General features: G+C 72.0%; 113 protein-coding genes and 1 pseudogene. 67 read left to right on the top strand and 47 right to left on the bottom strand.

What is annotated here, in order from left to right:
- Positions 1–30: 30 nt before the first annotated feature.
- On the top strand, positions 31–1,221 hold the full coding sequence (locus tag ABZ860_RS04600; RefSeq protein WP_357215039.1) for an SLC13 family permease: 1,191 nt from the start codon (positions 31–33) through the stop codon (positions 1,219–1,221).
- Between the two features lie 37 nt (positions 1,222–1,258).
- Here the strand turns inward: ABZ860_RS04600 and ABZ860_RS04595 are convergent, their stop codons facing one another.
- Positions 1,259–1,651, bottom strand: coding sequence for a helix-turn-helix domain-containing protein (locus ABZ860_RS04595; RefSeq protein WP_357215037.1), 393 nt, complete (start codon positions 1,649–1,651; stop codon positions 1,259–1,261).
- Positions 1,652–1,760: 109 nt separating this feature from the next.
- Between ABZ860_RS04595 and ABZ860_RS04590 the strand changes: the two genes are divergently transcribed.
- The 6 genes from ABZ860_RS04590 to ABZ860_RS04565 all read left to right on the top strand — a co-directional run bounded on the left by ABZ860_RS04590 (position 1,761) and on the right by ABZ860_RS04565 (position 7,173).
- Positions 1,761–2,606: an NAD(P)H-binding protein gene (locus tag ABZ860_RS04590; RefSeq protein ID WP_357215035.1), complete on the top strand. Its 846-nt coding sequence runs from the start codon at positions 1,761–1,763 to the stop codon at positions 2,604–2,606.
- Positions 2,607–2,738: 132 nt separating this feature from the next.
- Positions 2,739–3,350 carry a biotin transporter BioY gene (locus ABZ860_RS04585; protein ID WP_357215032.1) on the top strand — a complete coding sequence of 204 codons (612 nt, stop codon included), beginning with the start codon at positions 2,739–2,741 and terminating at the stop codon, positions 3,348–3,350.
- 7 nt (positions 3,351–3,357) lie between these two features.
- Positions 3,358–4,731: an AMP-binding protein gene (locus tag ABZ860_RS04580; RefSeq protein ID WP_357215030.1), complete on the top strand. Its 1,374-nt coding sequence runs from the start codon at positions 3,358–3,360 to the stop codon at positions 4,729–4,731.
- Between the two features lies 1 nt (position 4,732).
- Positions 4,733–5,896, top strand: a complete 1,164-nt coding sequence (locus ABZ860_RS04575; RefSeq protein ID WP_357215027.1) for a thiolase family protein — start codon at positions 4,733–4,735, stop codon at positions 5,894–5,896.
- Positions 5,897–6,571, top strand: a complete 675-nt coding sequence (locus ABZ860_RS04570; RefSeq protein WP_357215024.1) for an ABC transporter ATP-binding protein — start codon at positions 5,897–5,899, stop codon at positions 6,569–6,571.
- Positions 6,568–7,173, top strand: a complete 606-nt coding sequence (locus tag ABZ860_RS04565; RefSeq protein ID WP_357215021.1) for an energy-coupling factor transporter transmembrane protein EcfT — start codon at positions 6,568–6,570, stop codon at positions 7,171–7,173. Before ABZ860_RS04570 ends, ABZ860_RS04565 begins: the two co-directional genes overlap by 4 nt.
- Positions 7,174–7,191: 18 nt before the next feature.
- Here the strand turns inward: ABZ860_RS04565 and ABZ860_RS04560 are convergent, their stop codons facing one another.
- From ABZ860_RS04560 to ABZ860_RS04550, 3 genes are read right to left on the bottom strand one after another with little or no spacing between them, the layout of a single operon-like run.
- Positions 7,192–8,034: an inositol monophosphatase gene (locus ABZ860_RS04560; protein ID WP_357215019.1), complete on the bottom strand. Its 843-nt coding sequence runs from the start codon at positions 8,032–8,034 to the stop codon at positions 7,192–7,194.
- Positions 8,007–8,678 carry a hypothetical protein gene (locus tag ABZ860_RS04555; protein ID WP_357215016.1) on the bottom strand — a complete coding sequence of 224 codons (672 nt, stop codon included), beginning with the start codon at positions 8,676–8,678 and terminating at the stop codon, positions 8,007–8,009. The genes ABZ860_RS04560 and ABZ860_RS04555 overlap by 28 nt, the downstream gene beginning before the upstream one ends.
- The gene (locus ABZ860_RS04550) at positions 8,675–9,712 is read right to left on the bottom strand and encodes a hypothetical protein (protein ID WP_357215014.1); all 1,038 of its coding nucleotides are present in this window, start codon (positions 9,710–9,712) and stop codon (positions 8,675–8,677) included. The genes ABZ860_RS04555 and ABZ860_RS04550 overlap by 4 nt, the downstream gene beginning before the upstream one ends.
- 241 nt (positions 9,713–9,953) lie before the next feature.
- Between ABZ860_RS04550 and uvrB the strand changes: the two genes are divergently transcribed.
- The 6 genes from uvrB to ABZ860_RS04520 all read left to right on the top strand — a co-directional run bounded on the left by uvrB (position 9,954) and on the right by ABZ860_RS04520 (position 16,515).
- The gene (gene uvrB / locus ABZ860_RS04545) at positions 9,954–12,065 is read left to right on the top strand and encodes an excinuclease ABC subunit UvrB (RefSeq protein WP_357215011.1); all 2,112 of its coding nucleotides are present in this window, start codon (positions 9,954–9,956) and stop codon (positions 12,063–12,065) included.
- Between the two features lie 407 nt (positions 12,066–12,472).
- Positions 12,473–13,021 carry a hypothetical protein gene (locus tag ABZ860_RS04540; protein WP_357215008.1) on the top strand — a complete coding sequence of 183 codons (549 nt, stop codon included), beginning with the start codon at positions 12,473–12,475 and terminating at the stop codon, positions 13,019–13,021.
- 210 nt (positions 13,022–13,231) lie between these two features.
- Positions 13,232–13,714 carry an Rrf2 family transcriptional regulator gene (locus tag ABZ860_RS04535; RefSeq protein WP_357215006.1) on the top strand — a complete coding sequence of 161 codons (483 nt, stop codon included), beginning with the start codon at positions 13,232–13,234 and terminating at the stop codon, positions 13,712–13,714.
- 106 nt (positions 13,715–13,820) lie between these two features.
- Positions 13,821–15,059: a HAMP domain-containing sensor histidine kinase gene (locus ABZ860_RS04530; RefSeq protein WP_357215003.1), complete on the top strand. Its 1,239-nt coding sequence runs from the start codon at positions 13,821–13,823 to the stop codon at positions 15,057–15,059.
- Positions 15,060–15,135: 76 nt separating this feature from the next.
- Entirely contained in the window at positions 15,136–15,723 is a 588-nt protein-coding gene (locus ABZ860_RS04525; RefSeq protein WP_357215001.1) for a hypothetical protein, read from the top strand.
- Positions 15,724–15,909: 186 nt separating this feature from the next.
- Positions 15,910–16,515 (top strand): DUF4126 domain-containing protein, encoded by a 606-nt coding sequence (locus ABZ860_RS04520; protein ID WP_357214998.1) that lies wholly within the window; start codon positions 15,910–15,912, stop codon positions 16,513–16,515.
- A 16-nt stretch (positions 16,516–16,531) separates the two neighbouring features.
- Here the strand turns inward: ABZ860_RS04520 and ABZ860_RS04515 are convergent, their stop codons facing one another.
- On the bottom strand, positions 16,532–17,059 hold the full coding sequence (locus tag ABZ860_RS04515; protein WP_357214996.1) for a Uma2 family endonuclease: 528 nt from the start codon (positions 17,057–17,059) through the stop codon (positions 16,532–16,534).
- A gap of 159 nt (positions 17,060–17,218) precedes the next feature.
- Positions 17,219–17,914, bottom strand: coding sequence for an acyltransferase (locus tag ABZ860_RS04510; protein ID WP_357214994.1), 696 nt, complete (start codon positions 17,912–17,914; stop codon positions 17,219–17,221).
- 156 nt (positions 17,915–18,070) lie between these two features.
- Here ABZ860_RS04510 and ABZ860_RS04505 point away from each other — a divergent pair, with 156 nt between their 5' ends.
- From ABZ860_RS04505 to ABZ860_RS04465, 9 genes are all read left to right on the top strand, one after another.
- On the top strand, positions 18,071–19,741 hold the full coding sequence (locus tag ABZ860_RS04505) for a CTP synthase (RefSeq protein ID WP_357214992.1): 1,671 nt from the start codon (positions 18,071–18,073) through the stop codon (positions 19,739–19,741).
- On the top strand, positions 19,738–20,403 hold the full coding sequence (locus ABZ860_RS04500; protein WP_357214990.1) for an NUDIX hydrolase: 666 nt from the start codon (positions 19,738–19,740) through the stop codon (positions 20,401–20,403). The genes ABZ860_RS04505 and ABZ860_RS04500 overlap by 4 nt, the downstream gene beginning before the upstream one ends.
- A 35-nt stretch (positions 20,404–20,438) precedes the next feature.
- Positions 20,439–21,365 (top strand): site-specific tyrosine recombinase XerD, encoded by a 927-nt coding sequence (locus tag ABZ860_RS04495; protein ID WP_357214987.1) that lies wholly within the window; start codon positions 20,439–20,441, stop codon positions 21,363–21,365.
- Between the two features lie 125 nt (positions 21,366–21,490).
- Positions 21,491–22,351 (top strand): AAA family ATPase, encoded by an 861-nt coding sequence (locus ABZ860_RS04490; protein ID WP_275414070.1) that lies wholly within the window; start codon positions 21,491–21,493, stop codon positions 22,349–22,351.
- Positions 22,352–22,404: 53 nt separating this feature from the next.
- On the top strand, positions 22,405–23,271 hold the full coding sequence (locus ABZ860_RS04485) for a segregation/condensation protein A (RefSeq protein ID WP_357214984.1): 867 nt from the start codon (positions 22,405–22,407) through the stop codon (positions 23,269–23,271).
- Positions 23,272–23,553: 282 nt separating this feature from the next.
- Positions 23,554–24,057 carry an SMC-Scp complex subunit ScpB gene (gene scpB, locus ABZ860_RS04480; protein ID WP_357216287.1) on the top strand — a complete coding sequence of 168 codons (504 nt, stop codon included), beginning with the start codon at positions 23,554–23,556 and terminating at the stop codon, positions 24,055–24,057.
- Positions 24,057–25,982 (top strand): pseudouridine synthase, encoded by a 1,926-nt coding sequence (locus tag ABZ860_RS04475; protein ID WP_357214981.1) that lies wholly within the window; start codon positions 24,057–24,059, stop codon positions 25,980–25,982. The genes scpB and ABZ860_RS04475 overlap by 1 nt, the downstream gene beginning before the upstream one ends.
- Before the next feature lie 118 nt (positions 25,983–26,100).
- The gene (gene aroH, locus ABZ860_RS04470; RefSeq protein ID WP_193203012.1) at positions 26,101–26,460 is read left to right on the top strand and encodes a chorismate mutase; all 360 of its coding nucleotides are present in this window, start codon (positions 26,101–26,103) and stop codon (positions 26,458–26,460) included.
- 158 nt (positions 26,461–26,618) lie between these two features.
- Positions 26,619–27,713 (top strand): prephenate dehydrogenase, encoded by a 1,095-nt coding sequence (locus ABZ860_RS04465; protein WP_357214977.1) that lies wholly within the window; start codon positions 26,619–26,621, stop codon positions 27,711–27,713.
- Here ABZ860_RS04465 and ABZ860_RS04460 read toward each other — a convergent pair.
- From ABZ860_RS04460 to ABZ860_RS04450, 3 genes are all read right to left on the bottom strand, one after another.
- On the bottom strand, positions 27,670–29,088 hold the full coding sequence (locus ABZ860_RS04460) for an MFS transporter (protein ID WP_357214976.1): 1,419 nt from the start codon (positions 29,086–29,088) through the stop codon (positions 27,670–27,672). The two genes, ABZ860_RS04465 and ABZ860_RS04460, sit on opposite strands and share 44 nt — an antisense overlap.
- Before the next feature lie 56 nt (positions 29,089–29,144).
- Positions 29,145–30,308, bottom strand: coding sequence for a MerR family transcriptional regulator (locus ABZ860_RS04455; RefSeq protein ID WP_357214973.1), 1,164 nt, complete (start codon positions 30,306–30,308; stop codon positions 29,145–29,147).
- A 155-nt stretch (positions 30,309–30,463) separates the two neighbouring features.
- Positions 30,464–32,656, bottom strand: coding sequence for an MMPL family transporter (locus tag ABZ860_RS04450; RefSeq protein ID WP_357214971.1), 2,193 nt, complete (start codon positions 32,654–32,656; stop codon positions 30,464–30,466).
- A gap of 127 nt (positions 32,657–32,783) precedes the next feature.
- Here ABZ860_RS04450 and ABZ860_RS04445 point away from each other — a divergent pair, with 127 nt between their 5' ends.
- From ABZ860_RS04445 to der, 3 genes are all read left to right on the top strand, one after another.
- Entirely contained in the window at positions 32,784–33,428 is a 645-nt protein-coding gene (locus ABZ860_RS04445; RefSeq protein ID WP_357214968.1) for a MerR family transcriptional regulator, read from the top strand.
- Between the two features lie 176 nt (positions 33,429–33,604).
- The gene (gene cmk, locus ABZ860_RS04440; RefSeq protein WP_357216285.1) at positions 33,605–34,252 is read left to right on the top strand and encodes a (d)CMP kinase; all 648 of its coding nucleotides are present in this window, start codon (positions 33,605–33,607) and stop codon (positions 34,250–34,252) included.
- Between the two features lie 142 nt (positions 34,253–34,394).
- On the top strand, positions 34,395–35,825 hold the full coding sequence (gene der, locus ABZ860_RS04435) for a ribosome biogenesis GTPase Der (RefSeq protein WP_357214966.1): 1,431 nt from the start codon (positions 34,395–34,397) through the stop codon (positions 35,823–35,825).
- 21 nt (positions 35,826–35,846) lie between these two features.
- Here the strand turns inward: der and ABZ860_RS04430 are convergent, their stop codons facing one another.
- Positions 35,847–36,446, bottom strand: coding sequence for a TetR/AcrR family transcriptional regulator (locus ABZ860_RS04430; RefSeq protein ID WP_357214963.1), 600 nt, complete (start codon positions 36,444–36,446; stop codon positions 35,847–35,849).
- Positions 36,447–36,525: 79 nt separating this feature from the next.
- Here ABZ860_RS04430 and ABZ860_RS04425 point away from each other — a divergent pair, with 79 nt between their 5' ends.
- The 4 genes from ABZ860_RS04425 (at position 36,526) to ABZ860_RS04410 (ending at position 40,437) form a co-directional block, all read left to right on the top strand.
- The gene (locus tag ABZ860_RS04425) at positions 36,526–37,806 is read left to right on the top strand and encodes a YbfB/YjiJ family MFS transporter (protein WP_357214960.1); all 1,281 of its coding nucleotides are present in this window, start codon (positions 36,526–36,528) and stop codon (positions 37,804–37,806) included.
- The gene (locus ABZ860_RS04420) at positions 37,803–38,480 is read left to right on the top strand and encodes an alpha/beta fold hydrolase (protein ID WP_357214957.1); all 678 of its coding nucleotides are present in this window, start codon (positions 37,803–37,805) and stop codon (positions 38,478–38,480) included. Before ABZ860_RS04425 ends, ABZ860_RS04420 begins: the two co-directional genes overlap by 4 nt.
- Positions 38,481–38,551: 71 nt before the next feature.
- Complete coding sequence (locus ABZ860_RS04415) at positions 38,552–39,799, top strand: sensor domain-containing protein (protein WP_357214954.1); 1,248 nt, start codon at positions 38,552–38,554, stop codon at positions 39,797–39,799.
- Positions 39,790–40,437, top strand: a complete 648-nt coding sequence (locus tag ABZ860_RS04410; RefSeq protein ID WP_357214951.1) for a response regulator transcription factor — start codon at positions 39,790–39,792, stop codon at positions 40,435–40,437. Before ABZ860_RS04415 ends, ABZ860_RS04410 begins: the two co-directional genes overlap by 10 nt.
- Positions 40,438–40,458: 21 nt before the next feature.
- Here ABZ860_RS04410 and ABZ860_RS04405 read toward each other — a convergent pair whose 3' ends face one another.
- The 3 genes from ABZ860_RS04405 to ABZ860_RS04395 form a co-directional block, all read right to left on the bottom strand.
- On the bottom strand, positions 40,459–40,920 hold the full coding sequence (locus ABZ860_RS04405; RefSeq protein ID WP_357214948.1) for a DUF6220 domain-containing protein: 462 nt from the start codon (positions 40,918–40,920) through the stop codon (positions 40,459–40,461).
- Between the two features lie 316 nt (positions 40,921–41,236).
- Positions 41,237–41,653, bottom strand: a complete 417-nt coding sequence (locus ABZ860_RS04400; RefSeq protein ID WP_357214945.1) for a cupin domain-containing protein — start codon at positions 41,651–41,653, stop codon at positions 41,237–41,239.
- 93 nt (positions 41,654–41,746) lie between these two features.
- Positions 41,747–42,124, bottom strand: coding sequence for a cupin domain-containing protein (locus ABZ860_RS04395; protein WP_142557069.1), 378 nt, complete (start codon positions 42,122–42,124; stop codon positions 41,747–41,749).
- A gap of 62 nt (positions 42,125–42,186) precedes the next feature.
- Here ABZ860_RS04395 and ABZ860_RS04390 point away from each other — a divergent pair, with 62 nt between their 5' ends.
- Positions 42,187–42,654 (top strand): MarR family winged helix-turn-helix transcriptional regulator, encoded by a 468-nt coding sequence (locus tag ABZ860_RS04390; protein ID WP_357214942.1) that lies wholly within the window; start codon positions 42,187–42,189, stop codon positions 42,652–42,654.
- 18 nt (positions 42,655–42,672) lie between these two features.
- On the opposite strand, the gene ABZ860_RS04385 is transcribed toward ABZ860_RS04390, so the two are convergent.
- From ABZ860_RS04385 to ABZ860_RS04375, 3 genes are all read right to left on the bottom strand, one after another.
- On the bottom strand, positions 42,673–44,232 hold the full coding sequence (locus ABZ860_RS04385; RefSeq protein ID WP_357214939.1) for an MFS transporter: 1,560 nt from the start codon (positions 44,230–44,232) through the stop codon (positions 42,673–42,675).
- The gene (locus ABZ860_RS04380) at positions 44,229–44,876 is read right to left on the bottom strand and encodes an LppX_LprAFG lipoprotein (protein ID WP_357214936.1); all 648 of its coding nucleotides are present in this window, start codon (positions 44,874–44,876) and stop codon (positions 44,229–44,231) included. The genes ABZ860_RS04385 and ABZ860_RS04380 overlap by 4 nt, the downstream gene beginning before the upstream one ends.
- A 115-nt stretch (positions 44,877–44,991) precedes the next feature.
- Positions 44,992–45,459 (bottom strand): MarR family transcriptional regulator, encoded by a 468-nt coding sequence (locus ABZ860_RS04375; RefSeq protein ID WP_357214933.1) that lies wholly within the window; start codon positions 45,457–45,459, stop codon positions 44,992–44,994.
- Positions 45,460–45,497: 38 nt separating this feature from the next.
- Here ABZ860_RS04375 and ABZ860_RS04370 point away from each other — a divergent pair, with 38 nt between their 5' ends.
- Entirely contained in the window at positions 45,498–46,439 is a 942-nt protein-coding gene (locus ABZ860_RS04370) for a cation diffusion facilitator family transporter (protein WP_357214931.1), read from the top strand.
- Here ABZ860_RS04370 and ABZ860_RS04365 read toward each other — a convergent pair.
- Both ABZ860_RS04365 and ABZ860_RS04360 read right to left on the bottom strand, forming a co-directional pair.
- Complete coding sequence (locus ABZ860_RS04365) at positions 46,419–47,066, bottom strand: phosphopantetheinyl transferase-like protein (RefSeq protein WP_357214928.1); 648 nt, start codon at positions 47,064–47,066, stop codon at positions 46,419–46,421. The genes ABZ860_RS04370 and ABZ860_RS04365 overlap by 21 nt on opposite strands.
- A 548-nt stretch (positions 47,067–47,614) precedes the next feature.
- Complete coding sequence (locus ABZ860_RS04360) at positions 47,615–49,015, bottom strand: aminopeptidase P family protein (RefSeq protein ID WP_357214925.1); 1,401 nt, start codon at positions 49,013–49,015, stop codon at positions 47,615–47,617.
- 165 nt (positions 49,016–49,180) lie between these two features.
- Here ABZ860_RS04360 and ABZ860_RS04355 point away from each other — a divergent pair, with 165 nt between their 5' ends.
- Positions 49,181–49,609 carry a CBS domain-containing protein gene (locus ABZ860_RS04355; RefSeq protein WP_357214922.1) on the top strand — a complete coding sequence of 143 codons (429 nt, stop codon included), beginning with the start codon at positions 49,181–49,183 and terminating at the stop codon, positions 49,607–49,609.
- A gap of 80 nt (positions 49,610–49,689) precedes the next feature.
- Positions 49,690–49,944, top strand: coding sequence for a Smr/MutS family protein (locus tag ABZ860_RS04350; RefSeq protein ID WP_030509549.1), 255 nt, complete (start codon positions 49,690–49,692; stop codon positions 49,942–49,944).
- Between the two features lie 1,237 nt (positions 49,945–51,181).
- On the opposite strand, the gene ABZ860_RS04345 is transcribed toward ABZ860_RS04350, so the two are convergent.
- Entirely contained in the window at positions 51,182–51,556 is a 375-nt protein-coding gene (locus tag ABZ860_RS04345; protein WP_357214919.1) for a PH domain-containing protein, read from the bottom strand.
- A 130-nt stretch (positions 51,557–51,686) separates the two neighbouring features.
- Between ABZ860_RS04345 and ABZ860_RS04340 the strand changes: the two genes are divergently transcribed.
- Positions 51,687–52,262 carry a hypothetical protein gene (locus tag ABZ860_RS04340; RefSeq protein ID WP_357214916.1) on the top strand — a complete coding sequence of 192 codons (576 nt, stop codon included), beginning with the start codon at positions 51,687–51,689 and terminating at the stop codon, positions 52,260–52,262.
- 167 nt (positions 52,263–52,429) lie between these two features.
- Here ABZ860_RS04340 and ABZ860_RS04335 read toward each other — a convergent pair whose 3' ends face one another.
- The 3 genes from ABZ860_RS04335 to ABZ860_RS04325 form a co-directional block, all read right to left on the bottom strand.
- Positions 52,430–52,909 carry a cupin domain-containing protein gene (locus ABZ860_RS04335; protein WP_357214913.1) on the bottom strand — a complete coding sequence of 160 codons (480 nt, stop codon included), beginning with the start codon at positions 52,907–52,909 and terminating at the stop codon, positions 52,430–52,432.
- An 85-nt stretch (positions 52,910–52,994) separates the two neighbouring features.
- Positions 52,995–53,570: a hypothetical protein gene (locus ABZ860_RS04330; protein WP_357214911.1), complete on the bottom strand. Its 576-nt coding sequence runs from the start codon at positions 53,568–53,570 to the stop codon at positions 52,995–52,997.
- Positions 53,571–53,769: 199 nt separating this feature from the next.
- Entirely contained in the window at positions 53,770–54,168 is a 399-nt protein-coding gene (locus ABZ860_RS04325; RefSeq protein ID WP_357214908.1) for an HGxxPAAW family protein, read from the bottom strand.
- A gap of 66 nt (positions 54,169–54,234) precedes the next feature.
- Here ABZ860_RS04325 and ABZ860_RS04320 point away from each other — a divergent pair, with 66 nt between their 5' ends.
- Positions 54,235–54,750 (top strand): helix-turn-helix domain-containing protein, encoded by a 516-nt coding sequence (locus tag ABZ860_RS04320; protein WP_357214905.1) that lies wholly within the window; start codon positions 54,235–54,237, stop codon positions 54,748–54,750.
- Positions 54,751–54,769: 19 nt separating this feature from the next.
- On the opposite strand, the gene ABZ860_RS04315 is transcribed toward ABZ860_RS04320, so the two are convergent.
- Both ABZ860_RS04315 and ABZ860_RS04310 read right to left on the bottom strand, forming a co-directional pair.
- Positions 54,770–55,060 (bottom strand): hypothetical protein, encoded by a 291-nt coding sequence (locus tag ABZ860_RS04315; protein ID WP_357214902.1) that lies wholly within the window; start codon positions 55,058–55,060, stop codon positions 54,770–54,772.
- Between the two features lie 34 nt (positions 55,061–55,094).
- On the bottom strand, positions 55,095–55,547 hold the full coding sequence (locus tag ABZ860_RS04310; RefSeq protein WP_357214900.1) for a carboxymuconolactone decarboxylase family protein: 453 nt from the start codon (positions 55,545–55,547) through the stop codon (positions 55,095–55,097).
- A 115-nt stretch (positions 55,548–55,662) separates the two neighbouring features.
- Between ABZ860_RS04310 and ABZ860_RS04305 the strand changes: the two genes are divergently transcribed.
- Entirely contained in the window at positions 55,663–58,491 is a 2,829-nt protein-coding gene (locus tag ABZ860_RS04305) for a tetratricopeptide repeat protein (protein WP_357214898.1), read from the top strand.
- Between the two features lie 3 nt (positions 58,492–58,494).
- Here the strand turns inward: ABZ860_RS04305 and ABZ860_RS04300 are convergent, their stop codons facing one another.
- Both ABZ860_RS04300 and dhaM read right to left on the bottom strand, forming a co-directional pair.
- Positions 58,495–58,797, bottom strand: coding sequence for an HPr family phosphocarrier protein (locus tag ABZ860_RS04300; protein WP_357214896.1), 303 nt, complete (start codon positions 58,795–58,797; stop codon positions 58,495–58,497).
- Complete coding sequence (gene dhaM, locus ABZ860_RS04295) at positions 58,781–59,155, bottom strand: dihydroxyacetone kinase phosphoryl donor subunit DhaM (RefSeq protein WP_357214893.1); 375 nt, start codon at positions 59,153–59,155, stop codon at positions 58,781–58,783. Before dhaM ends, ABZ860_RS04300 begins: the two co-directional genes overlap by 17 nt.
- Positions 59,156–59,191: 36 nt before the next feature.
- Here dhaM and ABZ860_RS04290 point away from each other — a divergent pair, with 36 nt between their 5' ends.
- Entirely contained in the window at positions 59,192–59,965 is a 774-nt protein-coding gene (locus ABZ860_RS04290; RefSeq protein WP_357214890.1) for an IclR family transcriptional regulator, read from the top strand.
- Positions 59,966–60,069: 104 nt separating this feature from the next.
- Here ABZ860_RS04290 and dhaL read toward each other — a convergent pair whose 3' ends face one another.
- From dhaL to ABZ860_RS04275, 3 genes are read right to left on the bottom strand one after another with little or no spacing between them, the layout of a single operon-like run.
- Positions 60,070–60,696 carry a dihydroxyacetone kinase subunit DhaL gene (gene dhaL, locus ABZ860_RS04285; RefSeq protein ID WP_357214888.1) on the bottom strand — a complete coding sequence of 209 codons (627 nt, stop codon included), beginning with the start codon at positions 60,694–60,696 and terminating at the stop codon, positions 60,070–60,072.
- 27 nt (positions 60,697–60,723) lie between these two features.
- Positions 60,724–61,716 carry a dihydroxyacetone kinase subunit DhaK gene (gene dhaK, locus ABZ860_RS04280; protein WP_357214885.1) on the bottom strand — a complete coding sequence of 331 codons (993 nt, stop codon included), beginning with the start codon at positions 61,714–61,716 and terminating at the stop codon, positions 60,724–60,726.
- Entirely contained in the window at positions 61,713–62,483 is a 771-nt protein-coding gene (locus ABZ860_RS04275) for an MIP/aquaporin family protein (RefSeq protein WP_357214883.1), read from the bottom strand. Before ABZ860_RS04275 ends, dhaK begins: the two co-directional genes overlap by 4 nt.
- Before the next feature lie 776 nt (positions 62,484–63,259).
- Here ABZ860_RS04275 and ABZ860_RS04270 point away from each other — a divergent pair.
- From ABZ860_RS04270 to ABZ860_RS04255, 4 genes are all read left to right on the top strand, one after another.
- Complete coding sequence (locus ABZ860_RS04270; protein ID WP_357214880.1) at positions 63,260–64,204, top strand: NAD(P)-dependent oxidoreductase; 945 nt, start codon at positions 63,260–63,262, stop codon at positions 64,202–64,204.
- A 6-nt stretch (positions 64,205–64,210) separates the two neighbouring features.
- Positions 64,211–65,137, top strand: a complete 927-nt coding sequence (locus tag ABZ860_RS04265; protein WP_357214877.1) for an RNA polymerase sigma-70 factor — start codon at positions 64,211–64,213, stop codon at positions 65,135–65,137.
- A gap of 71 nt (positions 65,138–65,208) precedes the next feature.
- Positions 65,209–65,592, top strand: coding sequence for a DoxX family protein (locus tag ABZ860_RS04260; protein ID WP_357214875.1), 384 nt, complete (start codon positions 65,209–65,211; stop codon positions 65,590–65,592).
- A 272-nt stretch (positions 65,593–65,864) separates the two neighbouring features.
- The gene (locus ABZ860_RS04255) at positions 65,865–66,404 is read left to right on the top strand and encodes a DUF1062 domain-containing protein (RefSeq protein ID WP_357214872.1); all 540 of its coding nucleotides are present in this window, start codon (positions 65,865–65,867) and stop codon (positions 66,402–66,404) included.
- A gap of 246 nt (positions 66,405–66,650) precedes the next feature.
- On the opposite strand, the gene ABZ860_RS04250 is transcribed toward ABZ860_RS04255, so the two are convergent.
- Both ABZ860_RS04250 and ABZ860_RS04245 read right to left on the bottom strand, forming a co-directional pair.
- A complete protein-coding gene (locus ABZ860_RS04250) occupies positions 66,651–67,052 on the bottom strand; it encodes an NUDIX domain-containing protein (RefSeq protein ID WP_357214869.1) in 402 nt (133 codons plus the stop codon).
- 75 nt (positions 67,053–67,127) lie between these two features.
- On the bottom strand, positions 67,128–67,997 hold the full coding sequence (locus ABZ860_RS04245) for a fumarylacetoacetate hydrolase family protein (RefSeq protein ID WP_357214866.1): 870 nt from the start codon (positions 67,995–67,997) through the stop codon (positions 67,128–67,130).
- A 371-nt stretch (positions 67,998–68,368) separates the two neighbouring features.
- Between ABZ860_RS04245 and ABZ860_RS04240 the strand changes: the two genes are divergently transcribed.
- The 8 genes from ABZ860_RS04240 (at position 68,369) to ABZ860_RS04205 (ending at position 80,630) form a co-directional block, all read left to right on the top strand.
- Positions 68,369–70,774 (top strand): glycoside hydrolase family 3 N-terminal domain-containing protein, encoded by a 2,406-nt coding sequence (locus tag ABZ860_RS04240; protein WP_357214863.1) that lies wholly within the window; start codon positions 68,369–68,371, stop codon positions 70,772–70,774.
- A 323-nt stretch (positions 70,775–71,097) separates the two neighbouring features.
- Positions 71,098–72,093: a LacI family DNA-binding transcriptional regulator gene (locus ABZ860_RS04235; protein ID WP_357214859.1), complete on the top strand. Its 996-nt coding sequence runs from the start codon at positions 71,098–71,100 to the stop codon at positions 72,091–72,093.
- A 163-nt stretch (positions 72,094–72,256) separates the two neighbouring features.
- The gene (locus ABZ860_RS04230) at positions 72,257–74,464 is read left to right on the top strand and encodes an alpha/beta hydrolase-fold protein (protein WP_357214856.1); all 2,208 of its coding nucleotides are present in this window, start codon (positions 72,257–72,259) and stop codon (positions 74,462–74,464) included.
- Positions 74,465–74,678: 214 nt separating this feature from the next.
- Complete coding sequence (locus ABZ860_RS04225) at positions 74,679–76,085, top strand: extracellular solute-binding protein (RefSeq protein WP_357214853.1); 1,407 nt, start codon at positions 74,679–74,681, stop codon at positions 76,083–76,085.
- A 73-nt stretch (positions 76,086–76,158) separates the two neighbouring features.
- Positions 76,159–77,100 (top strand): sugar ABC transporter permease, encoded by a 942-nt coding sequence (locus tag ABZ860_RS04220; RefSeq protein WP_357214850.1) that lies wholly within the window; start codon positions 76,159–76,161, stop codon positions 77,098–77,100.
- A complete protein-coding gene (locus ABZ860_RS04215; protein WP_357214847.1) occupies positions 77,100–77,981 on the top strand; it encodes a carbohydrate ABC transporter permease in 882 nt (293 codons plus the stop codon). The genes ABZ860_RS04220 and ABZ860_RS04215 overlap by 1 nt, the downstream gene beginning before the upstream one ends.
- 49 nt (positions 77,982–78,030) lie before the next feature.
- The gene (locus tag ABZ860_RS04210; RefSeq protein ID WP_357214844.1) at positions 78,031–79,758 is read left to right on the top strand and encodes an IlvD/Edd family dehydratase; all 1,728 of its coding nucleotides are present in this window, start codon (positions 78,031–78,033) and stop codon (positions 79,756–79,758) included.
- A gap of 593 nt (positions 79,759–80,351) precedes the next feature.
- Positions 80,352–80,630, top strand: a complete 279-nt coding sequence (locus ABZ860_RS04205; RefSeq protein ID WP_357214842.1) for a hypothetical protein — start codon at positions 80,352–80,354, stop codon at positions 80,628–80,630.
- 159 nt (positions 80,631–80,789) lie between these two features.
- On the opposite strand, the gene ABZ860_RS04200 is transcribed toward ABZ860_RS04205, so the two are convergent.
- Positions 80,790–81,902: an ABC transporter substrate-binding protein gene (locus ABZ860_RS04200; RefSeq protein WP_357214840.1), complete on the bottom strand. Its 1,113-nt coding sequence runs from the start codon at positions 81,900–81,902 to the stop codon at positions 80,790–80,792.
- Between the two features lie 262 nt (positions 81,903–82,164).
- Here ABZ860_RS04200 and ABZ860_RS04195 point away from each other — a divergent pair, with 262 nt between their 5' ends.
- On the top strand, positions 82,165–83,100 hold the full coding sequence (locus ABZ860_RS04195; RefSeq protein ID WP_357214836.1) for an NADP-dependent oxidoreductase: 936 nt from the start codon (positions 82,165–82,167) through the stop codon (positions 83,098–83,100).
- A 36-nt stretch (positions 83,101–83,136) separates the two neighbouring features.
- On the opposite strand, the gene ABZ860_RS04190 is transcribed toward ABZ860_RS04195, so the two are convergent.
- Positions 83,137–83,679 carry an isochorismatase family protein gene (locus ABZ860_RS04190; RefSeq protein WP_357214833.1) on the bottom strand — a complete coding sequence of 181 codons (543 nt, stop codon included), beginning with the start codon at positions 83,677–83,679 and terminating at the stop codon, positions 83,137–83,139.
- A 58-nt stretch (positions 83,680–83,737) separates the two neighbouring features.
- On the opposite strand from ABZ860_RS04190, the gene ABZ860_RS04185 reads away from it, so the two are divergent.
- On the top strand, positions 83,738–84,178 hold the full coding sequence (locus ABZ860_RS04185) for a MarR family winged helix-turn-helix transcriptional regulator (RefSeq protein WP_357214831.1): 441 nt from the start codon (positions 83,738–83,740) through the stop codon (positions 84,176–84,178).
- A gap of 334 nt (positions 84,179–84,512) precedes the next feature.
- The gene (locus ABZ860_RS04180; protein ID WP_357214828.1) at positions 84,513–85,427 is read left to right on the top strand and encodes an alpha/beta fold hydrolase; all 915 of its coding nucleotides are present in this window, start codon (positions 84,513–84,515) and stop codon (positions 85,425–85,427) included.
- A 70-nt stretch (positions 85,428–85,497) separates the two neighbouring features.
- Here ABZ860_RS04180 and ABZ860_RS04175 read toward each other — a convergent pair whose 3' ends face one another.
- Positions 85,498–85,950: a DUF1232 domain-containing protein gene (locus ABZ860_RS04175; protein ID WP_357214825.1), complete on the bottom strand. Its 453-nt coding sequence runs from the start codon at positions 85,948–85,950 to the stop codon at positions 85,498–85,500.
- Positions 85,947–87,986, bottom strand: coding sequence for a heavy metal translocating P-type ATPase (locus tag ABZ860_RS04170; protein ID WP_357214823.1), 2,040 nt, complete (start codon positions 87,984–87,986; stop codon positions 85,947–85,949). The genes ABZ860_RS04175 and ABZ860_RS04170 overlap by 4 nt, the downstream gene beginning before the upstream one ends.
- 66 nt (positions 87,987–88,052) lie before the next feature.
- Here ABZ860_RS04170 and ABZ860_RS04165 point away from each other — a divergent pair, with 66 nt between their 5' ends.
- Complete coding sequence (locus tag ABZ860_RS04165) at positions 88,053–88,421, top strand: metalloregulator ArsR/SmtB family transcription factor (RefSeq protein ID WP_357214821.1); 369 nt, start codon at positions 88,053–88,055, stop codon at positions 88,419–88,421.
- A 70-nt stretch (positions 88,422–88,491) separates the two neighbouring features.
- Here ABZ860_RS04165 and ABZ860_RS04160 read toward each other — a convergent pair whose 3' ends face one another.
- Entirely contained in the window at positions 88,492–89,130 is a 639-nt protein-coding gene (locus ABZ860_RS04160; protein ID WP_357214819.1) for a TetR/AcrR family transcriptional regulator, read from the bottom strand.
- Positions 89,131–89,276: 146 nt separating this feature from the next.
- Here ABZ860_RS04160 and ABZ860_RS04155 point away from each other — a divergent pair, with 146 nt between their 5' ends.
- The 5 genes from ABZ860_RS04155 to ABZ860_RS04135 all read left to right on the top strand — a co-directional run bounded on the left by ABZ860_RS04155 (position 89,277) and on the right by ABZ860_RS04135 (position 96,362).
- Positions 89,277–89,858: a methyltransferase domain-containing protein gene (locus tag ABZ860_RS04155; RefSeq protein WP_357214817.1), complete on the top strand. Its 582-nt coding sequence runs from the start codon at positions 89,277–89,279 to the stop codon at positions 89,856–89,858.
- Positions 89,859–90,005: 147 nt separating this feature from the next.
- Positions 90,006–90,779, top strand: coding sequence for a cyclase family protein (locus ABZ860_RS04150; protein WP_357214814.1), 774 nt, complete (start codon positions 90,006–90,008; stop codon positions 90,777–90,779).
- The gene (locus ABZ860_RS04145; protein ID WP_357214811.1) at positions 90,776–92,521 is read left to right on the top strand and encodes a thiamine pyrophosphate-binding protein; all 1,746 of its coding nucleotides are present in this window, start codon (positions 90,776–90,778) and stop codon (positions 92,519–92,521) included. The genes ABZ860_RS04150 and ABZ860_RS04145 overlap by 4 nt, the downstream gene beginning before the upstream one ends.
- 106 nt (positions 92,522–92,627) lie before the next feature.
- On the top strand, positions 92,628–93,365 hold the full coding sequence (locus tag ABZ860_RS04140) for a lysophospholipid acyltransferase family protein (RefSeq protein WP_357214808.1): 738 nt from the start codon (positions 92,628–92,630) through the stop codon (positions 93,363–93,365).
- A gap of 129 nt (positions 93,366–93,494) precedes the next feature.
- On the top strand, positions 93,495–96,362 hold the full coding sequence (locus tag ABZ860_RS04135; RefSeq protein ID WP_357214805.1) for an AAA family ATPase: 2,868 nt from the start codon (positions 93,495–93,497) through the stop codon (positions 96,360–96,362).
- Between the two features lie 62 nt (positions 96,363–96,424).
- On the opposite strand, the gene ABZ860_RS04130 is transcribed toward ABZ860_RS04135, so the two are convergent.
- Complete coding sequence (locus ABZ860_RS04130; protein WP_357214803.1) at positions 96,425–98,653, bottom strand: M4 family metallopeptidase; 2,229 nt, start codon at positions 98,651–98,653, stop codon at positions 96,425–96,427.
- Between the two features lie 416 nt (positions 98,654–99,069).
- On the opposite strand from ABZ860_RS04130, the gene ABZ860_RS04125 reads away from it, so the two are divergent.
- On the top strand, positions 99,070–99,495 hold the full coding sequence (locus ABZ860_RS04125) for a PPOX class F420-dependent oxidoreductase (protein WP_357214800.1): 426 nt from the start codon (positions 99,070–99,072) through the stop codon (positions 99,493–99,495).
- A 134-nt stretch (positions 99,496–99,629) separates the two neighbouring features.
- Here the strand turns inward: ABZ860_RS04125 and ABZ860_RS04120 are convergent, their stop codons facing one another.
- The 5 genes from ABZ860_RS04120 to ABZ860_RS04100 all read right to left on the bottom strand — a co-directional run bounded on the left by ABZ860_RS04120 (position 99,630) and on the right by ABZ860_RS04100 (position 102,503).
- Entirely contained in the window at positions 99,630–100,442 is an 813-nt protein-coding gene (locus ABZ860_RS04120) for an SDR family NAD(P)-dependent oxidoreductase (RefSeq protein ID WP_357214797.1), read from the bottom strand.
- A complete protein-coding gene (locus ABZ860_RS04115; RefSeq protein ID WP_357214794.1) occupies positions 100,439–100,912 on the bottom strand; it encodes a DUF6789 family protein in 474 nt (157 codons plus the stop codon). Before ABZ860_RS04115 ends, ABZ860_RS04120 begins: the two co-directional genes overlap by 4 nt.
- 20 nt (positions 100,913–100,932) lie before the next feature.
- Positions 100,933–101,343 carry a hypothetical protein gene (locus ABZ860_RS04110; protein WP_357214791.1) on the bottom strand — a complete coding sequence of 137 codons (411 nt, stop codon included), beginning with the start codon at positions 101,341–101,343 and terminating at the stop codon, positions 100,933–100,935.
- Between the two features lie 228 nt (positions 101,344–101,571).
- Entirely contained in the window at positions 101,572–101,988 is a 417-nt protein-coding gene (locus ABZ860_RS04105) for a CBS domain-containing protein (protein WP_357214788.1), read from the bottom strand.
- Positions 101,989–102,053: 65 nt separating this feature from the next.
- The gene (locus ABZ860_RS04100) at positions 102,054–102,503 is read right to left on the bottom strand and encodes a DUF4383 domain-containing protein (RefSeq protein WP_357214786.1); all 450 of its coding nucleotides are present in this window, start codon (positions 102,501–102,503) and stop codon (positions 102,054–102,056) included.
- An 88-nt stretch (positions 102,504–102,591) separates the two neighbouring features.
- On the opposite strand from ABZ860_RS04100, the gene ABZ860_RS04095 reads away from it, so the two are divergent.
- The 4 genes from ABZ860_RS04095 (at position 102,592) to ABZ860_RS04080 (ending at position 105,172) form a co-directional block, all read left to right on the top strand.
- A complete protein-coding gene (locus ABZ860_RS04095; RefSeq protein ID WP_357214784.1) occupies positions 102,592–102,792 on the top strand; it encodes a hypothetical protein in 201 nt (66 codons plus the stop codon).
- Positions 102,789–103,331 carry a hypothetical protein gene (locus ABZ860_RS04090; RefSeq protein ID WP_357214782.1) on the top strand — a complete coding sequence of 181 codons (543 nt, stop codon included), beginning with the start codon at positions 102,789–102,791 and terminating at the stop codon, positions 103,329–103,331. The genes ABZ860_RS04095 and ABZ860_RS04090 overlap by 4 nt, the downstream gene beginning before the upstream one ends.
- 49 nt (positions 103,332–103,380) lie before the next feature.
- Positions 103,381–104,046, top strand: coding sequence for an alpha/beta fold hydrolase (locus tag ABZ860_RS04085; RefSeq protein ID WP_357214780.1), 666 nt, complete (start codon positions 103,381–103,383; stop codon positions 104,044–104,046).
- Between the two features lie 64 nt (positions 104,047–104,110).
- Entirely contained in the window at positions 104,111–105,172 is a 1,062-nt protein-coding gene (locus ABZ860_RS04080) for a hypothetical protein (RefSeq protein ID WP_357214778.1), read from the top strand.
- On the opposite strand, the gene ABZ860_RS04075 is transcribed toward ABZ860_RS04080, so the two are convergent.
- Positions 105,155–105,772: a hypothetical protein gene (locus ABZ860_RS04075; RefSeq protein WP_357214776.1), complete on the bottom strand. Its 618-nt coding sequence runs from the start codon at positions 105,770–105,772 to the stop codon at positions 105,155–105,157. The two genes, ABZ860_RS04080 and ABZ860_RS04075, sit on opposite strands and share 18 nt — an antisense overlap.
- 124 nt (positions 105,773–105,896) lie before the next feature.
- On the opposite strand from ABZ860_RS04075, the gene ABZ860_RS04070 reads away from it, so the two are divergent.
- Both ABZ860_RS04070 and ABZ860_RS04065 read left to right on the top strand, forming a co-directional pair.
- Complete coding sequence (locus ABZ860_RS04070) at positions 105,897–106,883, top strand: serine hydrolase (protein ID WP_357214773.1); 987 nt, start codon at positions 105,897–105,899, stop codon at positions 106,881–106,883.
- Positions 106,884–106,894: 11 nt separating this feature from the next.
- Complete coding sequence (locus ABZ860_RS04065) at positions 106,895–107,227, top strand: putative quinol monooxygenase (protein ID WP_357214770.1); 333 nt, start codon at positions 106,895–106,897, stop codon at positions 107,225–107,227.
- A gap of 7 nt (positions 107,228–107,234) precedes the next feature.
- Here the strand turns inward: ABZ860_RS04065 and ABZ860_RS04060 are convergent, their stop codons facing one another.
- Positions 107,235–107,804, bottom strand: a complete 570-nt coding sequence (locus ABZ860_RS04060) for a helix-turn-helix transcriptional regulator (protein WP_357214767.1) — start codon at positions 107,802–107,804, stop codon at positions 107,235–107,237.
- A gap of 175 nt (positions 107,805–107,979) precedes the next feature.
- On the opposite strand from ABZ860_RS04060, the gene ABZ860_RS04055 reads away from it, so the two are divergent.
- On the top strand, positions 107,980–109,023 hold the full coding sequence (locus tag ABZ860_RS04055; protein ID WP_357216282.1) for an NAD(P)-dependent alcohol dehydrogenase: 1,044 nt from the start codon (positions 107,980–107,982) through the stop codon (positions 109,021–109,023).
- Between the two features lie 220 nt (positions 109,024–109,243).
- Here ABZ860_RS04055 and ABZ860_RS04050 read toward each other — a convergent pair whose 3' ends face one another.
- On the bottom strand, positions 109,244–109,696 hold the full coding sequence (locus ABZ860_RS04050) for a helix-turn-helix domain-containing protein (RefSeq protein ID WP_357214764.1): 453 nt from the start codon (positions 109,694–109,696) through the stop codon (positions 109,244–109,246).
- Between the two features lie 96 nt (positions 109,697–109,792).
- On the opposite strand from ABZ860_RS04050, the gene ABZ860_RS04045 reads away from it, so the two are divergent.
- On the top strand, positions 109,793–111,070 hold the full coding sequence (locus ABZ860_RS04045) for an MFS transporter (RefSeq protein ID WP_357214762.1): 1,278 nt from the start codon (positions 109,793–109,795) through the stop codon (positions 111,068–111,070).
- 7 nt (positions 111,071–111,077) lie between these two features.
- On the opposite strand, the gene ABZ860_RS04040 is transcribed toward ABZ860_RS04045, so the two are convergent.
- Both ABZ860_RS04040 and ABZ860_RS04035 read right to left on the bottom strand, forming a co-directional pair.
- Positions 111,078–111,350, bottom strand: coding sequence for a type II toxin-antitoxin system RelE/ParE family toxin (locus ABZ860_RS04040; RefSeq protein ID WP_357214759.1), 273 nt, complete (start codon positions 111,348–111,350; stop codon positions 111,078–111,080).
- A pseudogene (locus tag ABZ860_RS04035) lies at positions 111,347–111,645 on the bottom strand (hypothetical protein); the annotation flags it as partial. The gene ABZ860_RS04040 and the pseudogene ABZ860_RS04035, both read right to left, overlap by 4 nt.

Raw genomic sequence — 111,645 nt, 5'->3', positions numbered from 1 at the left:
TCTCGGCGGGCGGCGAGATAGGGTGTGCGCGTGGCGACCGGGCTGCGGCGACTGAGCGTTCTCGACTGGATCAGGTTCGGGCTGCTCGCGGCGGGCCTGGTCTTCGTGGCCACCGGCCTGCTGCCGGCCGAGGAGGCGAGGGACAGCGTCGAACGCATCGCCCCCCTGCTCCTGTTCCTCGGCGCGGTGATCGTGCTGGCGGAGCTGACCAAGGAGGCGCAGGTCTTCGACGTCATCGCGACCCGCATCGCGATCGTCGGCCGGGGGAGCTATGCCGTTCTCTTCCTGCTCTGCACGGCCTTCGCCTCGCTGGTCACGATCGTCTTGAACCTGGACACCACGGCCGTGCTGCTGACGCCGGTCATGCTGGCCCTGGCGCCACGCGCGAAGATCGCGCCGCTGCCGCTCGTGATGACCACGGTCTGGCTGGCCAACACCGCGAGCCTGCTGCTGCCGGTCTCCAACCTCACCAACCTGCTCGCCATGAACCGGGTCGCGCTGACCACGCAGGAGTTCGCCGCGCGGATGTGGGCGCCCCAGGCCGTGTCGATCGCGGTGACGATGGCGTTCCTGTGGGCGTTCTACTGGCGGCGCGGCGAGCGGGGCGAGGACCGCTACGTGCCGCCGCCTCCGGTGCCGGTGGCCGACCGGGTGCTGTTCGGCGTCGCGGGGGTGGCGTGCCTGCTGTTCGTCGCCGCGATCCTGGCGGGCGTGGAGATCGGCGTCGCGGCGCTCGTCGCGGCGGTCGCGGTGGTCGCCGCGTTCGCCTGGCGCGACCGCGCGAAGCTCGTGTGGGGCCTGATCCCCTGGCGGCTGCTGGTCTTCGTGACCGGGCTGTTCCTCGTGGTCCCGACGCTCAGCCGCCTCGGCCTGGCGGACGTGATGCGCGCGCTCGTCGGCGCCGGCGGCGACGGGGACGGCGCCTACCGCGCGGCCGCCGCCGGAGCCGCGCTGTCCAACGTGCTCAACAACCTCCCGGCGTACGTCGCGGGCGAGCAGGTCATCCCGGCGGCCAACCACACGCAGCTGCTGTCGCTGCTCGCGGGCACCAACCTGGGCCCGGTGATCACGCCCTGGGGCTCGCTCGCGACGCTGCTGTGGTTCGAGTGGTGCCGGCGCGGAGACGTGCGGGTGCCGCTGGCCAAGTTCGTCGCCACCGGCGCGGGCCTGGCCGTGACCGGTCTGGCCGCGACGGTGACCGCCCTGATCCTCACCGCCTGAGGCGCCGCCCCGGCCGGGCGGGCCCAACCCTCGCGGATCACGTCCCCGCGTCGTCGTAGCGTCGCCGTGCCCGTTCGACGTGCTCGAGGTTGGCGGCGCCCCACTCGGCGATCTGGGCGAAGAGGGGGGAGAGGGTGCGGCCGAGCTCGCTGATCTCGTATTCGACGCGCGGCGGCACCTCGGGATGGTACGTGCGAACGACCAGGCCGTCGCGCTCCAGTTGGCGCAGGCGCTGGGTGAGCACCTTGGGCGTGATGTTCTCGATGCGCCGCTCCAGCTCGACGAACCGCTGGCGGCCGAAGGCATGGAGCGACCAGAGGATGGGCGAGGTCCACCGGCTGAACACGATGTCGACGACCGGGGAGATCGGGCAGGCCAGCTCGGGGTCGGCGGTGGCATCGGCCGCCGGCCGGCTCGTCTCGGTCGTCATAGGTGGCACCCCTCTGAGGTAGTTACTTTCCTCTAGGTACCTACTATACCGAGGGTGTTAGCGTCGCCGTCATCGCGATGAGCCACAGGGAAAGACGCGGGAGTTGATCATGATTGTGGTGACGGGTGCGACCGGGAACGTCGGTCGGCCGCTGGTGCGGGCCTTGGCGGAGGCCGGGGAGCGGCTGACGGCGGTGTCGAGGGGGACAGCCCCGGTGAACCTGCCGAGGGGGACCAGGCACGTGCGGGCCGACCTGGCCGCGCCGGAGACCCTGCGGCCCGCCCTCGACGGTGCCGAGGCTCTGTTCCTGCACGACGGCGGCACGGGCGGCGTCGGGCTCGACCCGAGAGCCATCCTGGACGTGGCCGGGGCCGCCGGGGTCCGGCGAGTGGTGCTGCTCTCCTCGCAAGGCGTGGTGACCAGGCCGGAGTCGGCGTCGCACGGAGGCGTCATGCGGGCGGCCGAGGAAGCGGTGCGTGAGTCGGGCCTGGCCTGGACGATCCTGCGGCCCGGCGTCTTCGCGTCCAACGCCTACGCCTGGGCGGAGTCGGTACGCGCCGAGCGGACGGTCGCCGCGCCGTTCGGTGACGTCGGGATCCCGGTGATCGATCCGGCGGACATCGCGGAGGTCGCGGCCGTGACCCTGCGCAAGGACGAACACGTGGGTCATGCCTACGAGTTGAACGGGCCGGCGGCCGTCACGCCCCGGCAGCAGGCCGAGGCGATCGGCGCGGCGCTCGGCGAGTCGGTGCGGTTCGTGGAGCTGACCCGGGCCGAGGCGCACGCGTGGATGGCCGCGTCCATACCGGAACCGGCCGTGGAGACCTCGCTGGCCGTCCTCGGCGAGCCCAACGCCGCCGAACTGCGGCTCAGCCCGGGCGTCGAGCACGTGCTGGGCCGGGCGCCCCGCTCGTTCGCCGAGTGGGCCCGCCGCAACGTCGATGCCTTCCGGTGAACCGTGACAAGGTCGCCCCCGAGCTCCGGGCACGGGGCGGCCGGCGGCTATGGGCGCCGGTGAGAACGACACGGCGGAATGTTGTGGGAATCCTCATGCGCCCAACGGAGCGTCTTGGTATGGGATCGATCCGTGACAGATGAACAGAGTCCGCATCGGCGGCGCTTCCCCGCGGCGGACGTCGCCAGGGTCAGCGTCTTCGCCGCGCTGATCGCCGTGCTCGGCATGCCGGGCGCGCTGAACATCTTCGGCGACGCGGTGCCGATCACACTGCAGACACTCGGAGTCATGCTCGCCGGGGCGATCCTCGGCACGTGGCGGTCCCCCCTCGCCGTCGTGGTCCTGCTCGTGCTGGTCGCCGCGGGGCTGCCCCTGCTGGCCGGCGGGCGCGGCGGGCTCGGCGTCTTCACCGGGCCGTCGGCCGGCTTCCTGATCGGCTGGCTTCCCGGCGCCGCCCTGACCGGATGGATCGTCGAGCGCGGCGGACGCACGCCGTCCACGGTGCGACTGGTGACCGCCTGCCTGGCCGGCGGCGTCGGCGTGGTCTACCTGTGCGGCATCCCCGTGCAGGCGCTCGTCACCGGGCTGTCCCTGGGCAAGACCGCGCTGCTCAGCGCCGTCTTCCTGCCCGGCGACCTGGCCAAGGCGGTGCTGGCGTCGATCGTGGCGCGCGGCACCCAGCGGGCCTACCCCGACGCGGTGCCCGCGGTGCACCGCGAGCGGCTGCGGGCAGGGGGGCGGTGACCCGCCCGTGCCGGTAGCCGCGCAGGTCATGCGGCACGCCTCCGCCCGCCCCGGGCGGATCGCGGTGTCCGGCCCCGGAGGCGACCTCAGCTACGCCGAGCTCGCGGCCAGGGCCGGCCGCACCGCCCGCCGTCTGGCCGACGAGGGCATCGGACGCGGCGCGCTCGTCGCGGCCGGCCAGGCCGATCCGGTGGCCCTGCTCGTCGCCGTGCTCGCCGCCGACCTGGCGGGAGCCACGCCGCTGCTGTGCGACCACTCCTGGAGCGAGGAACGGCGGGCCCAGGTCATGGCCGCGGTGCCGGTCGTCGCCCGCTTCGACGCCCCGCTGCCGGAGGCGGACGGGCCGCCCGTACGGCACCGGCCCGCGCCGGGCGACCTCACCTGGGCCTGCTTCAGCTCCGGCAGCACCGGCAGGCCCCGAGCCGTGGTGCGCGGCCGGGCCTCCTGGACCGCGTCGTTCGCCCACCTGGACGCGCTGACCGGGATCGGCCCGGACGACGTCGTGCTGATCCCCGGCCCGCTGGTCTCCTCCCTGTACGGCTTCGCCGCCGTGCACACGCTGGCGGCAGGCGCGACGGCCGTGGTCCCCGGGCGGTGGTCCCCGGGCGGGCTGGCGGAGTGGTTGCGGCGGGTCACCGCGGTCCACGTGGTGCCCCACCGCCTGCCGGCCGTGCTGGACGCACTGGAGAGGGCAGGAGGCCCGCTGCGCACCGCCGTGGTCGGCGGTGCCGCCCTGGACGCCGCCGCCAGGACCCGGGCAGCGGCCGCCGGAGTGCGTGTGGTGTCCTATTACGGCGCCACCGAGCTGTCGTTCGTCGCGGTGGACGCCGACGGCGCCGGGCTGCGGCCGTTCCCCGGCGTCGAGATCGACGTCAGGGTGCCGCCCGGGCAGGCCCTCGGCGAGGTGTGGGTGCGCTCCCCGTGGCTCTGCGAGGGCTACCTGGCCGGTGCGACCGGCCCCCTGCGGCGGGATGACGGCGGCTGGATGACGGTCGGCGACCTGGCGGAGCCGCACCGGCCCGGCGAGGTCCTGCGGCTGCGCGGCCGGGGCGACGGCGCGATCCAGACCGGCGGCGCCACGGTGGTGCCCGAGGACGTCGAGGAGGTGCTGAGGAAGGTGCCGGGAGTGGACGACGTGGTCGTGGTCGGCACGCCGCACCCCTACCTGGGCGCCGTGGTCACCGCGGTCGTCGAGGGCGAGGACGTGGTGAGGGCGGCGCTGGAGGCGGCGGCGCGGGCCGACCTCGACCCGGCGCAGCGGCCCCGGCGCTGGTACGCCGCCGCGTCCCTGCCCCGGACCCCCACAGGGAAGCCGGCCCGCGGCCTCGTCGCCGCCCGTCTCGCCGCCGGCGACGACCCCGGCCTGCGGCGGCTCGCCTGACATGGACGAGCACGCGGTCGTCGTGGCGGCCCGCCGCACTCCCATCGGCACCGCCGGCCACGCGTTCCGGAGCCTGACGGCCGACCGGCTCGCCGCGCCCGTCATCGAGGCGGTCGCCCGCGACGTGGCGCATCTCGGCGTCCCGGTGGACGACGTGGTGCTGGGCAACTGCACCGGGCCCGGGGGCAACCTCGCCCGGGTCTGCGCGCTGGCCGCCGGGCTGGGCCACGAGGTGCCCGGCGTCACCGTCGACCGGCAGTGCGGCAGCGGCCTCGCCGCGATCCTGCTGGCCGCCCAGACGGTCCGCTGCGGGGATGCGGACCTCGTCGTCGCCGGGGGTGTCGAGAGCGCCTCCACCGCGCCGCTGCGGGTCCGCCGGCGTGAGGGCGAGCCGGGCGTGCCGTACGAGCGGGCGCCGTTCGCCCCGGAGGGGCACCCGGACCCGGACATGGGCCCGGCCGCGGAGGCGCTCGCCGCCGCCCGCGGCGTGACCAGGGAGCGCCAGGACGCGTACGCCTGCCGGAGCCACGCGCGGGCGCTGGCCGCGCGGGAGGCCGGACGGTTCACCCGCGAGATCGTCCCCGTCGGCGGCCGCACGGACGACCAGCGCCCGCGCGCGCTGCGGCCGGAGTCGCTGGCCCGGCTGCCCGCCGCGTTCGTGCCGGGGGGTACGGTGACGGCCGGCAACTCCTCCCCGGTGAGCGACGGCGCCGCCGCCGTCGCGGTCGTGCCCGAGCGGCTGCGCGCGGCGGCCGGCCTGCCCGGTCTGCGGCTGCTGGCCGGCGCCGTCGCCGGATGCGACCCCGCGCTCCCCGGGTGGGGGCCGGTGCCCGCCGTACGGCGCGTGCTGCGGCGGACCGGAACGGACCTGGAGAGGGTGGCGGCGGTGGAGATCGTGGAGGCGTTCGCGGCGCAGGTGCTCGCGGTCACCGACGCGCTCGGCCTCGATCCCCTCGGCGCGGACGCCGGCCGCGTGTGCGCCGACGGCGGCGCGCTCGCCCTCGGCCATCCCTGGGGCGCGAGCGGAGCGGTGGTGGTGACCCGGCTGTTCAGCCGGCTCCTCGGGTTCGGGTCCGGGGCCGGCGCGCCGCCGGGGACGCTGGGCCTCGCGGCGGTCGCGGTCGGCGGCGGTCTCGGCATCGCCGCCCTGTTCGAGGTGGTGTGAGTGATCCGGCTGGAGGACGTCCATGTGCGGCTCGGGCAGCGCGAGGTGCTGCGCGGCGTCACGGCCTCGCTGACCGAGCGCCGCGTGGGCGTGGTCGGGGCCAACGGCTCGGGCAAGAGCACGCTCGCCCGCCTCGTCAACGGCCTGGTCCTGCCGTCCTCGGGCACCGTGACGGTGTCCGGGCTCGACACCCGCCGTCACGCGGCCCGCATCAGGCGCAACGTGGGATTCCTGTTCACCGACCCCGACGCGCAGATCGTGATGCCCACGGTGGCCGAGGACGTGGCCTTCTCGCTGCGCCGCAAGCGACTGACGCGCGAGGAGGTCGAGCGCCGGGTGCGGGAGGTCCTGGAGAGGTACGGCCTGGGAGAGCACGCCGACCATCCCGCGCACCACCTGTCCGGCGGGCAGAAGCAGCTGCTCGCGCTCTGCTCGGTCCTGGTGCTCGAACCGGAGATCCTGGTCATGGACGAGCCGACAACGCTGCTCGACCTGCGCCACTCCCGGCAGGTCGCCGCGCTGCTCAGGACCCTTCCGCAGCAGGTGGTCGTGGTGACCCACGACCTCGCGCTGCTGGAGGACTTCGACCGCGTGCTCGTGATCGACGAGGGGCGCGTCGTCGCCGACGCGGAGCCCGCCGCCGCGATCGGCCACTACAGGAAGATGATGGCGTGAGCGGGCTCACCGGCGCCTACGTCCCCGGCGGTTCCCTCCTCCACCGGCTGCCCGCCGGGGCCAAGCTCGCCGGGCTCGCCGTGTCCTGCACCGCGCTCCTGTTGCTGCGCTCGCCCGCGGCGCTGTCGGCCGCCGCGGCCGCCGTCGCGCTGCTGTACGCCGTCTCCGGGGTCGGCGTCGCGGCGGCCTGGGCGCAGGTGCGGCCCGTCCGCTGGTTCGCGGCGGCCCTGTTCGGCGTGCAGCTGGTGTTCGCGGACCTGCCCACGGCGGCGTCCTCCACGCTCCGGGTCGTGCTCGCCGTCGCCCTGGCCGGGCTGGTCACGCTCACGACCCGCACCAGCGCCCTCATGGCCTGCCTGGAGCGCTGCCTCGCCCCCGCCAGGTTCGCCGGCCTCGATCCGTTCCGCCTGTCGCTGCTGCTGTCCCTCACGCTGCGCAGCGTGCCGGTGATCGCGGATCTGGTCACCCGGGTGCGGGAGGCCCAGCGTGCCAGAGGAGTCGAGCGGAGCCCGCGCGCCTTCGCCGTCCCGCTGGTGGTGGGCGCCCTGCGGCACGCCGACGCGCTGGGCGAGGCGCTCGCCGCGCGCGGCCTCGACGACTGACGACGGCCCGGCGGCGAGTCAGAGCGGCGGCAGGGCGGGCGCCAGGCGGCGGGCCTCGGCGACCAGGTCGAGCAGGTCCCCGACCAGGGCGGGCGGCGCGGCGACGAAGCTGCGGTCCTCGGGCCGGCCCTCGGCGGACGCCTCGAAAGGACCGCCGTCGAGCCCGCGGATCTCCACACCGGCCTCCCGCGCGATCAGGGCCCCGGCGGGCAGGTCGAGCCCCTCCGCGCGGTAGCCGATCATGCCGTCGATGTCGCCGCGGGCGAGCATGGCCCAGCACAATAGCGGCGCCCAGAGCTGGAGCACCCGGCGGGCGCGGGCGTCCATCGTCATCTTCAGCGACCGCGCCGCCGGATCCAGCCGGGAGACTCCGTGACCCTGCGTCCAGGCCAGCACCGGGCCGTGCCGGAGCTCGCGGCTCGGGGGCCCGGTCAACGGCCCCGCGGGCCCGCGGGCCCCGGCGCCGCTGACGGCCGACCAGGTGCGGCCGGAGAGCGGCTCGTGGACGACCCCGAGCACCGGGCGGCCGTCGGCGCACAGCGCCAGGCCCACGACGTACGCGGGAAGGCCGATCGCCACGTTGTTCGTGCCGTCGAGCGGGTCGACCAGCCAGGTCCATCCGCCGTCCGGTCGGTCACCGCCGTGGGCGCCCGACTCCTCGGCCACGATCCGATGGGAGGGGAACTCGGCCCGGATGCGGTCGAGGATCAGCTTCTCGGCGGCCAGGTCGAGGTCGGTGACGACGTCGCCCGACCCGCCCTTGTCGTGGACGGCGACCGCTCCCGGCGCGCTGTCGCGCAGCACGGCCCCGGCGGCCAGGGCGGCCTCGACGGCTACCCGCCTGGCGTGTTCGAGGTCCACAGGCTCCTCCTGGCCAGCTCGGCGGCACGTGCGGTCTCGGCGTCGTCGAGGCGTTCCCGCCTGACGTGGTGGAGGGGCGTGGCGAGCGGCCCGAGCGACAGGTCCGCGAGGCCCGGCCGGCCGCGGCCGAGCGCCACGGTGGCGGCCTCGCCGTCCTCGGGGATGACGCTGCTGTGGAAGGCGCCCGCGACGAGCGTGTAGGTGTCCCCGGCGCCGAACAGCTCGGCGCGTCCCGGGGCGTACGCCACGGTCCTCGGGGTGGGGCGGACGACGTCGCCCGACGGCGTGCTGAGCACCTCGAAGACGCGGTGGGTGGGGGACCTGGTGGTGTCGGTCACCAGGGCGTGGACGTTGCGCACCTGGCCGTACAGGACGTGGCTGACCAGGTCCCAGCTGTGGCAGTGGACCTGGGAGGTGGTGCTGTGGGCGCGCCGCGCGGCGGCGGTCCACACGTGCACGCACACCCCGTGCTCACCATCGCGGACCAGCGGCAGGCAGAGGAACCCCAGCGGGTGCCGCACGCCGCGCACGCCCCGGACGCCCGAGCCGCGCGAGCCACCCTCCGCGATCTCGCCGAGCACGCCGAGGGCCCACTCGCGGACGCCGCCGCCCGCGAGCACGTGGAGCACGTCCCCGTACCTCATGGCGCGTACGGGTCCTTGGCGCGCAGCGCCTTACGGGTGACCTCGACCACGTCGCGGTCGGTGAACGACTTGGGCAGGGGGAGGTCGACGCGGTCGAACAGCCTGCGCACCTCCTCGACGGTCGGCTCGTCGCTCAACGGCACCGACCGGTAGCGGTCGATCGCCACGCGGCGGGCCTGCTCGAAGCTCGTGCGCAGCTCGGTGCCGCAGCTCTCGTAGAAGAACGAGCCGCTGAAGGCGATGATGGCCCGGTTGGGGTCCTCGGACGTCATGATCAGGGCGCGGCCGGACATGTCCCAGCGGAAGGTCGTCATGACCGGCGACAGCCCCACCGCGATGTCGAGCAGGCCGTACCGCTGGCGGTACCAGAACGCGGCCAGGACGCTCGCGTACGACTCCTTCCTGGCCCGGTCGGTCGTCCACACCTCACCGGTGCCGTCCGGCCGGTCCGACAGCGACCTGCGGTAGTGCGAGTAGCTCTCGCACACCGCCTCGTCCGTCGGATCGATGATCTCCAGGCGGACCGTGAGGTGCCGCTTCTCGCGCCGCGCGGCGGCCACGCACTCGGGCAGCGTGACGGCGCGCATGTAGGTGCCGGTGCCGCCCTTGAACGTCCAGCGGTCGGTGCCTCGCCGGGCGTCCGCGTGCGCCTGCGCGATCTCGTGCTGACTGCCCAGGATGCGGATGACCGCCATGTCCTGCAGGGCTCGGCGGGTGCCCGCGACCAGGTCCTCCAGCTCGTCGAGGCGGTCCAGGCGCTCGGGCAGCCGCGCGAGGACGCCGGAGGTCGCGTGCATGGCCTCCTCGACCGGCTCCTGCCGGACCCGGTCGCGCAGCAGCGCGGTCGCGACGAGGGCCAGGACGACCAGGGTGGTGCCGCTGACGAGCTGCGACTTCACCGAGGGGCGGAGCACGTCGTCGGGCAGCACGCCGAGCACGCCCACCGCCACGGCCAGCACGAGGGCGATGGCCCCGTCGATGTTCTTGGCCGCCCACGCGAGTGACTGGCCGACGGCACTCCGTAACCCCGCCATAGGTCAGCCCCGCCATCCCGTCAGTGTCGGCCCCCGACTCGAATCGTAACGACAGGGTCATGGTCCGGCAAAGGGTTCGCCGGCAGGGCGGGGCGGTCCGGGAAGCGAAGGGCGAAGCGGCCGTCGGGACCGGAATTGTCGGTCGCCGCGCGTAGGTTATGGAGGTGAACCGGAACGGGCGCGAGCGCGTGTGCGCGCCGCCCGCGCCGGTGGACGGGGCGAGTGAGGAGCTGAGCGGCCGATGACATCCATGACGGACCTGAAGCGGAAGGTCGCGCCCTTCCAGGTCGTCACCGACATGACGCCGTCCGGCGACCAGCCCACGGCGATCGCGGAGCTGGAGCGCCGGGTCAGGGCGGGTGAGAAGGACACGGTCCTGCTCGGCGCGACCGGCACCGGCAAGACCGCGACGGTGGCGTGGCTCATCGAGCGGGTGCAGCGCCCGACGCTGGTCATGCAGCCGAACAAGACGCTCGCCGCCCAGTTCGCCAACGAGCTGCGCGAGATGCTGCCGAACAACGCGGTCGAATACTTCGTGTCGTACTACGACTACTACCAGCCCGAGGCGTACGTCCCGCAGAGCGACACCTACATCGAGAAGGACTCCTCGATCAACGAGGAGGTCGAACGGCTGCGCCACTCGGCGACCTGGTCGCTGGTGTCGCGCCGCGACGTGGTGGTGGTCGCCTCCGTCTCCTGCATCTACGGCCTGGGCACGCCGCAGGAGTACGTCGACCGCATGGTCGGGCTCAAGGTCGGCCAGCAGATCGAGCGCGACCAGCTGCTGCGGCGACTGGTCGACATGCAGTACACCCGCAACGACCTGTCCTTCACCCGGGGCACGTTCCGGGTGCGCGGCGACACGGTCGAGGTCATCCCGGTCTACCAGGAGCTGGCCGTCCGCATCGAGATGTTCGGCGACGAGATCGAGAAGCTCGCGACGCTGCACCCGCTGACCGGCGAGGTCGTCGGCGAGGACGACGAGCTGCACATCTTCCCCGCCTCCCACTACGTGGCCGGTCCCGAGCGGATGGAGCGGGCCATCGCCGGCATCGAGGCGGAGCTGGCCGAGCGGCTCGCCGACCTGGAGCGGCAGGGCAAGCTGCTCGAGGCCCAGCGGCTGCGCATGCGCACCACCTACGACATCGAGATGATGCGCCAGGTCGGCACCTGCGCCGGGATCGAGAACTACTCGCGGCACATCGACGGCCGCGAGGCGGGCAGCCCGCCGCACACACTGCTCGACTTCTTCCCCGACGACTTCATGCTCGTGCTGGACGAGTCGCACCAGACCGTCCCCCAGATCGGCGCGATGTACGAGGGCGACGCCTCGCGCAAGCGGACGCTGGTCGACCACGGGTTCCGCCTGCCGTCGGCGATGGACAACCGCCCGCTCAAGTGGGAGGAGTTCCTGGAGCGCATCGGCCAGACCGTCTACCTGTCCGCCACGCCGGGGCCGTACGAGCTGGGCCGCAGCAAGGGCGAGGTGGTGGAGCAGGTCATCCGCCCCACCGGCCTGGTGGACCCCGAGGTGGTCATCAAGCCGACCAAGGGCCAGATCGACGACCTCATGGAGGAGATCCGGGCCCGGGCGGAGCGGGACGAGCGGGTCCTGGTCACCACGCTGACCAAGAAGATGGCCGAGGACCTCACCGACTACCTGCTCGACAACGGCATCCGGGTCCGCTACCTGCACAGCGAGGTCGACACGCTGCGCCGCATCGAGCTGCTGCGCGAGCTGCGCATGGGCGAGTTCGACGTGCTGGTCGGCATCAACCTGCTGCGTGAGGGCCTCGACCTGCCCGAGGTGTCGCTGGTGTCGATCCTCGACGCCGACAAGGAGGGCTTCCTGCGCTCGGAGACCTCGCTCATCCAGACGATCGGCCGCGCGGCCCGCAACGTGTCCGGCCAGGTCCACATGTACGCCGACAAGATCACACCGAGCATGGAGCGGGCGATCGAGGAGACCAACCGGCGCCGGGCCAAGCAGATCGCCTACAACGAGGCGCACGGCATCGACCCGCAGCCGCTGCGCAAGAAGATCGCCGACATCCTCGACAGCCTCGTCCGCGAGGACGCCGACACCGCGCAGCTTCTCGGCGGCGCCGGGCGGCAGCAGTCTCGCGGCAAGGCGCCGGTGCCGGGCCTGGCGTCCCGTGGGGCGGGCCAGCACGCGAAGGCGATCGCGGGGGAGATGCCGCGCGCCCAGCTGGAGTCGCTGATCGAGTCGCTGACCGAGCAGATGCACAACGCCGCCGCCGAGCTGCAGTTCGAGGTGGCGGCCCGGCTGCGCGACGAGATCAAGGAGCTCAAGCGGGAGGTCCGCGACATGCGCGAGGCCGGCGTGAAGTGACGGGGCAGCGATTCGTGCAATCCCCGCTCAGCGGCCCCCTCTGAGCGGGGCGACATGATCCTGCCGTGACCGCCCGGGCCCGCCGGCCCGGGCGAGCCGCGCAGGCGGCATCACCCGGGTGCCGGCCCACGTGCGGCAGGATTTCGAATTCGGCGAATTTTAGTGAATTGTGCGCTAGAACGGTTGTCGGGCGAAGTGCGGAAACCGGGCCGAGTTTGGGCGTTCTTGTCCCGCTGAAAACGCCGCCCGCTGCGCGCAAATGAGCGGGGTGCGGCTCCGAACGCGGTTGACCTGGTCTGTTGCGGGGAAGGCATCCGGCGGCGCGTGGATCAACGTCCACACGTCAGGGCGTCGCTGATTCGAGCGGCTCCCGTCGGGCGAATCCGTCTGCGGCAATCGGGGAAATCATGCGTTCGACGACCATCGCGTCCAGTTCCGCCGCCCGCCTCGTGCTCACCGCCGGGTCGGTGACCGCGCTCCTCGCCGGGTGCGGCGAGGTTCCGGCGCGGTCGTTCGCCGCGGTGCCGGAGAACCGGCCGGTCGCGTTCGCCCCGGCCTCGCCACGCCCGTTCGTGACGCCCACGTCGTCGCCGCTGCCCAGCCCGTCGGCGACGCCGGGCGACCTCGCCGGATGCCGGGACGGCGACTGCGAGGTGCGGGTGCGTGTCGGGGACGCCATCCCGATCGACCCGAGGCTGGGTGTGGACGAGATCACTGTCGTTGGCCTGCGGGCGGACGCCGTCAGGCTCGCCTTCACCGGCACCTCCACGGTCGTCGACGGTGTGAACACCACCATCAGCCGCAGCTGCTACAACGACCGCTGCCGGGTCAGGGGAGCGGTGACGATCAGCACGAGCAGGCCGGGCCGCATCGGCGACGTGGACCTGCGGCTCGCGCAGGTCGCGGGTGACACCGCCGTGCTGGTGCTCGAGCCCGCCGTCCAGGAAGGCGACTGACCCGCACTCCGGCCCGAGAGCCGGCCGGCGCCGGAGCGATGTCTCCTCGCCCGGCTCCGCGCGGTGATTCCGGCGCGGCGTCGGGCGCCCGCCGGCCCTCGCCTGGCTCCACTCCACGCGGCTGATCGGGCGCCGAAGGCGGCGGTGAAACCACTCCTGACCAGGCACAACGCTTCCCGGCGTGCATCCTGGATGTGTACTATCCAGGTTATGCGGATGAGTGAGGGCGTCGAGTGGGCGATGCACTGTTGCCTGACGCTGGCATGGCTCGGCAACGAGGTGCCGGTTTCGACGGCCAAGCTCGCCGCCGGGTTCGAGCTGCCGCCCGCATACCTCAACAAGCAACTCCAGGCGCTGGCCAAGGCGGGGATCATGTCGTCCACTCCGGGGGCGAGGGGCGGGTTCCGGCTGGCCCGGTCCCTGGAGGAGATCACGGTCATGGACGTCGTGGCGGCGATCGAAGGACCCGTCGAGGCGTTCCAGTGCACGGAGATCAGGCGGCGTGGGGCCGGGGCGGCCAGACCGGAGTGGCAGTTCCGCGCCCCGTGCGCCGTCTCGACCGCGATGCGCAAGGCCGAGATGGCGTGGCGGCGGGCGCTGGCCGCGCAGACGCTGGCCGACGTGCAGGCCGCGGCGGACCGTCGCGCTCCACAGGCGGGCGAGACGATCCGGCGCTGGTACGCGCAGAACTGATCGTCCCGAACGGAACCATCGGATCGGTATCAGGGAGGGGAAACCGAATGTGAACCCGCACTCCATACAAGCGCGCTCCACGATCGCCGCGGCAGGGCTCTTGCTGGTGGCTCTGGTCGTGGGAGGCGTCGGTCTCGACCTGGCGATCCGCTACAGAATCCAGAGCGACACCTTCTTCGCGGCCGAGCAGGTCGCGGCCCGATGGAGCGCGGCGGCGCGCAACGGCGCCGTGCCGCGTCCGATCCCCGCCCTCACCGACATCTCCCTCGTCCAGCTCGTGGACGCCCGCGGCAGAGTCGTCGACTCCAGCCTGCAGGCCGCGGGCATGCCGCCGCTCAGCACGCTGCGGCCTCCGGCTGACAATCGCCTCCAAGAGCGCACGGAGTGCTCCGCGCAGGACCGGTGCGTCATGCTCATGGCCAATCGGGTCACCCCCGCGCCGGACTCGCCGGTCGTCTACGCCGGCACGGCGCAGCCGTCCCTCCTGGCCACGCACAATCTGGAGTACGTCATCGCCGCAGGCGGTGTCCTGATCTTGGTTTCGGTGGCCTGGATGACGTGGTCGACGGTGGGCCGGACCCTTCGCCCGGTGGAGCGGGAGCGTCAGTTCGCCTCCACCACCTCCCATGAGCTCAGGACGCCGATCGCCGGCCTGCGGGCACGACTGGAGGAGGCTCTCCTCTACCCCGAAGACGTCGACCCGCGCGACACCATCCAGGGAGCCCTGCGGGCCACCGGCCGGCTCGAGGCGATCGTCGACGACCTGTTGCTGCTGACCCGGCTGCGCGGCGCCGATGCGGCGCCGCCGGAGCTGATAGAGCTCGGTGCGCTGGTGGCGGAGGAGGTGTCGGCACTGGGCCCGGGAGTGCCGGTGCACGTTCGGGCGGCCGGCGACGTGCGAGTCCGCGGCTCCCGGATCCAGTTGGCCCGAGTGGTCGGCAACCTCTTGAGCAACGCACGCCGGCATGCGGTCAGCGCCGTCACGGTGTCGGTCGACTCCGTGGACGACCAGGCTCTCGTGGCGGTCACCGACGACGGGGCGGGCATCCCCCCGGCGGACCGCGAGCGTGTCTTCGAACGCTTCGTCCGCCTGGACGAGGCGCGTCGCCGGGATTCCGGTGGCAGCGGACTCGGCCTCGCCATCTCTCGCGACATCGCCCGCGCCCACAAGGGCACCCTGCGGATCGAGGACTCGCCGGTAGGCGCCCGTTTCGTTCTGACGCTGCCGCTCTCGGGACCGGCGGGAACCGCGGCCAAGTGGACCGCCGCGCCTCGGAAAACCGCCGCCAAGCCCAGGAAGAACATCTGGTTCGCGGGCCGGCCGCCCGCCGAAACCGGCCCATGAGCGCGGCACGGCGTTTCCCGCCGTGACCCGGGTTCAGGCGTTCCCCGCGTCGGGGTCGTCCACGCGAGAGGTGATCATGAGACCTGCGGTGGGGGAGCCGCTGCGGCGGTGCCCGTCCTGCGGCGGCTGGCAGTACGGCGGTGCCCCCGACTGCCCGCGGTGTGCGGAGCTGGTCGACGCGATCGTGGAAGAGGGCTGGCGGGACTTCCTCCGGCGCGAGTTCGGCGACCGTGTCGCGCCCGACGGCGAGCGGGCGATCGCCGAGATGGTGGCCGACGAGCCGGACCGGCATGACTGGCGCGTGATCGACGCCGCGCTCGACCGCCTGACGTGCGACGAGTGCGGCGGCCCGCTGGGGCGCCGGGCGGGGTGCCCGCGCTGCGACGTGGCGCACGGCATGCGGTACGTCGCCAGGGAGACCGACCGTCCCGGGGTTCCGCCGGGCAACGAGCACGCGATCCGGGTGAACGTCTCGGTGGTCCGGCGGCCCGAGGGCGTCTCCGCTCCCGAGGTGCTCGCCAGACGCCTGCTCCTGCCCGCCCTGCTGGCCGGTTTCCTCCCCACCAGACAGCAGGCGCAGCGCCTGGGCGCGCTGGTGAAGCAGGGTGCCCGGGCAGAGGACGTCGCCGTGGCGATCGACGAACTCGCCGCCGCGACACGCTGACAGCACCTCCGGGCGTCGACCGGGCGGCCGGGCAGACCGGCCGCGGCGAGCCGCCGCCCGGTGTGGTCGCCCGGCTCATGCCCGTGGGTGTCGCGAGCCCGATTCGCGGTAGTAACCGGGGACACGGCGCCGGGGCCGTCCGTTGACGGGAAGGCGGGATCGTCCCGCAGGGCGGAGGAGGTTGTGATGTTCGCGGCGCTCACCGGGCTCGGCCTGTCGACCGCGGCCGGGCTCAACGCGTACATTCCGTTGCTGCTCGTCGGCGTGCTCGCGCGGCTCACCGACGCCGTGCGGCTGCCGGCCGAGTACGCCTGGCTGTCCGACACCTGGGTCCTCGCGATCGTCGCCGTGCTGCTGGTCGCCGAGTTCGTCCTCGACAAGGTGCCGGTGGTCGACCACGTCAACGACATGATCCAGACAGCGGTGCGGCCCGCGTCGGGTGGCGTGGTCTTCAGCGCCACGGCGGCCGCGGCGAAGGTCGACAACTCGGCGTGGATGGCCGAGCACCCGGCGGTCGGCTGGCTACTGGGGATCGCCGTCGCCCTCGCCGTGCACGTGATCAAGGCCACGGCGCGGCCGGTGGTGAACGCCACCACGGCGGGTGTGGGCGCGCCGGTCGTCAGCACGGTCGAGGACGTGGGCTCACTCGGCATGAGCCTGATCGCCATCTTCCTGCCCGTCCTGGTGGTGGCGGCGCTGGCCGTGCTGGGCTTCGTGGCCTGGCGGCTCATCCGCAGAGTGCGGCGCTACCGGGCCGCCCGCCGCGCCCGGGCCGCCGCACCGCCCGGCTGATCCTCGGCAGGGTGGATCAGCCGATGAACGGGCTCAAATCCAGGTCGATGTCGACGTCGAAGCCGGCGTAGGTCGTGAGGCGCTTGCGGTGGATCCCGGTCGGCACGTACGCCTTCACGCTCGGCTCCAGCTCGAACGTGTACGCGACCGGCTCCTGGTCCTCCAGTTCGACGCGCCAGAGATATCTGATCCCGGCGTCCGAGTACTTGATCGGTTTGGTCGTCCGGTCCCGCTCCTCCGAGTCGGGCGACACGACCTCGACGACGAGGTGGACCTCCTCCGGCCGGTAAGAGGTTCTCCGTAGATCGGAGAGTGCTTCCTTCTTGACGACAAGGACGTCCGGTTCCGGCCGCTGTCGCAGGCCCAGAGTTATCGACATCTCCCTGGCGACACCGAGATGGCTCGGGGGCCGGATACCGCGGTCGCGGTCGACCAGCAGGTTGACCATCAACATATGAAAGTTGGTCTGAGGAGACATCATGATGAGAGACCCATCGATCAACTCGATGTGCGCGGGGGCGTCAGCGGGAAGATGGTCGAGCATGTCGGCGGTCCATCCGCCCGGCGGACCGGGATAGAACCACTCGGGGAAAGCCGCGGTCATCCGTGTCCTCCTCTCCCTAGGGTGATTACTCGACATGACAATCCTGCCACCAACCGTAGTCGCGAGCGAGGCGCTCTGCGCGAGGTCGCCGGCGTTCGGTCAGGCCGTACGTGACTCGCGCTCGGGGCGGGTACGGGGGTCGGTGGGCAGGGGAGAGGTGAGGCGGGCGGCCGCCGGGCTGTGCCAGCCGAGGTCGGGGGAGTGCCGGCGGACGATCTTGGCGGGGACGCCGGCGATGACCGAGTGGTCGGGGAACTCCCCGCGCACCACGGCGCCGCCCGCGACCACCGACTGGCGGCCTATGCGCGTCCCCGGGAGGATGATCGCGCCCGTCCCGATCCAGGATCCCGAGCCGATGGAGACCGGCTTGTTGCGCGGCCACTGCCGTCCGATGGGCGTCTCGGGGTCGTCGTACACGTGGTTCTGGTCGGTGATGTAGACGTAGGGGCCGGTGAAGACGTCGTCGCCGATGTCGATGGACTGGTGGCCGACGATGTGGCTGCCCCGGCCGATCGAGCAGCCCCTGCCGATCCGCACGATCGAGTCGGGCCCGAGGTCCACGCCGGGGCCCATCCCGGCGGAGATCGACACCCGCTCCCCGACGAGCGTGTGCGGGCCGATCTCGATCCACTGCTCGCCGAAGATGGCGCCCTGGGGGAAGGACAGGCAGGCTCCCTCGCCCATGCTGCGGAACCGGTAGCCGCCCGGGGCGGCCGGGCTGATCGCCGCGGCCTCCCGTACATAGGCCCACCCCCGGTGGACCAGACGGCCCACGGCGCGCTTCACGAACGACATAACGCGACAAGTTACCGCTAGGTCGCCTTGTCCGCTATGGCGGGTTAGTGCACGTGGCAAGCCCAATGTTGCCCGACGTTTGATATTCTGAGAGCCCGTGGGCATCGCGGCGTCCAAACCGGACGGCCGGATCGACATCGACCACGGGAGCTCTTCTTGCGCAGCGCCGCACAAACCAAGCATCTGTTCGTCACGGGCGGCGTCGCCTCCAGTCTCGGCAAGGGACTCACGGCGTCCAGCCTCGGTCGCCTCCTCAAGCTTCGCGGCCTCCGCGTCACCATGCAGAAGCTCGATCCCTATCTGAACGTCGACCCCGGCACGATGAACCCGTTCCAGCACGGTGAGGTGTTCGTCACCGACGACGGGGCCGAGACGGACCTCGACATCGGCCACTACGAGCGCTTCCTCGACACCGAGCTGCACGGTTCCGCCAACGTCACCACCGGCCAGGTCTACTCGAACGTGATCGCCAAGGAGCGGCGCGGCGAGTACCTGGGCGACACCGTCCAGGTCATCCCGCACATCACCAACGAGATCAAGGACCGCATCCGCGGCATGGCGGGCCCGGACGTCGACGTGGTCATCACCGAGGTCGGCGGCACGGTCGGCGACATCGAGTCGCTGCCGTTCCTGGAGGCCGTCCGGCAGGTCCGTCACGAGGTCGGCCGCGACAACGTCTTCTTCCTGCACGTCTCCCTGTTGCCGTACATCGGGCCGAGCGGGGAGCTGAAGACCAAGCCCACGCAGCACTCGGTCGCCGCGCTGCGCAGCATCGGCATCCAGCCCGACGCGATCGTCTGCCGCTCGGACCGGCCGATCACCACCTCGCTCAAGCGCAAGATCAGCCTGATGTGCGACGTGGACGAGGACGCCGTGGTCTCCGCCGTCGACGCGGCCTCGATCTACGACATCCCGAAGGTCCTGCACGCCGAGGGACTCGACGCGTACGTGGTGCGCCGTCTCGGCCTGCCGTTCCGCGACGTGGACTGGACCGAGTGGGACCAGCTCCTGCGCCGGGTCCACCGGCCCGCCAAGGAGGTCACGATCGCGCTGGTCGGCAAGTACATCGACCTGCCCGACGCGTACCTGTCGGTCACCGAGGCGCTGCGCGCGGGCGGCTTCGCCAACGACGCGCGCGTCAACATCCGCTGGGTCAAGAGCGACGACTGCGAGACCCCCGAGGGCGCGGCCCGCGAGCTGGACGGCGTCGACGGCGTGCTGATCCCGGGCGGCTTCGGCGTGCGCGGCATCGAGGGCAAGGTCGGCGCCGTACGGCACGCCCGCGAGCAGCGCGTCCCCCTGCTCGGCATCTGCCTCGGCATGCAGTGCATGGTCATCGACGCGGCCCGCAACCTGGCCGGGGTCGAGGACGCCGACAGCACCGAGTTCGACCCCGAGACCATCAACCCGGTCATCTCCACCATGGCCGACCAGAAGGACGTCGTCGCCGGTGAGCGCGACATGGGCGGCACCATGCGGCTCGGCCTCTACCCGGCCAAGCTCGTGGAGGGCTCGCTGGCCCGCCGCCTGTACGGCAAGGCCAAGGTGGAGGAGCGCCACCGGCACCGCTACGAGGTGAACAACTCCTACCGGGAGCGCCTGGAGAAGGTCGGCATGGTGTTCTCCGGCCTGTCGCCCGACGGCCGCCTCGTCGAGTACGCCGAGCTGGCCACCGACCAGCACCCGTTCTTCATCGGCACGCAGGCCCATCCGGAGTTCCGCTCCCGCCCGACCCGGTCGCACCCCCTGTTCAAGGGGCTGGTCCAGGCCGCCCTGGAGTACGCGGGCCGGCGGGAGAACGTGGCGAAGGCGGGCCGGGCCAAGTGACGACGGATAACACGACGGAGAACACGGCCGAGAACACGGCGGAGAACACGGTGAACGTCGAAGACGTCGAGGAGTCCTGGAACGTCGTCGCCTCCACCGAGCATTTCGCCGGGCGGATCATCACGGTGCGTACCGACACGGTGGAGATGCCCGGCGGGGTGACCGCCGACCGCGACTACGTCGTCCACCCCGGTTCGGTCGCGGTCCTCGCCCTCGACGGCGAGGACCGCGTGCTGCTGATCCGCCAGTATCGGCATCCGGCGCGGCGCCTGCTGTGGGAGCTGCCGGCCGGCATCCGCGACGTGCCGGGCGAGCCGCTGGTGGAGTGCGCGGCGCGCGAGCTCGCCGAGGAGGCCGCCTACCGGGCGCGTACGTGGCACACGCTGGTCGACCTGCGCACCTCCCCGGGCATGTCGGACGAGCGGATCCGGATCTTCCTGGCCCGCGACGTGGAGCCGATCCCCGACGAGGAGAACACGTACGTGCGCCACCACGAGGAGACCGACATGCCGGCGGTCTGGATTCCCCTGGGTGCGGCGGTCGACAAGGTGCTGAGCGGAATGATCCACAATTCTCCTGCCGTCGCCGGTATCCTCGCCGCGTACGCTGCTTCCGCCGACGGATTCAAGGGCCTTCGTCCCGCCGACGCGCCGGAGGCATGAATCCGTAGGGAGACGTCCTGAGCGAGCCCGAGGCGGTGCTGTCCAGCTACCTCGCCCACCTGGCGGTGGAGCGGGGGCTGTCTGCCAACACGCTCGCTTCCTACCGCCGCGACCTGCGCCGATACGTCGAACATCTCCGGGCGCGCGGGCTCGAGACGTTCGCGCAGGTCGCCGAGTCGGACGTGGTCGCCTTCCTCGCCGCGCTGCGGGAGGGCGACGAGGACCACCCGGCGCTGGTCGCCAGCTCGGCCGCCCGCGCCGTGTCGGCCGTGCGCGGGCTGCACCGCTTCGCCCTGCGCGAGGGCGTGGCCGGTCACGACCCGGCGCACGAGGTGCGCCCGCCGCGCCAGCTCCGGCGGCTCCCCAAGGCGATCACCGTCGCGGAGGTCGAGCGGCTCATCGCCGCCTGCGGCCCGGCGGACGCGCCGCTCGCCCTGCGCAACCGCGCGCTGCTGGAGGTCCTGTACGGCACGGGCGCCCGCATCTCCGAGGCCGTCGGGCTGGCGGTGGACGACGTGCCCACGGGCCCGGCGTACGACGAAGACCACGACCAGGACCAGGTGCGGCTGCGCGGCAAGGGCGGCCGGACCAGGATCGTGCCGCTCGGCCGCTTCGCCCGCCAGGCGCTCGACGCGTACCTGGTCAGGGCCAGGCCCCGGCTGGCGGCGCACGGCCGGGGAACGCCGGCGCTGTTCCTCAACGCGCGGGGCGGGCGGCTCACGCGGCAGGGCGCCTGGGAGGTGCTGCAGGCAGCGGCGGAACGAGCCGGACTTTCCGGCGTATCGCCGCACATGTTGCGCCATTCGTTCGCAACCCACCTCCTGGACGGAGGCGCCGACGTTAGGGTTGTCCAGGAGTTGCTCGGGCACGCCTCGGTGACCACCACGCAGGTGTACACCCTGGTGACGGTCGACAGGCTCCGGGAGGTCTACGCGGCGGCGCATCCCCGTGCGTTGCATTAGAAGGCCCATCTCGGCGGCCTTTGGCGCGCCGCCTTGCCGACCACGTGCCTACCCTTTAGATTCGATCAGGTTCTAAGGCCGTCAGGGAGGACCAACAGGTGACTGCGACCACAGAGGGGACGTGGGTGGGGGCTCCCGGCGCGATCGGGCCTACCGGCCGTCCACGTCCGGTGTTCCCCGAGCCGACCCCGCCGGAGTCGCACGGGCCCGCGCGCATCGTCGCGATGGTGAACCAGAAGGGCGGCGTCGGCAAGACGACGACCACGATCAACCTGGGCGCCGCGCTCGCCGAGGTCGGTCAGCGGGTCCTGCTCGTCGACTTCGACCCGCAGGGCGCGCTGTCGGTCGGTCTCGGCATCGACCCCCGGCCGCTCGAGGCGACGGTCTACGACCTGATCATGGAGGAGCCGGACGTCACGGTCGAGGACGTGCTGCTCGACACCACCGTCGAGGGTATGCAGCTCCTGCCGAGCAACATCTTCCTGTCCGGCGCGGAGATCCGGCTCGTCAACGAGGTGGCCAGGGAGTACGCCCTCCAGCGGGCGCTGGAGCCGCTGCTGCCGCACTACGACATCTGCCTGATCGACTGCCAGCCGTCCCTCGGCCTGCTGACGGTCAACGCGCTGACCTGCGCGCACAGCGTGATGATCCCGCTGGAGTGCGAGTTCTTCGCGCTGCGCGGCGTCGCGCTGCTGATGGAGTCGATTGGCAAGGTCCAGGAGCGCCTCAACAAGAGCCTGGAGATCGACGGCCTGCTCGCCACGATGTACGACCCCCGGACGCTGCACGCCCGCGAGGTGCTGCAGACGATCATGCAGGGCTTCGGCGACAAGGTCTTCCACACGGTCATCAACCGGACGGTCCGCTTCCCCGACGCCACCCTGGCGGGGGAGCCGATCACGCAGTTCGACCCCGGCTCGATGGGCGCCACCGCCTACCGCGAGCTGGCCCGCGAGCTGCTGGCCAGGTGGCCCGCCCGCGTCTGACCGTGATGTCGGCAGGCGCCGCGCGATCGCGCCGGTAGGGGACAATGGCAGGTGTGACGACCGGCCAGGAGACCGCCCTGGGGAGCGAGGAGAGCGCCCCGAGCGGCTTCCAGGTGCACCTGGACGTCTTCGAGGGGCCGTTCGACCTGCTGCTCGGGCTGATCTCCAAGCACAAGCTGGACATCACCGAGGTGTCCCTGCACAAGGTCACCGACGAGTTCATCGCGTACATCCGGTCGCGGGGCCCGGAGTGGGACCTCGACCAGACGAGCCACTTCCTGCTCGTCGCGGCGACCCTGCTCGACCTCAAGGCGGCCCGGCTGCTGCCCACCGGAGAGGTGGAGGACGAGGAGGACCTCGCCCTGCTGGAGGCCCGTGACCTGCTGTTCGCGCGGCTGCTGCAGTATCGGGCGTACAAGGAGGTCGCGAAGATCTTCTCCGGCCGGATGGCGGAGGAGGCGCTGCGCTTCCCGCGGGCCGTGCCGATGGAAAAGCGCTTCGCCGACCTGCTGCCGGAACTCGTGCTCGGCATCGGGCCCGAGCAGCTCGCCAAGATCGCGGCACGGGCCTTCACTCCCAAGGCCCCGCCGTCGGTGTCGGTCTCGCACATCTACCAACCGCTGGCCAGCGTCAGGGAGCAAGCCGCTATTCTTGTCGAGCGGCTGAGGCGGCTGCACACGGCGACCTTCCGGGCGCTGACCGCCGACTGCGCGGGGACGTTCGAGGTCGTCGCCCGCTTCCTGGCCGTCCTCGAGCTGTTCCGGGAGGCCGCGGTCTCCTTCGAACAGGTCGAACCGCTCGGCGATCTGTACGTCACCTGGACGGGGACCGCCGACGGCGACGTCACGGTCGGCGACGACTACGACGAGGGCCGGCGCGAGGAGCGGCCCGCCGAGGCGGCGGCCGCTCAGGACGAGTGAGGCGGGCCACCCGACCGCGTCGAGGCCGCGCCGAACCGAGGACGCCGGACGGCGCGGCGGAGATGTGACCCGCACGACGAGCGAGGAGCGATGGAAGCGAGCGACACCCCCGGTTCCGGCGACGACCTCTCCGGCTCCGCCGGCGATGTGACGGGGCGGGACGGCGGCGCGCTCGCGTCATCCGGCCTCGGATCACCGGATCCGGCCCCCGTCGCCGGGGAGTCCGAGGCGGAGCCGCCGGCCGAGGGGCCCACGCTCACCGCGGCCCTCGAAGCGATCCTGATGGTGGTGGACGAGCCGGTCGCCGAGGTGACCCTCGCGCAGGTGCTCGAACGCCCGACGGCGGAGATCGCCGCCGCGCTCCGCGCGCTGGCGGAGGAATACACGGCCGCCGGACGGGGTTTCGACCTGCGAGAGGTGGCCGGAGGCTGGCGCTTCTACACCAGGGCGGAGTGCGCCGCGCTGGTGGAGAGGTTCGTCAGGGACGGCCAGCAGGCGCGGTTGACGCAGGCCGCGCTGGAGACCCTCGCCGTGGTCGCCTACCGGCAGCCGGTCAGCCGGGCCCGGGTGGCGGCGGTGCGCGGCGTGAGCAGCGACGGCGTCATGCGGACGCTGGTCGCACGCGGCCTCGTGGAAGAGGCCGGAACCGACCCGGAGAGCCAGGCAGTGCTCTATCGGACGACGAGTTACTTCCTGGAGAGACTGGGGCTGCGGAGCCTCGACGAGCTTCCCGAGCTCGCCCCGTTCCTCCCGGACGACGTGGAAATTCTTGAGGAGCAGAAGTAGTGAACAACAGGCGTGGCACCCCGTCCGGTGAGGGACGCGGTCGGAGCCGGAGCACCGGTCAGCAGGGCGCGAGCCCGCGTGGATCCCGTGGCGGATCCGGCGGCTTCCGCCCCCAGGGCGACCGGCGCGGCGGTTCCCGCGTCCCTGGTTCCCGGTCCGGGTACGGTTTCGACTCCAGGTCCGGCTCAAGGTCCGACTCCCGGTCGGACAGGCCGGACTCCAGGCGGTTCGACGAGACTCCGCGCGGCGACCGGTACGGCGACCGCCGCACCGACGGCCGCGACGACCGCTCGCGCGGCCGTTACGGTGACACGGGTCGCAGCGGCGACACGGGTCGTTACGGTGACGCCGGCCGCCGCGACGCGCGTTCCGGCGGCGAGCGGTATCGCGACGACGACCGGACCTCCTACCGCGCCGAGCGGGGCGGTTCCCGCGGCAGGTACGGCAGGCCCGAGGGCGGCCGTTCCGGCGACCGCGACGGCGCCCGCGGCTTCGAGCGTGACGGCGGCCGTGGTTTCGACCGCGGCTTCGACCGTGATCGCGGTTCAGGCCGGGAGCGCGGCGCCCGGGACGCCTACTCCGGTGACCGTCCCTCGTTCCGTACCGAGGGGACCGGTTCGCGCGGCCGCTACGGCAGGCCGGAGGGCGGCAGGGACCGGGTGCGTGACCGCGACGGCGGTTACGAGACGACTCGTGAGACGAGGCGGGCGGCCTTCCGCGACGAGGACCGCGGCGACCGGGACGGCCGGAGCCGGCGCGGTGACCGTGAGGGATGGAGCGAGCGCGGCGATCGTGGGGCCCGGAGCGGGCTCGGCGACAGGGGAGCACGGAGCGGGCTCGGCGACAGGGGAGCACGGAGCGGGTTCGGCGACAAGGGGACCCGGAGCGAGCGCGGCGACCGTGAGACGCGGAGCGCGCGGCCCGAGCGTGGCGACTTCCGCGCGCCGCGCGGCGGCGGCAGGGGCCGTACGAGCCGCGACGAGGTGCAGACGATCGGCCGCCTGGGCGGCGGGCGCGGCCGGAACGGCGGCCCCGGAGCGGGCGCCGGCGGGCGGAGCGCGGCGCGGCCCGCGGGAGGTTCCACAAGCCCCGGCGCGAGCGGCCCGGTGGGCAACCCGTTCAAGACGTCCCGGCAGCCGCTGCGCGACCCGGACTTCTATGACGAGAACTACACCGACGAGCGCGACACGACCGAGGTGCCGGACGGTGAGCGGCTGCAGAAGGTGCTCGCCCAGGCCGGGGTGGCCAGCCGGCGTGCGTGTGAGGAGATGATCGGCGACGGCCGGGTGACGGTGGACGGACAGACGGTGCGCCGCTACGGCGCGCGCGTGGATCCCGCCAAGCAGGTCATCCGGGTCGACGGCAAGCGGATCCCGACGTCGTCGGAGACCGTCTACTACGCGCTCAACAAGCCGATCGGCGTGGTGAGCACGATGGACGACCCCGAGGGCCGGCCGTGCCTGAACGACTACGTGCAGGACCTCGCGCCCCGGCTGTTCCACGTGGGGCGTCTCGACACCGAGACCGAGGGCCTGCTGCTGCTGACGAACGACGGCGAGCTGGCCCACCGGCTGACCCACCCGAGCTACGGCGTGCAGAAGAAGTACTGGGCCAAGGTGCCCGGTCCCATCCCGCGCGACCTGCACAAGGTGTTGCGCAAGGGCGTGGAGCTGGACGACGGCCTGGCCAAGGTGGACGAGTTCCGGGTGGTGCAGGAGCACGGCCAGCAGGCGCTCGTCGAGGTCGTCCTCCACGAGGGCCGCAAGCACATCGTCCGGCGGCTGATGGAGACGGTCGGGCACCGGGTGATCGACCTGGCCCGCATCGAGTTCGGCCCGGTCAAGCTGGGCAGGCTCAAGCCGGGGACCGTCCGTGCGCTCACCGTGCAGGAGATCGGCGAGCTGTACGCGGTGGTCGGCCTGTAGCCTTTCCGCGCGGCAAGCGAAGGCCGCAAGCCGGGCAGAATTGGCTGAAAGTCACGTAGATGGGGCGGGTTCGTCTCCGGAGGAGACCGGCCCGTCCCAGCGAGAGGGGAACGACACCATGGTGCGGGCGATTCGCGGAGCCATCCAGGTCGACGGCAACGATCGTGACGCGATCCTCGCCGGGACGACCGAGCTGGTGACCGAGGTGATGGGGCGCAACAACCTCACGACCGACGACGTCATCAGCGTGATCTTCACGTGCACGCCCGACCTCACGGCGGAGTTCCCCGCGCTGGCCGCGCGCAAGCTGGGGTTCCACGACGTGCCCCTGCTGTGCGCGACCGAGATCGACGTGCCGGGCGCGCTTCCGCGCGTGGTGCGGCTGATGGCCCACGTGCAGACCGACCGTCCCCGCCAGGAGATCCAGCACGTGTATCTGCGCGGAGCCGTGGCGCTGCGCGTGGACATCGCCCAATGAGCGTCCCTCACTAGGCGTCGCTCACCGAGCACCGCCCGGTAGGCGTCGCGCGGCAGGACCACCCCGGACGGCGGGGCCGGCGAACCATTCACCATCCACCCACGAGACATCCGTCGCGGGACAGGGCGCCTGGGGACGGCGACGGCAGGAAGAGCACGATGACTCCCATCGAGGACGCCGAGATCGGCAGTGTGGTCGTTGTCGGGACGGGCCTCATCGGCACGTCGATCGCACTGGCGCTGCGGCAGCGGGACGTGCGGGTCTTCCTGGCCGACCGGGACGCGGGAGCCGTACGGCTCGCGCGTGAGCTGGGCGCGGGGGAGGACTGGACCGGCGAGCAGCGGGTGGATCTCGCGGTCGTCGCCGTGCCGCCCCAGTTCGTCGCGCAGCAACTGCTCGACCTGCAAAAGCGCGACAGCGCCCGCTTCTACACCGATGTGGCGAGCGTGAAGGCGCTTCCGCTGGCCCAGGCCGCCCAGCTCGGCTGCGACCTGACGGCGTACGTCGCGGGGCATCCGCTGGCGGGCCGTGAGCGGTCCGGCCCGGCAGCGGCCCGCGCCGACCTGTTCCTCGGCCGCCCGTGGGCGTACTGCCCGACGGACGAGGCGTCCCCCCGGGCGGTGGCCGCGGTGGAGCGGCTGATCTCGCTGTGCGGCGGCAACGCCGTCCGAGTGGACGCGGCCGAGCACGACCGCGCCGTCGCGGTCGTCTCGCACGCCCCGCACGTGACGGCCGCCGCGGTGGCGGCCCGGCTCGCGGAGGCGTCGGAGACGGCGCTCGGGCTGTCGGGGCAGGGCGTGCGCGATGTCACCCGCATCGCCGCCAGCGACCCCGCGCTGTGGACCGGCATCCTCGCGGGCAACGCGCTGCCCGTCGCCGAGGTGCTGGAGGCGCTCGTGGCCGACCTGAGCGCCGCCGCCCGTTCGCTTCGCGCGCTGGCGGGCGACGGCGCCGCCATGGGGCAGGTCACCGACCTCCTGTCGCGCGGCGTGCGGGGGACCGGAAGGATCCCCGGCAAGCACGGCGGCCCGGCACGGACCTACGCGGTGGTCCAGGTGCTCATCGGCGACCGTCCCGGCGAGCTGGCCCGCCTGGTCCAGGCCGCGGGCGAGACGGGTGTCAACATCGAGGACATCCGCCTGGAGCACGCCACCGGGCTGGAGCTCGGCGCGGCCGAGCTGTACGTCCGGCCGGAGGCGGCGGAAGCGCTCACCAACGGCCTGCGCGAGCGTGGCTGGCAGGTGCCTGGCTGACCCGGTCCTCCGCTACGTCCGGTGACGTCCGGGTGGCCGCCTCCGGGGCGCGGGTGGGAGCGGCGGCGATGTAACGGCGCAGGTCGGGGATCGCCCAGGCGATCGCCGTAACGGTGACCACGGTGAGCAGCCCGCCCGCGCAGATCACGATGCGCGGACCGGACAACCCACCCGCGCCGTCCTGCAGGTTCGCGCTGACGAACCCGTGCAGCAGGTTCGCGATCTGCGGCCCTCCGACCAGCACGACGGTGAGCGCGCCCTGCACGCGCCCGCGTACGGCGTCGCCGGTGCGCGCCTGCATGATCGTGGTGCGGAAGGTGCTCAGCACGCAGTTGACCGCGCCGCCGAGCGCGAGCGCCGCCAGCGCGATCCACAGCTCGGCCGCCAGGCCGACGACCACGACGGCGATCCCCCACGCGACGGCGGCGCCCGCCACGAGGGCGCCGTGGCGCCGGGCGCGGGTGAACGTGCCCGACAGCAGCCCGGCCGCGAACACCCCGGCGGGGTAGGCCGCGTAGAGCAGCCCCGTCACGGGGCCGCCCCCGGCCGTGCCGCCGAAGACGTGACGGGCCAGCTCGGGGAACAGCGCCGACGGCATGCCGAAGACCATGGCCGCGAGGTCCACGGCCAGCACCGCCGTCAGCAGCCTGTCGGCCGCCAGGTAGCGGAACCCGGCCGGCATCCGGGCGGCCGCGAAGAAGCCTCGGCCGCCGCTCGCCGAACCTGCCGCACCCGCCCCACTCGGCCCGCCCTCCGTGCCCGCCGCGGGAGGCGGTGACAGCGGTGGCAGCGGCGGCAGCATGGCGACGGCCCACACCACGGCGAGCAGTGCGACGGAGTCGAACAGGTACAGCGTGCCGAGCCCGGCGACCGGAATCAGCACACCGGCGAGCATCGGCCCCAGGATCGACCCGCCGTAGCGGACCAGCGAGCTGAGGCTGTTGGCCGCAGGGAGCAGCTCAGCCGGGACCAGACGGGGCACGGTGGCCCCCGTCGTCGTCAGGACCGTCCCGTAGGTCAGGCCCTGGAAGGCCACCGCCACCAGCAGGACGGGGAGGGAACGGCCACCGAGAGCCGCCTGGAGCCACAGCGCCGCGTACGTCAGCGCCAGGCCGAGGTGGGCGGCCAGCAGCATCGTCCGCCGGTCCATCCTGTCGGCGAGGGCGCCGCTCCACACCGCCGCGGCGACCAGCGCGGCGAACGACACCCCCGCGGCGGCTCCCACGGCCGCCGACGAGCCGGTGACCGTGAACAGCTGCGTCGGCACCGCGACCACGCTGAAGGACCCGCCCACAGCGCAGATCACCGAGGCGGCCCACATCCGGCGGAACGCCGGAACGGCCAGCGGCCGGCAGTCGACGGTGAAGGCCCGCACGGAGGCCGGTCTGGAGGAACAGGCGGCAGAACGGCGTGGGGGCACCGTTGTTGCGCTCATCGCGCGGCCCCGCGGTCGCCGGGGGTCGCGGACCCCTCCGCCGCCGCAGCGCCGGCCGCAGCGCCGGCCGGACTGTCGGCCGGAGCGTCCTCCACCACGTCGGCCACCACGCAGGCGACGTTGTCGGGGGCGCCGGCGGCGTACGCCCGGTCGATCAGCTCGTCGACGACCTGCTGCGGACCGCCGGGACCGGCGAGCGTCTCGCGCAGCACCCCGACCGGCACGACACCCGGCAGGCCGTCCGTGCAGAGCAGGTAACGGTCGCCGGGGGCGGCCTCGTGCATCGACAGGTCGGGCAGGGAGGATCCGCTGCCGGTCAGCGCGCGCACCAGAAGCGAGCGCCGCGGGTGGGAGACGGCCTCCTCCGGGGTGAGCCGGCCCTCGTCGATCAACGACTGCACATACGAGTGGTCGTGGGTGAGCTGGAACAGCCCCCCGTCGCGGAACAGGTACGCCCGGCTGTCGCCCACGTGCACCAGTGCCAGCCGCGGCCCGGACCACACGAGCGCGGTCAGCGTGGTGACCGCCTCTCCCGACGGTGCCGAGTCGGCGATGTCCCGGATCGCCCGCTCGGCGTCGCCGACGGCGTCGGCGAGCGCGCCGAGCAGGTCGTCGGGGAGGACGGACAGGGTCTGCAGGCGCCTGAGCGCGCCGACGGCCGCCGCGCCGGCGCGGTCGCCGCCCGGCCCGCGCATCCCGTCGGCCACCGCCAGCAACCGCTCGCCGGCGTACGCGACGTCCTCGTTGCTCGTCCGCACCGGTCCCGGCTCCGACCGGGCGGCGTACCTCATCCCCAGCGTGGTCGTGGTGTCCTTCACGGCGCTGCCCCTTCCCGACAGGTGGTCGACGAGGAGGGCGGCGAGCCGGCCGCGGGCCTCGGTCTCCGCCGTGACGTGCCGCCAATAGGCGGCCACCTCCTCGGCCGCGTCGGGCGCGGGCAGGTCGCACACCTGCCGGATGCGCGCCAGCGGCATGCCGAGCCGCCGCAACCGGGCGATCAGGCGGGCCCGCTCCAGCTGGGCCGGGTCGTAGTAGCGGTATCCCGACTCCCCGTCCACCGCGGCCGGCCGCAGCAGCCCGGCCTCGTCGTACAGGCGCAGCGCCTTGGGCGACAGCCGGGCGGCCCGTGCGAACGTCCCGATGGTCAGCAGTTCCCGCACCACTCCTCCTCGTCCCGGCCTCCGTGGGCCGGTGCCGACGATGCTGGGGCTTCACCCAGGGGCAAGGTCAACACGCGGAGGAAGCTACACGGGGCGGGGAGGGGGCGTGGCACGGGCACGCGTGACTATCCGGCAGGGGCCCCGCCGAAGCCCGCTCAGGAGCGGGTGACCGCCTGCCTGGGAGGCGGCGCCGCGGGCGCGTGCTCCGGCAGGCCGTGCCGCCGCCACCACCGGGCCAGGGGCCGGGGCGCCCACCACGCCCGTTCGCCGAGCAGCCGCATGGTGGCGGGCACCAGCAGGCCGCGCACGATCGTGGCGTCGACGGCGACCGCGATCACCAGGCCGACGCCGATCATCTTCATGATCGTCACGCTGGAGAAGGCGAAGCCCGCGACGGACACGGCGACCAGGAGGGCGGCACTGGTGACCACCCCGGCCGTCCTGGCCAGTCCCCGCGCCATCGCCTCCGCCGGATCGGCCCCGCGCTCGCGCTCCTCGCGTACGCGCGACAGAAGGAACATCTCGTAGTCCATCGCCAGCCCGAAGGCGATCGCGACGATCAGCACGGGGAAGTTCACGTCGACGGCCCCGACGGGCTCGAAGCCGAGCACCCCGGCCAGCCGGCCGTCCTGGAAGATCAGCTTGATGGCGCCGAAGGACGCCGACAGCGACAACAGGTTCAGCAGCACCGACTTGATCGGCAGGATCACCGAGCCGAACGCCAGGAACATCAAGGCGATCGATACCACGGCCACGAACAGCGCCATCCACGGCAGGCGGGAGACGACCATGTGCACGATGTCCACCCGCGAGGCGGGCATCCCGGTGAACGACGCGACGGCCCCTGCCGGAGGCGGCACGGCCCGCAAATCCTCGACCATCCGTACGGCCTCGCGGGACATCGGGTCCATCGCGTAGCCGAGGGTGATCCTGGCCAGAGCGCCGGTGGTCCCGGTGACGGCCGCGCCCTCCACGCCGGACACGGCGTCCAGCCGGGCCGCGTAGCCGTCCAGCGCCGCCCGGTCAAGGGCGCGCGGCGCCTCGACGACCGCCGTCACCACCTTGGCGGGGTCGGCGGTGAAGCGCCCGGCCAGCTCCCGGGTCACCGTGCGCGCGTCGGCGCCGGAGGGCAGCACCCAGTCGCCGGGCCTGGCCCAGTTCACGCCGAGGAACGGCAGGCCGAGCGCCACGAGCACCGCGACGACGGCGAGCGCGCTCGCGAGGGGCCGTCGCATGACGGCGTGGGCCAGGCGATACCACCGCTCACCGGAGGCGGCGGGCCGGGCGCGGCCGTCCCGGCGTCCGAGCTCCCCCCTGCCGACCCGGCGGCCGAGCCCCTTTCCGCCGGCCCGGCGGCCCATGGCCGCCAGCAGCGCGGGCAGCACGGTGAGGGAGGTCAGCACGGCCAGGACGACCGTGGCGGCGCCCGCGTACGCCATCGACAGCAGGAACCGCGAGGGGAACACCGCGAGCCCCGCGAACGACAGCGCGACGACCGCGCCGGAGAACGCGATCGTCCGGCCCGCCGTGGCCGTCGTCCGCTCCACCGCCGTCTCGACGGACGCGCCCCTGCCGAGCTCCTCCCTGAACCGGGTGACCGCGAGCAGCGCGTAGTCGATCGCCAGGCCGAGGCCGAGCACCGTGACGACCTGGATGGCGAACGTCGAGACGTCGGCGACCAGCGTGACCAGGCGCAGCACCGCCATCGTGCCGAGCGCGGCGACCACGCCGACGGCCAGCGGGAGCGCCGCCGCCAGGAGGCTGCGGAAGACCACCGCCAGCAGGATCAGCAGGATCGGAACCGAGATCGCCTCGGCCAGCCCGATGTCGCGCACGATCGTGCTGTTGACCTGGTCGGTCATCGCGGTGAGGCCGCCGAACCGCACGGTCAGGCCCTCGACCTCGAACCTGTCCCGGATGCCGCGCAGGGCGCGTACGCGTTCCTGGTCGTCGGGGGAGCGGAACTGCACGGCGACGTAGGTCGCGTGCCGGTCCTGCGACACGAAGCCGGGTGAGCCGGTCGACCAGTACGACTCCAGCCGTGCGACGTCCTGACGGGGGACCGCGTCGAGGGCCCGGCGTACGGGACCGGCGAAGGCGGGGTCGTCCACCGTGAGGCGGTCGCTTTCGTACAGGACGACGACGTCGGCCGTGTGCCGGCCCAGCGGTCCGGCGAGCAGGCGGTCGGCGTGCGAGGACGGGCTGCCGGGGTCGTCGAAGCCCGCGCCGCCGCCGAGGCGGCCGAAGACGCCGGCGCCCCACACGCCCGCGACCACGGTGAACAGCAGCGCGCCCAGCAGGATCAGGCGACGGTGACGGACCGCGGAGCGGCCCAGAGCGCCGAACATGGGCTTTCCTCATTTCGATAGTGGAGAGTGTCGCTATCTATAATTCATCGATAGTGACGCTATCCATGTCCGTGGGCGCGGGCAAGCCCCGGGCCTATCCTGGGAGGGTGCGGCGAGGGAGAGGGACATGCGGATCGCGGAGCTGAGCAGGCAGACCGGGGTCCCGATCCCCACCATCAAGTACTACATGCGCGAGGGGCTGGTCCCGCCGGGAGAGCGGACCGGCCCCAACCAGGCGCGGTACGGCGAGGAGCACGTCAGGCGGCTCCGCCTGGCCCGGGCGCTGGTCGAGGTCGGAGGGCTGCCGGTGGCCTCGGCCCGCGAGGCGCTCGCGATGATCTTCTCCTCCGGCATCTCGGAGTTCGACGTGCTCGGCAAGGCCCAGTACGCGCTGACCCCGCCCAGGGAACGCGCCGAGGACGACGCCTGGGACGAGGCCGCCGCGCAGGTCGACGAGCTGCTCGCCCGGCGGGGCTGGCAGGTCAAACCGGGCAACCCGGCCAGGCGGACGCTGGCGGACGCGCTGGCCACCCTGCGCCGCCTCGGCCAGGACGACTACCTGGACCTGCTGGAGACCTACGCCGAGACCGCCGAGCGCCTGGCGGACACGGAGGTGCGGGCGATCGGCCGGCGGGGCGACCTGCACGCCATGACCGAGGCGATCGTGATCTGGACCGCTCTCGGCGACCCCCTGCTCGCCTCCCTGCGCCGCCTGGCCCAGGAGGCGCAGGCGGCCCGGCTGCTCGGCGGGACCGCCGAGGAGACCGCCTGAGAGCCGTCTGACAGCCGCCGCCGGAGAACCCGCGACGAACGCCCGGCGAACGCGAGACGATCGCGCGGGAAGCCCTGTCCCGCCGCCGATGCATGCTTTCCGGCGGTATCCCGGTAGCCTCGGGGACGACGATTCGAAGGGGAGAAGGAGAGCCGGTGTCGGGTCTGGTCGTCGCCATGGACGGTCCCTCGGGATCGGGCAAGTCGAGTGCCTCGAAGGGCGTCGCGCGGGCGCTGGGCCTGCGATACCTCGACACGGGCGCCATGTACCGCGCGGTCACCTGGTGGATGCTCCAGCGGGGCGTGAACCTGGAGGACGCCGCCGAGATCGCCGCGAGGTCCGCAGAGCCCGCACTGGTGATGAGCACCGACCCCGACGCGCCGGGCGTCACCGTGGACGGCGTCGACGTCAACGGGCCGATCCGCGGCCCCGAGGTGACCGGCGCGGTGTCGGCCGTCAGCGCCGTGCCCGAGGTGCGCCGCCGGCTGGTGGCCCTGCAGCGGGCGATCATCGACGAGTCCCTGCCCGGCGGCGGGATCGTGGTCGAGGGCCGCGACATCGGCACCGTGGTCGCACCGGACGCGCCCGTCAAGATCTACCTCACGGCGAGCGCCGAGGCGCGCGCCCTGCGCCGTACGGCCGAACTGGACGGGACGACCGTGGAGGCGCAGAAGGCCGCGATGGCCCGGCGCGACGCCATCGACTCGACGCGCAAGGCCGATCCGCTGGCGATGGCCGCGGACGCGGTGGAACTGGACACGACGCCGCTGGACCTGGACGAGGTGATCGCCGAGGTGCTCCGGCTCGTCAAGGAGCGGGTCTGACGCCCGCACGCCCCGCCTGACCGCCTCCCGCGCCGCGTCTGCGCCGGGGGGCCACGCGGGGCGACGTACGAACGAGCCCGGCCCCGGAAGCGGTCCGCCGGGAGGCCTCACGGGAGGCCGGGGAGAACGGGAAGAGCAGCCGATGAGGCAGGGTATGGACGTGACGGGGGAGTACGACGAGGACGAGGGCGGCTGGATCGAGGCCGAGCTCGCCGAGCTTTCCACGGAGGAGGCGGAGCGGGAGCCCGACTCGGGCCCGCTGCCGGTCGTCGCCGTGGTGGGGCGCCCCAACGTCGGCAAGTCGACACTGGTCAACCGCATCATCGGCCGTCGTGAGGCGGTCGTGGAGGACGTGCCGGGCGTGACCCGCGACCGGGTGACCTACGAGGCGACCTGGCGGGGCCGGCGGTTCACGCTGGTCGACACCGGCGGCTGGGACCCCGACGCGACCGGCATGGCCCTGCGCATCGCCGAGCAGGCGCAGATCGCGGCCGAGCTGGCCGACGTCATCCTGTTCGTGGTGGACGCGAGCGTCGGGGTCACCGACTCCGACGAGGCCGTCGGCGCGGTCCTGCGCCGCTCGGGCAAGCCGGTCGTGCTGGCCGCCAACAAGGTCGACAACCAGCAGATGGAGCTGGAGGCGACCGGGCTGTGGTCGCTCGGCCTGGGCGAGCCGCACCCCGTCTCCGCCCTGCACGGCCGCGCCAGCGGCGACCTGCTCGACATCGTGCTCGACGCGCTGCCCGAGACACCGCCGCAGACGTTCGGCGAGCGGCGGGGCCCGCGCCGGATCGCCCTGCTGGGCAAGCCCAACGTGGGCAAGTCGTCGCTGCTCAACAAGCTCGCGGGGGAGGAGCGGGTGCTCGTCGACCCGATGGCCGGCACCACCCGCGACCCGGTTGACGAGCTGGTCGAGCTGGGCGGCACGACCTACCGGTTCATCGACACGGCCGGCATCCGGCGGCGGGACCGCGAGCTGAAGGGCGCGGACTTCTACGCGGCGATGCGCACGCGGGCCGCGCTGGAGCGGGCGGAGGTCGCGGTCGTGCTGATCGACGCCTCCGAGGTGCTGACCGAGCAGGACCTGCGGATCATCGGCCTGGTCATCGAGTCGGGCCGGGCGATGGTGGTCGCGTTCAACAAGTGGGACCTGGTCGACGAGGACCGGCGGTACTACCTGGAGAAGGAGATCGACCGGCAGCTCGTCCGCACGCCCTGGGCGCTGCGGGTGAACATCTCGGCGAAGACCGGCCGCCATGTCGAGAAGCTGGCCCCGGCCATCGAACGGGCCCTGGAGTCGTGGGGCACGCGGGTGCCGACGGCCCGGCTCAACCAGTTCCTCACCGAGCTGCTGCAGGCCACCCCGCCGCCGGTGCGAGGCGGCCGCCAGCCGAAGATCCTGTTCGCCACCCAGGCGTCCACGGAGCCGCCGAAGTTCGTGCTGTTCACCTCGGCGTTCCTGGAGGAGACCTACCGCCGGTTCCTCGAGCGCCGCATCCGCGAGGAGTTCGGCTTCGCCGGCTCTCCGATCGAGGTGACGATGAAGATCCGCGAGAAGCGCAAGAAGAAGTAACCTCCGGCCGGACCCGGGGCGTCAGTCTCCGCCGCCGGTCCGGGCGGCGGCCGACAGCAGGGCGAGCGCCGCCTGGCGGGCCTGCTCGCCCGTGCCTGCCGTGCCGTGGTGCGCGGCGACGACGGTGGCGCCCTCCACCAGCATGAGCAACTGGCGTCCCAGGAGGGGCGGATCGGCGGCTCCGGCGCGCTCGGCGATGCCGGTCAGCAGGTCGAGGTAGCGGTCGAGGTGGCGCGCGGTGACGGCGCGCACGGCCTCGACGTGATGCTGGGCCGCCGCGTTCACCATCGCGCAGCCGCGGAAGGCCGGGTCCTCGTACCACTCGCCCAGCGTGTCGAACACCGCGGCGAGCTGGTCGTGAGGGTCGTCCCCGGCCGCCGCTGCGGCCTCGGCCAGCCAGCGGCTCACCCGTTCGCTGCGGGCCCGGAGCATGGCCTCCACGAGCCCGTCCTTCGTGCCGAAGTGCCGATAGAGCGTCTCCTTCGACACCCCGATGAGGGCGCACAGCTCGGCGACGCCGACGCCGTCGAGGCCGCGCTCGTACAGTACGGCGGTGGCCGCCTTCAGGATGGCGGCGCGCGTGCGCTCCGGGTCGATCGTCGAGCCCTTGGGAACCGGCATACCCAGATGGTACCGATCGGTTCGATGGACTGCTACGATCCGAGATCGTACCGATCGGTTCGATCCGTGGGAGTCCGCCATGTCCGACCTGATCGCCATCGGCACGCCGGCCCGGCGGGAGACACGGCAGGCGGTGAGACTGGCGCTCGGCACCGCGTCGGCCCTCGGGCTGGCGCGCTTCGCGTACGGGCTGCTCCTTCCGGCGATGCGGGACGAACTGCACTGGTCCCTGGCCGAAGCCGGGGCGATGAGCACCGCCAACGGGCTGGGCTATCTGCTCGGCGCGCTGGTGACCGCGGTGGTCGTACGCCGCCTGGGCGCGGCGGCCACCTTCCGCTGGGGCATGGTCCTCACCGCCCTGGCGCTCGCGGTCACCGCGACGAGCGACGCCTATCCGGTGCTGCTGGCGGCGCGAGCCGCGGCCGGGGCGGCGGGCGCCGCGGTGTTCGTCACCGGCGGCGTCATCGCGTCGCGCCTCGCCGCCCGCGCCGCCTCCGGGACGCCCATCACCGTGTACTTCGCGGGCGCCGGGCTGGGCATCGTGGTCAGCGGCGCCGGCGTCCCGCCGCTTGGCGACCGTCTTCACCTGGCCTGGGCCGGCCTGGGCGTGGCCGCCGGGCTGGCGGCGCTGCTGAGCTGGACCGCCGCCCAGGCCGACGGGGGGGCACAGGCCGACGGGGCGGCACAGGCCGGGCAGGACGCGCAGCCGGGGGAGGACCCGCAGGCCGCCACCGCCGGGCGGGGCCACGTGCGGCCGCTGTGGGGGATCGCCCTGGCCTACCTGCTGTTCGCCGCGGGTTACATCACCTACATCACCTTCCTGTCCGCCTACCTGGCCGACCGGCACGCGCCGCTCGGGCAGGTGGTGCTCACCTGGACGGCGCTCGGCCTGGCCGTGGTGGCGGCGCCCGCGCTGTGGAGCCGTCCGACAACCGAGTGGCCCGGCACCCGGGCCCTGGCCGTGCTGCTCGCCCTCCTGGCCGGTGGCGCGGCGCTGGCGATGGCGGCGCCCGCGCCGCCGGTCGTCCTCGCCTCCGCGATCGTCTACGGGGCGACGTTCATGGGCGTGCCCGCCGCCGTCACCGCGCTCATCAAGGCGAACACCCCGCCCGCCGACTGGACGGCCACCCTGGCGGCGTTCACCACGATCTTCGCGGCCGGGCAGACCGCGGGCCCGTGGCTCGCCGGGCTCGTCGCCGACCACACCTCGACCGGCGCCACCCTGGCGTGGACCGCGATCCTGTGCGCCGCCGCGGCCGTGATCGCGGCGTTCGCGAAGCCCTCCCGCCGGGCCAGGGCGGGTTCGGCGGACAAGACGGCCGACGCGGAAGCGTCCACGAGACAGCGAGGCAGCGCATGACCACGTTCGTCCTGATTCCCGGCATGTGCCACGGCGGCTGGTGTTTCCGCGAGCTGTGCGAGGGCCTGCGCCACCACGGGCACCGGGCCGTCGCGCTCACGTTGACCGGGCTCGCCGAGCGCGCCCACCTGCTGGACGGCGGAGTGAACCTCGACACGCACATCAGGGACGTCACCGGGGTGCTGGAGGCCGAGGACGTCCGGGACGCCGTGCTGGTCGGCCACAGCTACGGCGGAATGGTGATCACCGGAGTCGCCGACCGCCTGCCCGCCCGTGTGGCCGGCCTGGTCTACCTGGACGCCGTCGTGCCGGCGGACGGCGACTCCTGCTGGAGCCTGGTCTCCGACCGGGAGCGGCAGTGGTACGCGGACGTGGTGGAGACCGGCTACGCGACGCGGCCGCTGCCGTTCTTCGACCCCCGGGCCACCCCTCACCCGATCGCCTCGCTGCTCCAGCCGCTCCGGCTCACCGGCGATCCGGCGCACGTCGGGCGCCGGGTCTACGTGTACGCGGCGGGCTGGGAGAGCCCCTCCCCCTTCACCTCGACGTACGAGCGGCTGCGCGCGGACCCCTCGTGGACGACGCACGCGCTGGACGGCGGGCACAACCTCATGCGCGACGCCCCGGAGGACCTGCTGAAGATCCTGATCGAGGCCGCCGGGGCCCGGCGGTAGGGAATGCCCTACCCCCGGGACTGCCGCCCGCCGGATCGATCTCGGCCGGGCGGGTCAATAGCGTGGGGGACATGCGCCGACTTCTCTCCCGCCTGGCCGGTGACACGGTCTATATCCTCGTCGGGTTCCCCCTCGCGACGATCACGTTCTGCCTCACGGTGGCCGGCCTGTCGGCCGGCACCGGCCTGCTCGTGGTCTGGCTGGGCGTGCCCGTCCTCGCCCTCACCCTCCTCGTGGCCCGGGGGATGGGCGACGTCGAACGGCTCCGCATGCGCGGGGTGCTGGGCAGGGACCTGCCCCGGCCGCGGTATCCCACGTCGCCGCCCGGTGCGGGCGTGTTCCGCAGGACCGTCACCCCGCTCGCCGGCGGCCAGCCCTGGCTCGACGTGCTGCACGCGCTGCTGGCCTTCCCGGTCGCGATCGCGGCGTTCTGCGTGACCGTCACCTGGTGGGCTCTGGCTCTCGCCGGCCTGGCCTATCCGCTGTACGGGTGGATCACCTCGAACATCCCCGGCAACACCGAGCTGCCCGAGCTACTCGGCCTCGGCCGGGGCTACGCGGTCAACAGCGCGTTCTACGTCGCGATCGGGGTGATCGCGGCGATCACCCTCTATCCGGTCGTCCGGTCCTGCGCCCTGATCAAGGCGTCGCTCGGCCGGTCGCTGCTGACCGGCGTCGCCGAGCTGCAGGAGCGCATCGACGACCTCACCGAGGGCCGCCACGCAGCCGCCCACGCGGAGGCGAACGCGCTGCGCCGCCTGGAGCGCGACATCCACGACGGGCCCCAGCAGCGTCTGGTCCACCTGGCGATGGAGCTGTCGCGGGCCCAGCGGGAGCTGCAGAAGGACGCGACGGCCGCGCACGAGACGATCGGCAAGGCCATCAGCGCCACCAGGGAGACCCTGGACGAGCTGCGCGCGCTGTCACGCGGCATCGCCCCGCCGATCCTCGCCGACCGCGGCCTCGCCCCGGCGCTCGCCGCGCTGGCCGGCCGCTGCACGGTGCCCGTGGAGCTGGACGTCCAGACGGCCGAGCGGTATCCCGCGCTCATCGAGAACACGATCTACTTCGTGACCGCCGAGTCGCTCACCAACGTGGCCAAGCACAGCAGGGCGACGTCCTGCTCGGTCGGGCTGACCAGGATCGGCGACACGCTCATCCTCACCATCGGGGATGATGGGGTCGGCGGCGCACACGTCGCCAAGGGACACGGCCTGTCCGGCCTGGCCGACCGGTTGCGGGCCGTCGACGGCGAGCTGTCGGTGCGGTCGCCGGCGGGCGGGCCGACACTGATCACGGCGGAGGTTCCGTGCGCGTAGTGGTGGCCGACGACGCCGTCCTCATCCGGGAGGGGCTCGTCCGCCTGCTGGAGGAGTTCGGCTGCGAGGTCGTCGAGGCCGTGGGCACGGGGGAGGACCTGGTCACGGCCGTCGCCGCCCACCGGCCCGACGTGTCGGTGGTCGACGTGCGGATGCCGCCGACGTTCACCGACGAGGGCCTGCGCGCCGCCGTCGAGGCGCGGGAGAAGGTGCCGGGCGCGCCCGTGCTGATCCTGTCGCAGTACGTCGAGGTGTCGTACGCCGACGACCTGCTGGCGGACGCCCGAGGGGCGGTCGGTTACCTGCTGAAGGACCGCGTGGTCGACGTCGAGGAGTTCATGGACGGCCTGCGCCGGGTCGCCGCCGGGGGGACGGTCTTCGACCCTCAGGTCGTCGCCCAGCTGATGGTGCGGCGGCGCCGCGACGACCCGCTGGCCTCGCTGACGCCGCGCGAGCGCGAGGTGCTGTCGCTGATGGCCGAGGGCAGGTCGAACCCGGCGATCGCCCGCCGCCTCGTCGTCACCGAGGGCGCGGTGGAAAAGCACATCCGGGGCATCTTCACCAAGCTCGGCCTGCACGCCGAGGACGGCGACCAGCACCGCCGCGTCCTGGCGGTGCTGGCCTACCTCCGCTCCTGAGGGCAGTCAGCCGTGCGGTGGTCACGCCGCGACGCGTCCACCGGCGGGCGCCGCGGCCGGCACGCCCCTGACCAGGGCGCGGGCCCGCCGCACGACGACGTATGCCACGGCGAGGATCGCCACCCCGTCGAGGGCGTGGAAGCCCATGACGACCAGGCCGGCCGTGCTCGACGCGGTGTCCGTCGCGCCGGCGAGCTCCGCCAGCGGGAAGATCACGAACAGCTGCACCGCCGCCAGCACGAACGGCAGGATCGACAGACCCGCGAGCTTGCCGCCCGCGCGGGCGGCAAGGGCCGTGATCGCGGTCAGCAGCGAGACGAGCGGGATCACCAGCGAGCCGTTCGTGACGTGGTAGTTGATGGCGGCGTCCGGGTCGCCCGGCGCCGGGTGCGGGGTCTCGAACGCGCCGAACGTGGCGAGGTAGAACTGGGCGAGCACGGCGACGAGCTGCAGAACCGCGAACCCGAAGAACACCTTGCGCATACGGGGCCTCCTCAGTCGGAAAGGGATGAGCCCCGGGGGTTCTGCGGGGCGGTGGCGAGAGCCGGAACGGTACGCCGCAATGGTGGACCGTCCGTGTCCCGGGCACCCGGGACATCCGCCCCCGCCCACCGGGAAGTTCGCCCACCGCAACACCCGCGAGACCCGGTCAGCCCTGCCGCCGAGCCGTCTCGGCTCCGCAGAGCCGTCCGGCCTGCCCCCGAGTCGTCCGGGCTGCCCCCGAGACGTCCGGACTGCCGCCGAGGCGGCCTCGTGAGCCCGCCGGTCGAACCCGCGCGCCCGAGGGCGCGCGGGCGTGTCAGCGGATCCAGGGCGGCACGAGCCGGTCCGTCCCCTTGGGCGCGAGGTCGCAGGCGTCCGCGGCGGTGATCCCGCCGGGGTTGTAGACCTCGCAGCCGGCCGGCGCGACCACGATCGCGCTGAAGCCGGACTCCGCGCCGGCGTGCACCCGGCGGCTCACGTCGGCGGGCATGACGATGGTGTCTCCGGCCTCGACGGCGACGGTCGCGCCGTCGAGTTCGACGGTCGCGCCGCCGGTGAGGAAGGTCCACACCTGCTCGCCGTCGCTGGCGTGGTGGGGGCCGCTGTTTCCGGCCGGCATGTCCACCCGCCACACGGCCTGGGTGGCGCCTCCCTGGGTGGGCGAGGCGAGGGTGGTCATGACGCCGTTGGGAGTGGTGCTCCTGCGGCTGTCGGCGGAACGGACGACAGGCATGTGTGACTCCTTGGTGACAGAGCGGGCCGGGTGCCGGACGGTCGCCGGGCCGGGCCACGGGGGAAAGGTCGTGAGAAGGAGGAGGGTCCGAGGTCAGGCGATCCAGGGCGGCACGCCGTGCACGGTGCCGTCGGGCAGGACGGCCCTGGCCCCGGCGGGGGCGGTGACGACGGCGGTGAAGCCCTCGCCGGCGCCCGCCGTGACGCGCCGCGGGGTCGAGGGCGGCATGACCACGGTGTCGCCGGGCGCGACCGTGAACGTCTCGCCGCCGAGTTCGACGGTGGCGGTGCCGCCGAGGAACGTCCAGACCTGCTCGGCGTCGAAGTCGTGCAGCGGACCGCTCGTCGCGGGCGTCGCCTCGACGCGCCACACGGCCCGCGTGGCGCCGCCCAGGGTGGGCGAGGCGAAGGTGGTCATGACCCCGGCCGGGGTCTCGGATCTGCGGCATTGGGCATGGCGGATGACAGACATCGCCGGCGTCTCCTAAGATAGACAACGTCGTTGTCGGTAATAGTGAACCAGGTTGTCTATCCGTGTCAATCGACCCGCCCGGCTACGAGCTGCCCCTGCGGCTCTTCCTGGGATTTCGCGTTCTCATCGACGAACTGCACGCGGAGCTCGCCCGCCAGGGGCATCCGCATGCCCGGCCCATGCACGGGTTCGTCATGCAGGCGATCGGCACGGAGGGCACCACCGCTGTGGAGCTGGGCCGGGCGCTGGGCGTCAGCAAGCAGGCGGCGGGCAAGACGATCGAGACGCTGGAGCGCCTCGGCTACGTGGAGCGCGCCCGCGACTCCCGCGACACGCGCCGCAAGATCGTACGGCTCACGCCGTCGGGTGTGGACATGCTGGTGCGATCGGCCCGGATCTTCGACGACCTGCGGGCGCGCTGGGCCGCCGTCATCGGGGACGAACGGCTCAGGGAGCTGGAGGCCGACCTGCGGAAGGTGACGCCGCAGGAGGTCTTCCGCCTCGACGTGCCCGGCTGGTTCGGCGCCTGACCCGGCGGGAGCGCGGGGTCAGGCGCGGCGGCGCGGCAGGGCCAGGGAAGCGGCCGCGCCGAGCACGCACAGCCCGCACGTGATCAGGAAGATCTCGGTGTACTCCGCGTGCAGCGCCGCCTGGACCTTCGAGGTGTAGTCCGCCAGCCTTCGGGCGTACTCGGCCGCGTCCACCCCGAACGGCAGCGGCGTGTCCAGGTGCGCGGTGAGCGACTGGAACCGGTGGAAGCCCCAGGCCGACAGCGCTGCCACGCCCAGCAGCATGCCCATCATCCTGGCGACCACGACCGCCGCCGACGCCACGCCGTGCTGCGCCGCCGGGACCAGGCGCAGCACCGCCGACGAGACCGGGGCGATCACCACCCCGAGGCCGAGACCGGCCACCACGAGGTCGACGTCCATCCGCACGCCGGCCGAGGCCAGGTCGAGCGGCCACCGGGAGATCAGCCAGTAGCCCGCGGCGGCCACCACCATCCCCGCCACGGCCACCGGGCGCTCCCCGAACCGCCGCACCAGGATCCCGCCGAGGAACGCCGCGACCGCCAGCGCGGCGAGGAACCGGGTGAGCACCAGAGCGCCGCCCACCGCGTCCTTGCCGAGCAGCGTCTGCGCGGCGAGTTGCACGTCGACCAGCGTGACCAGCAGCGCCGCCCCGGCCAGCAGGCTCACCGCCAGCGTGGCGAGCAGCGGTGTCCTGGGCACGCCCGTCAGGTCGAGCAGGCGGACCGGCGAGCGGATCTCCCACAGCACGAACAGCACGGCCGCGACCGCCCCGGCCGCCACGCACGGCAGCCCCCACGGCGGCAGCACGGCCGTGTCGGGGGAGGGGTTGTAGAGCCCGGCGACCAGCAGGGCCAGCGCCAGCGCGAGCAGGACGCCGCCGCCCGCGTCCACCTTCCCCGTGCTCACCCCGTCGGAGGGCCGGCCGTACGGCTCGCGCCCGCCGGGGACGGCCGCCTGCACGGCGACGGCGGCCAGCAGCGCGAGCGGGAGGTTGACCCAGAAGATGCCGCGCCATCCGGCGAGCGCGGCCAGGCCCGCGCCGTACAGCGGGCCGAGCACGCTGCCGAGCTCCTGCGCCGCGCCGACCGCGCCGAGCGCCACCGGCCGGGCGCGCTCGTCCCACAGGTCGCCGATGAGGGCCATGGTGATCGGCAGCAGCGCGCCGCCAGCGACGCCCTGGAGCGTACGGCCCGCGACCAGCGCGGGGACGCTTTCCGCCAGTGCGGTGACGAGGGAACCGGCGGCGAACCCGGCCAGGCAGGCGTGGATCAGCGCGCGCCTGCCGTACCGGTCGGACAGGCGGCCGAGCAGCGGCATCGCCGCGACGTAGCCGAGCAGGAACCCGGTCACGACCGGGGTCGCCCGCTCCAGGTGGTTCAGCGGCACGCCGACGTCGGCGGCGACGTCCACGAGCACGGTGACCACGACGTACGCGTCGAGCGCGGCGAGCAGCACGGCGGCCCCGCCGACGCCCAGCGCGAGACGCCGGTACCGCGTGGAGAGCCGGGCCGCCCCGGTCTCCCGCGTGTGCCCGGCCTCCCCGGCCGCACCGGGAGCGTCGGTGGCGTCGGTCACGACGCGGGCGGGGCGATGGTCACGGGGGCGTCGTAGTCCCCCAGGGTCACGGCCACGGAACCGCCGGTGAGCGGCAGGTCGAGCTTGAGCAGGCGGCCGGCGGCCTTGTCGATCCAGAGCGTGCCGGTGACTCCCTGCTGCACGCCGGGAACCAGCTTGGCCAGCACCTCCTGCGACAGCGCGGCCGTCACCCGGTAGGCGGCGACGTCGCCGACCTTCTCCTCCGCCTTCGTCTGGACGTCCTTCGCGGTGGACAGCAGGTCGGGTACGCCGGTCAGCACGGCCGAGGGGTTGTACAGGGCCATGAGCTGCTGCCGGGTCATCGTCTGGAAGCCGCCGGTGGGTCCCTTGAAGTAGACCTTGTCGCCGACGAGCACGAACTCGATCTCCTGCAGTCCCGCGATCTCGATCTGCAGGGTGCCCTTGGCGTCGCCCTCCCGGGTGAGGCTGCCCTCGGCGTGCCGGACCGGTACGGCGGGCTTGTCCTTGGTCTCGATCGTGAAGGCGACCGTCTTGACCGTCCGCATGGCCTCGGCCGAGCGCTTCAGCAACGCGGGACCGTCCGGGAGGGCCGTCTCGCTCTTCGCGCTGCAGGCGGTCACGAGCAGCAGGCCGGCCACGACGAGCCCGAGGATTGTTCGCACAGCCGGATCGTAGCGAGCGGGCGGGGCCGGCATGCGCTCCCTTGGGAATCGGTTTGGCATGGCCTGGGAGGGGAAGTCGGGACCGGTGCTCCTCCCGCGCCGTCCCTCAGCCTCCTCACCGGATGCTGCGGAGCGCCTGGAGATGGTCGACGATCGGTGTGTAGATCTGCTCCAGGGCGGACACCTGCTCGGGGGTCATCTGGTCGATGAAGTGCCGGCGGACGCTCGCCACGTGGTCCGGCGCCACCCGCTGGATCGTCTCCCATCCTTGGTCGGTCAGCACGGCGAACGTGCCGCGCCGGTCGTCCTCGCAGTCCTGCCGGGTCACCAGTCCGGCGGCCTCCATCCGCGAGATCTGGTGGGACAGCCGGCTGCGCGACTGGATCGTGGCGTCGGCCAGCTCGCTCATGCGCATGCGCCGGTCGGGGCTCTCGGAGAGGTTCACGAGGATCTCGTAGTCGTTCAGCGACAGCCCGGTGCCCTGCAGCTCCCGGTCGAGCTGGTGGAAGAGCAGGCGGTGGGCGGCCAGATGGGCCCGCCAGGCGCGCTGCTCCTGCGGGGTGAGCCAGTGAGGGGCTTCCATGACGACCAGCATAAGATCACTTGCGCGAATGGAGCGGAATGCCTGACAGCGAGAACGGTGAGAGCCTCGGCACCGTCGTGGTCGCGGGCGCGGCCAACCTCGGCATCGCGCTGGCCAAGCTGGTCGCCGGCCTGATGAGCTCCTCCTCGGCGATGCTGTCGGAGGCGGCGCACTCCGCCGCCGACACGGCCACCGAGGTCGTGCTGTTCGCCGCGATCCGGCACGGCGAGCGCCCCGCCGACTCCCGCCATCCGCTCGGCCACGGCCGGGCCGCCTACCTGTGGGCGATCGTGGCGGCCTGCTTCACGCTGGTCGTGGGGGCCGGGTTCTCGCTGACGCACGGCTGGCACACGATCACCGCGGGGGAGAGCCTGGGCGACATCGGCGTGTCCTACCTCGTGCTCGCGGTGTCCTTCGCGATCGAGTCGGTCTCCCTCTGGAAGGCCCTGCGGCAGCTTCGCGGCGAGGCCCGCCGCTGGCGGGTGAGCCCAGGGCGGCTGCTGAAGCGCACCTCCGACACCGTGCTCAAGGCCGTCGTGCTGGAGGACTCCGCCGCGCTGATCGGCATCGCGTCGGCCGGCGTCGGCCTGCTGCTGTCGCAGCTCACCGGCTCGTCCGTGTGGGACGGCGTCGCGTCGATCGTCATCGGGCTGCTGCTGCTCGGCGTGGCGCTGAGCCTGATCAGGACCAACGCCTCGCTGCTCATCGGCCAGGCGGCGCCGCGCGGGTTGCAGGAGGAGATCCGCGGCGAGCTGGCCGCCCAGCCGGAGGTCGAGGCCGTCGTCGAGCTGGTCACGGTCATGATGGGCCCCGGGCAGGTCATGGTCGCGGCGAAAATCGACTTCCGCGACGAGACATCCGGGGAGCGGCTCGAACTGGCCTCCGACCAGGTGGAGCGCCGGCTCACCGAGCGGTTCCCGGAGATCCGGCAGGTCTTCCTCGACCCCACCCCTGGACGGTCAGCCGCCAAGGAGGCGTAGCTTGGCGGGCTCGTCGGTGACCGCGGAGGCGATCACGGTGCCGGCCGTCCACTCGACGAAGTGACGGCCCTGCCATTCCAGCGGGATCGACAGCCCGTCCTCCAGCGGCAGGGCCGACAGGTCCGCCTCGCGCAGCCGGTCGAGCGTGAGCTCTCCCCGCTTGACCAGCGCCTCCTTGCGTACCCACTGCCGGATCAGCCCGCGGTTGTCGTCGCCGACCAGCTTCGCCTCCGCGGGGGTCAGCGCGAGCTCCACGAGCCTCTCGTCGGCCGGGCCGTTCGTGGCGTGCTCGGCGTCCACGCCCACCCGGCCGAAGCCGGCGACCGCGCAGACGTAGCCCGAGGTGTGCGCCAGGCTGATCGACACCTCGGGGGCCTCGGCCAGCCAGGGCCGTCCGTGGGCCTGCCCGCAGCCCTCGCAGCGCTGCACCACCGTCAGCATGCAGGCGCGGGTGCCGAGCAGCTCCGCTGCGCAGTGCCGTACGAGCAGGTGGGCGGCGACGAAGTCAAGACGGTCCCGTTTGCGGGTGAAACGGCCGGCGCGCTCGCGCTCGGCCTCCGTCAGTGTGCCGGCGACCATGTCCAGCACGTCGTCGGTGTGGCCGGCCACGGCCTGTGGGGGGCGCACGAGGCCACTGTAGGGGAGCGATGTGACGATCACGTGAACTGGGGTTCTCCGGCATCCGCCCAGGACGCCACGGGTCGTGTTCCCGCGGCCCCGTGCCACGGGTCGTGTTCCCGCGGCCCCGTGCCACGGGTCGTGTTCCCGCGGCCCCGTGCCGCGCGGCAGGTTGCCGGACCATCGAGCTCGTGCAGGCGAGCGCCACCGCACCGGCGTACCGGGCATTCGACCTGGGCCTCAGCCGCTTCGCCCCGCGCTGCTTCCTCCGCCATCTACCAGGGCCTGTACCTCCCGTATATCGGCCTGTCCGATCCTCGACCCGAGCCGATCCCGGCTTGGTCCCCGATCGTCGATGGGTAGCTGACCCATCCGCGATGGGTCGCGGCCGCATGTGTGCGGCTCGTGAAGGACCGGGTCGGCACCTGACCATCGCCCTGACCGCCCCATCCCTGAGTCCGGCGTGAGCAGTACTCGCCTGGGTTCCGGTCCGGGCGGCGGGGCCCGGACCGGGAGCAGGGACCGGGAGCAGGGACCGGGAGCCAGGAAGGGGACGGTCACTCGGCCAGGGCGGCCATCCACGCCTCGATCTCGTCGGCACGGCGGGGCAGCGCGGCCGACATCAGGCGGGCGCCGTCGGCCGTGATGACGAGGTCGTCCTCGATGCGGACGCCGATCCCGCGCAGCTCCGGCGGCAGGGTCAGGTCGTCGGGCTGGAGGTAGAGCCCCGGCTCGACGGTCAGCACCTGGCCCTCCTCGAGCACGCCGTCGAGGTAGGCCTCCGCCCGCGCCCGGGCGCAGTCGTGCACGTCGAGGCCCAGCATGTGGCCGCTGCTGCACAGGGTGTAGCGCCGGTGCAGGCCCGCGTCGGCCTGCGCGCGGGTCAGCAGGCCCCACTCACGCAGTCCGTCGGAGATCACGCGCATGGCGGTCTCGTGGAACTCGCGGAAGCGCGCCCCCGGCCGCAGCACGCCGATGGCGGCCGTCTGCGCCTCGTAGACCAGGTCGTACACCTGGCGCTGGATCGGGCTGAACCGGCCCGACAGCGGCAGCGTGCGGGTGACGTCGGCCGTGTAGAGGTTGTCGCCCTCGACCCCGGCGTCCAGCAGCAGCAGCTCGGCGGGGTCGAGCCGTCCGTCGTTGCGGATCCAGTGCAGCACGCACGCGTGTGCCCCGGAGGCCACGATGGACTGGTAGCCCACGGCGTTGCCCTCCAGACGCGAGCGCAGGCCGAAGACGCCCTCGACGTACCGCTCGCCGCGTGGATGCCCGAGGGCCGCGGGCAGGGCGCGTACGACGTCCTCGAAGCCGCGCGCGGTCGCGTCCACCGCCTGCTGCAGCTCCGCGATCTCCCACTCGTCCTTGACCAGCCGCAGCTCGGACAGGACCGCGGCCAGTTCGGCGTCGCGGTCGTCGCCGGCGGGGGAGACGAGCGCGTCCACCGAGCCGTCGACCCCGCGCAGCACGCGCGCCGGTCCGCGTCCGCTCAGCGCGGCCGGCAGCGTGTCGATGTGCGCGCACTCGATCTGGTACGCCGCCTCGGCCTCCGCGAGGTCGAACCGGCGGCCCACCCAGAACTCGCCGTACCGCCGGTCGCGGTAGAACTCCTGCGACTCGGCACGGGACGGACGGGGACGCAGGAACAGCCGCGCCTCGCCCGACGGCTCGATCACCAGGACCTCGTCGGGCTGCCGGCCGCCGGTCAGGTAGGCGAACGCGCTGTGCGTGCGGAAACGGTGGTCGTCGTCGTTGCTGCGGGCCTGCAGCGTGCCCGAGGGGATGACGAGCCGCTCGCCGGGCAGCCGTTCGGCGAGCCGAGCCCGCCGCTTGGCGGCGTACGCGGCGACCGGCGACGGCGCCACGTCCTCGCGCGTGCCGGCCCAGCCACCGCGCATGAACTCCGCGAGCGCGTCTGAGATCGGGAGATCGTGGCTCCCGGTGTTGAGCTTCTCGGCCATCCTCTGCCCCCAGCGTGCGGTGATATTTCGCCATCGTAGGGGTGGGGGCCCTTGACGAGGTAGGACGACCGCTGTTGCCTGGGGAAACAGGATTCGCCGCTCCGGCCGGCCGGCGGGAGCGGAAGCGGGGACATGTCCCCCGGGTGCCCCTGAGAGGCGGTGTCGATGCTCATCGGGACGATCTTGCAGAGTAAGGGAACAGGTGTGGCGACCGTTCCTCCGCACGCCACGGTGTCCGAGCTTCTCGCCCGGCTTGCCGAGCTCAACATCGGCGCGGTCGTGGTCTCCGAGGACGGTCTGTCCATCGCGGGCATCGTGTCGGAACGCGACGTCGTGCGGCGGCTCAACGAGCACGGCGCCGCGCTGCTGACCATGCCCGTCTCCGCGATCATGACTGCGGAGGTGCGCACCTGCGGCCCGGACGCCAACGTCGACGACCTGCGCCGCACCATGACCAACCACCGGATCAGGCACGTGCCCGTGGTCCGCGACGGCCGGCTGGCCGGCATCGTCAGCATCGGCGACGTCGTCAAGACGTCGATCCAGGAACTGGAGAGCGAAAAGGAGGCCCTGGTCGGCTACATCAACGGCTGACACGAGACCGTGCCGGCGTGGGGCGCGGTCGTCCGCCTCGCCCCGCGTCCCGCGGCGAGCGTCGATTTAGACTCGCTTGCGTGAAGCTGAAGCTGGACCTCCACGACATCTACAACAAGGGCAGCGAGATCGACAAGGCGCTGCACGGCATCATCCAGGAGGCGGTACGCAAGAAGGCGACGCAGGTGGAGATCATCCCGGGCAAGGGGTCCGGCCAGCTCAAGAAGAAGGTGCTGCGCTTCCTGGAGCAGAAGGAGATCAAGGCGCTCTACCACCGGATCGACAAGGACTCCAAGAACCACGGACGTCTGTTCGTCTACTTCCAGTGGAAGTGAAGGCACCTCGGCCTGCACACCGGCCATGGGTGAAAGCGCGCCCCGAGGCGCACGGGAGCACTTCACTCACCAGCAGGGGGCCAACAGGCGGGCTCCTCGCCAGGCTCGGCGCCGTCGCAACAGTCGGCCGGATCACCGGAGCGGGCATAGGCCCGCAGCGATGAGATAAGCCCGTGCCCGTAGATCATCAGCGAGTCCACTCGGCACCACCCTTCGCATCGGGGATCACAACCGCCCTAGGCGGATCGTAATCACATCGACACAAGCTGTCACTAGCACAGGTGTTCGCGTCGTTCGGTCTGCGCAGACACCGTCCCTTTCCCGGAACCGCCGGTCAGGGGGCGATGCCGGATGTACGGCCACCTGCCGGCAAGTCGCGGAAGTTTGATGCATTCGCCCAGGCAATGGTTGACGACCCACTACCGCCCGACTGCCTCAAGGTGAGTGACGAACTGAGTGGTTTCCGGGTGCGTCGTCCCGCCCATCAGCGCACAACAGTGCACACGGACAGGCCCGTCTATCAGGGAAAACACCCAGGTGAGCCGATCACCGAGAGTGTTCTGGGAGCAAGGAGTCGCCATCCTGCAAGCGCAGGACCGGGAGATCTGTGGATCTGTCCGGCATGTGGCCTGGGTCCCCCCAGCGCGACGGCGTTGCTTACCTGGCTTTCGGCAAAGCCATGCAAGCCGCTGAGAGCCGTTTGGCCGCCAGCGGGCGCGGCCGGTGCGAGCATCGCGAGAGGCAGAAGCGATCACCGCAGCTGGGGGGAAGATGCTCCGAAAACTGATCGTGATAGTGGGTCTGGCCGTAGCGGCGTCACCGGCCGCCACGGCCTGGGCAGAGGAGTCGCCGGCGATTCCACCGGCACGGGCGGTCATCGCCACCTCGCCGGGCGGGCAGGCGCCTGGTACGTGTAGTCCCGGATCGCCGTGTGCGGCAGTCGACTGTGGTCCGGGCCGCGTCTGCGTGCCCTCTCCCAAGCAGTGCTTCACCACACCGTGCCCGCAGTACGACTGCGTGCCCGCGTCCTCGGTCCCACGCTCGGATCACCGGCCTGCCTACCCCGGCTCACATCCGGGCCGGTGGTGGCCCCGTGACAAGGGGCGGCGACCGGCCTACCCGCACCACCGGCAGACGGCGGACCACTCGGAGAGCGCGCCTGTCAGCACTCCTGGTGACCCGGCCTGGACTGTCGGATTGGCGATCGACCTCAAGCCGTGACGTCGGGCCCGCTCTGCTACAGCACGTGGCCGGCGATCATGTGGCTGAGGCGGACGACGTCGGAGTTGCCCTTGAACTCGAAGCGGACTTTGCCCAGGCCGCTGAACCAGAGTTCCAGTTCGGAGTCGAGGTCGAAGGTCCCGGCGGTCTCGACTGACCATGCCTGGACCTTGCTGTAGGGCAGGGAGGAGAAGTCGCGCTTCTTGCCGGTGAGCCCCTGGACGTTGACCGCGATAATCCGCTTGTCGGTGAAGACGACGAAGTCCCGGACCGTTTTGTAGGAGGCGACGATCTGTTCGCCGTGGAGCAGGAGAGGAGCCACAGCCGGGCCGACCTCTTGCGGATGGCACGAATTGAGCTTGAAGAGGGAGCCGTTGTTGAAGTCGATCACTTTACGAGGTTAGCTGCGGAAAGGGCCGGCCTGCCGGTTGAGGTCACGGTGGGACGAATCAGCCGAGGAGAGGACGCGTGATCCGGTTCCGCTTCGACGTCGGAGCCGCTGCCTTAGGGTAGGCCGGCTGATGGCTCGTGACACCATCGCCCCTGGGGCGCAGGCCGCTGATCGCGATCGGCGCGTGATCGCGCCCCTCTCGCCTGAGGAGAAGACAGGATCACGGGTGGACGTTTCGACCCTTCAACAGGCACTGGACACCGTATTCGATCAGGCGCTGGTCTACCACGCGTACACGGACTACATGCGCGACTACGAGATGATCCTCTACCTCACGGCCGATCCCGTGACCGGAGTCCCGCCCATCTACCTCCGGTACCTCTTCCGCTATTGCGTCGAGGCGTGCATCCGCACCTCTGTGCACAGGGATGTCTGGCGGGCATCCCTCGACGATCGCTTACTGGGCGACTCGGGCTCCATCGACCAGGACGGATACGTCTGGGGTGTGAAGTGGCAGTGCCTCTATCCCGGCGGGATGATCGTGCCCGCTTCCCGGCAGGCTCGTGAGTGGTCGGAAGCGCTTGGCATCGATTTCCACGAAGTTCGCTTCGAGACCAACGGCCACGACATCACACTCGTGTTCTCCGATCTCCAGGTGACCGAGCTTCCGATCGGCTACACCCCTTTCACAGCGATCGGACACTGACGCGGGCTGGACGGCTCAGGCAGGGCGGCATCATCCCGGTGCGGGACGGGCGGTTTCGTCCAGCGTCGAGGCGAGGCCGGGGCGTTGATCACCTGGCCGGGATTGTGAACGACCCGCAGCGGCGGCCACCGCCGCGGTCGCGCCGACGACGTCATGTCCGGCCGGTCTCAAAGCCAGAAGGTGTCGTGGCGGAGGTAGAACTCCGCCTTCTCCTCCTCGCTCATGTCCGCGAGTGTGAGCAGCCCCTCGAAGTAGCCCTCTCGTGGCGCGCCGGGCGCGAAGTGCAGCAGCATCGACGCCGGCTCTCCCGACTCGTTCCGGAACGCGTGTACGCCGCCCTCCGGGACGTGCACGAAGTCGCCGGGGCCGGTGTCGATCCAGCGCCGCCCGTCGTAGATCCGTACGCTGCCGGAGAGGATGTAGAACGATTCGGAGATCGACCGGTGGAAGTGCGCCGCCGGGCCGCTGGGCTTCGGTCCCATGTCCCAGCGGTAGAGCCCGAACTGTCCGTTGGTCGTCGCACCGGTCGCCAGATAGTGCACCGTGGTCCCGCTCGGGTAGTCCAGCTCCGGCGCGGCGTCCGGGCGCCGGTACGACGCCGTCGGCTCGCCCGTGTCACCGTGGTAGGCCGGCGGTGGATACGTCAATGGTCGTCCTCTCCTCGGGTTCGAGCCGCTCGTCGGGTCCCGGACCGAGCCGTTCGGCCTCGGCACGGCGGCACGAGGGTGAAGGTCAATCGTCGTTGATCGAGGTGCGGAGTTCTTCGTACGCCTCCCTGCATCGCTCGGTGTCGCCGGGTGCGCACAGCAGCACCCGCAGGTTGAAATCGACAGTACGCTCACGGCCCGCCGAGGTGTAGGTGATGCGCACACCCTCGGCTCCCGCGTCGGCGTCGCCGCTCTTCGCGTACTGCAGGGCGAGCTCGGTGTGAAGGGTGCTCTCCTCGCAGGCGACGGCGACCGCGGGACTGCGGGCGGGGAAGCCGAGCTCGGTCAGCGGCTTTTCGGCCATGCCGAGCATGGCACCCCTGTGCGGCCGGGACGAGAACGCCTGCAACACGATGTCGTTGTACGGCTTGATGAGCTCGACCCCGGTGACGGTGACAGAACCGGGCCGGTCCAGGCACATGTCCCAGCCGCCCAGGGAGTACGGCCGGTGGGCGACCGTGTCGTGCAGTGTGACCTCCGCGTCGGGCCCGTCGGTGCCGGAACCCCCGTTGACGACCAGGCGGGGGCCGAAGGCCCCGCAGCCGGGAGTCATGGCGAGGACCACGACCATCACCAGGATCAGGCGGGCGAGAGCACGCATGACGAGACCCGATACCCCCGGGCACCGGCGGTACGCCCTCTGCCGTCTCCCGCAGGTCCTGTAGGGTCGCCAGAAACCGGGGCGTCCCGAGCCTCCGGCGCGGCACGGCAGAGGTCGTCGCACCGTTGGTCGAGCACCTGGCCGGGCACCTGGTCGAGCACCTGGCCGAGCGCCGCACGACGCCGGGACAGGGCGGAGCTCAGCGCTGGGCGAATACCGACGTGTCGGAGAGGGTGGCTTCCTCGCGGACGGCATCGGCAGGGGCGATGCCCGCGGTCCCGGGCTCGTCTCCCCGGCCGCGTGGGCGGCCCGCGATACGGCAGGCGAGGCAGCCGTCATGGCCCGTCATCGGGTCCTTCACCCGCCAGTCCCACTGCTCCGGGGGACGGGGACCGCTGGGCTTGCCCCAGCCCGCCAGGTGCAGCGCCCAGGTGGCCAGGCCGCCCAGGAGGATCACGCCGATGCCGAGCCAGACGCCGGGAGGCGAGGCGGCGCACATCGCCACGCCGGCCGTCGCGCAGCCGCAGAGCACGACGAGGCAGCCGGTCCAGCCCGCGACCGTGTGCCCGAGATCCACATCGTCGTGCATGCCGCTCATGATTCTCCTCGACGATGAGACAATTATCTCACGAACTAAACATCTTAGATTCTAAGGAGATTGAGGATGGACGGCAAGCCGCGCCCGGAGGCGACGCCCGAGCAGGCTCTCGCCGGCATGGACCAGCTGATCGCGCTCAGCCTGGTCGGGCAGCACGACATCGCCCAGCGGCTCGGACTGAACGTCACCGACGTCACCTGCCTCGGCTTCATCCTGGCGGCGGGGGACGACCCGATCAGCGCGGGCGCGCTCGCCGAGCAGGCCGGACTGACCACGGGCGCGGTGACGGGCGTGCTGAACCGGCTGGAGAAGGCCGGGTATGCGCACCGGCGGCCGGACCCCGAGGACCGCCGCCGCGTGCGCGTCGTCGCCGACCCGGCCGCGGTCGCCACCGCCGCGGCCGTCTACGAACCCTTCTACCGGCGGTTGGACGAGTTGTTCGCCGACTACACGCCCGCGGAGATCGCCGTGCTGTCCGACTGGTTCACCCGCGCGGGCGACCTGATGCGGACCTATCTGGAGGAGCTCCGGCGCGACCGGCTCGCCGCCATGCCCCGCGCCCGGCGTACGCGGAGCCGTTGAAGCCGCCGCGCCGGCGCCCTCAGCGCTCGTCGACGACCCGGCCGTTGAGGGCGGTGGCCTCCTTGGTCAGGGCCATGGTCAGCGGCGCCTCCGGGAAGGTGGGCAGGGCCGCGAGCGCGGCGCCCATCTGCTCGCCGCTCTCCCAGTGCCAGGTGTCGGTATAGGTGCCGTCCTCGAGCCGGACCAGCACGGTGCGGGTGAGGCCGGGGTGCCCCTCCCTGATGGTCGCGATCAGCGAGCTCCTGCGGGCCAGGAACTCCTCCAGGTCGGCCTCGGCGACGGAGTAGCGGTGCGAGCGGACGGCGGACATGTCGGTGTCTCCTTCTGTACGTGGGGATGGGGGCTTACCAACTGCCGGCGATCTGCCGGACCGGGGCGTTCAGGCGGTTGAAAAGGTTGGTGACGGCGGTCATCAGCAGGATCGAGGCCAGCTGCTTGTCGTCGAAGTGGTCGGCGGCGTTGTCCCAGACCTCGTCGGAGACGGCGTCGGCGCGGTCGGCCAGCCGGGTCGAGGCCTCCGCCAGCTCCAGCGCGGCCCGCTCGGCGTCGGTGTAGTACGGAGCCTCGCGCCAGGCGGAGACCAGGCCGATGCGCTCGTCGCTCTCGCCGAGCTTGCGCAGGCTCTTCAGGCCGGCGTCGACGCAGTAGCTGCACCCGTTGATCTGGCTGACCCGCAGGTGGATCATCTCCATGAGCTCCGGGGGAAGACCCTGCGACTGGGCGGCCTTCATCAGCTCCATGATCGGCTTCATCGCGGCGGGGATGATCGCGGCGGGGTTCTTCATCCGGGCTTCCATCGTGGTTCCTCCGTATCGGTTCTGCGGAATCCGTCTCGGTTCGTGTGAGATCAGCGTGGCCGCCCGGATTGATACATTCGCTATGCGCGCACGATGCGATCGTGATGGGGGGACGATGCTGCGCTTCACCCTTCTCGGCCCCGTCCAGATGGTCGTCGACGGCGCGCCCCTGACGGGTGTCGCCCCACGTCACCGGGCCGTCCTGGCCTACCTCCTGCTCAACGCCGGCCGGGTGATCGGCATCGAGCGGCTGATCGACGCGATGTGGGGGTACGACCGGCCCGACACGGCCCGATCGCAGATCCACGCCTCGATCACCGCGATCCGCAAGGTGCTGCGCGCTGCGGGAGCCGCAGGGCTCCTCCAGACGCGTGCCGGCGGCTACGTCGCGCAGCCGGAGCCCGGACAGGTCGACGCGCAGGAGTTCACCGAGCTGGTGGCCGCCGGCGAGCTCCGCAGGGCCCTCGACCTGTGGAGCGGCGAGGCGCTGGAGGACGTGCACGCGCAGTACGTCACCGGTGTCCGGGAGCTCTGGAACGACCGGCGGTTGTCGGCGTACGAGCGCCTGGTGGAGGGCGAGCTCGCCGCCGGGCGGCACGCCGATCTGCTCGACGAGCTCGCCGCCCAGGCGGCCGCCAACCCGCTGCGCGAGAAGCTCAACGGCCACCTCGTCCTGGCTCTGCACCGGGCCGGGCGGCAGCCCGACGCCCTGGCCGCCGCGCGCGCCTACCGTACGGCTCTCGCGGACGAACAGGGCCTCGACCCCGGGCACGCCTTCACCGAACTGGAGCGGGCGGTCCTGGCGGACGATCCGGCCCTGCGCCTGGCCGACCCGGCGCCGGCGGTTCCCGGCCCGGCGGGTCGCTCCACCTTCCTGCCCTACGACATTCCCGATTTCTCCGGACGGACCGTCGAGCTTGAACGGCTCGCGGACGAGCACCACAACGGACACGACGGGCCGGTCGTGGTCACGATCGACGGAATGGCCGGGATCGGGAAGACCGCTCTCGCCGTCCACGCGGCCCACCGGCTGGCCGCCCGCTATCCGGACGGCCGGCTCTTCGTCGACCTGCAGGCCCACACCGCGGGCCGGGAGCCGGTCGACGCCGCCGCGGCTCTGGAGGTCCTCCTCCGCCAGCTTGGGGTGCCCGCCGGCCGCATCCCGGTCACCCTGGCCGAGCGGAGCGCACTCTGGCGGGCCGAGCTGGCCGATCGCCGGGTGCTCGCCGTGCTGGACAACGCTCTCGACGCCGAGCACGTGCGCCCGCTGCTGCCGGGACGCTCCGGCACCCTCGTCCTGGTCACCAGCAGGCGGCGGCTCGTCGACCTGGACGGCGCCCGGGCGCTGTCGGTCGACGTGCTGGGCGAGGCGGACGCCGCCGGGCTGTTCGGGCGGATCGTGGGCGAACGCGCTCACCGGGAGCCGGACGCCGTACGCGAGGTGCTCCGGCTGTGCGGGCACCTCCCGCTCGCCATCCGGATCTCGGCCGCCCGCCTCCAGCACCGCCCACGCTGGACCGTGTCCTATCTGGCCGGGCGGCTGCGGGACCATCGCCGGCTCCTCGACGGGGTGTCCGCGGCCTTCGCCCTCTCCTACGAGCAGCTCCACGAGGACGAGCAGCGCATGTTCCGCCTGCTCGGGCTGGCGCCCGGGCGTGACATCGACGTCTGCGGCGCGGCCGCGCTGGCCGGAATCGGCGAGGACGAGGCCGAGGAACTGCTCGAAGGCCTCCTCGACGCCCACATGCTCCTGCAGCTCGAACCGGGCCGCTACACCTTCCACGACCTGCTCCGCGAGCACGCCCGCTCGCTCGCCGAGGACGACGGCGCCGTCATGCGGCTGCTCACCTACTACCTGCACCGCTCCCGCGCGGCGATGGACCGGCTCTTCCCGTACACGGTGGCCCAGCGCGAGGGCATTCCCCAGCCGGCCGCCCCGATCGCGCCCATTCGCGACGCCGCGGAGGCGATCGCCTGGCTCGACGCCGAACGCTCCAACATCATCGCGACCGCCGTCCACGGACCCGAGATCTGCCTGGGCATGCTGGCCCTGGCGATGCGCCCCTACCTCGACCGGCACGCGCACCACGACGACGCGCTCACGCTGCACACCCTGGCGCTGCGGCGCAGCCGCGTGCTCGGCGACCGCGAGGTCCAGGCGCGAGCGCTCACCGACCTCGCGCGGACCTACTGGCGGCTCGGCGAGTACGAGCGGGCGGAGGAGCACGCTCACCAGGCCCTCGACCACTGGGCCCTCGACGTGTGCGAGGAGCCCGGGGAACGGGCCAGGGCACTGCTCACCCTGGGGAACGTGGCCCTGCGCCGCGGCCGGGACGCCCAGGCGGAGCAGTACCTCAGGCAGGCGCTCGACCTCACCCGGATCGGCGCCGACACCTGGGGCGAGGCCAACGTGCTCGGCGTCCTCGCCCTCCTCCTCGACCGGGCCGGCCGTCCCGAGGAGGCCCGGCGCCATCTCGACCTGGCGCTGGCGCTTCACCGCAAGGTGGGCGACCCGGCCGGAGAGGCGATGACCCTCGACCACCTCGGCGTCGTCCTCCGGCACCAGGGCGAGCTCGCCCAGGCGCGCATCCGCCACGAGCAGGCGGCGGCCGTCTACCGTGCGCTCGGGAACACCGCCGACGAGGCGGCCGCGCTGAACGGGCTGGCCGAGGCGGCGGGCGACCCGGCTCGGGCGGTCGAGGAGCACACGGCCGCGCTCGCGCTCGCCGGCCTGACGCGCAACCGGCCGGAGCAGGCGCGTGCCCACGACGGGCTGGCGCGCGCCCACCTCGCGCTCGGGCACGCGGATCAGGCGTCCGAGCATGGGCGGCTCGCTCTCGGCCTCTACGGCGAGCTCGGTGTTCCGGAGGCCGAGAACCTCCGCGACCTCCTCCGGAGCGCGGGGGAGTCCGCCGCGCCGCCGGCGGGCGCGGCGCGGCGGTAGTCGTCAGCCGCCGAGCACCGCGCTGAGAGCCGCCAGCGCCTCGGCGGCGTCGCCGCCGGTGGCGCGCAGGGTCACGGTCTGCCCGCTCGTGGCGCCCAGGCCCATCAGCGACAGCACGCTGCGCACGTCGACCGAGCGGGAGCCGTACGAGAGGGTGACGGCCGCGGTGAAGGCGGCGGCGGTCTGGGCGAGCGCGCTCGCGGGGCGGGCGTGCAGGTCCTCGGTCAGGACGATCGTGCGCTCGCCCCCGCCGGCCTCGGGGGCCGCGGGCCCAGAGCTTGCCGTGGGCTCAGAGCTTACGGACATGCCATGCCTCCTCGGCCGCCGCCAGCACACCGTCGAGCGAGGCCCCGCCGCCCGCCGCGACGACCGCGGAGATGGCGCCCTCCACGAACGGCACGTCGGCGATCACGACCTCACCCGGGGCCTGCAGCAGCCTGGCGGTGAGCACCGAGCTGCCGAGGTCGGGGATCAGCACGACGCCGTCCCCGCGGTCCACCTCCTCGATGGCGGCGGTCACCCGGTCGGGGCTGGTGCCGAGACCGCCGTCCTCGGTGCCTCCCGCCGCCGCCAGCGGCACGTGCGCGCCGCCGATCTGCGTGGCCAGCGCGGCCACCTCCGCGGCCAGGCCGCTGCTGTGTGAAATGAGTACGATGCCAACCATTCGTTATTCCTGAAGATCGTTCGGCATAATCGAAAAGTGATCCAGTCGGTGGAGCGCGCCGCGCTCATCCTGAAGGCCCTCGGGTCAGGCACCCCCCGGCTCGGGGTCACCGAGATCGCCGAGCGGGTCGGCCTGGCCAAGCCGACCGTGCACGGGCTGCTGCGCACGCTCGCCGCCTGCGAGCTGGTCGTGCAGGACCCCGACACCGGCAAGTACGCGCTCGGGCCCGCCGTGCTGCAACTCGGCAACGCCTACCTGGAGGGGTCGGAACTGCGGGTCAGGAGCCTGCTGTGGGCCGACTCCCTGGCCCAGCGCGTCAACGAGGCCGTCTGGGTCGGCACGCTGTCGGGGAGCCGGGTGATCGTGCTCCACCACGTGTTCCGGCCCGACGACGTCGTGCAGATCCTGGAGGTGGGCGCGGCGATCCCGTGGCACGCCTGCGCGCTCGGCCACGCCATCGCCGCCCACGACCCGCGCGGGGAGGAGCTGCTGTCGGACGACCTCGCCCCGCTGACCGGGCTCACCAGGACCGGCCGCGATGACCTGGAGCGGGCGCTCGCGGAGGTGCGCCGCCGGGGGTACGCGGTCGAGGACCAGGAGGCGGCGCTGGGGGACGCGGGCGTCGCCGCGCCCGTCTTCTCGCGGGACGGCTCGGTGGCCGGCGCCGTCGCCGTGGTCGGGCCGGTCGAGCGGGTGCTGGACCCGGCGCGGCGCGAGGAGATCGCGCTGGCCGTGCGCGAGACCGCGCGGGCGGTCTCGCGCGATCTCGGCGCCCCCCGCTCCGCCGTGCCCGGCGGCCCGGCCGCCTGAGCGGTTCCGGCTCCCCGCGGCCTGGCCGCCTGACCGGTCCTGGCGTCTGGCGGCCCGGTCGCCTGAGCGGTTCCGGTTTCTCGCGGCCCGGCCGCGGGTCGCGGTCATCGGGAGGCGGCCGCCTTCAGCGCGCCGAACAGCAGAGCCGTCGAGGCCGCGCCGGGATCCTCGTGCCCGACGCTGCGGGGCCCCAGGTAGCTGGCCCGCCCCTTGCGCGCCTGCAACGGGACGGTCGCCCTGGCCCCCTGCTCGGCCGCGGCGGCCGCCGCCTCCAGCGCCTCCTCCGGCTTCAGCCCGTCCCGTACGGCCTGGGCCAGCGCCTCGGCGGCCGGGGCGAGGGCGTCGACCATGGTCTTGTCGCCCTTCGCCGCGGCGCCGAGGCGCTGGACGCCGGACAGGGCCGCGTTCAGGCCCGTGCTCAGCTCCGTGGGCGAGATCTCCGCGGCCTCGCCGAACGCCTTGCCCATCTCGCGGAAGGCGGTGCCGTACAGGGGGCCCGAGGCGCCGCCGACCTTGCGGATGAGCGTGGAGCCGACGAGGACGAGAAGCGCGCCCGGGGTCTGCGGGGAGGCGCCGGCCAGCGCCTCCTGCGCGGCGGTGAACCCGCGGTCGAGGTTGGCGCCGTGGTCGGCGTCGCCGATCGCGGCGTCCAGCTGGGTGAGGTGGTCACGCTGCGCCCGCACGGCGGCGGCGATCTCCTCGATCCAGGCGGCGAAGAACTGGGTGTTCACGAGGGGACTCCAGAGGTTCGGATGCGGTCAGCGGCCCCAGCGCAGCGCCGGTGTCTCCACCGGCGCGTCCCAGAGCCGGGTGAGCTCGCCGGTCAGCGAGCACGTCGTCACCGAGAAGCCTTGCATGTCGAGGCTGGTCACGTAGTTGCCGACCAGGCTGCGCACGGCCGTCGCGCCCTTCTCCCGCAGGTACGCCGCCACCTCGGCGAAGACGATGTACAGCTCGATGAGCGGCGTCCCGCCCATGCCGTTGACCATGACGAGCGTCTCGCCGGACAGCGGCAGGTCGGCGTCGATCGCGTCCATGGCGATACGGACGATCTCGCGGGCCTCGCGCATCGGGGCCCGGGTCCGGCCGGGCTCGCCGTGGATGCCGATGCCGAGCTCGATCTCCGTGTCGGCCAGCTCGAAGGTGGGCTTGCCCGCGGCCGGGACCGTGCAGGGCGTCAGCGCCACCCCGAACGAGCGGCTGCGCTCGTTGACCTCCCGGGCGACCCGCGCCACCTCGGCCAGGGGCGCGCCGGTCTCGGCCAGGGCGCCGGCGATCTTCTCGACGAACAGCGTGGCCCCGGTGCCCCGGCGGCCCGCCGTGAACAGGGAGTCCTGCACCGCCACGTCGTCGTTGACGAGCACGGTCGCCACCTCGACGCCCTCGTCGCCGCTGAGCTCGGCGGCCATCTCGAAGTTCAGCACGTCGCCCGTGTAGTTCTTCACGATGTGCAGCACGCCCGCGCCGCCGTCCACGCCCTTGGTCGCCTCGATGAGCTGGTCGGGGACGGGGGAGGTGAAGACCTCGCCGGGACAGGCCGCGTCGAGCATGCCGTAGCCGACGAACCCGCCGTGCAGCGGCTCGTGGCCGGAGCCACCGCCGGAGACCAGGCCGACCTTGCCCGGCCGGGGGGCGTCGGCGCGGAATACGACCGTGTTCTCGATGTCGACGCGGAGCGAGGGGTGCGCGGCGGCGATGCCGCGCAGCGCGTCGGTGACGACGGAATCGACACTGTTGATGAGCTTCTTCATGATGCGGTCCCTACTGCCGTGGTCGTGCTCTCCAGCTTCGTCCTTCCTCGCGAGGCCGCAAGCGCCGTGTAGGCGAGCGCCCCGATCAGACCGCCCGCGAACTCCCCGATGAGGTAGGCCGGAAGCTGGTCCCAGCTCACCGCGCCGCCCCAGGCCGCGTTGACGAGGAACGGGCCCGCGTAGCGGGCGGGGTTGATCGCGGCCCCGGTCACCGGGCCCACGACGACGATGACCGCGAAGACGATCGAGCCGATCGCCATCGGCGCCCACCCGGGGACGGCCCGCCGGTCGAGCACGCCGAAGACGACGAAGACCAGCATGAATGTGCCGATCGCCTCGATCAGCGTGCCGCGGGCGAACCCGACCTCGGCGGCGTACGCGGTCACGCCGCCTCCGGCGGCCCTGGCGGCGTCCGCGCCGAGCGTCGCGAAGATCCCGAGCGTGCCGGCGACCGCCCCGGCGGTCTGCGCGGCGACGTAGCCCGGCACCTCACGCCAGGGGAAGCGGCCGGTCGCGGCGAGGGCGACCGTGACCGCCGGGTTGATGTGGGCGCCGGAGATATGTCCGATCGCGTACACCGTGCCCACGATGACCAGCATGAACGCGAAACTGATCATGCCGAGCTGGGCCATGGAGAAGGGTGCGCGGGAGCCGGCGGCGATGACCCCGGTGGCCGCGGCGGAGCCGGCGCCGACGTACACGAGGAAGGCGGTGCCGAGCAGTTCCGACAGGAGCTTCTGGAACGTGGAGGGGGGTGAGTCGTTCATGAGACCGTCCCGGGTATGAACGTCGTTCGATAATGTCGAACGCGGTTTCATAGAAGTTAAATCTGGAGGCCATCCGCGTCAAGAGGTGTCGCGGGCAGGGGCTCTCCGTGGCCGCGCCACCCCCACCTGCCCGGGCTCGTAGCCGCCCGGATGGGACTCGCCTCCGGCCCCTCCGCCGAACGGCTGTGGCCGGACACGGGGGAGGGGCAGGACCAGGGGAGGCGAGCAGGGTGCGATAACCGACACAACATGGGCTGAAATCGCCCGACAATATAATATCGGCCATTGCGACCCTGAATAAAGTGTGCCGGCCGGTCGCCCCGTGATAGAGAGGTGTGTTCGGTGACGCCGCGACATCAATACTTCTGGTATCACCTTTTCTTCTTCTGCTTCCTGTACGTGTCGGCCCTCCTGCTGACGCTGTTCGCCTTAATCGCAGGTCTCGACCATAGGGTCGCTCCAGGTCGACCGAACGACGAAGGTCTTGCACTGTCGCTTGCGGCCGCCTTCGGGTTGCTTCTCGATATGGGTGCTCTCCTCATATTTCGAAAGTCCTGGACTGCGAGGATAATATGCGGCATTACCTTCCTTTCGGGAGTTGTCGCTGTAACAGAATTGGTCGCTTGAATGCGTTGCCGCCGTACCGGCGGGGAACCGAGGTGCTCGACCTGCGCCACCGGCATGCGTGTGAGTTGGGTCACTCCCGTTCATGGGAAGACGGGGTCTGTCGTCTCTAGTGCTGAGCGCGACTGATGAGCGCAATGAACGGAGACGACATGAGAATCTTCATCGCCGGGGCGTCCGGGGCGATCGGCACCCAACTCGTCACCCAGCTGGTGGCCCGTGGCCACCAGGTGGTCGGTACGACCCGCTCGCAGGCCAAGACCGGGCCGCTGGGCGCGCTGGGCGCCGAGCCGGTCGTCGTCGACGCGCTCGATCCGGACTCGGTGGCCGACGCGGTGGCCAAGGCCGCGCCTGAGGTGATCGTCCACCAGCTCACCGCGCTGAGCGGGCCGTCGAGCATGCGGCAGGTCAAGCGGATGGCCGCCGCCACCAACCGGCTGCGGACGGAGGGCACCGACCACCTGCTGGCGGCGGCGCGGGCGGCCGGCGTCGGCAGGTTCGTGGCGCAGGGCAACTCCTTGTGGATGGAACGCACCGGCGGACCGGTCGCCGACGAGAACGCCCGGATCGAGCCGAACCCGCCCGCCGACGCCGCGGCGGCGGTGGCCGCGCTGCGCCACCTGGAGGACGCGGTGACCGGCATCACCTGGGCCGACGGCATCGTGCTCCGCTACGGTTCCTTCTATGGCCCCGGGACCGGCCTCAGCGCCGCGCCGGACGCGGTCATGACCGAGCAGATCCGCAAGCAGAGGTTCCCCATCATCGGCGGCGGCGACGGAGTGTGGTCGCTGGTGCACATCGCCGACGCGGCAGCGGCCACCGTCGCGGCCGTCGAGGAAGGCGAGCCCGGGATCTACCACGTCGCCGATGACGATCCGGCACCGGTGCGCGTCTGGCTGCCCTACCTGGCCCGCGTGCTCGGCGCCGAACCGCCGCGCCGCGTGCCGGCCTGGCTCGCCCGCCCGCTGGCCGGCGAGGGCGCGGTCGACGTGATGACGCGGGCCCGCGGGATCTCATGTGAGAAGACCAAGCGCGAACTGGGGTGGACGCCGCAGCACCCGAGCTGGCGCACCGGGTTCGTCGACGGATTGAGCTGAGTCGGCGTGTCCACCTCGGATCTGTACGGCGAGCTGCGGCCGCGGGCCTTCGCCATCGCCTACCAGATGCTCGGCAGCGTCGGCGAAGCCGAAGACGTGGTGCAAGAAGCGTTCCTGCGGCTGCACCAGACCCAGCGTGGCGGCGAGACGATCGCCTCACCACGGGCCTACATCGCCACCTTGGTCACCCGGCTGGCCATCGACCAGTTGCGCTCGGCACGCGTTCGGCGGGAGCGGTACGTCGGCGAGTGGCTACCGGAACCGCTCGCCACCGATCCCTCGCCGGGTGAGCACGCCGAGACCGCCGACTCGCTGTCGCTGGCCGTCCTGGTGCTGCTGGAAAGCCTGTCGCCACAGCAGCGGGCCGCGTTCCTGCTGCGCGAGGTGTTCGACTATCCGTACACGGAGGTCGCCGAGATCGTCGGCACCGACGTGGACAGCGCGCGGCACCTGGTCGCCCGGGCCCGCAGACACCTCCAGCAGCGCCGCCCGCGCTACCACGCCTCACGGCAGCAGCGGCAACAGCTCGCCCGGCGCTTCTTCGCCGCCGTCGAACACGGCGACCTGCGCGCGCTGGAAGAGCTGCTGGCGCAGGACGTGGCGATGCACGGCGACGGCGGCGGCAAGGTGCCGGCGCTGGGACGGCCGGTCAACGGACGCCGGCGCGTGGCGCGCGTGCTGGCGGCGATGGCGCCCCTGCTGGCCCGCGCCGGCGGCGTGCGCTTCCACCTCACGCAGGTCAACGGCGAGCCGGGGGCCCTGGTCTTCGACGCCCGCGACCTGCTGGTCGGGGTGATGGGGCTGGACATCGCCGACGACCGGATCCAGACCATCCACTCCATCGTCAACCCCGACAAGCTCCGGCACTTCGACCGGGTCGGCGACCTCGGCGCCCTGGTGCGCGCGGACCACGGGGGAAGCGAAAAGGGCTGAGCCCGCCCGGCCACCCGCGCCCCTGGGCGCGTCCACGACGTCCGTACGCCTGATCACGATTGGACGACTCGATGAACCTCGCACTGTGGCTCGGCGCCGGACTGCTGGCCGTGGTGGCCCTGGCCGGCGGCGCCATCAAGGCATTCGTGCCGAAGGAGAAGCTGGCCGCGACTCCTGGTGGAGCATGGACTCGAAGCGTCAGCGCCGGCAGGGTCAAGGCCCTCGGCGTTCTCGAGATCCTCGCCGCGGTCGGCTTGATACTGCCCGCCGCGGCCGGCATCGCACCGGACCTGGTGCCGGTGACCGCCCTCTGCTGGATCGCCCTGATGACCGCAGCGATGATCACTCACGGCCGTCGCCGCGAGTTCCGGCTCGCGGCGCTGAACCTGGCCTACCTCGCGCTGGCCGCGTTCGTCGCCTGGGGCCGCTTCGGTCCCGGCGCCTTCACCGGCTGACCGGCCAATGGCGGCGTCGGGAAAAACCGTTTGAGTCTTCCTTCCGCGTTCCCGTAGGGTGCCTGCGGCCCCGTCGCAGTGAGGACAGAGGACAAAAGCGCGTGACCCCGCCTGCTCTTTAGACCTGACACCTTCTTCCGCTCACCTTCAAGCCGACCGTTCCGTCGGCTCTGCCGGGCTGCCCGCGCGCGCCCGGTCGTACGGCGTTTGAGGCTGCGCGCAATCGGCCTCGTGTCAGGTCTAGAGAGATCATGTCTTCACAACCTCATACTGTGCTGCCCTGGGTCGTCCGCCGGACCAGGCTGCCTCTGCTGTCGTTGCGGTGCGTGGACTGCCGCTCGGAGTCGGCCACCACCGGCGAGGGCAGGTTCCGTGTCAACGCCAACGGCAAGCTCCTGGACGTGTGGCTGCTGGTCCGCTGCGTGTCCTGCGGCCGGACGAGCAAGCTCAACGTGTACGAGCGAGCGCCGGTCGGATCCTTCGATCCGGCCGAGCTCGAGCGCTACCACGTCAACGATCCGGAGCTGGTGGCGTCCACGTTGCTGGATCCGCTGCTCGCCCGGCGCAACCGCTTCCGCCTGGACTGGAAGGGAGCCTGGCGGCTGGACATCCCGTCGGCATGGCTCGACGAGGCGTGGCCGGTCCGGATCGAGGTCGTCTTCGAGGATCCGGTGCCGGTACGCCCGGAGCGGCTCATCGCGCAGGGGCTCGGCTTCAGCAGGAACGAGGTGCTGCGCCGGGTCAAGTGCGACATTCCGCTGCACCGTTCGACGAGCGCCGGGTTCACCTTCACCGTGCTGGCGGGGGACTAGCGGGGATGTAGCCGCGGCGCACGATCCTCGAGTATCGGCGCGCGGCTCCAGCGGTCTGGAGTCGCCCAGGGTGGCTGGTTCTGCTGCCGGACGCTGGTGCCGGACGGGTGCCCGGGCGGGACGACGAGGCGGAGGGCCTTGCCGTCCCGCTCGGGCGGGTCAGCGCTCCCGGGTACGGGACCGGCCGGCGGCTGTCCGGTAGGAGCGCTGGTCAATACCTGTGGAGACGGTGCGGGTGGTGCTGAGTCAGCGAAGTTGTCCGGCCTGGTGCAGGTGATCGAAGATGATCTGGTCGACTGGGGACACCCGGTCGCGGTCGGCGTAGCTCAGCCAGATGATCTCCTCGATCTCGCGGCTGGGCGTCGGCTCCCCGTCGTGGTCGGCGGTGTAGCAGGTCATCTGCACGGTGACGCCGTCGGCGTGGCCGTGTGCCTGGGCCTGGTAGGTGCCCACGTGGGTGGCGGTGGCCGGGATGATGGTGATGGAGAGCTCCTCGTCGATTTCGCGGACGAGGGTGTCGATGTCGCTTTCGCCGGGTTCGCGCTTGCCGCCGGGGATGTAGTAGGCGTCCTTGCCTCGTGATCGGGTGCTGAGGATCTTGCCGTTGTCCAGGTGGATCCAGGCGATCTTGTCGATGATGCTGCTCACCGTGGTGCTCCTGCAGTCGGGGGTCGCGACGGAAGGGCACGGGTGCGCCTATCCCTCGACACGATCATTCTGGCGTCACGGGGCCGTCAGGAAGTCGAAGTGCTCCTTGCCCACGACAACCGGATTGCGGAGCTCGCCGATCTCGTCGATCGTCACCGTGATCACGTCGCCCGCGTGCAACTGGAAGTCGAGATCAGGCACGAGGCCGGTCCCGGTGGTGAGCACGACCCCGTGGGGATAGTTCTCCGAGTGGAAGAGATAGGCGGTCAGTTGGGCGAACGGGCGCCGGATCTGCTTCGTGGAGGTCGTGCCGTCCCAGATGACAGCTCCATCGCGAGTGACCCTCAGGCGGATGGCGAGGTCGGAGGGGTCGACCTCCCATGCGGGTCTGATGCCCGAGGAGAGGGCGCACGCTCCGGCGTACAGCTTGGCCTGCGGGAGGTAGAGCGGGTTTTCGCCCTCCACCGATCGTGAGCTCATGTCGTTGCAGACGACATAGCCGACGATCTCCTCGAAGCGATTCACCACGAGAGCCAGCTCGGGCTCGGGAACGTTGAGCTCCGAGTCGGAGCGGATGCCGACGGGTTCGCCGTCGACGACCACTCTCCAGGCGGGCGACTTGAAGAACAGCTCGGGACGCTCGGCGTCATAGACCAGCTCGTAGACCGACTTGAGGGTGCTTTCCTCCACCCGCGCATCCCGGGAGCGGAGGTAGGTCACGCCTGCGGCCCACACCTCCGTCGCGCCGTCCACGGGGGCGAGCAGCCGCACCTCGCTGAGCGAGCGGTCGGGCGCGGCGTCGGCGCACATCCGTTCGACCTCCTCAACCCGGTGGTTCAGAAGCTCGAACATGCCGGCGACCGGCAGGGTGGACAGGACGCCGTCATTCAACACGGCGATGCGCGGGCGGGAGTCGCTGACACTCCGGTATCGGACGATGTGCACTCGGGTCTTCCCCTCTGTCTTGAAGTGGTCGACGTCAGGGGCAAAGGCGTCGGCAGTTCACACTCCAGGGCACCCAGCCTGACGGGAATCACGATCGATCATCCTGCGACGGCGCCGCCCCCGCGCACACCGAGGAGCGCGCTGTCTCTTGCGGCCACCGGATACCGGCCCGCCACGTGCTGCTCGACCGATTCGTACGCGTTCAGGGTTACTCCCTTCGTGCGGTGGCTCTCCGGCCGGGCCGGTTCCGACGTCGGGGTTCGGGCCGGCCGGTCGCGCAGGTCTCCGAGACGAGCTCTGGACAAAGCGGACGTGATCGGAGACGGTGAAGATTGTAAACGTTACCGATTACGTTTGCGAAGGGCGGAATTGTGACCACTGTGAGGCGGGAGTCTCGAGCGATCTACACCGATCCGGCCGTGCCCGTGGGGGAGCGTGTCGCGGATCTGCTGGCCCGGATGACCCGGGAGGAGAAACTCGCGCAGTTGGGGAGTGCGTGGGCGTTCTCCCTGATCGAGGGTGGCCGGTTCTCCGCGGAGCGGGCGCGTACGGTCCTCCGGCACGGCTTGGGGCACGTGACTCGTGTCGCGGGAGCCACCAGCCTGAAGGCGCTAGAGGTGGCGCGGGTGGCGAATGCGATCCAGCGGTTTCTGATGACGGAGACCCGGCTGGGGATACCGGCGATCGTGCACGAGGAAGTGTGCTCCGGACTGATGGCGCGGGAGGGCACCATCTTTCCTCAGGCGATCGGGGTCGCGAGCACCTGGGAGCCGGAGCTCAACCGGCGGCTGGCGGACGCCGTCCGCGCGCAGATGCGCGCGACGGGAAGCCACCAGGGGCTCTCACCGGTGCTCGACGTGGTACGGGACCCGCGGTGGGGCCGGACGGAGGAGACCTACGGGGAGGACCCCCACCTGGTGGCCCGCATGGGCGTGGCGTTCATCCGGGGCCTGCAGGGTGCTTCTCTCACGGAGGGTGTCATCGCGACGGCCAAGCACTTCGTCGGTTACGGGGCCTCCGAGGGCGGCTTGAACTGGGCGCCGGCGCACCTGCCCCCTCGCCTGCTGCGGGAGGTGTATCTGTATCCGTTCGAGGCGGCGGTCCGCGAGGCGGGCCTTCAGTCGGTGATGGCCGGCTACCACGAGCTGGACGGGATCCCCTGCCATGCCAACCGTGAGCTCCTCGGCGACGTCCTTCGCGGGGAGTGGGGCTTCACGGGGACCGTCGTGTCGGACTACTTCGCCGTCGACGATCTCCATTCGTACCACCACTTCGCGGAGGACAAGCGGCGAGCGGCGGCTCTCGCGCTCACCGCGGGCACCGACGTCGAGCTTCCGGCGACGGACGCGTACGCGGGCGAACTGGCAGGCGCCCTGGACGCCGGCGAGGTCGGCGAAGGGGAGCTGGACGAAGCGGTCTCGCGGGTGCTCCGGCACAAGTTCGAGCTCGGCCTGTTCGAGAACCCCTACGTCGACGAGGCCGCGGTCGCGGTGTCGGTGAACGCCGAGCAGCACCGGGAGGTGGCGCTCGAGACAGCTCGCCGCAGCCTCGTCCTGCTCAAGAACGACGGCATCCTGCCGCTGCGGCCCGGTGCCGGGACGGTCGCTCTCATCGGACCGAACGCCGACGACGCCCGGCACCTGCTCGGCGACTACTCCTTCGCGGCGCACGTCGAGTCGTTGATGGAGGCGCGCGAGCGGAAGGGCCTGCTCGGGCAGACGATGACGATCCCGGACGACCTTGAGATCGAGGAGAGCACGGACGGGGTGCCCACGGTGCGCGACGAGCTCACCGCCCGGCTGGGTGACCGGGTGCGCTACGCACGCGGGTGCGACGTGACCGACACATCGAGGGACGGTTTCGACGAGGCGGTCGCGGCCGCCGCGGCGGCGGATGTCGCGGTGCTGGTCCTGGGAGATCGTTCGGGGTTGACGACCCGGGCCACGACGGGAGAGTCGCGGGACAGGTCCAGCCTGGAGCTGCCCGGCGTCCAGGAGGAGCTGGTGCGTGCCGTCGTCGCGACCGGCACCCCCGTGGTGGCGGTGCTCGTCGCCGGCCGGCCCGTCGGCGGCGACTTCCTGCACGAGAAGTGCGCCGCGGTGCTGATGGCCTGGCTGCCCGGGCAGACCGGGGCGCGGGCGATCGCCGAGGTTCTGCTCGGTGAGGTGAACCCGAGCGGGAAGCTGCCCATCTCCTATCCGCGCACCGTTGGCCAGATACCCGTCTTCTACGGACACAAGGTGTCCGGCGGACGGTCGCACTGGCACGGTGACTATGTCGACTCGCCCGCCGGCCCGCGATACTGCTTCGGTCACGGGCTCGGGTACGCCCCGTTCGTCGTCGAACAGGCCACGCTGGACCGCACCGAAGTGCCCGCCGGGGACAGCGTCACGGTGGAGGTGACCGTGGCCAACGTCGGCGATCGGGCCGGCGAGGAAGTCGTTCAGCTCTACATCCGCGACCCGCAGGCGACGGTCACCCGGCCGGTGCTCGAACTCAAGAGCTTCGCCCGCGTGTCCGCCGGTGCCGGGCAGCGGACGGCCATACGCTTCCATCTGCCCACAGGCCAGCTTGGCTTCTACGGCCGAGACATGAACTACACGGTAGAAACCGGGCATATCGAGGTATATGTCGGTTTCTCCTCCGACGCCCACACCTTGGCGGGCACGTTCACCATCACCGGCGACGCTGACCGGCCGAAGGTGCAGAAGGTCTATACGGGCACGGTCGGTGTCGGCGAACCGTCGCCGGCACCCTCACATCACCCGCTCGGATGAGATGACGGTGTGAGACGGGTGGCCGTGCTCTGGGCAGGTGGTGGGGGAGCGGCACTCCGCCACCCGTCGCGCACGGCCGTTCGCCGGCCGCCCGGCATGCCCCAGGCGGATGCGGGACCAGGTGGTCGACGCCGGCGGCGCCGCCCCGCCCTGGCTGGCCTGCGCATTCCGGCCATGTTCTTATAAGACCTACGGTCGGGTTGGTGAGAGGCCGAAAAGGTCTTGTGTTTGCAATCGTTGTCGCTTACGTTAAATGCCGGAAACGTAACCGATAACGATTGCAACGAGAGGGCCGCATGGTCGATGGCGGAGCCCCGGTGACGATGAGCGATGTCGCCCGACTGGCCGGCGTCTCCGTCGCAACCGTGTCGCGGGTGGTCAACGGGCGCTACGGCGTCAGTGCCGGCACCACCGCGCAGGTCCGTTCGGCCATCGAGCGGCTGGGCTACGAGTCGAGTCTTGTGGCGACGAGCCTGCGGCGCAGCCGCACCAACGTGCTGGGCCTGGTGACCCACAGCTTCCAGTCCTACACGGCCGAGGTGCTCAAGGGTGTGATGGAGGCCTTGACCCAGTCGGGCTTCGACTTGATCATCTACGCCAACAGCGACCTCTACGGGACCTATTCGGAGGGCTGGGAACAGCGGCATCTCACCCGCCTTTCGGGCACGCTCACGGACGGATGCATCGTGGTCACGCCCTGGGACGAGGTGCGGAGCAACACTCCGGTCGTGGTCATCGATCCGGTGCGGGACTCGACGGTGCCGTCGGTGACCGCGGACAATTTCGCGGGCGCCACCCAGGTGGTCGAGCATCTGCTCGGCCTGGGCCATCGGCGCATCGGATTCATCGCGGGCCGTTCCAGCCTCGCGGCGGCATGGTCGCGTGAGGAGGGGTACCGCATGGCGCTGGCCGAAGCGGGAGTTCCGGTCGATCCGTCGCTGATCGGCAGAGGGGACTTCAATCCCGAGACCGCGATCCCGTTGGCGCGCGCGTTGCTGGAAAGGCCGGATCGGCCGACGGCGATCTTCGCGGCGAGCGACGGGATGGCCCTGAAGGTGCTGGAGGTCGCGAAGGAGCTGGGGCTCGACGTTCCCGGCGACCTGTCGGTGGTCGGCTTCGACAACATTCCGGAGTCGGCGCTGGCCGAGCCGGCGCTGACCACGGTGGACCAGTCGATGTACCGCCTCGGCTACGAGGCGGCGCGGATGCTGAAGTCTCTGGTCACCGGCGAGTGGGAGGGCCACCGCCAAATACTGCTCCCGACCCGATTGGTGGTCCGCGGCTCCACGGCGCCGGCGAAGATCACAACGAGACCCTGACACCCCACAAGCAGGTGCGCCACCCAGGTGCACCTGGCGTTCAGGAGTACGCAAGAACCAGTGACGAACGGAGGCGCAGACACACAGAAACCGCGTCACATCGACCGAGAAGCGAGGTCGGCGAGCGGCCCTACCCGCTGCCGACCATCAAAGGAGTTTCGGTATGGCGTTATCGTATCACGGCAGGATGCGTCCTACGGGCGCACGACGGCTCTCGGCGGCGATCGCCGCCGGGGCCATGACGATCGCGGCGGTGTCCCTCGCGCCGCGACCGGCGGCGGCGGACACCCCCTGGCTGAGTGTCTCGGGCGACGGCTACGCGTCGTTCACCGTCCCGGCGGCCTACGTCCAGGCCAACGCGGGCCAGGTGTCGCAGGTGGTCATCGAGGGGAACTTCGGCCCCTCCTCCACCTGGGCGGAGTTCGGCCTGACCCGCCGGGGCGACGTCTGGTCGGGGGTCCTCGGCCCGCTCAAGCCGGGGCTGTACTCCTACCAGGTCACGGGCGACGACACCAAGGGTCTCAAGGACCCGACGAACAGTGCCACCGTGGCGTCCAAGCCCCTGTGGAGCACCTTCCTCGTCGCGGGCGACTCGGCGCGCCTGCTGGCGGACGCGCCCCAGGGACAGGGCGGCAAGGTCGAGACCCTCACCTACCAGGTCAAGACGCAGGAGCGGTCGGCGCTGGTGTGGACGCCGCCCGGCTACCAGGCCGGGGGCCCCAAGGACGCCAAGGGTCCCGGCGGTCCGAAGAGTTACCCGGCGCTGTTCCTGCAGTCCGGCGAGGGGCAGAAGGCCACCGACTGGCTCGACCTCGGCCGGGCCAAGCAGATCCTCGACAACCTGTCGGCCCGGGGCTCCATGGAGCCGATGGTGGTCGTGATCAGCGGCGGCGACGGGCCGGGTGACGACAAGGAGCTGAAGGACCTCCGCAAGGCGGTCGCGGACACCTACCATGTCCTCCGCGACCCGGCCCACCAGGCCATCGCCGGTGTGTCCGAGGGCGGGACGCAGGCGCTGCGCGCGGCTTTGACCAAGCCGAACGAGTTCGCCTACGCCGGCTCGTTCTCGGGTTTGCTGACGGACAGCGCCGGCGGACCAGACGCGAAGGCGATCAACCACGGTCTCAAGCTGGTGCGTCTGTACACCGGGAACGTGACCGATCCGGCCTACAACGCGACCGTTCGTCTCACCAAGGCGCTGGAGCGCGCCGGTGTCAGGTATGAGTTCGACGGGGTCAACCCCGATGCCGGGGGGAACTGGAACGCCTGGCAGAAGAATCTGATCGATTTCGTGCCGCGGCTGTTCCGCACGGTGCGGGATCACGGTCCGAGCGCCGGACACGGGCCACTGAAGGGCGAATTCACCCCGCCCGCAGCCGGCACGACGCCGACGCCGTTCGTGTCCGAGGGCGGCTTCGTCACCTTCGAGACCACGACGGACTTCACCGACGCCAAGCACGTCACGGTGTGGGCGAACGACGCTCCCGGAGGGAGCTGGCTGCGCATCCCGATGTCCCGTGAGGGCGACCGGTGGCGGGCGACCGTGGGCCCGCTCGACCCGTGGTTCTACTACTACAAGTTCATCGTCGACCGGGTCTCGGTCAAGGACACGTCGAACCCGACGAAGGTGACCACCGAGCCGACCTGGAGCACCTTCCTCATCTCCGGAGAAAGGTCACGCCTGCTTTCGGACGTTCCCGCCGGTCAGGGCGGAAAGGTCGAGAGCCTGACCTACCGCAGCACCGTGACGAACCAGGACCGGACCGCGTTGGTCTGGACCCCGCCCGGCTACGACCCGAACCGCGCGCAGCCGTACCCCGTCTTCTACCTCCAGCACGGCAGCGGCCAGAACCACACGGACTGGGTCGAGATGGGACGCGCCAAGCAGATCCTCGACCACCACTTCCTGGACGGGAAGCTGGTGCCGATGGTGGTCGTGATGGGCAACGGCAACGTGTCCGACTTCAACAAGGAGCTGCTGGACAACCTCGACCCGGCCGTTCACGCTCGCTACAACGTCTCCAGCGACCCGTCGCAGCAGGCCCTCGCCGGCCTCTCGATGGGCGGTGGACAGACGCTCGGGATGCTCAAGGCGCACCCGGGCCGGTTCGCCTACATCGGGGCGTTCTCGGCCGGGTTCGGCAGCGGCGCCGGCGTCGACGTGGCGGCGATCAACAACGGCACCAAGATGCTGCGCGTGTACGTCGGCGACGTGACCGACTTCGTGTACCCGTCGTTCATGGCGGGACTGACCACGATGGACAACCTCGGCGTCCACTACGAGTTCGACGGGGTCACCCCCGGGCCGCACGGCTGGGACGTGTGGCAGAAGAACCTCATCGACCTGGCTCCGCGCCTGTTCAGGCGCTAGTCAGGCCCGTTCGGGGTGACTCCACCGGGACCCCGGGGTTCCCGCCTCGGTGGTGATCTTCGGACACGGGAGCGTGTTAGCGCTCACATGGGCAATCGGCACGAGGGACAGGGCGCGGATCGTGTCATCCGTGCCCCGTCCCGGCCGATCGCTCGGCCTCAGCGGCGGCGCATGGACCCTTGTGCGCTGTGACCCCGAAGGGGAGATCATGTCAATGAAGACGAAAAGACTACTTGTCACGGCAGCCATGCTCGCCGCCGCGAGTGCGCTCGCCGCCTGCGCCCCCGATGTGGGAGGGGGCGGAAGCACCGCGGGTGGAAGCACCGCGGGCGCAAGCGCCGCGCCCGCGGGCAACGCGGGCGGAAACAACGCGAGCAACTGCACGAACACGATCAGCAAGAAGGACCTGCCGGTCGTGACCTTCTGGGGCTGGTACCCCAACATGCAGCTCGTCGTCGACAACTTCAACAAGCAGAGCAACGAGGTGCAGGTCTGCTGGACCAACGTCGGCCAGGGCGGTGACGAGTACGACAAGTTCCAGACGGCCATCTCGGCGGGGAGCGGAGCCCCCGACGTGATCATGATCGAGGCGGACCGGATCCCGACCTTCCAGATCCAGAAGGCGCTCGTCGACATCAAGAACTACGGCTATGACGCCGTCAAGGACAACTACGGCCCGGGCGCGTGGAAGGACGTCTCGATCGGTGGCGCGGTCTACGGCGTGCCGGTCGACGGCGGACCGATGGCGATGATCTACCGGAAGGACATCTTCGACAAGTACGACATCAAGCCCCCGAAGACGTGGGCCGAGTACGAGCAGGCGGCGCAGAAGGTGAAGGACGCGGGAGGCCCGCTGTTCGGCGACCTGGGCGCGAACGTGCCGGCCGTCATGATGGCGCTGCAGATCCAGAAGGGCGCGAATCCGTTCACCTACGATCCGGCGCGGCCGGAGTCGATCGGCATCAAGCTGAACGACCAGGCGTCCAAGGACGTGCTCGACTACTGGGGGCGCCTCGCCAAGAAGGGCCTGGTCGGTACCCAGGACCAGTTCACGCCGGAGTACATCGCCGGTGTGGTCAACGGTAAGTACGCGACGTACATCTCGGCGGCCTGGGCGCCCGGATACCTCACCGGCGCCGGCGTGGGCAAGGGCAAGGACACCGGCAAGTTCGCGGTGGCGCCGCTCCCGCAGTGGGATTCCGGCAACCCGGTGCAGGTGAACTGGGGTGGCTCGGCCTTCTCCGTGACCAGTCAGGCCAAGAACCCCGAACTCGCGGCGAAGGTGGCGTACGGCCTCTACGCCGACGAGGAGTCGCTCACCGACGGCTGGACCAACCAGATCATCTTCCCGCTGAATCTCAAGGCGCTCAAGGATCCCACGTTCGTGGACCTCAAGGTGGCGTTCTTCGACGGCCAGCAGGCGAACAAGGAGGTCTACGTCCCCGCGGCGAACGCTTACAAGGGCATGACCTACGCGCCGTTCGGCCAGTACTACTACGACGCCATGACGAAGCAGGTCAGTGCCCTCATCCAGGGCTCCGTCAGCGGTGCGCAGGCCGCCGACCGGCTTCAGGAGGACGTGGTGAGCTACGCCAAGGAGCAAGGGTTCACCGTCCAGTGACACCACGGGTGGGCCGGTCCGCCCCCGGCCGGCCCACCCGTGACCCCCCGGCATCGACTTTGCGGAGCCCAAAATGACCCTCCTGATCGAGGAGAGTGCGGCGAGCACTCAAGACAAAGCGCACAAGGTCCGCGGCAAGGTGCGCCTCCGTGAGCACCTGATGGGATGGCTCTTCGTCGGGCCGTTCGGGATCGTCTTCCTGGCGCTTCTCATCGCGCCGCTCGCGTACGCGTTCTACCTCAGCCTCTGGCAGAAGAAGCTGATCGGCGGCATCAGCTTCGTCTTCCTCGGCAACTACGTGAAGGCGTTCACCGACCCGACCTTCCTGTCCGGGGCGTGGTTCGTCGTCCGCTTCTCGCTCGTCGCCATCCCGCTGCAGATCATCATCGCGCTCGCGATGGCCCTCGTCCTGGACGCCGTGACCACGCTGTTCACCCGCTTCTCCCGCCTCATGATTTTCCTCCCCTATGCCATTCCCACGGTCATCGGGGCGGTCATGTGGGGATTCCTGTACAGCAAGAGCTTCGGGCCGCTCTCCGACATCTTCGGGTTGTTCGGCGCCACCGCGCCCGACTTCTTCAGCAGCAACCTGATTTTCTACGGCCTGATCAACGTCGTCACCTGGCAGTGGGCCGGCTACTACATGATCATTTTGTACGCGGCGCTCCAGGGCATCGACCCGACGCTTTACGAGGCCGCCCGTATGGACGGCGCCGGCAAATGGCAGATCGCGCTCCGGATCAAAATCCCGCTGATCGCCCCCGCGCTGCTCCTGATCCTGGTCTTCTCACTCATCGGCACCCTGCAGTTCTTCAACGAACCGCAGATTCTGCGATACCTCGCGGCCGGCACGATCTCACCGGGATTCACCCCCAACATGTACGCCTACCAGCAGGCGTTCGGGCTCGCGAACTTCACCTACGGATCGGCGATCTCCTTCGCCCTCGGCGGGATCGTGTTCGTCTGCGTCTACGCCTTCCTGTTCTTCACCCGCAAGCGGAGGAGCTTCTTCTGATGACCGGCAGCTCCGGCGCCGGCGCACGCCGCCGTCCCCAACGCCACCTCCCCCTGCAGATCTTCCTCGGCTTCCTGGTCGTGTACTTCCTCGTGCCGTTCTGGTGGGTCATCGTCAACAGTTCCAAAGACGCCCCCGGCCTGTTCGGCGGCGGCAACACTTTGTGGTTCGCCGATCGGGTCGACTACTTCGGGAACCTCGAGCGACTGTTCACCTACGACGGCGGCATCTACGGCAGGTGGATCCTCAACTCCACGCTGTACGCGCTGGCAGGCGGGATCGGCGCCACGATCCTGGCCGTCATGGCCGGCTACGGATTCGCCAAATACCGGTTCGCCGGCAGGCGCTTCAGCTTCTCGATCCTGCTCGGCGCGTTGATGGTGCCCGCGACCGCCCTGGTGATCCCCACCTTCATGATGTTCTCCGGGCTCGGCCTGACGAACACGATCTGGGCGGTGATCCTCCCGTCCCTGCTCAACCCGTTCGGGGTCTACCTGATGCACGTGTATGCGCGCGACGCGGTCCCCGACGAGATCCTCGACGCGGCGCGGGTCGACGGTGCGGGCGAACTGCGGACGTTCATCCAGGTCGCGTTCCCGCTGATGCGGCCCGCGGTGGTCACGGTGCTGCTCCTGTCCGCCGTGGCGTCCTGGAACAACTACTTCCTGCCCCTCGCCATGCTCTCCGACAACCGCCTGTTCCCCGTCACCGTCGGACTCGGCCTCTGGCAGGGAATCGCCTCGGCGAACAACGCGGGCAGCACCTCACTGTGGAGCCTCATCATCCTGGGTGCGCTCGTGTCGGTGATCCCGCTCATCATCGCCTTCTTCACCCTCCAGCGGCACTGGCGCGGCGGTCTGTCCGTCGGAGGCCTGAGGTAGCCGCGGCCGGTCGTCCAGCAGCCAACCAACATGACAGAGAGGTGTGCCGATGTCGATGACGAATCGCCCGCTGCGCAGCCAGCAGTGGTTCGGAGCGGAGGGCCGCAACGGGTTCATCCACCGATCGTGGATGCGCAACCAGGGGTTCGCGGACGACGTCTTCGACGGCCGGCCGGTGATCGGCATCGCCACGACATGGTCGGAGCTGACGCCGTGCAACGCCCACCTGCACGACCTGGCCGAGTCGGTGAAGCGCGGTGTGTGGGAGAGCGGCGGCCTGCCGCTGGAGTTTCCGGCGATGAGCCTGGGGGAGCCGCTGATGCGGCCGACGACCATGCTCTACCGCAATCTGCTGGCGATGGAGGCGGAGGAGCTGATCCGGGCCAACCCGCTCGACGGGGTGGTGCTGCTGTCGGGCTGTGACAAGACGACGCCCGGGCTGCTCATGGGCGCGGCCAGCGTCGACCTGCCCACTTTGATGGTCACCGGCGGCCCGATGCTGAACGGCAAGTTCCGCGGCCGGGACATCGGCTCGGGCACCGACGTGTGGCGTTTCACCGAGGAGCTGCGCGCGGGCCGGATGACCGCGGCGGATTGCGCCGAGGCGGAGGTCTGCATGTCCCGCAGCCGCGGGCACTGCATGACGATGGGGACCGCCTCCACCATGGCCTGCGTGACCGAGGGCCTCGGCGTCCAGTTGCCGGGAGCCGCCGCCGTGCCCGCGGTCGACTCCCGCCGGTACGCGCTCGCGCACGCCGCCGGGCGCCGGATCGTGGCCATGGTCGAAGAGGACCAGAGGCTGTCGACGGTGCTCACCCGGGAGGCCTTCGAGAACGCCATCCGGGTGAACGCCGCGATCGGCGGCTCCACGAACGCCGTGGTGCACCTGCTCGCGATCGCCGGGCGTCTCGGCGTCCCGCTGTCGCTGGAGGACTTCGACACGCTCACCGCCGATGTGCCCATGCTGGTCAACCTGATGCCCTCCGGCACGCACCTGATGGAGGACTTCGCGTACGCGGGCGGACTTCCGGTGGTGATGAAGGAGATCTCCTCCCTGCTGCACCTGGACCATGTCACCGTCAGCGGGAAGAGCGTGGCCGACAACATCAGCGGTGCCCAGTGCTGGAACCGTGAGGTCATCGGCACCATGGAGCAGCCGTTCCAGCCCGCCGGGTCGGGGACCGTCGTGCTGCGCGGGTCGCTCGCGCCGTCCGGGGCCGTGCTGAAGGTCTCCGCCGCCTCGCCCCATCTGCTGCAGCACACCGGACAGGCGCTCGTGTTCGACCGGATCGAGGACTACATCGCCGTGGCCGACGACCCGGATCTGGACGTCACCTCCGACACGGTCATCGTGGTGCGGAACGCCGGACCACGCGGTTATCCCGGCTTTCCCGAGGTGGGGAACGTGCCCATGCCGCGGCGGCTGCTCACCGAGGGGATCACCGACATGGTGCGGATCTCCGACGCCCGCATGAGCGGGACCGGCTACGGCACCTGCGTCCTGCACGTGGCCCCCGAGGCGTCGGTGGGCGGTCCCCTCGCGCTCGTGCGCACCGGCGATGTCATTCGGCTCGACGTCCCGACACGGCGTCTGGACCTGCTGGTCGACGACGCGGAACTCGAGCGCCGTCGCGCCGCCTGGCAGCCCCCGGGACCGGCCGCGGACCGGGGCTGGGTGCGGCTGTACAGCGAGCACGTCCTGCAGGCCGACAGAGGCGCGGACCTGGACTTCCTCACCGGTGGCAGCGGCAGCGCCCCGCCCCGCCACTCACACTGACCGCCGCGGGGTGATCTCGGCTGACGGTGGATCACGTCGGTGGACGGAGACATCGACGTGATCACCGTCTTCCCCGGCCCGCTCGCAGGAGGTCGGGAGGCGGTGGTCCATCTTCGTGGCGTCCGTGTCGCCCTCGCGACAGGAGGTGCTGCAGATCTGCCCGTGGGCTGGGGTAGGAGCGACTTCAGCATGATCGGTTGCTCGGTCATGATGGGCGGATGCCTGGCTACCTCATCCGACCTCGCCATGGGGCTGAGTGGATCCCTGTTCATGCCAGCGCCCTTGCTGAGGTGCTGACACCCGCCGGGTGGGATGCCTTGCCAGTACCAGGTGAGGGAGACCATCGCGTGCGCGTCCACGGTGTCGATGTCGCGTTCTCAGGAGAGGACGTCGGCTGGCAAGTGTCGATCGAGGGGTGCCTCCCTGGGGAGGTGGCGGACGCGCTCGTTTCACGCGTCGCGCGGCAGATCGAAGCATATTCGGGGGTGCCGACGATGTGGGTGCTTCTGGACCAATGATCGCGTGTACCGCGCGCACCTCTCCCTTTCTGATCACCTCGTCCGGCGGACGAGGGGGTCCTATAGGTTGCCCGGATGACCGACACGGACCCTCTGGTGCCCGTCCTTGCTGGATTGGTCGTCGACGTCGTCTGGTTCCTCGACGGCTGCGAGGACGACGAGGTGGACCTCGACTCCGCGGTGCAGATGATGGAGAGCGTGAGTGGGGTGCTGCAGAGGCTGCCCCAGGAACAACGCGACCGGTTCCTGAAGGTGCTCAGGGACTTGGCTGAGGCAGAGACGGACCCGGGGCGGCGGGAGTTCCTGAGGGAGTTTCCCTTCGCGTGCGGCCTGGTCGAGGACCACGAGCCCTGAGCCTGGAGTCGGTCAGTGTCCGGCCGGATCGGCTTCAGGCTGACCAGCGGTCATTTTGCCATGTCATCTGATAGCGCGCCGCTGAGTCCGTATCAGTACGGAGGGCGGGTGGACAGTTTCAGCTTCGGACGAATCCCGGCTGCGCGACCTCCGTGCTTTTCAGCCGGTGTGAAGGATCCGAAATCGTTCGGGTTTCTCCGGGTCTCGATCAACGACGTGGATCGGCGGCCACGCCCATTGCCACACGCTGATGCCCGGCGTGCGGGAGAACCGGATTCGTCCGCGGGTGCCTTCGACCGCGACGCGCGCCCAGGATTCGGCGATGCGCGCCCGGTCCACGCCGTGCGAACGCAGCGCATCGGCGAGGACGGCGACCGTGTCGTAGCCCTCGAAGGCGACGAAGGAGGGCGCTTCGGCCAGCCGCTCGCGGAGGGCCGTCTCGACGCGTGCACCGAGTGGGCTGAGGCGCTCGGGCAGGTAGCGCAAGAACGGGATCGCGGCGCTGTCGTCGCCCAGCGACGTCGCCCATTCGGCGAACTCCGGCTGCCCGGCCGGAGCACCGATCGTGATCCCGGCGAGCCGCTGGTCACGGCGGACGGACGTGACGATCGACACTGCCGGCTGCGGGTGGCCGACCAGAAGGAGGAGGGCGGTCGCGCGACCGCAGACGAGTTCGTCGCACAGGGCCGCGGGGGTGAGCGCGCGCATGTCGAGTTCGATGACAGTGCCGCCGCGGGGAGCGAGGTGGTCCCGCAGAACGCGGGCCCCGGATGCCCAGTAGACACTCGGCTCGGCTGCTACGGCGATCCGGCTGTGGCCCGCGCCGAGGAGGAAGTCCGCGTAGATTCGCCAGCCGCGGGACTGTGCCGGGGCGAGGCGCGCGACCCATTCCGTGGGCTGTTCGGTGAGCGCGTCGAGAACCGCCGACGAGCAGAGGAACGGCAGGCCGAGGGCGTCGGCCCTGGCGGCGGCGGCGCGAGCGACGACGCTGTGATACTCGCCGGCCAAGGCGGCCACGCCCAGGTGCGCCAGTTCGTCGACGGCCGCCGCGGCCCTTTGCGGATCGGCCGCGGTGTCTCGGACCACCAGTTCGAGTGGTCTTCCGGCGATCCCGCCGGCGTCGTTGACGTCGCTAACGCCCAGTTCGAGTCCGGCTAGCAAGTGCCGGCCCGCTTCAACCCAGCCGGGCCGGGTCAGCGGAACGAGAGCGCCGATCTGGACGGATGATCCGTCAGCCGGCTCCGCTCCAGGTGGCGATGGCGGCGTGTTCATGCGTTGGCGTCTCCCGTGTGCAGATTCGATCGCACGTGCCCGCACTGAAGGCTACGGGCTCCTGGCGTGCTCCGGTCGCTCGCATTGGCCGTCCGGCATCCCGGCGAGCGCCGCCTCGGTCCCTCCTCCGGCCCGGCGTCCGCACATCCTCGGAGCGCGGATCCTAGGCAGACCGCTCCGTTCCCGGCCGTCGATCGCGAAGGCATAGTCGAGCTGCGGCCGTCCAAGGCCCACGTGATCGAGGAAGAGCGGTGATCAGGCGATGAAGGCGGTGCGGTTCCACGAGTTCGGCGGGATCGATGTGCTGCGGGTCGAGGAGGTGGAGCGGCCGGTGCCCGGCCCCGGGCAGGTGCTGGTCGAGGTCCGCGCGGCCGGGATCCAGCCCGGCGAGGTGATGATCCGGCAGGGGGCACGGCACGAGCGCTGGCCGTCGACGTTCCCCTCCGGGCAGGGCAGCGACCTGGCCGGTGTCGTGGTGGAGGCCGGTCCGCAGGTGCGCGGCGTCGCGGTGGGCGACGAGGTCCTCGGCTTCACCCACAACAGGGCGAGCCACGCGGAGTACGTCGTGGTCGACGACGTGCAGCTGACCCCGCGTCCCGAGGGGTTGTCCTGGGAGGTGGCCGGGTCGCTGTACGTGGCCGGCACGACCGCGTACGCCACCGTGTTCGCCGTCGACCCCGGACCGGCCGACACGGTCGTCGTGTCCGGTGCGGCGGGCGGCGTCGGGTCCCTTGCGGTGCAGCTCGCGCGGCGGCGCGGCGCCACGGTGATCGGGCTGGCGAGCGAGCCGAACCACGCCTGGTTGAAGGATTACGGAGTCGTCCCGGTCGCGTACGGGGAGGGGGTGGCCGAGCGAATCCGGCAGGCATCCGGCGGAAACGTCGACGCCTTCATCGACACCTACGGCGACGGCTACGTGGACCTGGCAGTGGAGCTGGGCGTGCGACCCGCGCGGATCAACACGATCCGCGACTGGCAGACCGCGGCCAAGGTCGGCGCGCGGACCTACGGAGAAGGCGCGGCGGCCTGCGCGGTCGTGCTCGGCGAGCTGGCGCGGCTCGCCGCGCGCGGAGAGCTCGAGGTGCCGATCGCCCGCGTCTACCCGCTGGAGCGGGTGCGGGACGCGTTCCGCGAGCTGGAACGGGGGCACACGCACGGAAAGATCGTGCTCCGGCCCTTGCCCTCGCCCAGCAGGTAGACCAGCGGCCCGGATCGCCGGCAAGCCGGCGGCCGCTCAGGCCAACTGGTGCAGGGCGGCGATGACCTGCCGGCCGGTGGGTGTGGTGAAGTCGCGCACCATGTCGGCGGCGAAACCCGCCACGGAGGTCACCACGCCGCCTGCGGCCTCGATCTGCCGCAGGGCGGCGTCTTCGGTGCGGGCGGTGATGCCCCCGCAGGCGTCTACCAGGACCTGCACGTCGAGGCCGTGCGCGAGCGCGTCGAGTGCGGTGCGCAGCACCACGATCTCCGTGGTCACGCCGCAGATCACCAGGGTGGAGCGGCCCGCCGACAGGACGGCCTCGCGCCAGGCGGCGTCGTCCCAGCAGGACGGTCCGGTGCGCACGTACGTGTCGCCGCCCGGCACCTCCTCGGTCATCACGGGGCCGCCCGGGCGAGGTGCCGCCGAGAGGGTGAACGGGATGTCGAGGGCGGTGACGAGTCCGTTCAGGACCTTGACCGCGCGGCGGAGGGAAGAGGCCGGGTTGGTGGCACTGGCGTCGACGATGCCGTCCTGGAGGTCGGCGAACACCACGTGGACGGAGGCGGGGTTCAGCATCGTTCTTGCTCCTAATCGTTCAGTTCCTGAATTATATGGAGACGGTAGCATTGGAGGTATGAACGATGTCAAGCTGACCTCCACGCTGGCCTTCCGGCTCGGCACGCTGGGGGCCGTGATGACGGAGCGGTTCTCGGCGCGCCTGGCCGCCCACGGCCTCAAGCCCAAGCACGCGGGGCTGCTGGTGGTGCTGGAGTCCGGAACGGCGACCTCTCAGCTCGACATCGCCAAGCTCATGAACGTGGCGCCCAGTCTGGTGGTGTCGCTCGCCGACCGCCTGGAGGAGCTCGGCGCCGTACGGCGTGAACGCGACCCCGTGGACCGGCGCAGGCAGACACTCGCGCTCACGCGAGAGGGCCGGGAACTGCTGGCCACGTGCGCCGCGGCGGCGGCCGAACTCGACGCGGAGCTGACCGACGAGCTCGGCCCCGGGGAGACGGAGGCGCTGCGGAGCGTTCTGGGCACGCTGGCCCGTCGCCACGGCCTGCCTGCCGACTAGGCGGCCGCACCCTCGGTTCTCTTCGCGGCAGACAGGAGCGGGCGCGACCCCGCGGGTGTACGCGCCCGATGCGCTGCGGCCGGTTCCGCGCACGCCGCCCTCGCCTGAGCCGGCGGGGCGGCGATGCAGGCCGAGCTCGTCCGCAGGGATGGATGCGAGCGGCGGCCGGACCGCACTTGTCCCCCGCGAGAGCTACCGGCGAATGTCCACCGTGAGGTGACGATCGCGGACCGCCCGATCCGTAGCGTTACGACGCAGCCACGGCGCTCCGTCCGCTTCTTCCGCCACGCCGCCGTGCGCATCCCCGGCGTCGGCTCCCTCACTGGAGGACCTCATGCTCAGCAAGATCAAGACACCCGTTGTGGCCGCGCTGTGCTGCACCGTGCTCGGCGCGGGGGTCGCCGGCTGCGGCGGCGAATCACTGGAGAACTGGGACCCCCTCGCCCCCGCCACGCGGACAGCGAATGCCGCCCCGATCTCCGGCACCGAGAAGATCGATGTCGCGGGCCGGAAGGTGAACGTGTCCTGTTCCGGCGACGCGGAGAAAGGCGGGCCGGTCATCATCCTGATGCACGGGGCAGGCGACGGGCTGGACAAGCTGGCCGCCATCCAGAAGACGCTGAGCAAGCAGAACCGGGTCTGCTCCTATGATCGGCTCGGCGCGGGCGGGAGCGACCAGCCGGACGGCCCTCAGAGCTTCTCCAGCACAGGGAAGGTCCTGACCGGGGTGCTCGACCGGGTCGCCGGTGACGGCCCGGTCGTCCTGGCCGGGCACTCGCTGGGCGGGCTGATCGCCGCCAGGTACGCCCCCGACCACCAGGACAGGGTGAAGGGGCTGGTCCTGATGGACGCGACCCCGCCCACCATGCTGGACGACATCACGAAGGCGATTCCCAAGTCCGCCACCGGTCCGGCCGCAGAGTTGCGCGCGCAGAACCTCGCGGTATTCGAGGGCGAGAACCCGGAGAAGCTCGTCATGCCCGACGGCAAGGTCCGTTCCGCCGGGAACATCCCAGTGGAGGTGATCCAGCACGGCAAGCAGTACCTCGCGGCCGTCCCCGAATATGGGCCGCGCCTGGAGCAGGCGTGGGCCGCGGGCCAGCGCAAGTGGCTCGCGCTGTCCAGCGGCAGCAAGCTGAGCACGGCCAGGAAGAGCGGCCACTACATCTACGTCGACCAGCCCGATTTCGCCGTCCAGGCCATCGAACGCGTCACCGCGCAGGCCGCACGTCAAGCTCAGGGTGAGTGACCGGCCCGGCCGACGCCGGCATGCGGGCGCGGATGCGCGAAGTCCCGTCCTCCCAGCTGATGGGCCCCGATCACTCGGTTGTGCCGCCGTGCGGCTCGGGGCCGGGGTCGGGCTGGGTCAGGCCGGTCAGGCGGGCCAGGGCGGTGAAGCCGTCGTCGGTGCCGGGCCAGTGCCGGCGTACGGCGTCCAGGCCGGCGCGGCGCACGACCGAGCGCAGGACCGCGGTGACGATGATGGCGTCGTCGGCGTAGCCGAGGACGGGGATGACGTCGGGCACCAGGTCGATGGGGAAGGCCAGGTAGGCCAGCAGCAGCGCGAGCCGGACCCGGACGCCGCGGGGCAGGCCGGGATCGGCGGCCAGACGGCGCACCAGGCGCAGCGTGTCGGGCAGCAGCCGCAGCGCCTCGCGTAGCAGGCCGCCGCGGGGGCGGACGAGGGCCAGCGCGGCGATCAGGACGAGCCAGGTGACCAGCAGCGCGGCCGCGAGGCCGATGAGCAGGTCCCATCCCTGTGATCCGGTCATGCGTGCTCGCTTTCGTCTCGGCCGGGCGGCCATCGGCGTTCCCCCGCCGGCGTGGCGGCGACGGCGGCGCGTCGCCAGGCGGCGCTTCGCAGCAGGCGCAGGCCGTTGAGGCCGACGATGACGGTGGAGCCTTCGTGTCCGGCGACGCCGAGCGGCAGCGGCAGGTCGCCGAGCAGGTCCCAGGCCACCAGTACGGCGATGAACGCGGCGGCCACGGCGAGGTTGGCGACGACCAGGCGGCGGGCGCGGCGGGCCAGAGCGATCACGGTGGGAATGGCGGCGAGCTCGTCGCGGGTGACGACGGCGTCGGCGGCGTCCAGGGTCAGGTCGGCGCCGGTGTGACCCATCGCGATGCCGGTGTGTGCGGTGGCCAGGGCGGGGGCGTCGTTGACGCCGTCGCCGATCAGCGCAACTCGTGCCCCCTGCTGCTGGAGTTCGCGTACGGCGTCGGCCTTGTGCTCGGGCAGCAGGCCGGCGCGGATGTCGGTGATGCCGGCACGGGCGGCCAGGTGGGCCGCGGCGCGGGGGTTGTCGCCGGTCAGCAGCACCGGTGCGGCGTGGGTGAGGGCGGTCAGGCGGTCCACGGCGCCGGCGGCGCCGGGCCGGATGCGGTCGGCCAGGGCCAGCACCGCGGCCGGGCGGCCGTCCAGCAGCATCACCACCGCGGTGTGCCCGCCGTCTTCGAGCTCGGCCACCAGGGCGCGGGCCGGACCGGCATCGGGGTGTCCTTCGGGGAGCAGGTGGGCGGGGCTGCCGATCTGCACCAGGCGGCCGGCGACGTGGGCGCGCACGCCACGTCCGGGCATCGCCGCGAACCCCGTGGCCGGGGGCAGGCGCAGGCCTTTGTCGCGGGCGGCGGCGGCGACGGCCCGGCCGAGCGGGTGTTCCGAGCCGTCCTCGGCCGCGGCGGCGAGCGTGAGCAGCTCGCCTTCGCCGAGGCGCGTGCCGGGCAGGGCGCGGATGTGGGTCAGGTGGGGGCGGCCCTCGGTGAGGGTGCCGGTCTTGTCGAAGGCCACCCGGGTGACGTCGGCGAGCTGCTCCATGACCACGGCGGACTTGACCAGCACGCCGTGGCGGCCGGCGGTGGCGATGGCGGCCAGCAGCGGCGGCATGGTGGCCAGCACCACGGCGCACGGCGAGGCGACGATCATGAACGTCATCGCGCGGAGCAGGCTGCCCTGCAGGTCCTGGCCGAGTGCGAGGGGGATGGCGAACAGCGCGAGGGTGGCGGCGACCATGGCCACCGAGTAGCGCTGCTCGACCTTCTCGATGAACAGCTGGGCACGGGCCTTGGTGGCGCTGGCCTGCTCGACCATGGCCACGATCCGGGCGATCACCGTCTCGCCGGCCGGGCGGCTCACGCGCACCCGCAGCACGCCGGCGCCGTTGACGGTGCCGGCGAACACCTCGTCGCCGGCCTGCTTGTCCACCGGGACGCTCTCGCCGGTGATGGTCGCCTGGTCGACGTCACCGGCCCCGTCGACCACCTCGCCGTCGGCGCCGATGCGCTCCCCGGGCCGGACCACGATGAGGTCGCCGACGGCCAGATCGGCGGTCTCGACGACCTGTTCCCGTCCCGCCGGGTCCAGCCGGGTCGCCTTGTCGGGCGCCAGGTTCAGCAGGGTGCGCACCGAGTCGGCGGTGCGCTTGGTCGCCACCGCCTCCAGCGCCCCTGAGGTGGCGAAGATGACGATCAGCAGCGCGCCGTCGAAGACCTGCCCGATCGCGGCGGCGCCGATCGCCGCGGCGACCATCAGCAGGTCGACATCCAGCGTCCGCTCACGCAGCGCCCGCAGCCCGGCCAGGCCCGGCTCCCATCCTCCGGCGGCGTAGCAGGCCAGATACAGCCCCCACCACAGCCAGGCGGGCGCCCCGGCCAGCCGGCAGAGACCACCGGCGGCGAACAGGACGGTCGCCGCGATGGCCCAGCGCACCTCGGGCAGCGATCCGGCCCCGGAGTGCCACCACCACGCCCGCGGGCGGCCGGGTGCGGCCGCGGGCTCGGGAGCGGGGCGCGTCGTCAGGTCTGTCGTCACCCTGCCAGCCTATATGCGCAGTGATGCAGATACGCAAACAGTGGGGTTCGGGGCTATGCTGGCGGCATGCACACCTCGCTGCCCGACTTCGAGATGCCGAACGAGGAACAGGTGCACCTGGCCGCCGAGTCGTTCCGGCTGCTGTCCGACCCCACGCGCATCAAGATCTTGTGGGCGTTGCTGCAGGGCGAGTCGTCGGTGGCCTGCCTGGCCGAGCTCGCCGGCGCCGCCCCGACGGCGGTCAGCCAGCACCTGGCCAAGCTGCGCCTGGCCGGGCTGGTCAAGGGCCGGCGTGAGGGGACCTTCGTCTACTACAGCGCCGCCGACGAGCACGTGCGCCGGCTGCTGGCCGAAGGCCTGTTCCACGCCGACCACATCGACCGCGGCGACCAGGACTCCGCCGCCCCGGCCGGGCCCGCGCGCGCCGCCTCCTGACGCTCGCGAGCGTGGCTGCCGGCGGTCCGCACGCCTCGGCTCCTCAAGCGTCTTCGGCCGATGCATCGGCTCACCGCCGCAAGGCGGTTTCCACACCCGGTGTCACCACGGCGCGAAACGCCGCGTCCATCTCTGTGGGTGTGGCGGTCACCTCGCCGTCGACCCACGTGCGCAGCAGCGCCATGAACGCCCCGACGACACAGGTGACCATCAGGTCGAGCGAGTCCGGCGCCGTGCTTCGCGTAGGGAACGCCGCCAGCAACTCGTCACGCACGACCGTGGCCAGGATCTGCTCTCCGCGTGCCATGACGGCGCTGCCCCCGCGCCGCCCGAGCAGCGCTCGCGCCAGCCGGCGTTGCTCCTGGAGATGCTCGAACATCGGCAGGCTGAAGGCGAACAGCGTGCCCGGCGTGGACGCGGGAGCGAGACGAAGAAGGCCGGAGAGTTCGTCGAGGTTGCTGAACAGCACATCCTGTTTGTCGGTGAAGTGCGCGTAGAAGGTCGAGCGGCCGACGTCGGCGCGGTTGATGAGATCGGTGACGGTCACCGCCTCGTAGCCCTTCTCCAGAATCAGCTCCACCAATGCCTGCTGAACGGCCTTCCGAGTGCGCCGCACCCGGCGATCGGAGCTCTCCCGCCGCGAGTTTCCGAACACCTTCCCCATCCCTGTCCAGTACGGCACAGCCCGGCGAATTTGCTTGTTGACCATGCCGCGCCGGCGAATCGATCATTTATAACCGAACACATTGTTTCGAAACAAGAAGGGGAAGCCCCATGGGCAGGGGAAAATTAATGCATAGTCATTCGAAACACAGTGACGGTGGCGGCGCCATCAATTATCCGCGGGGTTATGAGGTGTTGGCCGAGCTCGGTTTCGCCGGGCGCCGTCGCGGCGTTTTCACCCGCCTGGCCGCGTTGTCCGGCGCGGGGCCCGGCCACCGGGTGCTGGACGTCGGCTGCGGCACCGGCTACCTGACCCGGCTGCTGGCTCCTCTCGTGGGCCCCGAGGGGCGCGTCACCGGTGTCGACCCGTCACTTCCGATGATCGACCATGCCCGTCGTCGCTCACCCGGCAACTGCTCCTACCAGGTGGGCGAGGGGCAGGCGCTGCCCTTCCCCGACGCCTCGTTCGACGTCGTGGTCTCCAGCTTCGCCGTTCACCACATGCCCGTCTCCGCCCGCGGCACCGCCGTGAGGGAGATGTCCCGCGTCCTGCGACCGGGTGGGCGGCTGCTGATCGCCGAGTTCCGCCCGCCGGTCAACCCCCTCGCCGCCCGCCTCGTCGGGATGCTGGCCGGTCCCGCGATGCGGCCCACCATGCCGGAACTGCTCGCCGAGCTGGTTCCCGGCGCCGGCCTCCGCATCGAGAGCACAGGCACCGTGGGGCCCGTGCTGTACTACGTCGACGCCGTCCGTCCGCTCGAATCCCGTCGCTGAAACAGCCCCCGCCCCTCCTCTCGTCCGTCTGGCGTCGCCCGCGCTGTTTGGGCGATCATCGTTCGCAGGGTTCACCCGCGTCTGATATGGCGTTCCGGGGGGCGGGTGTAGGAGTATCGCAGGGGCCTGAATCATGGGGAGGCGTTGATGTCGGTGTTGCGGGATCTGGTGGACGGCATCCGGGGCGGGGGGATCGAGGTGCTCGACCTCACCGCGCCGCTGAGCGACAAGACGCCGATCCTGCTGCTGCCCGAACCGTTCGGACAGACGGTGCCGTTCTCGATGCAGGAGATCAGCCGGTACGACGACCGGGGCCCGGCCTGGTACTGGAACAACTTCACCACCGGCGAGCACACCGGCACGCACTTCGACGCCCCCGTCCACTGGGTCACCGGCCGTGACGGCGAGGACGTGTCGCAGGTGGCTCCCGCCAAGCTGATCGCCCCCGCCGTCGTGCTCGACTTCAGCGCGCAGTCGGCCGCCGACCCCGACTTCCTGCTGGAGGTCGACCACGTCAAGGCGTGGGAGGCCGAGCACGGGCCGCTGCCCGACGGCGGCTGGCTGCTGTACCGCACCGGCTGGGACGCACGCGCCCACGACCAGGCGGAGTTCCTCAACGCCGACGAGACGGGGCCGCACACGCCGGGCATGTCGCCCGACTGCGCCCGCTACCTCGCCGAGGAGACGCCGATCACGGGCATCGGGACGGAGACCGTCGGCACCGACGCGGGCGCGGCCCACTCCTTCGACCCCGCCTTCCCCTGCCACTCCTACCTCCTCGGCGCAGGGAAGTACGGCCTGACCCAGTTGCGCAACCTCGACCGGCTGCCGCCGACCGGCGCGGTGGTGGTCGCGAGCCCGTTGCCGATCGTCGGCGGCTCGGGCAGCCCGGTCCGCGTGCTCGCGCTGGTGGAGCGGTGAACGTCGCGGAGGCCGTCGGCGCGGCCCTCGCCGCCCTCGGCGTACAGGCGGCCTTCGGCGTCGTCGGCAGCGGAAACTTCCACGTCACCAACGCCCTCGTCGAGCACGGCGTGCGGTACGTCGCGGCGCGTCACGAGGGCGGGGCCGCCACGATGGCCGACGCCTACGCCCGCATGAGCGGCACGGTCGCGGTGCTCACCGTCCACCAGGGACCCGGCCTGACCAACGCGCTGACCGGCGTGACCGAGGCGGCCAAGAGCCGCACCCCGCTGCTCGTGCTCGCCCCGGAGGTGACCTCGCCCACCTCCAACTTCCGCATCGACCAGACCGCGCTCGCCGAGGCCGTGGGCGCGCACTGCGCCAGGGTCGGGTCGGCCGCCACGGCCGTGGACGACACCGTGATGGCCTTCCTCGCCGCCCTGCTCGGGCGCCGGACGGTGGTGCTCAACCTGCCCCTGGACGTGCAGGCCGAGACGCTGCCCGACGAGGCCGCGGAGGCCGTACGCGAACTGCTGGCCGGCCGGGGCCGCGCGCACCGCGACGTGGCGAGCCGGGTGCCGGCGGCGTGGGGCCTGACGTTCCCCATCGAGTCCGGGGACGACGAGCAGCACGAGGGGCTCCCGGAGCCGTCCGACGAGCTGACGCGGTTCGCGCGGATGCTGGCGGAGGCGGAGCGGCCGGTCTTCGTGGCCGGCCGGGGAGCCCGTGGCGCGCGGCGGGAGCTGGAGGCGCTCGGCGAGCGGGTGGGCGCGCTGTTCGCCACCTCGGCCGTCGCCAAGGGGCACTTCCACGGCAGCCCCTGGGACCTCGACGTCAGCGGCGGTTTCGCCACGCCGCTCGCGGCCGAGCTGATCCGCGGCGCCGACCTCGTCGTCGGCTGGGGGTGCTCGTTCACCATGTGGACCACCAGGCACGGCGCGCTGATCGGGCCGGAGACCAGGGTCGTCCAGGTGGACCTCGACCCCGACGCGCTCGGCGTGCACCGCGAGATCGACCTCGGCGTGGTCGGCGACGTACGCGAGACCGCGCGGGCGGTCGCCGCCCTGCTCGGCGAAGCCGGGGCGGAGGGCGAGCCGGAGACGCGCGGCTACCGCGCTCCGCGGATCGCCGAGCGCATCGCCCGCGAGGGGCGCTGGCGCGACGTGCCGTACGAGGACCTGAGCGCCGAAGGGCGCATCGACCCCCGCACGCTGACGATCGGGCTCGACGACCTGCTCCCGCAGGAGCGGCTGGTGGCCGTCGACTCGGGGAACTTCATGGGGTATCCCTCGATGTTCCTCACGGTCCCGGACGGCGGCGCGTTCTGCTTCACCCAGGCATTCCAGTCGATCGGGCTCGGCCTGGCCAGCGCGATCGGCGCGGCCGTCGCGCGGCCCGACCGGCTCACGGTCGCCGCGCTCGGCGACGGCGGCGCGCTGATGGGCGTCGCCGAACTGGAGACGGTCGTACGGCTCGGCCTGCCGATGGTGGTCGTGGTGTACGACGACGAGGGGTACGGCGCGGAGGTCCACCACTTCGGCCCGCACGGGTTCCCGCTCGGCGCGGTCACCTTCCCGCCCGCCGACATCGCGGGGATCGCGCGGGGCTTCGGCTTCGAGGCGGTGACCGTACGGCGGGAGGAGGATCTGTCGGGGGTCGCCGAGTGGCTGAAGGGGCCGCGCGACACACCCCTGCTCGTCCACGCGAAGGTCACCGCCGACCGGCCGTCGTGGTGGCTGGAGGAGGCCTTCCGCGGCCACTGACCGGTGCGAAGCCGCAGTGGAGCCGCAGGGGAGCCGCAGTGGAGCCGCCGGAAAGAGGACCTTCGGCCCGGTAGAAGTTACGGACGAGTAGGTTACGGTTTCAGGCATGGCTGAGATCGTGTACCCGCCGGTCCTGCGGACCGCGCTGACCGCCTTCAAACTGCTCGACATCAGGTTCCGCATGGAGGGCACGGAGCGGATACCCCGCAGTGGCGGCGCGGTCCTGGTGAGCAACCACGTCAGCTATCTCGACTTCATCTTCGCCGGCTTCGCCGCCTATCCCGCCGGGCGGCTGGTCCGGTTCATGGCGAAGAAGGAGGTCTTCGACCACCCCGTGTCGGGCCCGCTGATGCGCGGCATGCACCACATTCCGGTGGACCGGTCGGCCGGGGCGGGAGCCTACGACGCCGCCGTACGCGCCCTCAAGGACGGCGAGATCATCGGCAACTTCGCCGAGGCGACGATCAGCAGGTCGTTCACGGTCAAGGAGATCAAGAGCGGCCCGATCCGGATGGCGGCCGAGGCCGGGGTGCCCGTGATCCCGGTCGCCCTGTGGGGCGGCCAGCGGCTGTGGACCAAGGGCAGGCCCCGCAAGCTGCTGCAGCGGCATGTCCCGATCACCATCCTGGTCGGCGAGCCGATGCTCGCCGGCCCCGGCGACGACATCGCCGCGCTCACCGGCGACCTGCGGCGGCGCATGACGGACCTGCTCGACGAGGCCCAGCGGACCTATCCCGACCAGCGCCGGGGCGTGTGGTGGCAGCCCGCCCACCTCGGCGGCACGGCGCCCACCCCGGAGGAGGCCGCCGCGCTCGACGCCGCCGCCCGGCCCCGCCGCGAGTAGGGCTCCGGAGGTCTGTCCGGTTCCGCAACACGGCCGTTACGCCGAAGGGTTGACCGGCGGTCAAGGGGCGGGGATAACTGAGCCGTAGCCGAGCCTGGGGGACTCGCAACCCGTACCTTGGAGCCGTGGATGAGCATCGTGCCCCCGCCCCCGCTGGTCGGACGCGCCACTGAGCTGCGGACTCTCATCGACGCGGTGACCCGCCCGCCGGCGGTCGTGCTGGTGGAGGGCGAGGCGGGCATCGGCAAGACCCGGCTCGTCCGCGCCGCGCTCGACCGCCTGCCGTCCGGCGACCGGGCCGTCCTCCTCGGCTACTGCCATCAGATCCGCGAACCCTTCCCGTACGGGCCGGTCTTCGAAGCGCTGCGGGACGTCAGGGGACGGCTCCCGGCGGCGCACCGGCTCAACCCGGTCACCGGCGCGCTCCGCGGCCACCTCCCCGAACTGGCCGGCGCGCTGCCGCCGTCGCCGCAGCCCCTGGACGACCCGCGGGCCGAACGCCACCGGGTGTTCCGCGCGATACGCGCCCTGCTGGCGGCCGTCGGACCGGCCGTGCTGGTCGTCGAGGACCTGCACTGGGCCGACGACGGCACGCTCGACCTGCTGCGCTTCCTGACCGGGCAGCCGCCGCGGGGGCTGGCGGTGGTCGCGACATGCCGCAGGGACGGCGTCGCCGGTCCGCCGCTCGGCCGGGCCTACCGGCACCAGCCGGACACGGCCAACGTCATCGTGCGGCTGGCGCCGCTGGACGCGTCCGGTGTGGCCAGCCTGGCCGGCGCGCTGCTGGAGCGGTCCGACCTGTCTCCCGGGTTCGTCACCCGGCTGCACGAGCGCACGGCGGGCATCCCGTTCGTGGTGGAGGAACTGGTCAGATCCCTGCCCGCCTCGCCGCCCGGCGCGGACGACCCGGACGCGCTCGACCGCGCCGTCGACCGCGCCGGCGTCCCGCTGCTGCTGCGCGAGGCGATGGCCGAGCGGATGGCCGGTCTGTCCCCGGCGGCGGCCGGAGCGGTCCGGGCGGCGGCGGTGCTGCGGCTCCCCGCGGGGGAGCGGCTGATCACCGCGGTCGGCGGCGACACCGCTGCCGAACCGGGCACCCCCGGGCCGGGCTCCGCCGGCCTGGCTGAGGCGCTGCGCGCCGGGGTCCTGCACGAGCACCCCGGCGGGCGATACGGCTTCCGCCACGCGCTGGCCCAGCAGGCCGTCTACGACGCCATCCCCGGCCCGGAACGGCGGTCCGCGCACGTGCGGGCGATGGCCGCGCTCGCCGCGACGGACGCGCCGCCGCTGGTGCAGCTGGCCTTCCACGCCCGGCGGGCCGGGGACACCGGCGCCTGGGTGCGCCACGGGACCGCCGCCGCCCAGCAGGCCGCCGCGCTGGGCGACACCGCCCTGGCCGTCGAAGTGGTCGAGGGCATGCTGGACGACCCCGACCTGCCGGTGCGCGACCGGGGCCCGCTGGTGCTGATGCTGAGCCGCTTCGCGGCGACGGGCCTGTCGCACCAGCGGGTGGTGCGGCTGCTGCGCCAGGTGCTGCGGGGCGACTTCCTGTCCCGCGACGTGCGCGGCGAGGTGCGGCTCAACCTCGGCGTCGTCCTGTCCAACCAGGCGGGCGACGCCGCCGCGGGGCGGCCGGAGATCCTGGCCGCCCTCGCCGAGCTGAACGACCGGCCGACGCTGGCCGCCCGCGGCTGGGCCAGCATGGCGATGCCGGAATGGGGCACCGAGTCGCTGGCGGAGCACGCGGAGTGGATGGCCCGCGCCGAGGCGCTCGTCGCCACCGCCGACAATCCGGAGCTGTCGGCCGCGGTGCTGGCCAACCGGGCCTCCTTCGAGATGACGACCGGCTCTCCCGGCGCGTTCGACGTCGCCGCCCGGCTTCCTGCCGACGACCCGCGCACGGGGGTCCGGCGAGAGGTCGCCCGGGCCTACTGCAACCTCCACGACTCGGCGACCACCGTGGGGCTCTACGCGGCGGCCGAGCGGTTCGCCCGGGAAGGACGGCGGCTCGCCCTGGAGACCGGCGCGCAGTATCCCGCCTTTCTCCTCGACGCCTCCGCGATCCGCAGGGAGTGGCTCACCGGGCGGTGGGACGGGCTGCGCGACCGGGCGGCGTCCCTGGGGGAGTCGGCCACGGAGACGCCGCTGATCGCGGTGGACCTGTGGCTGGTGCTCGGGCTGCTCGCCCTGGCGACGGGCGAATGGGAGGAGGCGGTCAGGCAGTTCCACCGTGCTGGCCTGGACGCGCCGGAGGCCCGCAACGTCCCGGTCGTGACGGCCGCCGCCGGGGGGCTCGTCGACCTGCACCTCGCCCGGGGAGCGCAGGACGAGGCCGTCGCGGAGGCCGAGGGGGCGGTCGCCCGGCTGCGCCGCAAGGGCGTGTGGGTGTGGGGCGCGAGCCTGGTCCCGTCGGCCGTCGCCGCGTTCGCCAGGGCCGGGCGCGTGGAGACGGCGGCGGAGCTGGTGGACGAGTACGCCGCGGGGATCGCGGGGCGGGTCGCGCCCGCCGCGCACGCCGCGCTCGACGCCGCCCGCGGCGTGCTCGCCGCCGCCGGACCACGGGCCGCCGACGCCGCCGCCTGCTTCGCCCGGGCCCGCGAGGCGTACGCCGCCCTGCCCCAGCCGTACGCGGCGGCGCGGGCGGCCGAGGGCGAGGCGCGGGCCCGGCTGGCGCTCGGGGACGGCGCGGCGGCGGCGGGTTTCCGGGAGGCCGCGGAGTCGTACGGCCGGCTCGGCGCCACCCACGACGCCGCCCGCTGCAGGCGGGTGCTGCGCGACATCGGCGTGGACGTCCCGCTCCCGCGCGGCGGGCGGCGGGGCGCCGGAGCGCTGTCGCAGCGGGAGCGGGAGGTGGCCCGGCTCGTCGCGCTCGGCCGGACCAACCGTGAGATCGCCGACGTGCTCTTCCTGTCCACGCGCACGGTCGAGACCCACGTCGCCACCGTGCTGCGCAAGCTCGGCGTGCGGTCGCGGACCCAGATCGCGCCGCCCGCCTGACCCGGCCGGGACGGGAAGATCCCCGGGACCGGCACGGTCCCGGGGATCCAGGCCGCCGTCACTCAGAGCGTGATGCTCCACGAGTCGAGGTAGCCGGTGTCGTAGGTGTACTGGTCGCGGACCTCAAGGGTCCAGGTGCCCGCCGCCGTCTGGGTGACCGGGACGGAGTAGGTGCGGGTGCCGAAGGAGGTGCAGCTCAGGCCGCCGCTGGACTTGACCGTGTACCAGGTGCCGTTCGGGCCCTGGAGCCTGATCCGCAGGTCCTCGGCGCAGGTGTGCGAGATGGTGACGCTCAGCTGCACCGGGGAGACCGCCGTCCCCGTGGCCGTCGAGGTGATCGGGCTGGTGATCGTGGTCAGGTCGTTGATCGTGTAGTCGGTGCCGTTGGTGAACGTGCGCCCGCCGGAGCCGCCCGACACCGTCAGCGTGTAGGAGGCGGTGTGGGTGGCGGCCGAGCCGCTGCCGGTGACGGTGACCGTGTACGTCCCGGAGGGCGTCGACGCGCTGGTGGAGATGGTCAGCGTGGAGGAGCCGCCCGAGCTCACCGACGACGGGCTGAAGCTCGCGCTCGCCCCGGACGGGAGTCCGGAGGCGCTGAGGCTCACCGTCTGCGCGCTACCCGAGGTGGTCGACGTCGCGACCGTGGCGGTGGCCGACCCGCCCGGCGTCACCGTGCCCGCCGTGGGGTTCAGCGACATCGAGAAGTCGTTGCCCGACGAGCTGCAGCTCGCCTCGTTCGACTGCGCCGGCACTCCGGCCGCGCTCCACGCCGCCTTGGTGGCCGCGCACTCGGGGCTGCTCGCGCCGTACAGTTCCACCGCCGCCGCCAGCGACGCGGTCCTGACGTTGACGTACTTCCAGGTCGAGGTCTTGCGCTGGAGCGCGCCCATGTAGATCTTTCCGGCCTTCTGGATGCCGATGCCGGTCACCGACGAGGGGCCGCCCGAGCAGATCGGGCTGCTCGGCTTGCCACCGCCCGGCGACGAGCCCTCGGCCAGCAGGTAGAACCAGTGGTTCAGCGGGCCCGCCGCGGCGTGCACCTCGGTGCCCGGGATCGAGCTCGAGTAGCAGTTGGGGTCGCCGGCGAGGGACGGGTTGTACATGTAGCGGATCGGGCCGTCGCCGACGAGGTTGACCTCCTCGCCCACCTGGTAGTCCGGCGGGTCGTTCGGGTTGTCGGCGTACGCCTCGGTGAGCGCGCCGAAGATGTCGCCGGTGCCCTCGTTGATGCCGCCGTTCTCGTTGCCGGATCCGGCGGCGCCGGGCGTGGTCTGGAAGATGGCGTGGCCGAACTCGTGCGCCACCACGTCGATCGGCGTGGCCTGACGGGCGTTGTCCTGCGAGTGGCCGAAGTTGGTGTAGCTGCCGTTCCAGTACGCGTTGACGTCGGCCAGGCCCACCCGGGTGGGGAAGCCGCCGCCGCTGCCGTTGATGCCGTTGCGGCCGAGCCAGTCGCGCAGCATGTCCCACTCGCGCTGCACGCCGTAGAGCGCGTCCACGCAGGCGGTCTCCAGGCTGGTCCCGCTGCCGTTGCCCCAGGAGTCGTCGGTGCCGGTGTAGGCGGAGCCGTTCTGGCCGCCGCACCTGATGCCGCTGCGGGTGGAGTCGGTCATCGAGTACGAGCTGCCGGAGCCGCTCGTGTTGATGGTGACCGTGCCGTAGTAGTAGCCGTTGCCGGTGCCCGCCTTCACCTGGTCGTAGGAGTCGGCGATCTCCCCGGTGGTCGCGTCGACGAAGACGTGCTGGATGCTCGGCTTTCCGGCGGCGATGCCGGAGACCAGGGCCTCCCACGCCAGGCGCGGCTTGGCGCCCCAGGCCAGGACCACCAGGCGCGGGGCCGCGGTGTCGTCGACCCGGGACAGCACGGTCTTCGCCGTCGCGGTGGCGGTCTCGGCGGTGACCGTCGGCGAGGTCGGCACGCCCAGGGGGAGGGCGCCGGACGCCGCCTCGGTGTCGCGCACCCGCCCGCCCGCGTCGGTGACCACGACCGCGTCGCCGCCCACGATGGGCAGGCCCTTGTACGCGCGCTCGTAGGTGACGTAGTACATGCCGCCGCCCGGCGTGACGGAGGTGCGCCGGTAGGTCTCGCTGGGGGACACGCGCAGGTCGTCCAGGCCGCTCGCGACGGCCTGGTCGGCGGCGGCCGCGGCTCGCTGCGCGGGGTCGTCGGCGAGGGACCTGACCGCGCCCTCGCTGCCGGGCGGAGGCTTGGCTGCGGCGACGGTGGGGGGTACCACCACGCCGGTCACGGCCAGCGCGGCGGCCGCCGCGAGCAGTGCTGTGCGCCTCATGGGCGTCTTCCTTTCTCTGCCTCCCACGTGGCGGACCGCCTTGTGGGCGGGCGCCGGCGGTGGCGCCGCCGGGAGACGAGCCCCGACGGCGGACACAGTGGGATTTGGGGGGTGATGAGAGAAATGGATGGTGCTTTCCGCTGTGGCGGGCACGAGCGGAGACGTCTCTCCCATGGCGGAGACGGCTGGGAGAAAAGAGGGGAGTTCTACGTCACGGGACTCCTCGTTTCGCCGACCCGGCCGGGGAAACCGGCCCGTGCGCGACGTTAGAACCACGATCCGGACGCGAACATCCGTAGCGATATCCGTACATCTACGGAAAAGCGACGGCCTTGGTGCGTAGGGCGTAAGAAGACGGCCGCCACGTGGGGGACGGGCGGCGAGGCCGAGGCGTGGCACGAGCTAGGTTCGACGCCATGGAAAGGATGACCGAGGCGGAGTGGCGCGAGTTCGCGATGAGCGGCACCAGGACCGGCAAGCTCGCCATCACCAGGGCGGACGGGCGGCCGCACGTGACGCCGATCTGGTTCGCCCTCGACGGGGACGACGTGGTGTTCACCACCCACGAGAGCGGGGTGAAGGCCAAGGCGCTGCGCCGCGATCCCCGGGCGACCCTGTGCGTCGACGACCAGGCCCCGCCGTACTCGTACGTGATGATCGAGGGGGAGGCGACGCTGTCGGACGACCTCGCCGAGGTGCGCCACTGGGCGACCGTGCTCGGCGGCCGCTACATGGGGGACAAGCGGGCAGCGGAGTACGGCCGGCGCAACGGCGTCCCGGGGGAGTTCCTCGTGCGGCTGCGCGTCGGCAAGGTCGTCGCCTTCAAGGACGTCGCCGGCTGACCACCCGCGACGACGGCGTACGGCATTAAAGAGTGCCGCCCCGCCCCGCCGCGATCGTGTGCGGCGGGGGCGGGGCGGTGAGCGGGACCCGGCCGCGCGTCGGCGGCGGTCGGCGGCGCACCGGCAGGATGGGCCTACTCGTCCTTCTCGGAGGTGTCGCCCTTGCCGGGCTCGGCCATGCGGCGGTGCATGGCGGCCTTGGCCGTGTCCGGGGTGACCCGGCCGGCCACGCCCTGGACCTTGTTCATGAGCGATCCGGCGACGACCTTGTCGTCGCCCTTCATCAGCGCGTCGAAGCCCTGCCGGGCGACCTCGGCCGGGTCGTCCTTCTTGCCCGAGCCCACCCGCGTGTCCTCCATGCCGGCCCGCTCGAAGAACTCGGTGTCCGTCGGGCCCGGCAGGAGCGAGGTGACGGTGACCCCGGAGTCCTTCAGCTCGTTGCGCAGGGCCTCGGCGAACGAGTGCAGGAACGCCTTGCTCGCGGCGTACACGGCCTCGAACGGCCCGGGCGTGAGCGCGGCGACCGACGACGTGAACAGGATCTTCCCCTTGCCGCGTGCGGTCATGGCGGCGACGGCGCGCTTGGCCAGGTGCACCGAGGAGGTGACGTTGAGCTCGACGAGCTTCAGCTCGGCCTCCAGGGAGGTCTCGCGAAAGGCGCCGCCCACTCCGACGCCCGCGTTGACCGCCACGGCGTCGAGGGGCCGTCCGGCCGCGACGGACGCGGTCCACAGCCGCTCGACCTCGTCGTATCGGGTGAGGTCGGCGCGCACCGGGGTGACCTGCCCGCCGTACTCCTTCAGGGACTCGGCGGCGGTGTCGAGCTCCGCGTCCTCCGCCGTGACCACCACGTCGAAGCCGTGCTGGGCGAACTGCCTGGCGAGTTCGTACCCGATGCCGCTGGAGGCGCCGGTCACGAGGGCCAGCGGCCGTTCCGTCGTCGTCATCTGTCCTCCTTCTCGTCGTGTCGTCCGTCCGCCCCGCGCATGGCGCGGACCGCGAGCGCCAGCGTGGCGCCGTACGCCACGTGCGCCGCGGCCATGACGACCGGGCGGCCGCGCGCCGGGTCGCGCGAGGCGGGCGGCAGGATGTTCAGTGCGGGCACCCAGCCCTCATAGGCGCCGAGCCAGATCAGCAGGGCGTAGCCCACCCCGAGGGGGACGCCGGCCCTGCGCCCGCGGGTGAGCAGCGCGAACGCCGCGCCGCAGCCTGCGCCGAACCCGAGGTGCGCGACGGCGCCGAGGACGCGTTCGCCGGGTTTGGGCCGGTGCCGATGGCCCGGCAGGGCCGCCCTCACGATGTGCTTGGGCGGCTGGCCCGGCATCAGGCCGCTCTTCTGGCCGGCGAGCATCACGGCGCTCATCGTGAGGGTGGACAGCGCTCCGGCGGCCGCGCCGCGGGTGAGTTGGCGGATCACAGATTTCCTCCAGGAGGCTTCTACAGGCGCCGTGAGAGCTTCTCGGCGAGGCCGGCGGGGTCGGCGACCGTCACGGTCAGGCCGGGGTGACGCAGCAGCCCGAGCGGCTCGCCGCCCCGGATCGGCTCGTGGAACCGAACGCACAGCCCCTTGCGGGCGTTGGTCGCGAACGTCAGGCTGCGGTCGGCGAGCGACACGTGGACCCCGATCGCCCGCAACGGCGAGTAGGGGCCGGTCGTCTCGACGCCGGCGACGTTGGCCAGCGGGGTCTCGGTCACCCAGGGCCCGAAGCGGACCCGCAGTGTGCCAGGGCCGACCAGCACCCCGGCGGTGTCCGGGCGGATGCCCAGGACGGACAGCAGGGGGGCGAATCGGGGGTCGAAGTCGAACGCGAAGCGCTCCGGCTTGCTCGCGGTGGTGTCGTCGGTCATCGCTACCCCTCCCGGCACCTCGGTCGTCGATGGGTCTGGCCGGTGGGGCCCGCCTCAGCGGGACCCCGGTCGCGGCGGCTCCGCCAGGCGACGTCCCGCCGGGACAGAGCGCGTAAATGCGGCCATACCCCATCGGCCGGGATGAAACAGGGCCTTCGCGCCGCGAAGCCCCGGCCGGGGGAGGGCCGGGGCTCCGGCGACCGCCTGCCGTACGGCGGCGGACGGACGTCAGTCCGTGCTGATGGCGTCCACGAGGTCGCCCACCGGACGGTCGGGCAGGGCGCGGGCCACGTCGGCCAGCGCGACGATGCCCACCAGCTTGTGCCCGTCGATGACGGGCAGACGGCGGACCTTGTGCGTGGCCATCGTGCTCAGGATCTCGGCCGCGTCGTCGTCGGCGCCGATCGTGACGGCCTCGCCCTGGGCGAGCTCACCGGCCTGGCACGACCTGGGGTCCTTGCCCTGGGCCAGCACCTTCACGACGATGTCGCGGTCGGTCAGCACGCCCTTGAGCCGGTCGTCGGTGCCGCAGATCGGCAGCGAGCCCACGCCGAGGCGCGCCATCTTCTGCGCGGCGTCGAGGACGGTCTCGTCCGCGTTCACGCACTCGGCCCGGGGGGTCATGATCTCGCGAGCGGTCGTCATACCTTCTCCTTTCCTTCCTGTGCGGTACGCGCGGCCGGGGGACCGGCCGCGGGAAGGGACCCGGTTCACACCCTGTCGGCGACCGTCCTGCGGGACAGCAGGAAGCCGAGGGCGATCATCCCGAGACCCAGGAACAGGTGCAGCCAGTTGTCGGCGTTGTTGACCGGGACGAAGTTGGCCGCGCTGTCGTGTCCCACCAGCAGGCCGTACAGCCACAGCACCAGGTAGACGGCGCCGCCGCCGATCAGGTAGGAGCGGGCGCCCGCCCAGGTGCGCGCCAGCCTCACGCCGGCGACGCCGAACAGCAGGTGGACGATGTTGTGCAGGATCGACACCTCGAAGACGCCGAGCAGCATGGCGTCGGAGTGGTGTCCCGCGAACTGCAGCTGGTCGACGTTCTGCGTGATCCCGGGGATGAAGCCCAGGACGCCGACCAGAAGGAACACGGCGCCCACGACCAGCGCGGCCGTCTGGACGGGCGTACGCGTGGTTGTCCTCGTGGGAAGGGTGTCCATGACGCCTCCAGGGGAGTAGGGGACTCACCCCGCCTACCCCTGACCGCGCGACGTACACGACCACCCCCGAACTCACGCTTCAAGGGACTTGGTTGGTGCGCTTGCGCGTCGCCCCGCGTTCGAGGACGACCACCGGATCGTCCTGTTCGACTACGTGGGCTCCGGCGACTCCGACCCGTCGGCCTACTCGCCCGAGCGTTACTCCTCGCCGCAGGGATACGCGCAGGACGTCCTGGACATCTGCGCCGAGCTCGACCTGACCGACACGGTCTTCGTCGGCCACTCGTGAGTGCGATGATCGGCGCGCTCGCGGCGATCAGGGAGCCGGCGCGCTTCGGGGCGCTGGTGATGGTCGGGCCCTCGCCCCGCTCCATCGACGACGAGGGCTACGTCGGCGGCTTCAGCGCGGCCGACAGCGATGAACTGCTCGAGTCGCTCGACGGCAACTACCTCGGCTGGTCCAGCGCCATGGCCCCGGTGATCGTGGGCAACCCGGAGCGCCCCGAGCTGGGGGCCGAGCTGACCAACAGCTTCTGCCGGGCCGACCCGGAGATCGCCAAGCGGTTCGCGACGGTGACGTTCATGTCGGACAACCGGGCCGACCTGCCGCGGGTGCCGGTGCGCTCCCTGATCCTGCAGTGCTCCGAGGACGTGATCGCCCCGGTGGAGGTCGGCACGTTCGTGCACGAGAACATCCCCGCCAGCGAGCTCGTGCTGACGCGGGCGACCGGGCACTGCCCCAACCTGACCGCGCCGCGCGCCGTCCGGCGGCGGACCCGCACCCGGCGGGACGGGGGACGGCGACTGGTGATTTCCCCGATGCCGTGACCGGTCCTGATCGCGAGACTCCTGTCATCCCCCACGGCAAGGAGATCTCATGCGTAGGATCGTCGGCCCCCTCATCGGCATCCTGGCCCTGCTCGGCTTCCTCGCCCCCGCCGCCCCCGCGCAGGCGGCCACGCACAACCCCGTCGTCTTCGTCCACGGCTACACCGGAAACAGCACCAACTTCGCCACCCTGCAGGCGTACCTGGTGGCCAATGGCTGGTCCGCCGGCCGGTTGTACGGCTACAACTACAACTGGGCCGGGTCGAACATCATCAGCGCCCAGGGCCTGGCCGCCTTCGTCAACCAGATCAAGGCCAGCACGGGCGCGTCCCAGGTCGACATCGTCAACCACTCGATGGGCGGCCTGGTGACGCGGTATTACCTGCAGAAGCTCGGCGGAGCCGCCAACGTCGGGCACGTCGCCTCGCTGGCCGGCGCCAACCACGGCACGACGTACGCCGCCGCCTGCACCATCTACGTCTCGTGCATCGAGATGCTGCCCGGCTCGGCGTACATCACCTCGCTGAGCGGCGACGAGACGCCCGGGTCGGCGAAGTACGGCACCTGGGTGTCGCCCTGCGACGGCATCATCATCCCCTACACCAGCACCAGGCTGTCCGGTGCGGACAACCACACCCTCGCCTGCGTCGACCACCTGTCGATCCTGAGCAACATCGAGGCGATGTCCGGCATCCGCGACCTGCTCAACAGCTGATCGCCCTCGCTTTCGGCCGGGCGGCCCGGTGGCCGCCCGGCCCGTCCGTGGTTCACTGTGGATCATGCGAGGGACACGGATCCGGGACGCGCGGGCCGCCGCGGCCCGCTGGGTCGCCGCCGAGGCCGCCTCCGCCGCGAACTTCGCCGGGGCCTTCCTGACCGGCTCGGCGGCCTGGGCCGAACCCGACGCGGTGCTGCCGCCCACGTCGGACGTCGACGTGGCCGTCGTGGTCACCGATCCCGTGGCCCCGCCCAAGCTCGGCAAGATCCCCTGGGAGGGCGTGCTCGTCGAGGTCACGTACGTGTCCTGGGACAGGCTCGCCTCGGCCCACGACGTGCTGGCCTCTTGTCACCTGGCCGGCGCCTTCCGCACCGACACCGTGATCGCCGATCCCACCGGGCGGCTGGCCCGGCTCCGATCCGCCGTCGCGGCGGGCTTCGCCGAGCGGCGCTGGGTCCGCCTGCGGTGCGCGGACGCCGAACGCCGCATCACCGGTGGGCTCGCGGCCCTCGATCCCCGCAGACCGTTCCACGACCAGGTCACCGCCTGGCTGTTCCCGGCCGGCATCACAACCCACGTGCTCCTCGCCGCCGGGCTGCGCAACCCCACCGTACGGCTGCGCTACCCGGCCGTCCGCGAACTGCTGCGGGACCACGGCCGGATGGACGTCTACGAGGAGCTGCTCGGCCTGCTCGGCTGCGCGCACCTGACCCGCGATCGGGTCACCGCCCACCTCGCCACGATGACGAGGGCCTTCGACGCGGCGGCGGCCGCGGCCCGCACGCCGTTCCCCTTCTCCGCCGACGTCACCGAGGCGGCCCGGCCGGTGGCGGTGGACGGCAGCCGCGACCTCGTCGCGCGCGGCCTGCACCGCGAGGCCGTCTTCTGGATCGCCGCGACGTACGCCCGGTGCCTGAAGATCCTCGCCGCGGACGCGCCGGGGGAGACGGGCCACTTCGCCGGGTTCGCGGACCTGGCGGCCGACCTGGGCGCCGGGTCGCCGGACGACCTGCGGCGCAGGGCGGGCGAGGTGACCGCGTACCTGCCCCGTCTGCGCGCGGTCGCCGAGGAGATCATGGCCGGGAACCCCGAGATCCGGGACGCGTCAGCTCCCGGCGGGTGACGGGCTCGGCGAGACGGCCGGCGGCGGACTGGGCGAGACGCTCGATGACGGGCTCGATGACGGGCTCGGTGACGGGCTCGGCGAGACGCTCGGTGACGGGCTCGGCGACGCGCCCGGCCAGGGGGAGTAGGTGCTCCGCCACGTTCCGGGCGGCAGGACCGGCACGTCGACCCGGGCCGTCCCCGCGTTCTGGAACCGGAACGTCACGGGGATCGTGCCACCGCTGCCCAGCGGGCGGGTGAGGCCGGCGAGCAGCACCTGGGGGAGTGCCGTCCCGCCGACGTACCTCCCGCCGGGGATCTCCAGGCCGCCGGCGGGCAGGCGGGCCTCCCGGAACACGCCCCCGGTGTCCACCGACACCAGGCGGTCGGTGCGGCCGCTCTCGTTGAGCAGCATCATGTACATCGGCATGTCGGTCCCCGGCGGGGCGGGCTGCTGCGAGCCGATGACGAAGGCGTTGCGGAGCAGCAGACCGGGCAGGTTCACGTTCGCCCCCTCGTTCTGGGGGATCGTCTGGGTGAAGTAGTCCTGTTTGATGTCGCCGCAGGCGGCGGTGACGGCCGCGGCCGCGACGCATAGAGCCGCCAGGATCCTGCGCATGTCGACCTCGGCTCGCTCGGGAGCGTCTTTCGAAGCTGGGTACCCCCTCCGCCGGTTGTTTACCGCCGGAAAATTATGCGAGCCTCGGGACGAGGAAGAATCCCCGAAAAAGCGGAGGAAACGCATGCAGATGGTCTCCCCGGAGAGGGCCGGCTTCGCGCCGGACCTGCCCCACCGTCTGGACGCCCTCGTACGGCGAGGCGGAGCCCCGGCCCTGCACGGTGTCGTGGTGGCCCGGCACGGCCGCGTCGTCCTCGAGTGGTACGGCGGCGGAGAGGACCATGTGCTGAACACTCCGCTCGGCCACGTGGACTTCGGGCCGGACACGCTCCACGACCTGCGCTCGGTCACCAAGAGCCTGGTGGCGCTGCTGTACGGCCTGGCGCTGGAGTCCGGCCGCGTGCCGGACCCCGGCGAGCCGATCCTGACGGTCTTTCCCGAGTACGCCGACCTGGCGGAAGATCCCCGCCGGGCCGGTCTGACGATCGGGCACGCGCTGACGATGACGATGGGCCTGGAGTGGGACGAGAGCGCCCCATACACCAGCCCGGCGAACAGCGAGATCGCGATGGAGCTGGCGCCGGACCGCTGCCGCTACGTGCTGGAGCGCCCGTTCGTGGAGGAGCCGGGCGAGCGGTGGCGCTACAGCGGCGGCGCCGCGGCCCTCGTCGGCGCGATCGTCGCGAAGGGCACGGGCCTGCGCCTGGAGGAGTTCGCCCGCAGGGAGCTGTTCGAGCCGCTCGGCGTCGGCGCCTTCGAATGGTCGGCGGGCTCCGACGGGACCGTTCTGGCCGCCTCCGGCCTGCGCCTGACGCCGCGCGGCCTCGCCCGGATCGGGCAGGCGGTGCTGGACCGGGAGGTCGCCCCCGGCTGGATCGGGGAGATGCTGCGCCCGCGTGTGCCCGCCTGGGAGGGCGTCTCCTACGGGTACATGTGGTACGCGGGCCAGGACGGGCGCGCGATGGCCCTGGGCAACGGCGGCCAGCGGCTGTTCCTGCTGCCCGATCTCGGCCTCGTCGTGGCCGTCACCGCCGGCGACTACAACGGGGCGGGCCAGGACACGGCGCCGAGGGCGGTCCTGGAGGATGTCGTCCTGCCTGCGATCGCGTGAGGAGACCTCAGATGATTTTCATCACCGCCAAGTTCCGGGTGCTGCCGCAGTACGCCGACCAGTGGCCGGAGATCACCCGTGAGTTCACCGAGGCGACCCGCGCGGAACCGGGCTGCCTGTGGTTCGACTGGTCGCGCAGCCTCGACGACCCGGCGGAGTACGTCCTCGTCGAGGCGTTCCGGGACGACGAGGCCGGAGCGGCCCACGTCGGGTCGGAGCACTTCCGGACGGCCCGGCGTACGCTGCCGCCCCACCTCGCCGAGACCCCGAGGATCGTCAACGTCACGGTCCCGCAGGACGACTGGTCCCTCCTCGGCGAGATGGCAGTCCCCACCGAGCGCTGAAACGAACTCAGCAGGCGTCCAGAGGCCGCGACACCGGAGGGGCGGGCGGGCGACGGCCGTCGTGGCCGGGATCGTGGCCGGGGGCGGGGGCGAGCGTGGAGGCCCAGCTCGCGAGGAGGCGGAGTCTGTCCTCGGAATCGCTGCCGGGTTCGGCGCCGTAGGCGACCAGGGTCAGGTTGTCGGCGGTCAGGTCGAGGGCTTCGTAGGTGAGGTGGAGGTCGCCGACGACGGGGTGACGGAAGGGCTTGGTGCCGATGTGGTGCTGGCGGACGTCGTGGCGGGCCCAGCGGGCGCGGAAGTCGTCGCTGCGGGCGAGGTCCTCCAGGTGGGTGCGTTCCTCGTCGTCGAGTCGCAGGGCGCGGGCGAGCGTGTCCAGGACGCTGTCGGAGACTCCGGACAGGTCGCCGCGTTCCAGGCGGGAGTAGTACTCCACGCTGATCCCGGCCAGCTGGGCCACCTCGACGCGGCGCAAGCCGGGGACCCGGCGGGTGCCATAGGAGGGCAGCCCGGCCTGCTGCGGGCTGATCCTGGCCCGGCGGGAGGTCAGGAACTCACGGATCTCGGTGCGGCTGTCCACGTCTTTCAGGCTAGGTAACCTTCCACAGTGCAGGGATGCCCTGCCAGTACACCTTTCACCGGTGCCTTCCTCCTCCTCCGGCCCGCGCCTTGGATGGCTGGTGGCCACCTCGCCCGGCCCGGTGGGCACCGGCCCAGTGAGAACTCGGGGTCGGGCCCTTATCGAAGGAGCAATCATCGTGCGTGTTCATGCCTACGCCGCGCCGGCCGCCGCCGAGCCGCTGGCGCCCACGACCATCGAACGGCGTGACGTCGGTCCCGACGACGTGCTCATCGAGGTCAGGTACGCGGGCATCTGCCACTCCGACATCCACACCGTCAACGGCGACTGGGGACCCCAGCCGTATCCGTTGGTCCCCGGTCACGAGATCGTCGGGATCGTCGCCGAGGTCGGCGCCGCCGTCACCCGGCACCAGGTGGGTGACCGCGTCGGGGTGGGCTGCATGGTCAACTCGTGTGGTGAGTGCGCCAACTGCCGCAACGGCGACGAACAGTACTGCGTCAAGGGGATGGTGCCCACCTACGGAGGCGTCGACAGGGACGGCACCGTCACCCAGGGCGGCTACTCCACCCACATCGTCGTCGACGCCGACTTCGTCCTGTCGGTGCCCGAGGGCATCGACCTGGCGGCCGCGGCGCCGCTGCTGTGCGCCGGCATCACCACCTACTCGCCGCTGCGCCGCTGGGGGGCCGGCCCGGGCAAGAAGGTCGCGGTCGTCGGCCTCGGGGGGCTCGGGCACATGGCCGTAAAGATCGCCCACGCCATGGGCGCCGAGGTCACCGTGCTCTCGCAGTCCCTGAAGAAGCAGGAGGACGGCCTGCGGCTCGGGGCCGACCACTACCACGCCACCGGGGACCCCGACACGTTCGAGCAGCTCGCCGGCCGGTTCGACCTGATCGTCAACACGGTCAGCGCCCGCATCGACCTCGACGCCTACCTCGGCCTCCTCGCCGTCGACGGCACCCTGGTCAACGTCGGCGCCCCCGCCGAGCCGTTGAGCCTCAACGTGTTCTCCCTGATCGGCGCTCGACGCTCCTACGCCGGGTCGATGATCGGCGGCATCGCCGAGACGCAGGAGATGCTGGACTTCTGCGCCGAGCACCGCATCGACGCCGACATCGAGCTGATCTCGGCGGGCCAGATCAACGAGGCCTACCAGCGTGTCCTGGCCTCCGACGTCCGCTACCGGTTCGTCATCGACACCGCCACCCTCGGCTGACGCACCCTCCGCAGCCTCGCAGTGGGCGAGCGGACGGGCGGGCCGCTCTCGCCGGTGATCGCCCATCGCCTCGCGATCACCTCGCTGGTAAGCACGGGCGGCGTAACGGAACGGCTCCAGCGACCGGCTGTCCGGAGGAGTGGCGCTCGCCGCGCCCGCCTCAGCCGCTGGCGCGTCATGGCCTCGGGCGATGGGGCCGAGGCCGGCAGGCGCCGACGCGTCAGCGATCGTGGGGAACCTTGACGACGACGGTGTCCTCGGGGGCGACGGGACGCCCGTCCGCGGCCTGGATCCGCAGGGGGGCCAGCGGCCGGGCGGACAGCCGGTCCACCAGCGCGGAATGCGGCTCGTCCTCGTCGAAGAAGTGGTCCTCACCCCACTGCCGCAGAGCGACGATCACCGGGAAGAGCCCCCGGCCCTTGGGGGTCAGGACGTACTCCTGGTAGGCGCTTCCGTCGGAGGCCGGCACGACCTCGAAGACGCCGCCGGCGACGAGGGCGCGCAGCCGTGCGGCGAGGATGTTCTTGGCGACGCCGAGACTCCGTTGGAACTCCCCGAAGCGGCGATGCCCGTCGAAGGCGTCCCGCACGATCAGTAGCGACCACCAGTCCCCGATGGCGTCCACCGAACGCGCCACGGGGCAGTCGCTGTCGTCGAAACGAGTCCGTCTCACCACGCTCGTCCCTCTTTCTGGCGCCCCTGCTGGTTGCAACATGCTACCAAAGGTCTCTAGTCTCGCCCTGGTGGCAAGTTGAAACCAGGAGGGCTCATGGCCACGTGCCAGACCACGGACGGACACGCGACGCATACGGGGGACGCGGGCCTCGCACGGCACGGAACCATCCCGCTGTTCGCCCTGGCCGCCGGCACCGCCGTGGCGAACGTCTACTTCGCGCAGCCGCTGCTGGCCACCCTCGCCCAGGACTTCGGGATCGGTCAGGCGGCGGCCGGCGCGATGGTCACGGCGACCCAGCTCGGCTACGGGCTGGGCCTGTTCCTCCTGGTGCCCCTCGGCGACGTGCTCGACCGGCGAACGCTGGTGACCCGGCAGTCGCTGTTGCTGGCCGCGGCGCTGGCGGCCCTGGGCACCGCCCCACACGCGCCCGTGCTGTTCGCGTCCGCCGCCGCGGTCGGCTTCCTGGCCGTCGTCACCCAGTCCCTGGTCGCGTACGCCGCCGCGCTGAGCGCGCCGGACCGCCGGGGCCGGGTCGTGGGGCAGGTGACCAGCGGCATCGTGCTCGGGATCCTGCTCGCCCGCACCGTCTCCGGGCTGCTGGCCGACCTGGCGGGCTGGCGCGCCGTCTACCTCGCCTCGGCCACGGCGATGCTGCTGCTCACTGTCGCCCTGCGGCGTGCGCTGCCCCGCCGGCCCGTGGCGCCGCGCCGCCCGCGCTACCGCGACCTGCTGCGTTCCACCGTCACCCTGTTCGTCCGGGAGCCCCTCCTGCGTACCCGGGGTGTGCTCGCCCTGCTCGTCTTCGCGTCCTTCAGCACGCTGTGGAGTTGCGTGGCCCTGCCGCTCAGCGCTCCGCCGCTGTCCCTGACGCACACCGCCATCGGCGCCTTCGGCCTGGTCGGCGCCGCCGGCGCCGCGGTCGCCGCGCCGGCCGGGCGCCTGCACGATCGCGGCCTCGGCGAGCGGACCACCGGGGGAGCCCTGCTCCTGCTCGCGATCTCCTGGATCCCCCTGGCCCTCACCCAGCGGTCCCTGTGGGCGCTCGCGCTCGGCGCGATCCTGCTCGACCTGGCGGTGCAGGCCGTCCACGTCACCAGCCAGAGCATGATCTACGACCGCCGCCCCGACGCGGGCAGCAGGGTCATCGGCGGTTACATGATCTTCTACTCGGCCGGTAGCGCCGCGGGAGCGCTCGCCTCCACCGCCGTGTACGCCATCGCGGGCTGGGGCGCCGTCTGCCTGCTCGGCGCGGCCTTCAGCCTCCTGGCCCTCGCCGTCTGGGCACTGTCCGCACGCCGGTCCCGCCCCGTGTCGCGCGGATGCCCTCGGCACCCCGCATCGGGCTCCGAGGGCATCGCGACCGAGGACTGAAAGGCGCTCAGAACCGGTAGGCGTCCCGGCGGTGCTTGATCGTCTGAATCGTCACGGCGCGATTGTCCTCGTCGATGCGGTAGACCACCCGGTAGGTTCCGCGCCGGGCGACGTACAGCCCCTCGTACGGCTCCTGGAGGGGTTTGCCCACCCGCCACGGTTCACGGGCTACCGCACCGGTGATGAGCTCCCGTGCGGCAGCGGCCACCTCCTCCGGGAGACCGCCGCTGAGGGCGCGGCGTGCCGGCGGAGCGAGGAGGACGCTGTATCGGTCGCTCACGCACTCGCCTTGCCGAGACGAGCGGCCATGATGGCGGCCATCTCTTCCTCTGTCGTCACATCGCCCCGCGCCTCGGCGGCGGCGGCCTCGACGAGATCGGCGCGCATCCCGGGGTCGGCGAGGATGTCGAGAGTCTCCTGCAGGGATTCCCACTCCGCCACTGACACGAGATGGCAGTCGTGTAGCCGGAATCCCGGCCAGGAAATCGGCCAATGGTTGTGAAGCCGAGGTGAGCAGGACAGCTCGAAGGACTCAAGGGCGCCGCCTTTGACAAGGCGTTCCTGACGATGATGAT

The sequence above is a fragment of the Microbispora sp. NPDC046973 genome (assembly GCF_040644495.1).
In the GTDB taxonomy this organism is placed as follows: domain Bacteria; phylum Actinomycetota; class Actinomycetes; order Streptosporangiales; family Streptosporangiaceae; genus Microbispora.
This window is presented reverse-complemented; position numbering and strand designations above follow the sequence as displayed.

Coding starts and splice junctions, on each gene's coding strand:
- ABZ860_RS04595 (WP_357215037.1), bottom strand. CDS start 1,651: ATGACGACCGAGACGAGCCGGCCGGCGGCCGATGCCACCGCCGACCCC.
- ABZ860_RS04590 (WP_357215035.1), top strand. CDS start 1,761: ATGATTGTGGTGACGGGTGCGACCGGGAACGTCGGTCGGCCGCTGGTG.
- ABZ860_RS04575 (WP_357215027.1), top strand. CDS start 4,733: ATGGACGAGCACGCGGTCGTCGTGGCGGCCCGCCGCACTCCCATCGGC.
- ABZ860_RS04555 (WP_357215016.1), bottom strand. CDS start 8,678: ATGAGGTACGGGGACGTGCTCCACGTGCTCGCGGGCGGCGGCGTCCGC.
- ABZ860_RS04550 (WP_357215014.1), bottom strand. CDS start 9,712: ATGGCGGGGTTACGGAGTGCCGTCGGCCAGTCACTCGCGTGGGCGGCC.
- uvrB (WP_357215011.1), top strand. CDS start 9,954: ATGACATCCATGACGGACCTGAAGCGGAAGGTCGCGCCCTTCCAGGTC.
- ABZ860_RS04540 (WP_357215008.1), top strand. CDS start 12,473: ATGCGTTCGACGACCATCGCGTCCAGTTCCGCCGCCCGCCTCGTGCTC.
- ABZ860_RS04535 (WP_357215006.1), top strand. CDS start 13,232: ATGCGGATGAGTGAGGGCGTCGAGTGGGCGATGCACTGTTGCCTGACG.
- ABZ860_RS04525 (WP_357215001.1), top strand. CDS start 15,136: ATGAGACCTGCGGTGGGGGAGCCGCTGCGGCGGTGCCCGTCCTGCGGC.
- ABZ860_RS04520 (WP_357214998.1), top strand. CDS start 15,910: ATGTTCGCGGCGCTCACCGGGCTCGGCCTGTCGACCGCGGCCGGGCTC.
- ABZ860_RS04515 (WP_357214996.1), bottom strand. CDS start 17,059: ATGCTCGACCATCTTCCCGCTGACGCCCCCGCGCACATCGAGTTGATC.
- ABZ860_RS04510 (WP_357214994.1), bottom strand. CDS start 17,914: ATGTCGTTCGTGAAGCGCGCCGTGGGCCGTCTGGTCCACCGGGGGTGG.
- scpB (WP_357216287.1), top strand. CDS start 23,554: ATGGTGGTGGACGAGCCGGTCGCCGAGGTGACCCTCGCGCAGGTGCTC.
- aroH (WP_193203012.1), top strand. CDS start 26,101: ATGGTGCGGGCGATTCGCGGAGCCATCCAGGTCGACGGCAACGATCGT.
- ABZ860_RS04465 (WP_357214977.1), top strand. CDS start 26,619: ATGACTCCCATCGAGGACGCCGAGATCGGCAGTGTGGTCGTTGTCGGG.
- ABZ860_RS04450 (WP_357214971.1), bottom strand. CDS start 32,656: ATGTTCGGCGCTCTGGGCCGCTCCGCGGTCCGTCACCGTCGCCTGATC.
- ABZ860_RS04445 (WP_357214968.1), top strand. CDS start 32,784: ATGCGGATCGCGGAGCTGAGCAGGCAGACCGGGGTCCCGATCCCCACC.
- cmk (WP_357216285.1), top strand. CDS start 33,605: ATGGACGGTCCCTCGGGATCGGGCAAGTCGAGTGCCTCGAAGGGCGTC.
- der (WP_357214966.1), top strand. CDS start 34,395: ATGAGGCAGGGTATGGACGTGACGGGGGAGTACGACGAGGACGAGGGC.
- ABZ860_RS04430 (WP_357214963.1), bottom strand. CDS start 36,446: ATGCCGGTTCCCAAGGGCTCGACGATCGACCCGGAGCGCACGCGCGCC.
- ABZ860_RS04425 (WP_357214960.1), top strand. CDS start 36,526: ATGTCCGACCTGATCGCCATCGGCACGCCGGCCCGGCGGGAGACACGG.
- ABZ860_RS04420 (WP_357214957.1), top strand. CDS start 37,803: ATGACCACGTTCGTCCTGATTCCCGGCATGTGCCACGGCGGCTGGTGT.
- ABZ860_RS04415 (WP_357214954.1), top strand. CDS start 38,552: ATGCGCCGACTTCTCTCCCGCCTGGCCGGTGACACGGTCTATATCCTC.
- ABZ860_RS04405 (WP_357214948.1), bottom strand. CDS start 40,920: ATGCGCAAGGTGTTCTTCGGGTTCGCGGTTCTGCAGCTCGTCGCCGTG.
- ABZ860_RS04400 (WP_357214945.1), bottom strand. CDS start 41,653: ATGCCTGTCGTCCGTTCCGCCGACAGCCGCAGGAGCACCACTCCCAAC.
- ABZ860_RS04395 (WP_142557069.1), bottom strand. CDS start 42,124: ATGTCTGTCATCCGCCATGCCCAATGCCGCAGATCCGAGACCCCGGCC.
- ABZ860_RS04375 (WP_357214933.1), bottom strand. CDS start 45,459: ATGGAAGCCCCTCACTGGCTCACCCCGCAGGAGCAGCGCGCCTGGCGG.
- ABZ860_RS04370 (WP_357214931.1), top strand. CDS start 45,498: ATGCCTGACAGCGAGAACGGTGAGAGCCTCGGCACCGTCGTGGTCGCG.
- ABZ860_RS04360 (WP_357214925.1), bottom strand. CDS start 49,015: ATGGCCGAGAAGCTCAACACCGGGAGCCACGATCTCCCGATCTCAGAC.
- ABZ860_RS04355 (WP_357214922.1), top strand. CDS start 49,181: ATGCTCATCGGGACGATCTTGCAGAGTAAGGGAACAGGTGTGGCGACC.
- ABZ860_RS04340 (WP_357214916.1), top strand. CDS start 51,687: ATGGCTCGTGACACCATCGCCCCTGGGGCGCAGGCCGCTGATCGCGAT.
- ABZ860_RS04330 (WP_357214911.1), bottom strand. CDS start 53,570: ATGCGTGCTCTCGCCCGCCTGATCCTGGTGATGGTCGTGGTCCTCGCC.
- ABZ860_RS04325 (WP_357214908.1), bottom strand. CDS start 54,168: ATGAGCGGCATGCACGACGATGTGGATCTCGGGCACACGGTCGCGGGC.
- ABZ860_RS04320 (WP_357214905.1), top strand. CDS start 54,235: ATGGACGGCAAGCCGCGCCCGGAGGCGACGCCCGAGCAGGCTCTCGCC.
- ABZ860_RS04315 (WP_357214902.1), bottom strand. CDS start 55,060: ATGTCCGCCGTCCGCTCGCACCGCTACTCCGTCGCCGAGGCCGACCTG.
- ABZ860_RS04310 (WP_357214900.1), bottom strand. CDS start 55,547: ATGGAAGCCCGGATGAAGAACCCCGCCGCGATCATCCCCGCCGCGATG.
- ABZ860_RS04305 (WP_357214898.1), top strand. CDS start 55,663: ATGCTGCGCTTCACCCTTCTCGGCCCCGTCCAGATGGTCGTCGACGGC.
- ABZ860_RS04300 (WP_357214896.1), bottom strand. CDS start 58,797: ATGTCCGTAAGCTCTGAGCCCACGGCAAGCTCTGGGCCCGCGGCCCCC.
- dhaM (WP_357214893.1), bottom strand. CDS start 59,155: ATGGTTGGCATCGTACTCATTTCACACAGCAGCGGCCTGGCCGCGGAG.
- dhaK (WP_357214885.1), bottom strand. CDS start 61,716: ATGAAGAAGCTCATCAACAGTGTCGATTCCGTCGTCACCGACGCGCTG.
- ABZ860_RS04275 (WP_357214883.1), bottom strand. CDS start 62,483: ATGAACGACTCACCCCCCTCCACGTTCCAGAAGCTCCTGTCGGAACTG.
- ABZ860_RS04270 (WP_357214880.1), top strand. CDS start 63,260: ATGAGAATCTTCATCGCCGGGGCGTCCGGGGCGATCGGCACCCAACTC.
- ABZ860_RS04260 (WP_357214875.1), top strand. CDS start 65,209: ATGAACCTCGCACTGTGGCTCGGCGCCGGACTGCTGGCCGTGGTGGCC.
- ABZ860_RS04235 (WP_357214859.1), top strand. CDS start 71,098: ATGAGCGATGTCGCCCGACTGGCCGGCGTCTCCGTCGCAACCGTGTCG.
- ABZ860_RS04230 (WP_357214856.1), top strand. CDS start 72,257: ATGGCGTTATCGTATCACGGCAGGATGCGTCCTACGGGCGCACGACGG.
- ABZ860_RS04225 (WP_357214853.1), top strand. CDS start 74,679: ATGAAGACGAAAAGACTACTTGTCACGGCAGCCATGCTCGCCGCCGCG.
- ABZ860_RS04220 (WP_357214850.1), top strand. CDS start 76,159: ATGACCCTCCTGATCGAGGAGAGTGCGGCGAGCACTCAAGACAAAGCG.
- ABZ860_RS04215 (WP_357214847.1), top strand. CDS start 77,100: ATGACCGGCAGCTCCGGCGCCGGCGCACGCCGCCGTCCCCAACGCCAC.
- ABZ860_RS04210 (WP_357214844.1), top strand. CDS start 78,031: ATGTCGATGACGAATCGCCCGCTGCGCAGCCAGCAGTGGTTCGGAGCG.
- ABZ860_RS04205 (WP_357214842.1), top strand. CDS start 80,352: ATGACCGACACGGACCCTCTGGTGCCCGTCCTTGCTGGATTGGTCGTC.
- ABZ860_RS04200 (WP_357214840.1), bottom strand. CDS start 81,902: ATGAACACGCCGCCATCGCCACCTGGAGCGGAGCCGGCTGACGGATCA.
- ABZ860_RS04195 (WP_357214836.1), top strand. CDS start 82,165: ATGAAGGCGGTGCGGTTCCACGAGTTCGGCGGGATCGATGTGCTGCGG.
- ABZ860_RS04190 (WP_357214833.1), bottom strand. CDS start 83,679: ATGCTGAACCCCGCCTCCGTCCACGTGGTGTTCGCCGACCTCCAGGAC.
- ABZ860_RS04185 (WP_357214831.1), top strand. CDS start 83,738: ATGAACGATGTCAAGCTGACCTCCACGCTGGCCTTCCGGCTCGGCACG.
- ABZ860_RS04180 (WP_357214828.1), top strand. CDS start 84,513: ATGCTCAGCAAGATCAAGACACCCGTTGTGGCCGCGCTGTGCTGCACC.
- ABZ860_RS04175 (WP_357214825.1), bottom strand. CDS start 85,950: ATGACCGGATCACAGGGATGGGACCTGCTCATCGGCCTCGCGGCCGCG.
- ABZ860_RS04165 (WP_357214821.1), top strand. CDS start 88,053: ATGCACACCTCGCTGCCCGACTTCGAGATGCCGAACGAGGAACAGGTG.
- ABZ860_RS04160 (WP_357214819.1), bottom strand. CDS start 89,130: ATGGTCAACAAGCAAATTCGCCGGGCTGTGCCGTACTGGACAGGGATG.
- ABZ860_RS04150 (WP_357214814.1), top strand. CDS start 90,006: ATGTCGGTGTTGCGGGATCTGGTGGACGGCATCCGGGGCGGGGGGATC.
- ABZ860_RS04140 (WP_357214808.1), top strand. CDS start 92,628: ATGGCTGAGATCGTGTACCCGCCGGTCCTGCGGACCGCGCTGACCGCC.
- ABZ860_RS04135 (WP_357214805.1), top strand. CDS start 93,495: ATGAGCATCGTGCCCCCGCCCCCGCTGGTCGGACGCGCCACTGAGCTG.
- ABZ860_RS04130 (WP_357214803.1), bottom strand. CDS start 98,653: ATGAGGCGCACAGCACTGCTCGCGGCGGCCGCCGCGCTGGCCGTGACC.
- ABZ860_RS04125 (WP_357214800.1), top strand. CDS start 99,070: ATGGAAAGGATGACCGAGGCGGAGTGGCGCGAGTTCGCGATGAGCGGC.
- ABZ860_RS04120 (WP_357214797.1), bottom strand. CDS start 100,442: ATGACGACGACGGAACGGCCGCTGGCCCTCGTGACCGGCGCCTCCAGC.
- ABZ860_RS04110 (WP_357214791.1), bottom strand. CDS start 101,343: ATGACCGACGACACCACCGCGAGCAAGCCGGAGCGCTTCGCGTTCGAC.
- ABZ860_RS04105 (WP_357214788.1), bottom strand. CDS start 101,988: ATGACGACCGCTCGCGAGATCATGACCCCCCGGGCCGAGTGCGTGAAC.
- ABZ860_RS04100 (WP_357214786.1), bottom strand. CDS start 102,503: ATGGACACCCTTCCCACGAGGACAACCACGCGTACGCCCGTCCAGACG.
- ABZ860_RS04085 (WP_357214780.1), top strand. CDS start 103,381: ATGCGTAGGATCGTCGGCCCCCTCATCGGCATCCTGGCCCTGCTCGGC.
- ABZ860_RS04080 (WP_357214778.1), top strand. CDS start 104,111: ATGCGAGGGACACGGATCCGGGACGCGCGGGCCGCCGCGGCCCGCTGG.
- ABZ860_RS04075 (WP_357214776.1), bottom strand. CDS start 105,772: ATGCGCAGGATCCTGGCGGCTCTATGCGTCGCGGCCGCGGCCGTCACC.
- ABZ860_RS04070 (WP_357214773.1), top strand. CDS start 105,897: ATGCAGATGGTCTCCCCGGAGAGGGCCGGCTTCGCGCCGGACCTGCCC.
- ABZ860_RS04065 (WP_357214770.1), top strand. CDS start 106,895: ATGATTTTCATCACCGCCAAGTTCCGGGTGCTGCCGCAGTACGCCGAC.
- ABZ860_RS04045 (WP_357214762.1), top strand. CDS start 109,793: ATGGCCACGTGCCAGACCACGGACGGACACGCGACGCATACGGGGGAC.